The following is a 110,955-nucleotide window of genomic DNA, read 5'->3' as shown; positions in this document are numbered from 1 at the left end:
ATTCGGCATCACGATCGTCGACGAGGAGGGCAAGGTCGAGCGCTTCCTCGAGAAGCCGACCTGGGGCCAGGTCTTCTCGGACACCGTGAACACCGGTATCTACGTCATGGAGCCCGAGGTCTTCGACTACGTCGACCCGGACGTGCCCGTGGACTGGTCCGGTGACGTCTTCCCCCAGCTGATGAAGGAAGGCAAGCCCGTCTACGGCTATGTCGCCGAGGGCTACTGGGAGGACGTCGGCACGCACGAGAGCTATGTGAAGGCCCAGGCCGACGTTCTCGAGCGCAAGGTCGACGTCGACATCGACGGCTTCGAGCTCTCCCCGGGCGTATGGGTGGCGGAAGGCGCCGAGGTGCACCCCGACGCCGTGCTCCGCGGGCCGCTCTACATCGGCGACTACGCCAAGGTCGAGGCCGGCGCTGAAATCCGCGAACACACCGTCGTGGGTTCCAACGTCGTCGTCAAGAGCGGCGCCTTTCTCCACAAGGCCGTCGTCGCGGACAACGTCTACGTCGGTCCGCAGAGCAATCTCCGAGGCTGCGTCGTCGGCAAGAACACCGACATCATGCGCGCCGCGCGGATCGAGGACGGCGCGGTCATCGGCGACGAATGCCTGGTCGGCGAAGAATCGATCATCCAGGGCAATGTGCGGGTCTACCCGTTCAAGACCATCGAGGCCGGAGCCTTCGTCAACACCTCGGTCATCTGGGAGTCCCGGGGCCAGGCGCACCTCTTCGGCGCGCGTGGCGTCTCCGGAATCCTGAACGTGGAGATCACGCCGGAGCTGGCGGTCCGCCTGGCGGGCGCCTACGCGACGACCCTCAAGAAGGGGTCCACCGTCACCACTGCCCGCGACCACTCGCGCGGTGCCCGTGCGCTGAAGCGGGCGGTGATCTCCGCGCTGCAGGCCAGCGCCATCGACGTACGGGACCTGGAGAACGTACCGCTGCCCGTCGCTCGGCAGCAGACCGCGCGCGGCAGCGCCGGCGGGATCATGATCCGGACCACGCTCGGTGTGCCGGACTCCGTCGACATCATGTTCTTCGACGGCCAGGGCGCCGACCTGTCGCAGGGCAGCCAGCGCAAGCTCGACCGGGTGTTCGCGCGGCAGGAGTACCGGCGGGCGTTCCCGGGAGAGATCGGGGATCTGCACTTCCCGTCGAGCGTCTTCGACTCGTACACCGGATCGCTGCTGCGGAACATCGACATCACGGGGATCGCGGAGTCCGGGCTCAAGGTGGTCGTCGACGCCTCGAACGGCAGCGCGGGGCTGGTGCTGCCCAGCCTGCTCGGCAAGCTCGGGGTGGACTCGCTGACCATCAATCCGGGCCTCGACGAGTCCAGGCCCACCGAGACCGCCGAGGTGCGGCGGGCGGGGCTGGTGCGGCTCGGGGAGATCGTGGCGTCCTCCCGGGCGGCCTTCGGCGTGCGGTTCGACCCGGTCGGCGAGCGGCTGTCGCTCGTCGACGAGAAGGGCAGCATCATCGAGGACGACCGGGCGCTGCTGGTGCTGCTCGACCTGATCGCGGCCGAGCGCCGCAGCGGCCGGGTCGCGCTGCCGGTGACGACGACCCGGATCGCCGAGCAGGTCGCCGCCTACCACGGGACGCAGGTCGAGTGGACGACCACCTCTCCGGACGACCTGACGCGGGTCGGAGGCGAGGAAGGGGCCATCTTCGGCGGTGACGGCAAGGGCGGCTTCATCGTCCCCGAGTTCAGCAGCGTCTACGACGGCACGGCGGCGTTCGTGCGGCTGATCGGGCTGGTCGCCCGTACCCAGCTCACGCTCAGCCAGATCGACGCGCGGATCCCGCGGGCGCACGTCCTCAAGCGGGACCTGGCGACTCCGTGGGCCGTCAAGGGGCTCGTGATGCGGCGTGTCGTCGAAGCCGCTGGCGACCGATCCGTCGACACCACCGACGGTGTGCGTGTGGTGGAGGCGGACGGGCGCTGGGTGATGGTACTGCCCGACCCGGCGGAAGCCGTGACGCATCTGTGGGCCGAGGGCCCCGACGACACCTCCGCGCAGGCTCTGCTCGACGAGTGGGCCGCTGTGGTGGACAGCGCGGGCCGGTAGAACACCCCGCACGCGTGCGTGCCGGACAAGTGTCCCCAAGGGGGCCTGTCCGGCACGCCGGTGGGGCCGTTCGGAGGTAGTGGCGGCGGCGTGCGACGATGTGCGACATGCCGCAGCAACCCCCCGTTCGGAGCACATCCACGCGGCCCGCACGCCCGGACGCGTCCATGTCCTTGCTCACCAACGTCATGGACCACAGCCTCGACGACGGCTACGCCGAGGCCGCCGCGCGGAAGCAGGCCGAGGGCGGCGGCGGTATGCCGAAGACCCTGCGGGCCAAGCTCGGACTGGCCGCCGGCCTCGTACTGGCCGCACTGGTCGTCACGGTCGGCGCGGCGCAGGCACGGGTCGCCGCGCCGGTGGTCGCCAAGGAGCGCGAAGAGCTGATCGACCGCATCGAGGGGGAGACCTCCGCGGCCGACGAGCTGGAGAAGAGCGTCGACGAACTGCGCGGCGAGGTCGGTGCGCGGCAGCGCGAGGCGCTGGAGAAGAGCGGCGGCGGCGACCGGGCCGACCTGATGGGCGTCCTGTCGGGCGCGGTCGAGGTGCACGGGCCGGGTGTGAAACTCGTCGTGGACGACGCCAAGGATGCCGGCACGGGCGGTGACGGGCAGCCGCGCGGCACCTCCGGGTTCTCCGACACCGGCCGGATCCGGGACCGCGACATGCAGCGCGTCGTCAACGGGCTGTGGGAGTCGGGCGCCGAGGCGGTCTCCATCAACGGACAGCGGCTGACGGCGCTGTCGGCGATCAGGGCCGCCGGTGACGCGATACTGGTCGACAACAGGCCGCTGGTGCCGCCGTACACGGTGCTCGCGGTGGGGGACGGCGAGCGGCTGAGCACCACGTTCCAGGACAGCGCCGACGGGCTGTACCTGCACGCTCTCCAGGAGAACTACGGCATCCGCACGGCCATCTCCGCGGCCGAGGACCTGCGGCTGCCCGCCGCGCCGAGTGTGATCGTACGTACAGCACAGCCGATAACCGAGAAGGGCACATCGTGATCGCCGTACTGGGCCTCGTCGTGGGAGTCGTGGCCGGACTGTTGGTCCGGCCCGAGGTGCCGGCGGCCGTGGAGCCGTATCTGCCGATCGCCGTCGTGGCGGCGCTGGACGCCGTCTTCGGTGGTCTGCGGGCCATGCTCGACGGCATCTTCGACGACAAGGTCTTCGTCGTGTCGTTCCTGTCGAACGTGGTCGTGGCCGCGCTGATCGTGTTCCTGGGCGACAAGCTGGGCGTCGGCGCGCAGCTGTCCACCGGTGTCGTGGTCGTCCTCGGCATCCGGATCTTCTCGAACGCCGCGGCGATCCGACGCCACGTCTTCCGGGCGTGAGGCCGATGAATGAACACGACGAGCAGTCCGCGCACCGGCTGCGCAAGGAACTGCCCGACGAGGTGCCATCGGCACGGACGCCCGTCTCCGGGACTCCGGCGGGCGGGGAGCCGTCGGGCGGTGCCCCGGAAGGGCCCCGGCCGGCGCAGGACGGGCCGAGCGGCCGGGAGCGGCTGCGCAAGGGCCTGTGGCCGCCGCGTCTGACCAGGGCCCAACTCATCGTCGCGCTGCTGCTGTTCGGGCTCGGCTTCGGCCTGGCCGTCCAAGTGGCGTCGAACAGCGAGAGCGACGGCGCGCTGCGCGGTGCGCGGCAGGAGGATCTGGTGCGCATCCTCGATGAACTGGACGACCGTACTCAGCGTCTTGAAGACGAGAAGCAGGGTCTCGAGAAGCAGCGCGACGAGCTGGAGAACAGCTCCGACCAGGCGGAAGAGGCCCGCAAGCAGACGCTGGAGAAGGAGCGGCAACTGGGCATCCTCGCGGGCACCGTGGCCGCGCAGGGGCCCGGTATCACGGTGACGATCGAGGACACGAAGGGAGCGGTCGAGGCCGACATGCTGCTCGACGCGATCCAGGAGCTGCGTGCGGCGGGCGCGGAGGCGATCCAGGTGAACGGCGTGCGGGTCGTCGCCGGCACCTATCTCGCAGACTCCGACAAGTCCGTGAGCGTGGACGGGAACAAGATCAACGCGCCCTATCGTTTCCAGGTCATCGGCAAGCCGCAGGATCTCGAACCGGCTCTCAACATTCCTGGAGGCGTGGTGCAGACTCTGGAAAAGGAACAGGCCACCGTTACTGTTGAGCGGTCGAGCAAGATCGTCGTGGACGCCTTGCGAGCGGCGGAGCGGCCTGACTACGCTCGGTCGTCCTCCCAGTGAACCGGCGGTGCATGGGGGCCATCCGGCGAGGGCATGAGGTTGCGGGGGGTCGGCGCACCGATTGGGCGGTGCGTGGTGGAAACTGTCTGGTGGAGACGGACGTTGTGAAGATGTCCGGGTCGGCCAGTACGGTCAGTCAGGGTTCGTCCTGCCCCACGGGCGGGTCTGTTTCGGTCAAGGGGAATCGCCCGTGAAGTTGTTTGCGAAGTTGTTCGGCAAGAGCGCGCGAGAGGGCAGCGACAACGCGACCGCGCGTCATCGCGCCCAGCCCGACGCGGAGGGCCGGCGCCCGATGTTCCGGGACCAGGTGGGTGGTCCCGGCGGGGACATTTCCGGTGGTCAGGGCGCGCCGTCTGTTGACCCTGCACAGTCCGGCGGCATAGGTTTCGGGCAACCGTCGACCTCAGGTACGGGTGGAGGGTTCACCCCCGACCCGTACGCGTCGAACGCCCCGGCGGGGCAGCCGCGGCAGGAGGATCCGTCCATGTCGGCCCTGGTGTGTACGAGGTGCGGCAACCGCAACGCGGAGAACAGCCGCTTCTGCTCCAACTGCGGCGCTCCGCTGCGTGCCGGGGCGGTTCCGGAGCGTGCCTCCGAGACGACCTCGACGATCTCCATCTCCGGCATAGAGGCCTACGACGCCGAGGTCACCGGTCAGACGGCCGTGCCGGCGCTCTCGCCCGAGGCGCAGGCCGCCGTCGACGCGCTGCCGCTCGGCTCCGCGCTCCTGGTGGTGCGCCGCGGACCGAACTCGGGCAGCCGCTTCCTGCTGGACGGCGAGCTGACCACCGCCGGGCGTCACCCGCAGAGCGACATCTTCCTGGACGACGTGACCGTCTCGCGCCGGCACGTGGAGTTCCGCCGCAGTCCGGACGGCTCCTTCACGGTCGCCGACGTGGGCAGCCTGAACGGTACGTACGTCAACCGGGAGCGCATCGACCAGGTCGCCCTGTCGAATGGTGACGAGGTGCAGATCGGCAAGTACCGGCTGGTGTTCTACGCGAGCCAGCGGGGTTACTGACCCGAACCTCCAGGGAAGGTCCATGCTGCATACACCGAGCGGCGGCGCCGGTCACGGCGCCGCCGCCACGGACAGTGGGCTGATGAGCATCGGCACGGTGTTGAACGTGCTGCGTGACGAGTTCCCCGACATCAGCATCTCCAAGATCCGTTTCCTGGAGTCCGAGGGACTCGTCGAGCCGCGGCGGACCCCGGCCGGGTACCGCAAGTTCAGCGCCCGTGACGTGGAGCGGCTGGGACAGGTCCTGCGGATGCAGCGCGACCACTACCTGCCGCTCAAGGTCATCCGGGAACACCTGGACGCCGTGGAGCGCGGTGAGGCGGTGCCACTTCCGACGGTCGGCCCGCAGCGGGACGGGGAGACCGCGGAGGCGGCGGCACCCGGCCCGACGGTGGGCCGGATCGGGCGGGACGAGCTGCTCGCCGCGGCCGGTGTCGAGGACCGCGAGCTGAAGGAGTGGGAGTCCTACGGGCTCCTCTCCCCGCTGCCGGACGGCGCCTACGACGCGGAGGCGGTCACCGTGGCGTCGCTGGTCGTGCAGCTGGGCCGCTTCGGAATCGAGCCGCGGCACCTGCGGGTCATGAAGGCGGCCGCCGACCGGGACGCCGGCCTCGTGGACCAGGTGGTCGCCCCGCTGAAACGACACCGCAACCCCCAGACCAGGGCGCACGCCGAAGCGCGCACCAAGGAGCTGGCGGGCCTCGCGGTCCAGCTCCACGCGGCACTGGTACAGACCGCGCTCGGCGTGCGGCTTCCCTGAATCGCTGCTGCTCGGAGCCCCGGATCGCCCAGCCGATCCCGGCCCGACTACCCAAACGTCCCGGGCACGGCCTAGGGTTGCTGTGTGAACGAGCTCGATGTCGTAGGTGTCCGGGTCGAGATGCCCTCCAACCAACCGATCGTGCTGCTGCGCGAGGTGGGGGGCGACCGCTACCTCCCCATCTGGATCGGACCGGGTGAGGCGACGGCGATCGCCTTCGCCCAGCAGGGCATGGCTCCGGCGCGGCCGCTGACCCACGACCTGTTCAAGGACGTGCTGGAAGCCGTCGGCCAGGAGCTCACCGAGGTACGCATCACCGACCTGCGCGACGGGGTGTTCTACGCCGAGCTGGTCTTCGCCAGCGGAGTCGAGGTCAGCGCCAGGCCGTCGGACGCCATAGCGCTGGCCCTGCGCACCGGGACGCCGATCTACGGCAGTGACACGGTCCTCGACGACGCGGGCATCGCGATCCCGGACGAGCAGGAGGACGAGGTGGAGAAGTTCCGCGAGTTCCTCGACCAGATCTCGCCGGAGGACTTCGGGACGAGCAACCAGTAGCATTTCCCCGAACCGGGGCACGCGAAACCACTCCTGGGGTGATTATCACTCGGCGTGCCGAGTGTGGCGATCGTTGACGCACCCTTGGTGACTGCCTACCTTCGAGGAGGCAGGTCAAGGACGGAGGTCGGCGTGAGGATCAGCGGCGACGGTACGGCTGGGGGTGGCCCCGGGCGCGGTCTCGGGGTGAGTGGTCCGTACCCTCCCCAGGGCTCTCGGCTCCGCACGGGCGGGGGGTACGCGCAGCAGGCCGGCGCACCCGACCCCGGTGCGCAGCGGCCGGCAGCCGTGCCGACCAGCGGAGGGGCGACGTCGATGGCGTCCGAGCAGATCGGCTACCGAGGACCGACGGCCTGCGCGGCCGCCGGGATCACCTATCGGCAGCTCGACTACTGGGCCCGCACGGGCCTCGTCGAGCCCAGCGTGCGTCCCGCGCACGGCTCCGGGACGCAGCGCCTGTACAGCTTCCGCGACGTGGTCGTGCTGAAGATCGTCAAGCGGTTCCTGGACACCGGGGTCTCCCTCCAGAACATCCGCACCGCCGTCCAGCACCTGCGGGAGCGCGGCTTCCGCGACCTGGAGCGGATGACGCTGATGAGCGACGGTGCCACGGTCTACGAGTGCACCTCCCCCGACGAGGTGCACGCCCTGCTCCAGGGCGGGCAGGGCATCTTCGGGATCGCCGTCGGCGTCGTGTGGCGGGACGTGGAGAGCGCGTTGTCCCAGCTGCACGGGGAGCGGATCGACACGGGGGAGACCCTGGTCGGCCACAATCCGGCGGACGAGCTGGCGCGACGCCGCAACAAGGCGGTCTGAGCGGCGCCGTCCGGCCGGTGCCGGACGCGTTGTCAGTGGCGTAGGGCAGCATCGGACATGTGAGAACCGCGCCCACGATCCTGCATCTCGACATGGATGCCTTCTTCGCCTCGGTGGAGCAGGCGTCCAAGCCGAGTCTGCGCGGCAAAGCCGTGGTCGTGGGCGGCCTCGGACCCCGTGGCGTGGTCGCCACCTGCTCGTACGAGGCGCGGGTCTTCGGCGTCCACTCGGCGATGCCGATGGGCCAGGCCAGACGGCTCGCCCCCAACGCCGCCTATCTCGTCCCCCGCTTCGAGCTGTACCGGTCGATCAGCGAGCAGGTGATGCGGCTGCTCAGGGAGCTGTCCCCGCTGGTGGAGCCGCTGAGCCTGGACGAGGCCTTCGTGGACCTGGAGGCCGGCGGGACGGCCCGGGACGCCGCGTCGGCGCGGCAGGCCGGGACCAGGCTGCGCGCCGACATCCGTGCCGTCACCGGCCTCACCGGGTCGGTGGGACTGGCCGCCTCCAAGATGCTGGCCAAGATCGCCTCCGAGGAGGCCAAGCCCGACGGACTGGTGCTGATCCCGCCGGGGACCGAGCGGGCCATGCTGGAGCCCATGTCCGTGCGGACCCTGCCCGGCGTCGGCCCGGCGACCGGCGACCATCTGCGCCGGGCCGGCATCACCACGGTCGGGGAGCTGGCCGAGGCCGGCGAGGACGAGCTGGTCCGACTGGTGGGCAAGGCGCACGGACACGGGCTGTACGCCATGGCCCTGGCGCTCGACGAGCGGCCCGTGGTGGCCGAGCGGGAGACCAAGTCCGTCTCGGTCGAGGACACCTACGACGTGGACATCCACGATCGGGTGCGGGTCGGCGTGGAGGTGGGCCGCCTCGCCGACCGGTGTGTGCGCCGGCTGCGGGGATCCGGGCTGTCCGGGCGGACCATCGTGCTCAAGGTGCGCAGGTACGACTTCTCCACGCTGACGCGCTCCGAGACGCTGCGCGGGCCCACCGACGACCCGGCGGTGGTGCGGGAGGCGGCGGCGCGGTTGCTGGACTCGGTGGACACCACCGGCGGCGTGCGGCTGCTCGGGGTCGGCGTCAGCGGCCTGGCCGACTACACGCAGGAGGACCTGTTCGCGCAGGCGGCGGGCGGCCGGAGCGAGGAACCGGCCGAGGAGCCGGCGGCCGACCCCGCGGCCGAGCACCGTCCGGCGCCCGCGGAGCGCCGCTGGCCGTCGGGGCACGACGTGCGGCACGCGCGGTTCGGGCACGGCTGGGTGCAGGGCAGCGGGCTGGGACGGGTCACGGTGCGGTTCGAGACGCCCTACTCCGGGACGGGGCGGGTGCGGACGTTCCCGATGGACGACCCCGAGCTGACCCCGGCGGATCCGCTGCCCCTGGTGGCGTCCGAGGCGCGAAGACCCGGAGAGGGCCCCGCCCGGCCGGTCGCGGGCTAGCGGTGCGCGCGGGCCGCGGAGTCAGCCCTCCTCGTTGCCCTTGCCCGCCAGCTTGCCGAAGTCGTGGTCGGGGAGCGGGGGAGCGGCGGCCACGTCGAGGCCGTAGTGGTGGTAGAGCTGGAGTTCCTGTTCCGGCGAGAGGTGGCGGCCGACGCCGAAGTCCGGTGCCTCCTTGATCAGGGCGCGAGCGAAGGGCACGCGGAGGGTTCCCTCCACCAGCTCGCTGGGCTCCAGGGGCACGAACGCGTCCCGGCTGAAGAGGCCGGTGCGGATGGCCGCCCACTCGGGGACGCCGGTCGCGTCGTCGAGGTACACCTCGTCCACCGTGCCGATCCTGGCGCCGTCGCGGTCGAACGCTTTGCGGCCTATCAGGTTCCGCGGATCGATGTCAGTACGCACGGGCCCTCCACTTGCTCGCACTGGGGTCGCACACCAGCCGCCGATTCATCCGTAAGTACTACAAAAAACTACATATGGCCGGTCGGCCACTCGAAGGTCCGTGCGGCGGGCTCGCTGGTACGCTGGCAAACGGCTGCTGACCCCGCGCGGGAGAGTCCTCCGGAGATCACCGGGGGCGCCGAAGGAGCAAATCCTCCCCGGAATCTCTCAGGCTCACGTACCGCACGGACGAGGTCACTCTGGAAAGCAGAGCGGGTGTCGACGGCTTCCGCTCTCACCGACGGTGAAAGCCGGGAAGCCCTCGGGCCCCCGGTGAAGCTCTCAGGTTGAGATGACAGAGGGGGAGGCCGTCCGGGTACCCGCGCCGTGGTGCCCCTCGCAGGTCGTCAGACCAGGAGGCCTCCGCAATGACCGCCCACCGCATTCCGCTCACCGAACTCGAACAGGCAGCGCCGTTCGAGACGCGCCACATCGGCCCCGACCACGAGGCCCGGGCCAAGATGCTCGCGCAGGTCGGTTACGGTTCGCTCGACGAGCTGACGGCCGCCGCGGTACCGGATGTGATCAAGAACGCCGACGCGCTCGACCTGCCGGGTGCCCGCTCCGAGGCCGAGGTGCTGGCGGAGCTGCGCTCGCTGGCCGACCGCAACCAGGTCCTCGACTCCATGATCGGCCTCGGCTACTACGGCACCTTCACCCCGCCGGTCATCCTGCGCAACGTCATGGAGAACCCCTCCTGGTACACCGCGTACACGCCGTACCAGCCCGAGATCTCCCAGGGGCGCCTGGAGGCCCTGCTCAACTTCCAGACCATGGTCGCCGAGCTGACCGGCCTGCCCACCTCCGGGGCCTCGCTGCTGGACGAGGGCACCGCCGCCGCCGAGGCCATGGCGCTCTCCCGGCGCATGGGCAAGAACAAGAAGGGCCTCTTCCTGGTCGACGCGGACACCCTGCCGCAGACCGTCGCCGTGATCCAGACCCGCGCCGAGCCCGCCGGCGTCGAGGTGGTCGTCGCCGACCTCGGCGACGGCATCCCGGCCGAGATCGCCGAGCGCGAGATCAACGGCGTCCTCGTCCAGTACCCCGGCGCCTCCGGTGCCGTCCGGGACCTCAAGCCGCTCGTCGACCGGGCGCACGAGCTCGGCGCGCTCGTCACCGTCGCCGCCGACCTGCTCGCCCTCACCCTGCTCACCTCGCCCGGCGAGCTGGGCGCCGACATCGCCGTCGGCACCACCCAGCGCTTCGGCGTGCCCATGGGCTTCGGCGGGCCGCACGCCGGCTACATGGCCGTGCACGAGAAGTTCGCGCGCAGCCTGCCCGGCCGCCTCGTCGGCGTCTCGGTCGACGCGGACGGCAACAAGGCCTACCGCCTGGCGCTCCAGACCCGCGAGCAGCACATCCGCCGCGAGAAGGCCACCAGCAACATCTGCACCGCGCAGGTCCTCCTCGCGGTGATGGCCGGCATGTACGCCGTCTACCACGGTCCCGAGGGGCTGCGGGCCATCGCCCGCCGCACGCACCGCTACGCCTCGGTCATCGCCGCGGGCCTCGCCGCCGGGGGCGTCGAGATCGTGCACGGCGCCTACTTCGACACCGTCACCGCGCGCGTCCCCGGGCGCGCCGCCGAGGTCGTCCACGCCGCCCGTGCCAACGGCATCAACCTGCGGCTCGTCGACGCCGACCACGTCTCCTTCGCCTGCGACGAGACCACCACCCGCGCGCAGGCCGGCGGGGTGTGGCACGCCTTCGGCGTGGAGGGCGACGTCGAGGCCCTGGACGCCGAGACGGAGGAGGGGCTGCCCGAGGCGCTGCTGCGCACCGACGACTTCCTCACCCACCCGGTCTTCCACCAGCACCGCTCCGAGACGGCGATGCTGCGCTACCTGCGCCGCCTGGCCGACCGGGACTACGCGCTGGACCGCGGCATGATCCCGCTGGGTTCCTGCACCATGAAGCTCAACGCCACCACCGAGATGGAGCCGGTCACCTGGCCGGAGTTCGGCGCGCTGCACCCCTTCGCCCCCGCCGAGCAGGCACAGGGCTACCTGACCCTGATCCGTGAGCTGGAGGAGCGGCTCGCCGAGGTCACCGGGTACGACAAGGTCTCGCTGCAGCCCAACGCCGGGTCGCAGGGCGAGTTCGCCGGCCTGCTGGCCGTACGCGGGTACCACCGGGCCAACGGTGACGACCAGCGCACCGTCTGCCTGATCCCGTCCTCCGCGCACGGCACCAACGCCGCCAGCGCGGTCATGGCCGGCATGAAGGTCGTCGTCGTGAAGACCGCCGGGGACGGCGAGATCGACATCGAGGACCTGCGGGCCAAGATCGAGCAGCACCGGGACGAGCTGGCCGTGCTGATGATCACGTACCCGTCCACACACGGCGTGTTCGAGGAGCACGTCGCCGACATCTGCGGCCGGGTGCACGACGCCGGCGGCCAGGTCTACGTGGACGGCGCCAACCTCAACGCCCTGGTCGGCCTGGCCAAGCCCGGTCACTTCGGCGGCGACGTCTCCCACCTGAACCTGCACAAGACGTTCTGCATCCCGCACGGCGGCGGCGGTCCCGGCGTCGGCCCGGTGGCCGTGCGGTCGCACCTGGCGCCGTACCTGCCCAACCACCCGATGCAGCCCGCGGCCGGCCCGCAGACGGGCGTCGGGCCCATCTCCGCGGCGCCCTGGGGCTCGGCCGGCATCCTGCCGATCTCATGGTCCTACGTGCGGCTGATGGGAGGCGAGGGCCTCAAGCGCGCCACGCAGGTGGCCGTGCTGTCCGCCAACTACATCGCCAAGCGGCTGGAGCCGCACTTCCCCGTGCTGTACACCGGCCCCGCCGGTCTGGTGGCGCACGAGTGCATCATCGACCTGCGTCCGCTGACCAAGGCGACCGGCGTGAGCGTCGACGACGTCGCCAAGCGGCTGATCGACTACGGCTTCCACGCCCCGACGATGTCCTTCCCCGTCGCCGGCACGCTGATGATCGAGCCGACCGAGTCCGAGGACCTGGCCGAGCTGGACCGGTTCTGCGAGGCGATGATCGCCATTCGCGCGGAGATCGAGAAGGTCGGCTCGGGGAGCTGGCCCGCCGACGACAACCCGCTGGCGAGCGCCCCGCACACCGCCGCGGCCCTGGGCGGCGCCTGGGACCACGCGTACACGCGCGAGGAGGCCGTCTTCCCGGCCGGGGTGTCCGCCGCCGACAAGTACTGGCCGCCGGTGCGCCGTATCGACCAGGCCTTCGGCGACCGCAACCTCGTGTGCTCCTGCCCGCCGCTGGACGCCTACGAGGACTGATCCCACCCGTACATCCCGTACGACGAGAGGCTCCGCGCCGGCCCACCGGGTCGCCGTGCGGAGCCTCTTCTCATGTCACCGGGTCGCGAGGGACACCTCCGTCGACTTGATCAGGGCGACGACGGGAGCGCCCACGGAGAGGCCGAGGTCTTCGGCCGCCTCCTTGGTGACGACGGCGGTCAGCGCGGCGCCCTCCACGGCGATCCCGACCGACGCCATGGCGCCGCCCGAGGTGAGCGCGGTGACCGTGCCGGGCAGCTGGTTGCGGATGGACAGACCCTGGACACGCCCGGCCGCCAGCGCGACCTCCGTCGACTTCACCAGGGCCCGGACGGCGGTCCCGGCGGTGAGGGCGAGGTCCTCCGCGGCGTCCCGGGTGATCGCCGAGGTGAGGTCCTGGCCGCCGGAGAGGCGGATCCTCACGGTGGCCATGGCCTCTCCCGGGGTGACGGTCGTGACGGTGCCGGGGAGTTGGTTGCGGATGCTCAGGCTCATGGGGGCACCGTAGCGCCCGATATGTCGAGATCGGCGTCCGGGTGCGGTGTGTTCGCCGCGACGACGGCGGCGATGCGGGGCGTTACGGGGAGTAATCGGCCCTGGACGCGCGTCGGGGCCGGTTCGCGGCCTTGGCCGCGGCCGGCCCCATGATTCGCCGGGCGGAGGGGCGTCGCTCCGTCCGGCCTTCGCTCAGGCGGCGGTGATCAGGCCCGCGGGACGGTGCGGGGCGATGATCTGGCCGTCCGGCAGAAGCTCACCGGTGTCCTCGAAGAGGACGACGCCGTTGCACAGCAGGCTCCAGCCCTGCTCCGGGTGGTGCGCCACGAGGCGGGCGGATTCCCGGTCGGCGGAGTCGGCTGAGGGGCACGGTGGCTGGTGCTGACACATGAGTGGGGTCTCTCGGTCTGTGGTGATGGATGAGTTCGCCGTCTGGTCTGTCCCGCGGCGTGAAGCGTTGTTCATGGCCGCCCCCCGTATGTTTAAAGTCGGTCCGAACCCAGTGTTGCCCCACGGGCGTCGATCCGCAGGTATTTCGCAGCACCGCTTCTCACAGGATGATGACGCATCACCCGCGCGGACGGTTCAGCTCAACAGCACTGTCACTTCGGGTGGTTCGGCATGGCCGGATGGGGCTAGTCCGCGCGGGTGGGTGCGAGAGGCGGGTCAGGCGGGCGAACCCAGCAGACCCGTGGGCGTCACCCGGTGGGTGAGGACCGGCAGCAGCTCGGCGACCCGGTGCGGCCGGTGGGCCGCGATGCCGGGGGGCGCGGGCGCCAGCGGGATCAGCAGGTCGGTGGCGGCGGGGTGCCCGGTGGCGGCGTCGGCGGCGCAGTCTCCGTGCAGCCACAGGGTCAGCATGTACAGCTCGGGTACGGACAGCAGTCGCGGCTGATAGGGCTGGGGCACCGACTCGGCCTGGCGCAGGGCGCGTTCGGTCGAGGTGACGTACGGGCCCTCGAAGAAGTGCGAGAACGCCCAGCCGTCCGGGGTGAGCATGGTGTCCGCGGCCGCCACCGCCCGTTCGCCGGAGCGGATCAGGAACCGCCAGCCGGCCAGCCGCGTGGCCGTCGCGCCGTCCGCCGTGACCCGGTCCAGGACGTGCACGGGCAGCGGCAGTTCGGGAGCGACGGGGCCCTGGGCGCGCAGCAGTGCGGGCGTCCGGGCCTCCCGGACCGCGGTGGGCGAGGAGAGGGCGGTGAGCACGGAACGCAGGGCGGGCGCGGGAGCCGGCGGGACACGCAGGGGCATGGTGGGTCGCCTCTCATTCGAAGGCACGGTGGCGCGAGGGCGGGGCGGGGCGGACGACGCTGTCAGCTCACGGGGCTGGGGGAGGCAGAGGCCGGGGTCCGAGAACCGGGAAGGGAGGTGAGGCCTGCCGCGTGTCAGCTCGACGACGGCATCCTTCGACCGAGGGCGCCGGTCTTCTGCCTTGTCCGCGGAGTTTATACGACATGTGTTCAGACTGTGTTTCGGCTAGCCGATTCCGGCAACCAGTACAAGGCTGCATTCGGTCGTCGACATGCGGGATTTCTCCGCATTTCCGGGCCCTTGGAAGGCGCCGACCTCGAGGAATGTTCACCGAGCGGTCGGCCAATTGTCATCGGTGTTTTTCACGAGTTACCGGCCCTGGAAACTGCTCCATGTGCCATGCCCGGTGAATGTGCCACCGGTCACATCGGCACAGCGTAGCGGGTGCCGGGCGGCCGCGGGGACGTTATCGATCGCTTCGGCTGGGCATCATCCAACCTGACCGGCCGCCGGCGGCCGGATCTTCGACTACCGCTCCAAGAAGGGACGTCTCCATGGGGGAGAAGGTCGTGGCAGGTCAGTTCGACCTGTCCGATCGCCAGCGCTACCGCGAGAAGCTCCAGCGGTGCCTGACGGGTCTGGAGCGGCTTCTGGCGGAGAAGCGGTTCGACGAACCGAAGAACCTGATGGGGCTGGAGATCGAATTGAATCTCGTCGGTGCCGACGGGATGCCGAAAATGTTGAATGCGCAAGTCCTCGAACGCATCGCGAGCCGGGACTTCCAGACAGAACTCGCCATGTTCAACCTGGAAGTCAACATAGCTCCCCACCGGCTGGGCGGCCGGGTATTCGACCGCCTCGCCGAGGAGATCCGCACCTCCCTCGCCTACGCGGACCGCAAGGCGGGCGAGGTCGACGCGGGGATCGCGATGATCGGTATTCTGCCGACCCTGGACCGGGACGACCTCGTTTCCTCCAATCTCTCCGCCGTCGACCGCTACGCCCTGCTCAACGACCAGATCGTGGCCGCGCGCGGGGAGGACTTCACCCTCGACATCGAGGGCGTCGAGCGGCTGACCTGCACCTCCAAGTCGATCGCGCCCGAGGCCGCCTGCACCTCCGTGCAACTGCACCTCCAGGTCACCCCGGACCGTTTCGCCGACGTCTGGAACGCGGCGCAGGCGGTCACCGCCGCGCAGATCGCCGTGGGCGCCAACGCGCCCTTCCTGTTCGGCCGGGAGCTGTGGCGCGAGTCCCGGCCCCCGCTGTTCCAGCAGTCCACCGACACCCGCCCGCCGGAACTGCAGGCCCAGGGCGTCCGGCCGCGCACCTGGTTCGGTGAGCGCTGGGTGACCTCGGCGTACGACCTGTTCGAGGAGAACCGGCGCTACTTCCCGGCGCTGCTGCCGATCTGCGACGACGAGGACCCGCTGGAGGTGCTGGACGCCGGCGGTGTCCCCTCGCTGGCCGAACTCGTCCTGCACAACGGCACGGTCTACCGCTGGAACCGGCCCGTCTACGACATCGCCGACGGGGTTCCGCACCTGCGCGTGGAGAACCGCGTCCTGCCCGCCGGACCCACCGTCACCGACGTCATCGCCAACGCGGCCTTCTACTACGGCGTGGTGCGCGCGCTCGCCGAGGAGCCCCGGCCGGTGTGGACCCGGCTGCCGTTCGAGGCCGCCGCCGCCAACTTCGAGGCCGCGTGCCGGCACGGCATCGACGCCCGCTTCGAGTGGCCCCGCCGCGGCAGGCTCGGCGGCACCACCGAGGTCGACGCCGCCGTCCTCGTACGCGACGAACTGCTGCCGCTCGCCGAGGCGGGGCTGGACGCGTGGGGCGTGGAGCCGGCCGACCGGGACCTGTACCTCGGTGTGATCGAGGAGCGCTGCCGGCGCCGGGTCAACGGCGCGTCCTGGCAGGCGGCCACCTTCCACCGGGCCCTGGAGGCGGGGCTGTCCCGAGAGGACGCGCTGGCCGCCACGACCCGCCGGTACGTCGAGCTGATGCGCGAGGGCGATCCCGTGCACCTGTGGCCCGTGGGCCCCCCGGAACCGGTTCCGACGGGCTGACCGGACCGGTCCGGGGCCGGGTCGACGCCCGGTCCCGGCCCGGCCCCGCCGCGCACCGCCTCATACTGATCGGGCAAGCTGTGACGTCCCAGCTGGAGGCAGGTGTGCATGGCGGAGGCGGGCCCGGTGGACGATTCGTTCCCTCACAAGCCGGTCGTCGGGGAGCAGGTCCCCCCGGAGCGGCTCTCACGGCGGACTCTGCGTGACGAGACGCTGCTCGTCCTGGCGCTGTCGCTGGGCGCGAGCGGAGTGTCCGCACTCATCAGCTTCGTCGGCTCGCTCACCCGGCCCGGCGGCCTCAAGGACCAGGCGGCCACGCTCAACGCCTCCGCCGCGCCGGGCCGTCCCTGGCTCGACCTCGCCTGGCAGCTCTTCGGCATCACCACGGCGCTCGTCCCCGTCGCCCTCGTCGCGCATCTCCTGCTGCGCGAGGGCAGCGGGCTGCGCGCGCTCGGCTTCGACCGCACCCGCCCCTGGCCGGACCTGGGCCGCGGGGCCGCCGTCGCCGCCGTCATCGGCAGCACCGGGATCGCCTTCTACCTGGCCGCCCGCGGCCTCGGCTTCAACCTCACGGTGGTGCCCGAGGCGCTGCCCGACGTGTGGTGGAAGTACCCCGTGCTCATCCTCTCGGCGGTGCAGAACTCCGTCCTGGAGGAGGTCATCGTGGTCGGCTACCTGCTGCGCCGGCTCGACCAGCTCGGCTGGAGCGCGGGCGCGTCGCTGGCGGCCAGTTCGGTACTGCGCGGCTCGTACCACCTCTACCAGGGCATCGGCGGCTTCGTCGGCAACATGGTGATGGGCGTCGTCTTCGTGTACCTGTACCGCCGTTGGGGGCGGGTGGGGCCGCTGGTGGTGGCGCACTCGCTGCTCGACATCGGGGCGTTCGTCGGGTACGCGCTGCTGGCCGGCAAGGTGGGCTGGCTGCCTACGGCCTGACCGGCCGGTCGCGGTCGCCCCGTGCGGGTGACGGGGCGCGGGAGGGTGCCCGCCGCGCCCCGCCGTCCCGTCAGGCGAGCAGCTCGCCGTCGATCACCGTCACCGCGCTGCCGCCGAGCAGTGTGCGCTCGCCCCGAAGCTCCGTGCGGACGCGGCCGGAGCGGGGCGAGGCCTGGAGCCCGGTGAGGGCGGCCCGTCCCAGGCGCTCGGACCAGAAGGGCGCCAGCGCCGTGTGCGCGCTGCCGGTGACCGGGTCCTCGTCGATGCCGACGTTCGGGAAGAAGCAGCGGGAGACGAAGTCGTATCCCCGGGCGGGGTCGTCGGCGCGGGCGGTGGCGATGATGCCGCGCCTGGAGAGGGCGCCCAGCGCCTTGTGGTCCGGCGTCAGGCGGCGCACGGTCCCCTCGTCCGCGACCTCGACCAGCAGGTCGCCGATGTGCGGCCCCGTGTCGAGGACGGTGAGGGGCTCGGCGCCCAGGGCCTCGGCCACGCCCGGCGGAGCCGCGACCGGCGTCAGCGGCGCCGTCGGGAAGTCCAGGGCGATCGCCCCGTCCTCGCCCGGCGTCGCGACGAGGACGCCGCTGCGGGTGGCGAACCGCACCGGGCCCTCGTGGGCGCCGGTGGTGTGCAGCACGTGGGCGGTGGCGAGGGTGGCGTGGCCGCACATCGCGACCTCGGTGGCCGGCGTGAACCATCGCAGGGCCCAGTCGGCCTCGCCGCCCGGCGGCAGGGGGTGGGCGAACGCGGTCTCCGCGTGGTTGACCTCCAGGGCGACCCGCTGGAGCCGGGCGTCGTCCGGGAAGGCGTCGAGGAGCAGGACTCCCGCGGGGTTGCCGGCGAAGGGCCGGTCGGTGAAGGCGTCGACGATTCGGATGCGCATGCCCCGACGCTAGACGCCGCGCGGAGCCGGGCACCAAGGCCAATCCGTGGTCGCTGGCCCGGTCCGGCGGCCGGGCCAGCGCCGTGCGGTCCCCGGTCAGGAACGGGTGCGGTGGTACGAGGCCAGGGCGGTGTTGACGAGGACGGCCGCCGCGAACCAGAGGGCCGGGATCCGGTGCCCGAGCGCGAGCAGCGCCAGGGCGGCGGCGCCGAACACCACGGCCTTCACCCCGAGCCGGGCGGCGTGGGGGATCGCGTACCGGGCCCTCGGGGCCGCGAACAGACCCCAGAGCACCGCGGCGGCCAGCGGGGTGGCGACCCCCAGGGCCAACGACCCGGCCCGGCCGATGTCGCGGGTGAAGCCCCACCAGGCCAGCAGCCCGAGCGCCAGCAGCTCCAGCAGGAAGGCGAGCACGTCGTTGGCGAGGAGGAAGGCGCGGACGGCCGGCGGCAGCGGAACGGGGCTCATGGCGCCACTCTCATCGGCCCGGCACGGACGGGTCCACTCCGATTGACGCGGGATCGCACGGTGGCTCCGCACGGCGGTGGGCGGCACGGCGGTCCTGGGCCGCGCTCCCTGTCGGAGGTGCTTGCACTCCGATACGTTCCGATATATCGTTGAGGCATCGCGACTGATCAACGACTGAATGGAGTGATTGCGATGCGTACCCACGGACACGAGCGTGGACATGGTGGACACGGGCACGGCCGAGGAGAGTGCGGCCCCTTCGGGCGCGGCGACTTCGACGGCAGGCGGGCGGCCTTCGGGCCCTTCGGGCCGGGTGGTCCCGGCGGCCCCGGTGGTCCGTTCGGGCCGGGATTCGGCCACGGCGGCCCCTGGGGTGGTCGAGGGCGCGGCGGGCCCAGGGGGAGGGCGCGGCGAGGTGACGTGAGGGCCTCGATCCTGGCCCTCCTGAAGGACCGGCCGATGCACGGCTACGAGATGATCCAGGAGATCGCCGAGCGCAGCGGCGGGGCGTGGAAGCCCAGCCCCGGCTCGGTGTACCCGACCCTCCAGCTCCTGGAGGACGAGGGCCTGATCGCCAGCGAGAGCGAGGGCGGCAAGAAGCTCTTCGCGCTCACCGAGGCGGGCCGGTCCGCGGCCGAGGAGGGGCCCGAGGCGCCCTGGGAGGACGCCTCGAAGGGTGTCGACTGGGAGGCCCTGAACGACATCCGGCAGGCCGGGTTCGGCCTGATGGAGGCCTTCGGCCAGGTCTGGAAGACCGGCAGCAAGGAGCAGCGGGAGAAGGCGCTCGCCGTCATCGGCGACGCCCGCAAGAAGCTGTACCTGATCCTCGCCGACGAGGACTGACGCAGTGCCGGGTGCCCCGCGGAGCGATCCGCGGGGCACGCGCGTGTGCGGCCGGGACGCGGCGGCTTGATCTCATCCGCAAGGAGGAGATTCCGGCGGTGCGGGTCCACTCTGTGTGGGACGCCGAAATGCTCCCCCTCGGGGATGACCCGCTCGCCCGGGACTGGTGTGCTGGATGTTGTGCAACCCCGTATCCCCCGGCAGTCGGCCGGCGAGCAGGACGACCGGCGCCCGGACGGCGTCGACCCCGACGACCGGTTCACCGCGGAACTGGCCTCGGCGGTCTCCGGTGCCCGCCGACGCGCGGTGCGCGACGGAGACCGGCACGTCGACACGGCTCATCTGCTGCACTCCCTCCTGGAAACCGACGCCGACGTCCGGGCGGTGCTCGGGGACGGGCCCCGGATCGCAAGACTGCTCGGCTACCTGGTGCAGCGCAGCATCGGCTACGGCCTGCGCTGGCAGAGCGCCGTCGAGGACTCCGGCACCGTCCCGGTCGTGAGCGGCGCGACGGGCTTCTCGCCGCTGGCCGCGGCGGCCGTGGACGAGGCCTGCGCGCGTGCCGTGCGGCGCGGCGACGACCGGGCCCGCGGCGTCGACCTGCTCGCCGCCCTGGTCGCCGACCCGCAGGCGCGCGCCGTCGAGGTCCTGGCCCGCGCGGCCGTCGAGCCGCGCGCGGTGACCGCCGGGGTGGCGCGGTACTTCGAACCAGCGTCCTGAGCCGCGCCCTCTCCCGTCCCACCCGCGCGGCCGGGACGTCCAGTCGGTGAGACAGGTGTCATCGGGGGTGACGGTCATGTCGTCCCCTGTCATCATGTGCCGGTGCATACGACTGACAGTGCTCCCGGCAGCCGCGGCAGGGGCGCGAACCTCGGCCTGGCGCTCGCGTCCGCCGTCGCCTTCGGCGGCTCCGGAGTCGCGGCCAAGCCGCTGATCGAGGCGGGCCTCGACCCGCTCCACGTGGTCTGGCTGCGGGTGGCCGGCGCCGCCCTGGTGATGCTGCCGCTCGCCGTGCGCCACCGCGACCTGCTGCGCCGTCGGCCCGGACTGCTCGCCGGGTTCGGTCTGCTGGCCGTCGCCGGTGTGCAGGCCTGCTACTTCGCGGCCATCTCCCGCATCCCCGTCGGCGTCGCCCTGCTCGTCGAGTACCTGGCGCCCGCGCTGGTGCTCGGCTGGGTCAGGTTCGTGCAGCGGCGGCCGGTGACCAGGGCCGCGGCACTCGGCGTGGTCCTCGCGGTCGGCGGCCTGGCCTGCGTCGTCGAGGTCTGGTCCGGGCTGCGCTTCGACGCCGTGGGACTGCTGCTCGCGCTCGGTGCGGCCTGCTGCCAGGTCGGCTACTTCGTCCTCTCCGACCAGGGCAGCGACGCCGGCGACGACGCGCCCGACCCGCTCGGTGTCATCGCCTACGGCCTGCTGGTCGGGGCCGCCGTGCTGACCGTCGTGGCCCGGCCCTGGTCGATGGACTGGTCCGTCCTCGGCCGCACCGCGCCCATGGACGGCACCCCGGTCGCCGCGGCCCTGCTGCTCGCCTGGATCGTGCTCATCGCCACGGTCCTCGCCTACGTCACCGGCGTGGTCGCCGTACGCCGGCTCTCGCCGCAGGTCGCCGGGGTCGTGGCCTGCCTCGAAGCGGTCGTCGCGACCGTCCTGGCCTGGGTCCTGCTCGGCGAGCACCTCTCGGCCCCGCAGATCGCCGGCGGCGCCGTGGTGCTGGCCGGCGCCTTCATCGCACAGTCCTCGACACCCGCCAAGGGCTCCGCGGAACCCGTGGCGAGCGGTGGCGAGGAAAGGGAGTTGTCCCGGCGGGGAACCGCGGCCTAGGGTGCGGATCATGCACTCCGACGCACTCGTCCTCCCGCCTCCGGCCGCCTGAGGCGGGCCCCTTGACGATCCCGGCGCCCAGGCGCCGGGCCGGACGGTGCTGCCCGCAGACGCAGTCATCGCGCCCCGGTCTCTCCGGGCGCGCGCCGAACTCCCGCGCCTCGTGCGCGTCTGCGGAGAACTCGTGTCGAACGCCGTATCAGGCCTGCCCGTCGGGCGCGGCCTCCTCTATCTGATCGTCGCCGGGACCGCCTGGGGCACCGCCGGTGCCGCCGCCTCCCTGGTCTACCGGTCCAGTGACATGGGCCCCGTCGCCCTGTCCTTCTGGCGCTGCGCGGTGGGACTCGTCCTGCTGCTCGCCGCCCGCCCCCTGCGGCCGCGCCCGCGTGGGGCGGCACCGTCCGCGCCGTTCACGCGCAAGGCGCGGCGGGCGCTCGTCACCGGGCTCGGTCTGGCCGTGTTCCAGACCGCCTACTTCGCCGCGGTGCAGTCCACCGGTCTCGCCGTGGCCACCGTCATCACCCTGGGCGCCGGGCCGGTGCTGATCGCGCTGGGAGCCCGCCTCACCCTCGGCGAGCACCTCGGCCTCGGCGGCGCCGCGGCGGTCGTCGGCGCGCTCGCCGGACTCGTGGTGCTGGTCCTCGGCGGAGGGAGCGCCACCGTCCGGTGGCCCGGTGTGCTCCTCGCGCTGCTGTCCGCCGCCGGGTACTCGGTGATGACGCTGCTCACCCGCCGGTGGGGCCGCGACGGCGGGACCGACGCGGGCAGTACGTCCGTGGGGGCCTTCGCCGTCACCAGCGCCTGCCTGCTGCCGCTCGCCCTCGCCGAGGGCCTGGTGCCGCACACCGCCGACCCGGTCGGCGTCGGACTGCTGCTCGGATACGTCGCCGCCGTGCCGACCGCCCTCGCCTACGGGCTGTACTTCGCCGGTGCGGCCGTGGTCCGGTCCGCCACCGTCTCCGTGATCATGCTCCTCGAACCGGTCAGCGCGGCCGCGCTCGCGGTCCTGCTGCTCGGGGAGCACCTCACGGCGGCGACCCTGGCCGGCACCCTGCTGATGCTGGGCTCGGTCGCGGGGCTCGCGGTGGCGGAGACCAGGGCGGCGCGGACGCGGCCGGCGCCCGCCTGACGAAACGGGGGCCGCTCCACCCGAGCGGCCCCCCGGCGTCCGGGCTCAGATACCGCCGCGCCGTGCGAGACGGTCGCGGGCCTCGGCGTCGCGCGGGCCGCCGCGCCCGGCCAGCCCGGCCGCGATCCGCTCCCGCACCTCCCCGGTGCGCTTGCCGGCGTACTTGAACTTCGCCCGTACGCCGGTCACCTCCAGCCGCAGCCCGCGGATGCCGGACAGCAGCCTGCCGTACGGCGCCTCGCCGGCCGCGGCCCGCGCCGAACCGCCCTCCGGCTGGAAGTGGCCGACCTGGCGGTTGAGCAGGGCGGCCTTCTCGGCCGGGTCGTCCACCACCCGGGCGTGGCAGCGGAGCTGGACGGCCGCGTAGAAGCTGGTCGGCACGCCGTGCTCGGGAGGCTCGTCCGGGGCGGCCTGCCAGGGACCGGGGACGTACACGTAGTCGTCGACCACGCTCAGCAGGACGACCGGAGCGGCCTCCAGCGCCGACCAGAGGGGGTTGGGACGGGCCAGGTGCGTCACCGCCTCGCCGTACGCGCCGCGCCCCGCGTCGTAGGCGAAGTGCAGGGGCTGGACGTGGGGCGGCTCGCCGGGCGGGCCGTTGACCGCGAGCTGGCCGAAGTCGTGCCCCGCGAGGAAGTCCCGCCACTCGTCGTCGTCCCGCGGCGCGTCCCAGGGGTGGACCAGCATCACAGGGCCGCCAGATAGCCGGGCAGGGCGGTACCCGAGTCGAGGTCCGGATCGGCGACCGGGGCGTCGAAGCCCTTGCGCAGCGGGACGAGGCCGGCCCAGTGGGGGAGGGCCATGTCCTCCGGCTCGTCGTTCACGCCGCCGGTGCGGAGCTTGGCGGAGACCTCGTTCAGGTCGAGGTGGATCACCGCTGTGGCGGCCAGCTCCTTCTTGTCGGCGGGCCGGGAGTCGCGCGAGCGGCCGGGGACGACGTGGTCGACCAGGGCGTCGAGGGCGGTGCGCCGCTCCTGCGGGTCCGTCACCTCGTACGCCGTGCCGTGCACCACCACCGACCGGTAGTTGATCGAGTGGTGGAAGGCGGAACGGGCCAGCACCAGCGCGTCCACGTGCGTCACCGTCAGGCACACCGGCAGCCCCGGGTCCGCGGCGCCGGTCATCCGCAGCGGGCGCGAGCCGGTCGAACCGTGCACGTACAGCCGCTCGCCCACCCGGCCGTAGAGCGTCGGCAGCACCACCGGGGCGCCGTCCCGGACGAAGCCGAGGTGGCAGACGTAGCCCTCGTCGAGTATCGCGTGCACCAGCTCCCTGTCGTACGACGCGCGGTCGGGGGAGCGGGTGGGGACGGTGCGGTCGGTGGGCGGGTAGGCGGGCGCGGGCTGCGACGGCGTCTGCGCGGTCCCCTGCATGGCGTTCTCCATTGCACTAGTGCATAATGTCGTTTGTGCTAGGAGAGTATCTGATCGTTGGACGGGGCGCAGCGGAGATTTCCGCGAGCGTCGAGCGAGCGGTGGGCGCGGGGGAGCTGCAACCCGGTCAACCACTGCCGCCGATGCGGGAGTTGGCGGAGCGCCTCGGGGTGAACCCGAACACCGTGGCCGCCGCCTACCGCACCCTGCGCGAGCGCGGGGTGATCGAGACGGCCGGGCGCCGGGGCAGCCGGGTGCGCGCGAAGCCGGCCACCACGGGACGTGAGTTCATCCGGGTGGAGGTGCCGGAAGGGGTGCGCGACCTCTCGGACGGCAACCCGGATCCGGCGCTGCTCCCGGCGCTGGGCCCGGTCTTCGCCGCGGCCGCCGAGCAGGGTGACCGCGAGCCCGTGCTGTACGGGCACCCGGCGGTCGACGCGGACCTCGCCCGCGTCGCGCGTGCCGAACTGGACGCCGACGGGGTGCCCGGCGGGCCGGTGGTGATCACGTCCGGCTCGCTGGACGCCATGGAACGGGTGCTGACGGCCCACCTGCGCCCCGGCGACGCCGTCGCGGTGGAGGACCCGGGGTGGGGAAGCCTGCTCGACCTGGTCCCCGCGCTGGGCCTGCGCACGGTCCCTGTGCGCGTGGACGACGAGGGACCGCTGCCCGAGGACGTGCGCGGGGTGCTCGCGGCCGGTGCCCGTGCGCTGGTCGTCACGGTCCGCGCGCAGAATCCGACGGGCGCGGCCGTGAGCGCGGAGCGGGCGGGCGCCCTGCGGTCCGTGCTGTCCGAGCACCCCGAGACCCTGCTGATCGAGGACGACCACGGCCACCGCATCGTGGACACGCCCCCGCACCCGCTCGCCGGTACGACCCACGGCTGGGCGTTCGTCCGCTCGGCGGCCAAGGCGTGCGGCCCCGACCTGCGGCTCGCCGTGTTCACCGGGGACCCCGTCACGCTCGACCGGGTCCGCGGCCGCCAGCGGCTCGGGCCGGGATGGGTCAGCCACGTCACCCAGCGGGCGGTGGCCCGGCTCTGGTCGGGCGGCGCGGTCGACGCGAGTACGGTCGCGCCGGCCTACGGGCGGCGCCGGGACGCGCTGCTCGCCGCCCTCGCGGAACACGGGGTCGCCGCACACGGCCGCACCGGCATGAACGTGTGGATCCCGGTGCCGGACGAGACCGGCGCCGTCGCCCGGCTGCTGCACGCCGGCTGGGCCGTGGCCCCGGGTGCGCGCTTCCGCGTCACCGCCCCGCCGGGCATCCGGATCACCGTCTCGACGCTGGCCCAGCACGACGTCGGCCCGCTGGCGGCCGCGGTGGCCGAGGCCGTGGGGCCGGGTGCGGAACCGTCGCGGGGCTACGTGTGAGACGCGGTGGCGCGCGGGCGCTCACCTAGCCCCGCGTCCTCTGGTGCCGGGACCGGGCGCCGGGCGCGCTTCGGCCGTGACTGGGTCAGCGCCGCCCCCGCGAGGACGATCACCGCGCCGGCCGGCGTCGACCACGACAGCGACTCGCCGAGAAGCGCCACTCCGGCCGCCGTGGCGACGACGGGAGTGAAGTACGTGACCATCTGGGCCGTCGTCGGACCGACCTCGGCGACCAGGTCGTACTGGATGAGGAAGGCGAGCCCGGTGCCGAGGACTCCCAGGGCCGCGACCGACAGCAGGGGGAGGAGCGGAAGACCGGTCGGCACCGAGGTGAACAGCGGGGTCACGACGGCCAGTTGCAGCGTGGCCAGGCCGAGCTGGGCGCCCGTGAGCGAGAGGTGGGAGTGGCTGGAGCCGGCCAGGGTGCGACGGACGTAGATCCAGCCGACGGGATAGCTGAGCGAGGCCAGCAGGGCCAGCGACGTGCCCGTGACGTCCAGTCCGTCGAAGCCCTGCCAGACGCCCAGCACCGTCAGGACGCCCAGGAAGCCGATGCCGAGCCCCGCCACCCGGCGCCGGGTCGGACGGTCCTCGGACAGGGCGACCAGCGACAGGGCCATGCCCCACAGCGGTGAGGTCGCGTTGCAGATGCCGGCCAGCGACGACGGGATCGTCAGCTCGGAGAAGGCGAACAGCGAGAACGGCAGCGCGTTGAGCAGCAGGCCGGCGACCGCCAGATGCACCCAGGTCCACGCGCCGCGCGGCAGCCGCTCGCGCTTCACCGCCATCGCCGCGGCGACCACCGCCGTGCCGAACGCCAGGCGGCCCAGCGTGACCTGGAAGGGGGCGAAGGCCTCGGTCCCCACCTTCATGAAGAGGAAGCTGAATCCCCAAACGAGGGCGAGGAACCCGAAGCGCAGCCGCCAGTCGAGGACGCGGCGGGGTGCGGGCGAGGAGGTACCGGTGCGGCTCATGCGAGCAACGATGGAGCACACCCTCCTCGTAGCACAATCGAGATTTCCCACCGGGTATCTCGTAGTGTTGCTTACATGTTGAACCTGGAGCGCCTGCGCACCCTCGACGCCCTCGCCCGGCACGGTTCGGTGAGCGGCGCGGCCGCCGGACTGCACATCACCACCTCGGCGGTCTCCCAGCAGATGGCCAAACTGGAGCGCGAGGCCGGCCAGCGGCTGCTGGCCAAGAACGGGCGGGGGGTGCGCCTCACCGACGCCGGCCGGCTGCTCGCCGAGCACGCGGCCCGCATCCTCTCCCAGGTCGAACTGGCCCAGGCGGACCTGGAGGCCCAGCGCGGGCAGGTGGCCGGGGAGCTGCGGCTGTCCGCGTTCCCGACGGCCGCCCGCGGACTCTTCCCCACGGCACTCGCCGCCCTGCGCACCGAGCACCCCGCGCTGCGCCTGCGCTCGTGCGAGCTGGAACCGGAACGCGGCATCAACGGCGTGGTCCGCGGCGACCTCGACCTCGCCGTCGTACTCGACTGGTACAACAAGCCGATGCCGCTGCCCGACGGCCTGGTCAAGGCGCCGCTGCTCGACGACCCGGCGGACGTGGCCATGCCGGCCGGCCACCGGCTCGCGGGCCGCGACGAGGTGGACCTCGCCGAGTTCGCCGAGGACGAGTGGATCACCTGGGGCGAGGGCGAGTTCTGCCACGAATGGCTGATGTTCACGCTTCGCTCCAAGGGCATCGAGCCCCTCGTGGGCCACCGCGCCGCCGAGACCCACACCCAGCTCGGCCTGGTCGCCGCGGGGCTCGGCGTGTGCATCGCGCCGCTGCTCGGACGCCTGCCGATGCCCGCCGAGGTGATCACCGTCCCGCTGCGGCAGCGGGTGCGCCGGCACGTCTACGTCGTCTGGCGCGCGGACGCCGACCGCCGCCCGTCGATCCGGGCGGCGGTGGACGCGCTGCGGGCGACCGCGGCGGAGGTGGCGCAGGAGGGCTGAGCCCCGGGCCGGTCCGGCGGGCGGGACCTGCGGATACGCCCGGTCCGGCGGGCGGGCCTCGCGGACACGGCCTAGAGCGACGCCAGCTTGCGGAAGTCCCAGGAGACGACCTTCTCCGGCGTCAGCCGCAGCCAGGCGTGCCGGCCGTCGTGCGGCATCTCTTCCAGACCGAAGTTCTTGCGGGCGAACAGCGTCTCCGGGAAGTCGAGTTCGGCGCACAGCTCACCGGTGCGCGGCACCTCGCCGACGAACTCCACCCGGCCGGACAGCTCCACACCCCGCAGCTCGCCGTACTCCTCGCCGGTGTCCACCACGACCGCCACCCGCCCCTCGCGCCGCAGATCCGCCCAGCGTCTGCTGCGCACCACCGAGTAGAGCCACATCGCGGCACCGTCCCAGGCGAACCACAGGGTGCTCACGTGCGGGGCGCCGTCGGCCGAGACGGTGGCGACCCGGCAGGTGCGCTGGGTGGTGAGGAACGCCTCCAGCTCGCCCGGCGTCATCATGATCTTCCGGCCGCGGCGCTGGGTCACGGTCATCCGGCCAGCTGGATCGAGTCCCCGTTGACCGTGATGCGCACGGCGGGCAGCGGCTTGGGCGCCGGACCGCTCCGCACACTGCCGTCGGTGATGGAGAAATTGCTGTTGTGGCAGGGGCAGTTGATGACCCCGTCCGAGACGCTCTTCACCGCGCAGCCCTGGTGGGTGCAGATGGCCGAGAACGCCTTGAACTCGCCCGCCGAGGGCTGGGTGACCACCACCTTCTGGTCGGCGAAGACCATGCCGCCGCCCTCGGGGATGTCGGCGGTCGCCGCGAGTTCGGTCCCGCCGCCGCCGTCCCCGCCGCCGGCCTCCTCGGACGGGGCCCCGGAGGACGCGGCGCCGCCGCCCGACGCGTCCTCGTCCGAGCCTCCGCACGCCGCCAGCACGGCGGTGAGCCCGGCCGCTCCGGCCGCCGCCACGACGGTGCGACGGGCGGGTCCGGCGGCGGGATGAAACGATGCGCTGGTCATGCTGGGGTCCCTTCGGGGGATGCGTGGTGATCTGCCGAGAGGTACGGCCCCGTGGCACATGCTGTTCAGACCGTGCCGAGATGCTGCCCGGCGGACGGTCGGGCGGGCGTAAAACACGGCTGTCGATTCGCTGTCACCGGGGAACACCCGCGGTCCGCGGGGCCCCGCCACGCCGGTAGCCTGGGGCGATGCTCAAGGAAGTCACCGCGACCCGCTACATCGCGCCCCTGCGTGAGGGCGGTTCGCTCCCCGGGCTCGTCGAGGCCGACGACCTCGGGACGTACGTCCTGAAGTTCACCGGCGCGGGACAGGGACGCAAGACGCTCGTCGCGGAGGTGATCTGCGGGGAACTGGCCCGGCGGCTCGGCTTCCGCGTCCCGCGGCTCGTGACGGTCGACCTCGATCCCGTCCTGGGGCTCGGCGAGCCCGACCAGCAGGTGCAGGAACTGCTCAAGTCGAGCGGCGGCACCAACCTCGGCATGGACTTCCTCTCCGGCGCGCTCGGCTTCGACCCGCTGGCCTTCGAGGTGAGCGCCGAGGAGGCCGGCCGGATCGTCTGGTTCGACGCGCTCGTCAACAACGTCGACCGCTCCTGGCGCAATCCCAACCTGCTGCGCCTGCGGGGCGAGACCTGGCTCATCGACCACGGCGCCACCATGATCTGGCAGCACAACTGGCCCGGCGCCGAGGCCTCCGCGGCCCGCCCCTACGACGCCGCCGACCACGCGCTCGCCCGCTTCTCGCCGGACGTCCGCTCGGCGGCCGACGCACTCGCGCCGCTGGTCACCGGGGAACTCCTCACCGAGGTCATGGCCCAGGTCCCCGACGTCTGGCTGCGCGACGAGCCGGGCTTCGCGACGCCCGACGACCTCCGGCGGGCCTACGCCCGGCCCCTGCTGGCCCGGGCCGCCGGCATCCACGAACGCGTCAAGGGGGAACGGTGAGCGACCGCCACGTCTACGAGTACGCGCTGGTGCGCGTCGTGCCCCGGATCGAGCGCGGCGAGTGCGTGAACGCCGGCGTCCTCGTCTACTGCCGTGCCAAGTCCTACGTCGGTGCCCGCACCCACCTCGACGAGGCCAGGCTGCTGGCCCTCGACGCGGAGGTGGACCTGCCCGGCGTGCGGGCGGCGCTGCGTGCCGTGGAGGGTGTGTGCGCCGGCGGCGACGCGGCGGGCCAGGCGGCCCAGGACGATCCGGGCCGCCGCTTCCGCTGGCTGATCGCGCCCCGCTCGACCATCGTCCAGCCGGGGCCCGTGCACACCGGCCTCACCGCCGATCCGGCGGCCGAGGCGGACAGGCTCCTCGATCTGCTGGTGCGCTGACGCCGGGCGGTCCGCCCGGGGGCGGGACCGCGGTGGGCGTCAGGCGCGCCGGCGGCGCCTGAACGCGTAGCCGGCCGCGAGCGTGGCGCTGGCCACGCAGCCCAGCCCGATGCCGATGTCCGACCTGCTCGGTCCGGTGCTCGACCCGCCGCCCAGGCCGCCCTGGGTGCCGAGGGTCGGCGCGACGGTCGGGGACGCGGTCGCGGTCGGCGCGGCGGTGGTCGGCGCGGGGACCGGCGTGGTGGGGGTGGGGCGCGGCATGGAGGTCGAGGACGTCGTCGGAACCGACACCGGCCGCATCGCCGCCTGGCCGCCGTCCACCTCACGGGCGTGGCCCGCTCCGCCCTGGCCGTTCCCGCCAAAGCCGTTGCCGTCCTGGCCGTTTCCGCCGAAGCCGTTGCCGCCCAGGCCGTTGCCGCCCTGCCCGTTTCCGCCCTGGCCGAAGGGGTCGTCACCGGGCCGGCCCTGACCGGGGCGCGACTCGTCCGCCCCGCCCAGGCCGTTTCCGCCCTGGTCGTTTCCACCCTGGCCGAACGAACCCTCGTCGACACCGCCCAGGTCGCTTCCGTCGCCGCCCTCGTCGGGCCGGACCTCGGCGAGGCCGTCGGCGGCGGACGGCTCGTCCGCGAACGCGTCGGGCGCCGGCGCGTCCTCGGCGAACGCGTCCGGGTCGTAGGAATCGCTCTCGAAGGCGGCCGCGGCCGCCTGCTGACGCGTGAGACTCCGGGAGTCCAGCTCCTCGGCGTGTGCGGTGTCGGCCAGCGGCACGATCGCGGCTATCGCGACGGCTATGCCCGCGGCCCCGGTGCGACGGCGCATGGACGCCTCCTTTCCGGTCGGGGTGGGTAGCGCTTCGACGCTATGGGCAAGGCGGCCGCGTGGCCCGCAGCGCTGAGCCGATCGGGGGACCGGCCCCGGTGTCGCGCCGTCCGGCCCAGGTAATGGATCACACCGGCCCGGTGTCCCGTTGACACCGGGTGCCAGGGCTTCTAGCGTCACGTCTGCGGAAGGTACTAAGCGGTCGCTCACCCGAGGGCGCACGCTCCGCACGGGCCGCATCCCCAGGACGAGGAGAGCAGCAATGTCCACCACTGAGCAGCGGGTCGCCGTCGTCACCGGAGCCGCGCGCGGCATCGGTGCCGCGACCGCCGTACGACTGGCCGCCGAGGGCCGCGCCGTCGCCGTCATCGACCTCGACGAGGCCGCCTGCAAGGACACCGTGGAGCAGATCACCGCGGCCGGCGGCAGGGCGATCGCGGTCGGCTGCGACGTCTCCGACGAGGCGCAGGTCGAGGCCGCCGTCGCGCGGATCGCCGGGGAGCTGGGCGCGCCGACGATCCTCGTCAACAACGCGGGCGTACTCCGCGACAACCTGCTCTTCAAGATGAGCGCCTCCGACTGGGACACCGTCATGAACGTGCACCTGCGCGGCGCCTTCCTGATGTCCAAGGCCTGCCAGAAGCACATGGTGGACGCCGGCTTCGGCCGCATCGTCAACCTGTCCTCCTCCTCCGCGCTCGGCAACCGCGGCCAGGTCAACTACTCCGCCGCGAAGGCCGGTCTCCAGGGCTTCACCAAGACCCTCGCCAAGGAACTGGGCAAGTTCGGCGTCACCGCCAACTCCGTCGCCCCCGGCTTCATCGCCACCGAGATGACCAAGGCCACCGCCGACCGCGTCGGCATGGGCTTCGACGACTTCAAGGCCGCCGCCGCCACCCAGATCCCGGTCGCCCGCGTCGGCGAGCCCGACGACATCGCCAACGCCATCGCCTTCTTCACCGGCGAGGCGGCCGGCTTCGTCTCCGGCCAGGTGCTGTACGTGGCCGGCGGACCGCTCGACTAGCAGACGGGGACTAGGGACCACTGACATGACTGAACTCCCCGGACTCTCCGGCAAGGTCGCGCTCGTCACCGGCGCCAGCCGCGGCATCGGCTACGGCGTCGCCGAGGCGCTCGTCGCGCGCGGCGACCGGGTCTGCATCACCGGCCGCAACGAGGACGCCCTCAAGGAGGCCGTCGGCAAGCTCGGCTCCGACCGGGTCATCGGCGTCGCGGGCAAGGCGCACGACGAGGCCCACCAGGCCACCGCCGTCGAGCGCGTGATGGAGGCCTTCGGCCGCGTCGACTTCCTGGTGAACAACGCCGGCACCAACCCGGTGTTCGGGCCGATCGCCGACCTCGACCTGAACGTCGCGCGCAAGGTCTTCGAGACCAATGTGATCTCGGCCCTCGGCTTCGCCCAGCGCACCTGGCACGCCTGGCAGAAGGAGAACGGCGGCGCGATCGTCAACATCGCCTCCGTCGCCGGCCTCTCGCCCTCGCCCTTCATCGCCGCCTACGGCGTCAGCAAGGCCGCGCTGATCAACCTCACCGCGCAGCTGGCGCACGAGTTCGCGCCCCGGGTGCGGGTCAACGCGATCGCCCCGGCCGTCGTGAAGACCAAGTTCGCCGCCGCGCTCTACGAGGGGCGCGAGGAGGAGGCCGCCGCGGGATACCCGCTGGGCCGGCTCGGCGTGCCCTCCGACATCGGGGGCGCCGCCGCCTTCCTCACCTCGGCGCAGTCCGACTGGGTGACCGGCCAGACCCTGGTCGTCGACGGCGGCATCTTCCTCAACGCCGGCGTGGCCTGAAGTCGCCGCTCGGCACCTCCGAGCACCGGTCCGGGACACGGGCGCCGTCGACGCGGACGGCGCCCGTGTCCGCGTTTCGAGATCGTCGGGGGATGACAACGTAGTCATCGCCAAATGATCAAAACCCCTGTTCAGAAGGGGGTTCAGGGGGCGTGGCGCTGCGGTATGGTCTGCCGACCCTTGGCACGGCGGATCGAGGAGCGTGCGCGTGTTCAACCGGAACCGAGGCCTTCGACGGGTGGCGGCCATCGTGTCCATATCGTCGCTGGCGGCCGGCTGCGGCATCCTGTCCTCCGACAGCTCGGAGGACGAGGGGCCGATCGTCGTGGGGACGACGAGCGCGCCCAGCACCCTGGACCCGGCGGCTTCCTGGGACGGCTCCTGGGAGCTGTTCCGGAACATCTACCAGACGCTGCTCAGCTACCCCAACGGGGCGACCGCACCCCAGCCCGACGCCGCCGAGGAGTGCGCGTTCACCGACTCGACGAACCAGGTGTACCGCTGCGAGCTGCGCAAGGGCCTGGCCTTCTCCGACGGCGAGCCCCTCGACGCCGCGGCCGTCAAGCATTCGATCGACCGCATCAAGAAGATCAACGTCAACGGCGGCCCCGCCGGACTGCTCGGCAGCCTCGAACGGGTCCAGGTGCCGAGCGAGCGCGAGGTGGTCTTCCACCTCAACAAGCCGGACGCCACCTTCCCGTTCGTGCTCGCCACGCCCGCCATGTCGATCGTCGAGCCCGACGGCTACCCGGCGGACCAACTGCGCGAGGACGGCCAGGTGGTCGGATCGGGCCCGTACAAGCTGGAGTCGTACGAGGACGGCGAGCGGGCCGAACTGGTGACCAACGACCACTACGAGGGCTTCGCCGACCGGCACAACAAGGCGGTCACCATCCGCTACTTCAAGGACTCCGCCGGGATGGTGGGGGCGCTGCGCGACGGCGAGATCCAGGTGACCTACCGGGGACTCGCCGCCGACGACGTCATCACGCTCCAGGGCAAGGACGGCAAGGACGAGGCGCTCCAGCTGGTCGAGGGCAGCGGTACGGAGATCAGCTACCTGGTCTTCAACCCCGAGGACCCGTGGGCCGGACGCAAGGACGTCCGCCGGGCGGTCGCCCAGATCATCGACCGGGCGGCCATCGCGCACAAGATCTACCAGGACACCGTCGACCCGCTGTACTCCATGGTCCCCAAGGGTCTGACCGGGCACACCACGGGCTTCTTCGACGACTACGGCGACCCGAGCGTCCCCAAGGCCCGCGAGATCCTCACCCGCGCCGGCATCACCGAGCCCGTCCCGCTCACCCTCTGGTACACCACCGACCGCTACGGCTCCGAGACGGGGAAGGAGTTCAAGGAGATCAAGCGCCAGCTCGACGCCTCGGGCCTCTTCGACGTCACCCTGAAGAGCCGCCCCTGGAAGACGTACGTCGGCGGCTACCAGAAGGGCGAGTACCCGGTGTTCGGGCGCGGCTGGTCCCCGGACTTCCCGGACGCGGAGAACTTCATCGCGCCGTTCGTCGGCGAGCAGAACGCACTGGGCACGCCCTACCCCGCGCGCGAGATCACCGGAGACCTGCTGCCGCGCTCGCGCCGGGAGAGCGACCGGGCCAACGTGGAGCGGGAGTTCGAGCGGGCGCAGCAGATCATGCTGGAGGACGCGCGGCTGCTGCCGCTCTGGCAGGGCAAGCAGTACGTGGCCGCCAACACGGACATCTCGGGCGCGGAGCAGGCCATGGACCCGTCGACGATCATGATGATGTGGCAGCTCTCCCGGAAGACCAGCTGGTAGCGGCCCGCGTTGTCAGTGGTCGCCAGTAGGTTGGTCGGCAGTGGAAGCGACCGCACAGCGTAAGGAAGTTGACGTGACCGACACCGCCATGCTGCCCGAGTCCTGGCGCGAGGTGCTGGGCGATGAGCTTCAGCAGCCCTACTTCAAGGAGCTGACGGAGTTCGTCGAGGAGGAGCGGGCGAACGGCCCTGTCTACCCGCCGCGCGAGGAGGTCTTCGCCGCGCTGGACGCCACGCCGTACGACCGGGTGAAGGTGCTGGTCCTCGGGCAGGACCCGTACCACGGCGAGGGCCAGGGCCACGGGCTGTGCTTCTCGGTCCGGCCCGGCGTGAAGGTCCCGCCCTCCCTGCGGAACATCTACAAGGAGATGCACGCGGAGCTGGACGTCCCCGTCCCGGACAACGGCTACCTGATGCCCTGGGCGCGGCAGGGCGTCCTCCTGCTCAACGCGGTGCTCACGGTCCGGGCGGGCGAGGCCAACTCGCACAAGGCCCGCGGCTGGGAGCTGTTCACCGACGCGGTGATCCGCGCGGTCGCCGACCGGCCCGACCCGGCGGTCTTCGTGCTGTGGGGCAACTACGCGCAGAAGAAGCTGCCCCTGATCGACGAGACCCGGCACCGCGTGGTCAAGGGCGCGCACCCCTCCCCGCTGTCGGCGAAGAAGTTCTTCGGCTCGCGCCCGTTCACGCAGATCAACGAGGCGGTCGCGGCCCAGGGGCACGAGCCGATCGACTGGACCATCCCGAACCTGGGCTGACCCGGGGACGCGGGCTGCGGCCGGCCCGTGCGCGCCCCGGTGCCGCCTGACCGGGATCGGGGGCACCTGCGGCTAGCGTCGGTCGGGACAGCCGACGAGGGCACGGAGGACGTGGTGGCCAAGGGACGGGAGCAGGCGGCGCCGGATGCCGTGCTGACGCGCATCGGTCAGGTCGTCATGCTGCATCACGCGGGCGACCGCGAGGAGGCCCGGGACCGCTTCCTGGGCCTGTGGGCGGAGATCGGCGAGCACGGCGACCCGCTGCACCGGTGCACCCTCGCCCACTATCTGGCCGACACCCAGGACGACCCGGGCGACGAACTGGCGTGGGACCTGCGGGCGTTGTCGGCGGCCGAGGAGATCACCGGGGATCCGCTCGCCGACCCCCACGGGGGCGGCCTCGCGGCCCGAGCCCTCTACCCCTCGCTCCATCTGAACCTCGCGGACGACTACGAGCGGCTCGGCCACCGCGAGGCCGCCCGCGTGCATCTGCGGCGTGCCCGGGGCGCGGCCGCGTCGCTGGCGTCCGACCGCTACGGCGAGGGCGTGCGCGCCGCGATCGACCGGCTGGCGCGGCGCCTGGACGAGGCGGGCCGCGGGACGGACGGGCCCGACCGCCCGGGCGGGTGGCCGCGGCCCCCGCGACAGCGGCCGTAGGTTCCGCGGCCCCCGGGGACCGCGCGGCTCAGCGGCCGTAGGCCTGTTCGCAGATGCGGGCCTCGGGGCTGCCGGGGCGCCAGCCGCCGTACCGCTTGCCGAGGGAGCACACGTCCGCGTTCTGTCCGGGGGCCCGGCCGGCGGAGGTCGGGTGGGGGAGGTCGGGGACCTTCGGGCCCGGCGGTGTCGGCCGTTCCGTGCGCGCCGGTGCCTCCGGTCGCGGGCGCTGCTCCGGGCGGGCCCGGGGGGCCGGTGGCTCGGGGCGGGGGCGGGCGGCAGGCGGTTCGGCGGGGCGCGGCTTCCGGGCGGCCGGGCCGTCCGACGCCGGCGGGGAGCCGATCATCTCCAGCGCCTCACGGGCCGGGGCCTGGACGACCCGCGGTTCGGCCGGTCCGTCCGGGCGCGGCGCCGAGGAACGGGCGCCCGGCCCGGCGGGGTCGGCGGTGGCCGGGCTCTGGACCGTCGTACAGCCGGTCAGGGCGGTGACGGCCACGGTCACCAGGAGCGTCGCGGTGGTCCTCGTTCGATGCACCCGCGCCACTCTGCTCGCTCAGGCCCGTTCCGCGGCGCCGGACGGGCGGAGGTTGCCCCGCACGGGTGATCTCCGGCCCTTTTCGGAGGGCCGGGTCTCCCGCGGGTGACGTCAGTCGCCGGTGGCGCCGTCGAGGCTCTCCCGGATCAGGTCGGCGTGCCCGTTGTGCCGGGCGTACTCCTCGATCATGTGGGTGTGGATCCAGCGCAGGCTGAAGCGTTCGCCGGTGCGGGCGTGCTTTCCCCGGCCCATCTCGTCCAGGGGGAAGCCCTCCGCGTTGCGCCGGGCCGCCTCGATCTCGGCCTGCCAGGTCGCGAGGGTCTCCTGCCAGGTGTCGGAGTCCGTCACCCGGAAGTCGCCGTCCGGGTCCTCGTCCGAGTAGTGGAGGGGGCCCGCGTCCTCGGCCGCCAGCACCCTGCGGTACCAGCTGCGCTCCACCTCCGCCATGTGCCGGACCAGGCCCATCAGGGTCAGCCCCGACGGGCTCACGGAGGCCGTGCGCAGCTGTTCGTCGGTCAGGCCCTCGCACTTCCAGGCGAGGGTCCGGCGGTGGTACTCGAGCCAGCCCTCCAGCATGGTGCGTTCGTCGGCGTCAGGGGCGGGTTCACGGCGCTCGGTCGTCATGCCGACATCCTCACCCGGCCCTCTCCCGGAGCACCAGGAGTTTTCACCCGCCCAGCATGCCGTCCAGGACCTCCCGCAGCCCCGAGCGCACTTCCCGCGGTCCCGGCACCTCGGCGTGGAAACTGCCGGCCACGCAGCTGAACATCAGCCCGTCCGCCCAGGCGACCAGCGAGAGCACGTGCCGCTCGGGATCCCGCGAGCCCATCTCCCGGACCAGCACGCCCAGTCGCTCCCGGAAGCGGGCGCCCGCCGCGTCGAAGTGAGCGCGCAGCTCGGGGCGGCGGGTGGCCTCCAGTGCGAGTTCGTAGCGGGCCAGCGTCAGCGCCCGGTTCCGGGTCAGCGCCCGGTGCGTCGCCAGCGCCAGGGCGTCCACGAGAGCGTCCAGCCCGGCACGCGGGTCCGGCATCTCGTCCAGCGCCAGCACCCGCTCCTCCCGGTCGGCCAGGCGCCGCACGGCCAGTTCGAGCAGCGCCTGCCGGCTGCGGGCCACGTTGGAAGTGGAGCCCTGCGCGAGTCCGGCCGCCTCGTCGACGGCGCGGTGGGTCAGCCCGCGCATCCCGCGCTCCGCGAGCAGCGCCAGCGCGGCGTCGGCGACGAGGTCGGCGCGGGAGGCGGCCGCGGGAGCGGCGCGGGACGTGGCGGCTTCCGGGCGGGGCGCGGGCGGCGGGGTGGCGGCGGGCATGGAGGACAACCTACCCGACCGCACTACGGCTGTAGTACAGTCGGCCGCAGCGACTACTACATCTGTAGTGAGCTGGGGTGAGCGCGAACGGGGAGAGCCATGAAACGGACCAGGCGGGCGGTCGTGATCGGCGGCGGAATCGGCGGGCTCACCGCGGCGGCGGCCCTGCACCGGGCCGGCCTGAGCGTCACCGTCCTGGAGCGGGCCGGCTCCCTGCGCCCGCCCGGCGCGGCCATCTCCCTGTCGCCGAACGCCCTGCGCGCGCTGGACGTCATCGGCCTCGGCGACGAGATCCGCGACCTCGCCGCCTGGCAGGGCGACGGCGGACTGCGCACCCCTGGCGGACGCTGGCTCTCCCGGTCGAGCGCGCGGGCGGCCGAGGCCCGGTTCGGCGGTCCGCTGGTGCTGCTGCACCGTGCCACCCTCGTCGCCAGTCTGTCCGAGCGGCTGCCCGCGGGCACCGTCCGCACCGGCGCCGACGCGATACTCGCCGACCCCGGCGCCGACGACCGGCCGGCCAGGGTGCGCACCGCGGACGGCGAGTGGGAGGCCGACCTGGTCGTCGCCGCCGACGGCATCCACTCCGCCGCACGCCGCACCCTGTTCCCGGACCACCCGGGCACCGTGTACTCCGGCTTCACCACCTGGCGGCTGGTGATCCCCCTGCCCGGCGCCCGGTTCGCCTCGCACGAGACCTGGGGGAGGGGCCGGCTCTGGGGCACGCACCCGCTCAAGGGCGGCCTGGTCTACGCGTACGCGGCGGCCGTCACTCCGGCCGGCGGCCACGCCGAGGACGAGCGGGCCGAGTTGCTGCACCGCTACGGCGACTGGCACGACCCGGTCCCCGCGGTCCTCGCCGCCGCCGGACCCGAGGACGTCCTCAGGCACGACGTGCACCACATCGCCCGGCCGCTGCCCGCCTACCACCGCGGCCGCGTGGTCCTGCTCGGCGACGCCGCGCACGCCATGCCGCCCAATCTCGGCCAGGGCGGCAACCAGGCCATCGAGGACGCGGTCGTCCTCGCCCACCACAGCGGGGACCCGGCCGCCTACACGGCCGCCCGGCAGCCCCGCGCCGACGCCGTCGCCCGCCGAGCGGTGCGGGCCGCCCGCCTCAACCTGATGACCAGCCGCGCCGGGACCGCCGCCCGCGACGCCGCGCTGCTCGCGCTGTCGAAGGCGGCCCCCGGCCTGTTCCTGCGGGGCTTCGACGGCATCGCCGACTGGCGGCCGCCCGGGCCCCCGTATGCTTCCGAGCGGACCCGGACCGGCTAGCGTCTAAGGAGTACACCCCGTGAAGGTCGGCTGCATCGGACTCGGTGACATCGCGCGGAAGGCCTACCTGCCGGTGCTCTCGGTCCTGCCCGGTGCCGAGCTGCACCTGCACACCCGCACCCCCGCCACCCTCACGCGGGTCGCCGACGAGCTGCGCCTGCCGCCGGCCCAGCGCCACACCGACCTCGGCTCACTCCTCGCGCAGGGTCTCGACGCCGCCTTCGTGCACGCGCCGACCGCCGTCCACCCCGAGATCGTGACCGCGCTCCTGGAGGCGGGCGTCCCGACCTACGTCGACAAGCCCCTCGCCTACGAACTCGCCGACTCGGAACGGCTGGTGGCCCTCGCCGAGGAGCGGCGCACCAGCCTCGCCGTCGGCTTCAACCGCCGCCACGCGCCCGGGTACGCGCAGTGCGCGGAGCACCCGCGCGAGCTGATCCTCATGCAGAAGAACCGCACCGGCCTGCCCGAGGAACCGCGCACGATGATCCTCGACGACTTCATCCACGTCGTGGACACCCTGCGCTTCCTGGCGCCGGGCCCGGTCGACGACGTGACCGTCCGAGCCCGCGTGCGGGACGGCCTCCTGCACCACGTCGTCCTCCAGCTCGCCGGCGACGGCTTCACCGCGCTCGGCGTGATGAACCGGCTCAGCGGTTCGGCGGAGGAGATCCTGGAGGTCTCAGGCCAGGACACCAAGCGCCAGGTGGTCAACCTCGCCGAGGTCGTCGACCACAAGGGCCAGCCGACCGTGCGGCGGCGCGGCGACTGGGTGCCGGTCGCCCGTCAGCGCGGCATCGAGCAGGCCGTGCACTCCTTTCTCGACGCGGTGCGCGCCGGGCGGGTGCTCAGTGCCCGGGACGCGCTGGAGACCCACGACCTGTGCGAACGGGTGGTACGCGCGGTCCACGAGGGTTCCGCCTGACCCGCACCGTCCGCACCCCCTCCCCGGCGCCCCACGCCGCGAGGATCACCAGCGCCGCGTACACGGTCCAGTCGCCGAAGCGCACGTAGGGCGTGCTGCCCCGGGTGAGGGGGATCTCGTACACCCGCGCGGTGCTCGCGTCGGTGCCGAGCCACGAACCGATCCGCTTCCCGTTCGCGCCGTACACGGCGGAGACGCCCGTCAGCGTCGAGTGCACCATGGGACGCCCGGTCTCCGCGGCACGCAGCGCGGCGAGCGAGGCGTGCTGCTCCGGCGCCCAGGTGTGCTGGAACGTCGACGTCGACGACTGGGCGACCAGCACCTGCGCGCCGTCGGCGACCAGTTGGCGGCTCATGTCGGGAAAGGCGCTCTCGAAGCACACCATCGGGCCGATCCGCAGCCCGTCCCCGACGTCCATCAGGACCTGCTCGGTGCCCCGCCTGCGGTCCTCGCCCGCCGCCTCGCCCACGGACGTGGCCCAGCCGAGCAGCGAGCGGGCCGGCACGTACTCCCCGAAGGGCACCAGCCGCATCTTGTCGTACCGGTCCCCGGTCGGGCCGTCGGGGCCGACCAGCACCGAACTCTTGTAGATGCCGGGCTTGTCGGAGCGCCGGGCGTCCACGTTGACCAGGATCTCGGCGCCGGTCTCCCGGGACAGCGCGGCGAGCCGCCGGGCCAGGTCCGGACGGTCGTCCAGGTCGAAGCCGACGCTGCTCTCGCCCCAGACGATCAGGGCGGGATCCCGGCCGGCCAGCCCGCGGGTGAGCTGTTCCTCGCGGTCGAAGCGCCGGTCCGCGCTGTCCCGCCCGGCGACGACGCCGGGCTGCACCACGGCGACCGAGGCCCGTTCCTCGGTGTCGGGGCGGGGCGACCAGACCCAGGCCGCGGAGGTGGCGGCCGCGGTGGCGACGAGCCCCGCGAGCGCGGGCACCCGGGCCCGGCGGACCGCCACGAGCACGGCCACGGCGACGTTCACCGCCACCACCAGGAAGCTCAGCAGCCAGACCCCGCCGACCGAGGCCAGCCGCAGGGCCGGCGCCACCTCCCACTGGCTGGAGCCGAGCATCCCCCAGGGGCCGCCGAGCCCCTGCCAGGAGCGGACCAGCTCCGCGGCCAGCCAGCCCGACGGCAGCACCAGGAGCGCCGCCGCGCCCCGGCCGGCCGAGGGCGCCCCGCCCAGCAGCCGCCGCACCAGCCAGCCCCACGGCGCCCACAGCGCGCCGAGCAGCGCCGCGATCACGAAGGTGAACACGTGCAGGTTCGGGAGCAGCCAGTGGTGCATCGCGAGCATGAAGCCGAAGCCGCCGCACCAGCCGTCGTACGCAGCCCGCCTCCCGGACGGCGCGGCACGGGCCAGCAGGATCCAGGGGACGAGCGCGAACCAGGCCCACCACCACAGGGCCGGCCCCGGGAAGGCGAGCACGGGCAGCGCCCCGGCGACCGCGGCGGCGGCGGAGCGTCCCCAGGAGGAGGCGAGCAGGCGGTCGAGCGTCTTCATGGGCGCCTCCCTACCCCCCGATGCCTACAGTGTGCGCCCGCGACGAGGGCGAATTCAGTTGATCACACCGGGTGCCGATGGTGCGCAAGGCATGGGCAAGGCGTCCCCCGGCGCCTAGAGTGATCGATGATCGATCAAATGCGGAGGTGTTCATGAACCGGCCCATCACCGTGGTCACCGGCGGCAGCCGCGGCATCGGCGCGGCGACCTGCCTGCGCCTCGCGGCGGACGGCCACGACCTGGCCGTCGGCTACGCGCGGGACTCGGCGGCGGCCGACGCGGTCGTCGCGGGTGTGCGGGAGGCGGGCGGACGCGCGGTCGCGGTACGCGCGGACACGTCGGTGGAGGCCGACGTCGACCGCCTCTTCGACGTGGCCGAGGAACGGCTCGGGCCGGTGACGGGACTGGTGAACAACGCCGCCGTGACCGGCCCGCTGGGGCGCCTCGCCGACAGCGCCACCGCCGACCTGCGCCGGGTGCTGGACGTCAACCTGCTCGGCGTGCTGCTGTGCGCCCGGCGCGCCGCGCGGCTCATGACGGCGCGGGGGAGCGGCGTGATCGTGAACGTCTCCTCGGGCGCCGCGACGCTGGGCAGCCCGGGGGAGTACGTCCACTACGCGGCGGCCAAGGCGGGCGTCGACACGCTGACACTGGGGCTGGCCAAGGAACTCGGCCCGGACGGCGTGCGGGTCAACGCGGTCGCGCCCGGCGTCATCGACACCGGCATGCACGCGGCGGCCGGCGCCCCGGACCGGGCGCGGACGATGGGGGCGGCGGTGCCGATGGGCCGCGCGGGCCGGGCGGAGGAGATCGCGGCGGCCATCTCCTGGCTGATGTCGCCCGAGGCCTCGTACGCCACGGGCACGGTGCTGCGGGTGGCCGGAGGGCGCTGACGCAGGCCTGGTGCCGGGTGCGGGCGGCTCCGGTTCAGGCGGCCTCGATGACCTCGCCGCGGATCGCGGTCGCCCACTCGACCACCAGCAACTCGTACTCCACCCGCTCCTGCGCCGACAGGGTCCCGCCCGCGCGGCGCCACAGCGCGCGGATCTTCTCGTTCAGTTCCGCGGCGGAGCGCACGGAACCAGGGGTCGCGTAATCGGGGGACATGCGGACCAGCGTAGGCCCAAGCGCTGACGGAGCGCTACCGGACGGCTACAGGAGCGGTCGCGCTCAGCCCGCCGACTCCGCGGCGTGGGGGCTGAGCGCACCGGTGCTGACCAGGGCGATGATGACGATGCCGAGCGCGATGCGGTACCAGACGAACGGCATGAAGCTCTTCGTGGAGATGAACTTCATGAACCAGGCGATCACCGCGTATCCGGTGCCGAAGGCGATGACCGTCGCGAACAGCGTCGGCCCCCAGGAGACGTGGTCGCTCTCCATCGCGTCCGTCAGCTCGAACAGTCCGGAGGCGAGCACCGCCGGGATCGCGAGCAGGAAGGAGTACCGGGCCGCCGCCTCGCGCCGGTAGCCCATGAAGAGGCCGCCGCTGATCGTGGCGCCGGACCGGGAGACGCCCGGGATCAGGGCCGCCGCCTGGCAGACGCCGTAGATCAGGCCGTCCCGGACGGACAGGTTCTCCAGCTCCTTGCGCGCGCGGGGGGCGCGGTGCCGGCCGCCCTTCTCGTCCCGGGCGGCCATCCGGTCCGCGATGCCGATGATCACGCCGACGACGATGAGCATCGTGGCGGTGATCCGCAGGTCGCGGAAGGGTCCCTCGATCTGGTCCTTGAGGGTCAGGCCGAGCACGCCGATCGGGATCGAGCCCACGATCACCAGCCAGCCCATGCGGGCGTCCGGGTCGCGGCGCATCGACTTGTCGGTCAGCGACCGGGTCCACGCCGAGATGATCCGCCCGATGTCCTTGCGGAAGTAGATGAGGACCGCGGCCTCGGTGCCGATCTGCGTGATCGCCGTGAAGGCCGCGCCCGGGTCGTGCCAGCCGGAGAACGCCGCCGTCAGGCGCAGGTGCGCGCTGGAGGACACGGGGAGGAACTCGGTCAGCCCCTGGACGAGCCCGAGGATGAGTGATTCGAACCAAGACATGAAGTTACGGAGTCCAAGTGCCGATCGAGAAACGGTCGATGGGCACGCCGAACCCCGCTGTGGGGTGATCAGGACCGGCTGTGCCGAGGGGCAGCGTAGCGTCCCAAAGTGAAGACCGGCCCACAGGGGTGGGCGGCCCCTAGGCGGCCGCCGGACCCGTCACGGTCCAGCCCTCGGCCTGCGGATGGGCCATCAGGTCCTCGTGGCGGACGGTCTCCCCGCAGGCGCGGCAGGTGACGCGGGGCACCAGTTCGTTGCCGCAGACGTGCTCGATCACCATGGGGCGGTCGTCGTCGGCGCGCAGGTGCCGGTCGCCCCAGGCCATCAGGGTCATCAGCACCGGCTCCAGTTCCAGTCCCGCCCGTGTCGGCCGGTACTCGAAGCGCTGGGGGCGTTCGCTGTAGGGCTCCTTGGTCAGGATGCCCGCGTCGAGGAGCCGCCGCAGCCGGGTGGCGAGGATGTCGCGCGGGGCGCCGGTGTTGCGGACCAGTTGGTCGAAGCGGCCGTTGCCGAGGCACACCTCGCGCAGGACGAGCAGCGAGTACTTCTCTCCGACGAGCGCCAGCGTGTCGGCGATCGAGCAGGGGCGCGGGTTCTTGGGGGCGGCGGCCATGAGCCCAGCATAGAGGAGGGTTTGCTTTTCCAACCCTTGAGGCTATGGTGAGTCCAGAAAACCTACTCACTGGTAGTCGCCGGCAGCCGGAGGCCCGCACCATGCGTGAAGCAGTCGTCGTCGAAGCCGTCCGCACCCCGATGGGCCGGGGCCGTCCGAACGGAGCCCTCGCCCACGTCCACCCCGTGGAACTCCTCGCGCACACCCTGCGCGCCCTCGTCGAGCGGTCCGGCGTCGACCCGGCGCTGGTCGACGACGTCATCGGCGGCACCGTCGACCAGGTCGGCGAGCAGGCCATGAACACCACCCGCTACGCCCTGCTGTCGGCCGGGTTCCCCGAGTCCGTGCCCGCGACCACCGTCGACCGGCAGTGCGGTTCCTCGCAGCAGGCCGTGCACTTCGCCGCGCAGGGCGTCATGGCCGGGGCGTACGACATGGTCGTCGCGTGCGGCGTCGAGTCGATGAGCCGCGTCCCCATGTGGTCGAACGTGCCGGCCGGCACCGACCCCTTCGGCCCCGGGGTCGCCGCCCGCTACCCGGACGGCCTCGTCCCGCAGGGCATCGGCGCCGAACTGATCGCCGCCAAGTGGTCGCTCTCCCGGGAGCGGATGGACGCCTTCGCCGTCTCCTCGCACCGTAAGGCAGCCGCCGCCTGGGAGTCCGGGCGCTTCGACGCCGAGATCGCGCCCTTGGACGGCGTCTCGCGCGACGAGTGCGTGCGGCCCGGCACCAGCGTCGAGGTGCTCGCCGGCCTCCGGCCCGCCTACCGGGACGCGGCCTTCGCCGAGCGCTTCCCGCAGATCGAGTGGAACGTCACCGCGGGCAACGCCAGTCCGGTCAACGACGGTGCCTCGGCCGTGCTGATCACGTCCGCCGACACCGCCGCCCGCCTCGGCCTGCGGCCCCTCGCCCGCCTGCACAGCTTCGCCGTCACCGGCTCCGACCCGCTGCTGATGCTGACGGGCGTGATCCCCGCGACCGAGAAGGTGCTGCGCCGCGCGTCGCTCTCCCTGGCCGACATCGACCTGTTCGAGGTCAACGAGGCGTTCGCGAGCGTGGTCCTCGCCTGGCAGCAGGAGACCGGTGCCGACCTGGACAAGGTCAACGTGCACGGCGGGGCCATCGCGCTGGGCCATCCCCTGGGCGCCAGCGGCACCCGCCTGACCACCACCCTCGTCCACGCCATGCGGGAGCGCGGCGCCCGTTACGGACTGCAGACGATGTGCGAGGCGGGCGGCATGGCCAACGCGATGGTCCTGGAGGCCGTGTGAAGCGACGTCACTGCGGGCGCAGCCGGTGCCGCTTGCGCCAGGCCACCAGGGCCCCCGCGAGCCCCGGCAGGGCGATGCAGGCCAGCGCGATCAGGAAGGCGGGCGAGGTCGGCGTCGAGGCGCGGGCCCCGGCGACGGCGTAGGCGGCGGTGTTGGGGATGGACCCCAGGCCCGTCGCCAGGAGGAAGGGGAGCAGACCCATGCGCGACACCGCCGCGCAGTAGTTGGCCGCGGCGAACGGCACGCCGGGGAAGAGCCGGGCCGCCAGCATCGAGCGGAAGCCGTGCCGGCTGAGCTGGCCGTCGGCGGCCTTCAGCCACTTGCCCCGCAGCAGCGGACGCAGCGCTTCCTGGCCCAGCACCCGGCCCAGGCAGAAGGCCAGCCCCGCGCCGAGCACCGTCCCCGCGAGGGCCGAGGCCAGCCCGAGCTGCGAGCCGAACAGCGCCCCCGCCGCCAGGTTGAGCAGCGGGCGCGGCACGAAGGCGACCGTGCACAGCCCGTACGCCACCGCGTAGGCCACGGCCGCCGCGGCCCCGCCGAGCTGGGGCGGCCAGCCCTCGGTCAGCAGCCGCTGCGGCTGGAAGAGGAGGACGGCCGTCGCGGCCGAGGCCAGCAGGGCGACCAGCAGGGAGAGCCGGGACCACGGGGAGAGCAGCACTCTGGTCACGCGTCCGGCGAAGCCGGTGGGTGGGGCCGGTGGGACCGGCCCGCCGGCGGTGGCGACGGCGAGCTGCGTTGCGGCGGTCCGGGGAGTGACCGTGGCGGTGCCCCCAGAGCGGGTGGTGGCATCGAGCATCCGGTGACACTAACCGACAAATGTGTGTGATCGCCGTATGGAGCGTCTCACGGGCGTCACAGGCGGATGAACCACCGCCCCGCCCGCGCCGCCGTCCGCCGGCCTCCGCGCCAGGACCCGCCGTGGGGGCGGGCCGGCCGGCGTGCTGCCCGCGGTCCGGGCGGAGTTGACGCTCCGTACCGCCCTGACCTCCCACGTTCGCCACAATGGTGCGGTGTCGTCCGGCCGGGCCGGCCTTGTCCGGCGCCACCCGAGCGCACACGAGGGAACCGCGGCCACCCCCGCCACTCCGCCGCCGGACGCCGCCCGCGGGCCGCCGAGTTCCCGCCGGAGGTGTGACACATGGCTCGTCCGGACCGCGCACGCGTCGAACTCCCGTTCCCTCAAAAACCATTCGACGTGGAACGGGCCGTCGGCGAGGATCTGCCTCATGTTCCGGTACGCCTTCCACCTCGCAGCGTCCGCAGTCGCGGACGCGCCGAAGGCTGCCGCCCTCTTCTTCTTCCCGGCCGCTGCCGACGGCGCCCGAAGCTGACCCTCCCCGGATCGTCCGCGGACCCCCCAGGGGGAGGGTCGGCCGGACACCGGGGTCCCACCACCGCCACGAGGCTTCGAGGTAGCGCCATGTCCAAGACGGCGTACGTCCGCACCAAACCGCATCTGAACATCGGCACGATGGGCCATGTCGACCACGGCAAGACCACCCTGACCGCCGCCATCACCAAGGTCCTCGCCGAGCGCGGCTCGGGCACCTTCGTGCCGTTCGACCGCATCGACCGCGCCCCGGAGGAGGCCGCGCGCGGCATCACCATCAACATCGCGCACGTCGAGTACGAGACCGACACCCGCCACTACGCGCACGTCGACATGCCGGGCCACGCCGACTACGTCAAGAACATGGTCACCGGCGCCGCCCAGCTCGACGGGGCGATCCTGGTCGTCTCGGCGCTGGACGGGATCATGCCGCAGACCGCCGAACACGTGCTGCTCGCCCGGCAGGTGGGCGTCGACCACATCGTGGTCGCGCTCAACAAGGCCGACGCCGTCGCAGACGGCGAGGACGCGGTGCTGACCGACCTCGTCGAACTGGAGGTCCGCGACCTGCTGACCACGCACGGCTACGGCGGCGACTCCGTGCCCGTCGTGCGGGTCTCGGGGCTGCGCGCGCTGGCGGGCGACCCCCGGTGGACCGCGTCCGTCGAGGCGCTGCTCGACGCCGTGGACACCTATGTGCCCATGCCGGAGCGGTACCTCGACGCGCCGTTCCTGCTGTCGGTGGAGAACGTGCTCACCATCACCGGGCGCGGCACGGTCGTCACCGGCGCGGTCGAGCGCGGCACGGTCCGCCTCGGCGACCGGGTCGAGGTGCTCGGGGCCTTTGTCGAGACGGTGGTCACCGGCCTGGAGACGTTCGGCAAGCCGATGGACGAGGCGCAGGCCGGGGACAACGTCGCCCTGCTGCTGCGCGGGGTCGGCCGCGACGCCGTCCGCCGCGGGCACGTGGTCGCCGCGCCCGGCAGCGTCGTGCCCGCGAGGCGCTTCACCGCGCAGGTGTACGTGCTGTCGGCGCGGGAGGGCGGGCGCTCCACGCCGGTCGCCACCGGATACCGGCCGCAGTTCTACATCCGGACCGCGGACGTGGTCGGCGACGTGGACCTCGGTGAGGTGGGCGTAGCCCGGCCCGGCGACACCGTCACGATGACGGTGGAGCTGGGGCGGGACGTGCCGCTGGAGACGGGACTCGGCTTCGCCGTCCGCGAGGGCGGTCGGACCGTGGGGGCGGGGACGGTGACGGCGGTGGAATGAACTCCCGCACAATGGGGGAGTGAACGAAGCCGTACCCGTCAGCCGCGTCACCGACCACGGCACCGTCAAGCTCATGCCCGACGTCGACCGGCGGCGGGCCTGGCTGCTCACCGTGGACGGGGCCCCGCAGTCGTACGTCGACCTGGACGAGCCGGCGCACCTGGAGTTCGAGTACACGCGCCGGCTCGGCCACGTCCTGGACACGGTCGCCGAGCCGGGGCGCGCGCTGGACGTGCTGCACCTGGGCGGCGGGGCGTTCACGCTGCCCCGGTACGTGGCCGCGACCCGGCCCGGCTCCCGCCAGGACGTCGTGGAGGCGGACCGGGGGCTGCTGGAACTGGTCGCCGAGCACCTGCCGCTGCCGGACGGGGCGGACGTCACCGCGCACGGCGCCGACGCCCGCGCCTGGCTGGCCGCCGCCCCCGCGGACTCGGCCGACGTGCTCGTCGCCGACGTCTTCGGGGGCTCCCGCGTGCCGGCTCACCTGACCTCCGTCGAGTACGCCCGCGAGGCGGCGCGGGTCCTGCGCGCCGACGGCGTCTACGTGGCGAACCTGGCCGACGGGGCGCCGTTCGGCTTCCTGCGCGGCCAGCTGGCGGGCTTCGCCGCGCTCTTCGAGCACACGGCGCTGATCGCCGAACCGGGGGTGCTGCGCGGACGCCGGTTCGGCAACGCGGTCCTGGTCGCCTCGGGCCGCCCGCTGGACGTCCCGGCGCTGGCCCGGCGCACCGCCGCCGACGCCTTCCCCGCCCGCGTCGAACACGGTCCGGCCCTGCGAGACTTCGTCGGCGGCGCGCGGCCGGTGCGGGACGCGGACGCCGTGCCGTCGCCCGACCCTCCGGCCGGGGCGTTCGGCATCGGCTGAGCGGTTCCTACGACTCGGTCGGCGGTTCCTCGGTCAGCCGCACGGTACTGAGGATCTTCTGGATCGTCGCCTCCGGGACCTCCTCGTCGACGCCCTTGGCGCCGTACAGGTTCCAGGTGACGAAGTCGCCCGCGCTGTTCTGGAACGCGAAGGTGATCGCCTTGCCCTCGGTGTCGCACTTGCCCTTCTGGGGCGTGCCCTGCGAGTACGCGGTGATGACGCTGCCCTTGATGCCGGAGGCGGTGGTGTACGCCTTCGGCTTGCCGTACTTCACGCTCTTCTTGTCCGGCTGGGTGTAACCGCCGAAGATCCACCACGGCACCCGCGTCTCGGCCGCCATGTCGGTGTCCTTGGCGCCACTCTCACCGCGGGTACCGGTGGTGGCGAGGGCGGTGCTCTCCTTGCGGCCGTCCTTGTTCTCGTCCGTCGTGCACCACTCGGACTTGAGGTAGGCGGGGGCGGTGACCGTCGTGCGGTCGGTCTTGCCCTTCTCCTCCCACTCGAAGCCGACGCTGGTGTCCTTGCTGTCGATCTCCCAGTCGGCCGGCACGTCGAACATGGTGCCGAAGCGGGGGTTGGCCACGACCTTCCAGCCGTCGACGGTGGCCTGCGCCTCGTCGCCGCCGCGCGGGTTGTCGTCGGAGCCGGACGCGCTCGGGTCGGCGGAGGGGCCGTCGGACTTCTCCGCGGACGCGCTCGCGGACGGCTTCTTGTCCTTGCCGTCGTCCGCCTGGTCGTCCTTGTCGCCGCCGAGCACCAGGAACCCGGTGACGCCGGCGGCCACCACCACCGCCAGGGCGGCGACGATCGCGACCAGCTTCGTCCGGTTCCCGCCACCCCCGCCGCCCGGCGACGGCTGCGGTGCCCCGGCGCGCTGCGGCGCCCCCCACTGCTGCTGTCCGTACGGGCCGGGCTGCTGCTGGTAGCCCGGCTGCTGGTACGGATTCGGCTGTTGGTACCCCGGCTGCTGGTACGGATTGTTCTGCGGGTTCTGCTCGCCCCCGGGCGGCTGCTGTCCTGGCCACATGAGCAGTCACCCTAATGCCGCCCAGGACACGATTCGGTCACCGGGCCTTGTCAGGGACGTACCAGAAGTGGGGAGCTCCCGTGACGGTTCGCGCCGCGATCGTCCGGGCCGGGCCTGGCCCTTCGATGCTACTCATGGGTAACCTGCCCCCATGAGCGCAGACCAGATGTCGATCGGCGAGTTGCTCGCCGCCACGGTGCCGATGGTCAGGACCCTGAACCTGGAGTACCTGGAGACCACCCCGGAGAAGGCCGTGCTGGCCCTCCCGGACCAGAGCGAGTACCGCAACCACGTGGGCGGTCCGCACGCCGGGGCCATGTTCACGCTGGGCGAGTCGGCCAGTGGCGCGATCGTGCTGGCCGCCTTCGGCGACCAGCTCTCCCGGGCCGTGCCGCTGCCGGTGACCGCGGAGATCGCCTTCAAGAAGATCGCCCTCGGCCCCGTCACCGCCACCGCCACCCTCGGCCGCCCCGCCGCCGACGTCGTCGCCGAACTGGACGCCGGGAGCCGCCCCGAGTTCCCGGTGAGCGTCGCCATCCGGCGCGAGGACGGCGCGGTCACCGGTGAGATGACCGTCATATGGACCCTGCGCCCCAACGGCTGAACTCCCGCGAACCGGTACCCTTCCCGGGTGCGCCTTCGCCGAGGCGCGCCCGGGAACAGGTTCGCGAAGCGGAGGATGCGCGTTGCACGTCCAGGAGTGGCTCGACACGGTGCCCGCGGTGGCCGTGTACGCCGTCGTCGGACTGGTCATCGGCCTGGAGAGCCTGGGCATCCCGCTGCCCGGCGAGATCATCCTGGTGTCCGCGGCCCTGTTGTCGTCGCAGCACGGCGGCATCGACCCGCTGGTCCTGGGCGCCTGCGCCAGCGCGGGCGCGGTGATCGGCGACTCCATCGGATACGCCATCGGCCGCAAGGGCGGCCGGCCCCTGCTGGCCTGGCTGGGCCGCAAGTTCCCCAGGCACTTCAGCGAAGGCCATGTCGCCACCGCCGAGCGGTCCTTCCAGAAGTGGGGCATGTGGGCCGTGTTCTTCGGCCGCTTCGTCGCCCTGCTGCGCATCTTCGCGGGCCCGCTGGCCGGCGTACTGCGGATGCCCTACTGGAAGTTCCTGATCGCCAACGTCCTCGGCGGCATCGTCTGGGCGGGCGGCACCACCGCGGTCATCTACTACGTCGGAATCGTCGCGGAGTCCTGGCTCAAGCGCTTCTCCTGGCTGGGCCTGGTGCTGGCCGTCGCCATCGGTGTGACCTCGATGCTGGTCCTGAAGAAGAAGGCGAAGAACGCCCAGCCGGTGTCCGCCGCCGAGTAGCGGCACGCGCCGAAGGGGCGCGGGGCCGTGACCTCGTGCGACTCCGCCGCGGGGCGCGATCGGCCACGAAGCACCCGCGCCCGGACTCCTACGAAGCCTCCCCCGACGCCTCCCGGTGCTCCACGGCCAGCGCCGCGTACATCGTGCCGTTCAGCGTCACCCCCTGCCGCTCCTCCTCGGTCAGCTCCCGCCGGACCTTCGCCGGCACGCCCGCGACCAGGGAGCCCGGCGGCACCCGCATCCCCTGCGGCACCAGCGCCTGGGCCGCGACCAGCGAACCGGCTCCGATCACCGCGCCGTTGAGGACGGTCGCACCCATGCCGATGAGGCAGTCGTCCTCGACGGTCGCGCCGTGCACCACGGCGTTGTGCCCGATGGAGACCCGCTCGCCGACCGTCACGGGGAACCCCGGGTCGGCGTGGAGCGTGCAGTTGTCCTGGACGTTGCTGTCCGCGCCGACGGTGATCCGCTCGACGTCGCCGCGCGCCACCGCCCCGTACCAGAGGCTCGCCCCGGCGTGCAGCGTCACGTCCCCGACGACCGCGGCCGTCGGCGCCACGAAGGCCCCCGCGTCGACCTTGGGTTCCCTGCCGGCGATCGCCGTGATCAGCGCCTTCTGCGTCATCTTCGCCTCCTGTTCGGATGATGTACGGCACCGTACGCCACCCGGTGGGGTGAAGATCACAGCACTCCGCGGCCACGACCCCGGCGCCCGCGGACTACCGTGAGCGGGTGCCCAAGCGCAAGAACACGTTCTCGTCCTGGCGGAGCCGCCTGGCGCAGCGGGCCGTCCACGCGGGCTGGGCCTGGGTGCAGCGCACCGGCTCCGTCACCGCCGCCCACCCCGGACGCTTCCGCTTCGGCGCGCTGGGCACGGGCACCCGCCTCGCCTTCCCGCTCGGGACGGTCTTCGGCGAACCCTGGATCCACCTCGGCGCGCACTGCATCATCGGCGAGCAGGTCACACTGACCGCCGGCCTCATGCCTGACCTCGACCTGGGCCCCGAGCCGATCCTGCGCATCGGCGACGGCGTGGTCCTGGGCCGAGGCAGCCACGTCATCGCCGACACCACCGTCACCATCGGCAGCGACTGCTACTTCGGGCCGTACGTCTACGTGACCTCCACCAACCACTCCTACGACGATCCGCACCAGCCCATCGGCAAGCAGTGGCCCCGGATGGACCCGGTCGAGATCGGCCCCGGCTGCTGGATCGGCACGGGCGCGGTGATCCTGCCCGGCGCGCGGATCGGGCGGAACGTGGTCGTGGCCGCCGGCGCGGTGGTCCGGGGCACCGTCCCCGACCACTCCGTGGTGGCCGGCGCGCCCGCCAGGGTCGTACGGCGCTGGACCCCCGCCGAGGGCTGGCAGCCGCCGCTGCGGACCCCGGCCCCCGTGCCGATCCCCGACGGGGTCACGCCGGGACAGCTGCGCGAACTGTCGGAGCTGGACGGCGAGGCACTGGCACGCCTGGCCGAACTGTCCGAGGAGCGGCCGCCGGTGCCGGGCAGACTCGCGGAACCGGCCGCGGAGAGCTGAGCGCCGGGGCGGACGGTGTGCCGGGGCCCGGGTCAGCCCGTGGCCAGCAGCAGGGTGCCGACGAGGGCGAGGCCCGCGCCCGCCGCCTGCACGGCGCGCAGCCGTTCGCTGAGGAACCCGCGCGCGGCCAGGGCGGTCACCACGGGGTACAGGGACGCCAGCACCGCCGCCACCGTCACCGGCCCGTGCTGCGCGGCGACCGAGTACGTGCCGTTGGCCGCGACGTCGGCGAGCCCGACGAAGCCCAGCGCGGGCAGCGCGGCCCAGGGGAAGCCCCCGGGCGGCAGCGCGACGGCGCCCCGCCGGACGGAGGCCCACAGGGCCAGGCCGCCCGCGGTGACGTTGGTGACGCGCTGGACGAACAGCGCGAGGAAGAGGCCGGTCAGCGTGGTCGACGCCTCCGCGATCAGGGCCATCACCGCACCGAAGCCGAAGGCCGCGACGAGCGTCAGCGCCACCGTCCGCCGCTGCACGGGCGCACCCCGCAGCTGCGGACCGCCGGCGAGCACCACGCCCGCGACGGCGACCAGGATGCCGGCGAACTGCGCCGGCCCGGGGCGCTCGCCCAGGACGAGGCCCACGCCCACCGGGACGGCGACGCCGAGGGAGCCCAGCGGCGAGACGACGCCCATCGGGCCCAGGGCGAGCGCCTTGTAGAAGGCGAGCATCGCCACCGGCCCGACCAGACCGGCGGCGACCGCGAACCAGAGGTGCGGGGAGGTCTCGCTCCAGGCGCCGGTCGCGGCGACGATCGCGCCGAGGACGACGACGGCGACCGACTGGGAGACGACGACCACCGTGAGCGCGGGCGTGCGCCGGGTCAGCACCCCGCCGCCGAAGTCGGCCATGCCCCACAGGAGGCTGGTGGCCAGGGCGAAGAGCGCTGTCATGATCCGGTGGTCTCGCAGTACAGTTCGGTGAACCTTCGGGTGCAGCAGACCATAGTTCAATGAACTGCACCGCGTCATCAAAAATAATGCACTCGCGGACGCGTCCCGGGTGCGCGAACCCATGAAGGCAACGGACGGAACGTGGCGGACCTCGACCTGCTGACCCAGTCCCTGGCGCGCAACGTCAAGCGCTGGCGCACCGAGCGCGGCTTCACCCTGGAGGCGCTGGCCGCCCGCGCGGGCGTCAGCCGCGGCATGCTCATCCAGATCGAGCAGGCCCGGACCAATCCCAGCCTGGGCACCGTCGTCAAGATCGGCGACGCGCTCGGCATCAGCATCACCACCCTGCTGGACTGGGAACAGGGCCCCAAGGTCCGCGTCGTCCCCGCCGAGCAGGCGGTGCGGCTCTGGCACACCGACGCCGGCAGCTTCAGCAGGCTGCTCGCCGGGGTGGAGGCGCCCGGACCGCTGGAGATGTGGGAGTGGCGGCTGATGCCGGGGGAGAGCAGCCCCTCCGACCCGCACCCCACCGGCACGGTCGAGATGGTGCACGTCACGACCGGGGAGCTGACGCTCACCGTCGACGGGGCGGAGCACCGCGTGCCGGCCGGCGCCAGCGCCTCCTTCGAGTCCGACACCCCGCACACGTACGGCAACGAGGGGGCCGAACCGATGGAGATGATCATGGCGGTTTCGGTGCCGCCCGTCCGCTGAGACGGCCGTCCCACGGGTCGGCCGCGGTTGCTAGCGTGCGGCCATGCACGCACCCATCGGGAACTTCGACAGTGCCACGCCCGCACCGGACTGCCTCGGCGAACTGACCGGCCCGGTTGCCGAGGCCGTACGCCACTGGGGCGGCAGCGTCCCCGCCGAGCAGATCGTCTACGTCGACACGGACCCGGAGTGGGCCGACACCGCCACCTTCGTCGAGCACTACGGCCGCGACCTGCTCGAACGCTCCGCCAACTGCGTGGTGGTCACCGGCAAGCGGGCCGGCGGCACCACGCTCGCCGCCTGCCTGGTCCTCTCCACCACCCGCGTCGACGTCAACGGCGTCGTCCGCCGCCATCTCGGCGCGCGCAAGGCGTCCTTCGCCCCGATGGACACGGCGACCGGTGAGACGGGCATGGAGTACGGCGGCATCACCCCGGTCGGTCTCCCCGCCGACTGGCCCGTGCTGGTGGACTCGGCCGTGGTGGACCTGCCCTACGTCCTCGTGGGCAGCGGACGCCGGCGCGGCAAGCTGCTCGTGCCCGGCAAGGCCTTCGCCGAACTGCCGGGCGCCGTCGTCCTGGAGGGGCTCGGCGTCGCCTGACGGGTCACCCCGGGGCGTGGTGGGCCAGCGCCGAGTGCGGGTCCGCCTCGCCCGGCACCGGCACCGGGTCGGCGTGGACCAGCGCCGCGGTGAGCCGCGGCACGGCGTGCAGCAGGGCGTGCTCGGCCTCGACGGCGATGCCGTGGGCCCGGCGGACGGTCGCCTCGCCGTCCACCACCAGGGCGACCTCGGCGCGCAGCCGGTGCCCGACCCAGCGCAGCCGCAGCTCGCCCACCCCGCGCACGCCGGGCACCTCGCTCAGCACCCGCTCGGCGCGGTCCACCAGCGCCGGATCGACGGCGTCCATCAGCCGCCGGAACACCTCGCGCGCCGCGTCCCGCAGGACCAGCGCGATCGCGGCCGTGATCGCCAGTCCCACCAGCGGGTCGGCGAGTCGCCACCCCAGGGCCGCGCCGCCGGCGCCCAGCAGCACGGCCAGCGACGTGAAGCCGTCCGTCCGCGCGTGCAGCCCGTCGGCGACCAGCGCCGCGGAGCCGATCTCGCGGCCCGTCCGGATCCGGTACCGGGCCACCCACTCGTTGCCCGCGAACCCGGCCAGCGCGGCCGCCGCGACCGCCGGGAGGTGCGCGACCGGACGGGGGTCCAGGAGCCGGTCCACCGCCGTCCACCCCGCGAGGACCGCGGACGCGGCGATCGTCAGGACGATCACGATGCCGGCCAGGTCCTCGGCCCGCCCGTAGCCGTAGGTGAAGCGCCGGGTCGCCGCGCGCCGGCCCAGGACGAAGGCGATGCCGAGCGGTACGGCGGTCAGCGCGTCGGCCGCGTTGTGCACGGTGTCACCGAGCAGCGCCACCGACCCGGAGGCGGCCACCACGACCGCCTGGACGAGTGCCGTGGTGCCCAGCACCGCCAGCGACACCCACAGCGCGCGCAGTCCCCGGGCCGAGGACTCCAGGGCCGGGTCCACCTTGGCGGCGCTCTCGTGGGAGTGCGGGGTGAGCCGGTGCGCGAGACGGCGCCACCCGCGGGCGGGGCGGTGGTGGCCGTCGTGCGGGTGGGTGTCGTGGGGGTGGTGACGCCGGTGCGGATGGTTCACGGGGGTGCCCCTTCCGATGGTCGGGTGGCCCGGTGGCCCGGTGCGGTCAGTGGACGCGTGGCGCCCACGGCGCCATTATGTGCGTATGAGCGCACGCATGCACCTGTCGTCGGCGGACGGTGCGACCCCCGGAGCCCCGGAGGACGCGCACCCGCGCACCCCGGGGGAGGAGCAGTTCGCCCTCGCGGCCGAACTCCTCGCGCTGCTCGGCGACCGCACCCGCCTGACCCTGCTGCACGCCCTGACCGCCGGCGAGGCCGACGTCACCTCCCTCACCGAGGCTTGCGACGCGGCCCGCCCCGCGGTCAGTCAGCACTTGGCCCGGCTGCGGCTCGCGGGGCTGGTGAGCAGCCGCAAGGAGGGGCGCCGGGTCGTCTACGCGCTGCGGGACGGGCATCTGCGCCGCCTGGTGGACGAGGCGCTGAGCGTCGCCGACCACCGCCTGAGGGACCGGCCCCCGCACGACTGAGCGGTGGTCTCAGCCGCCGGTCCGCACGCCCATGTAGCGCTCGGCGAACTCCGCGGCGGCGGTGGGGGAGTCGAAGAGCCGGCGCAGCCTGGCCAGGGCCGCCCCCGCACGGTACGGGTCGCCCGACGCCGTGCCGTGGTACACCTCGGACAGCCACTGGGAGAACTCCTGGTAGTCCCACGCCCGGGAGAGGCACGCGTGCGCGTACCCGGACAGCCCGGTGTCGTCGCCCTTCGTGAAGTGCGCCGCGAGCGCGTCGCCGAGCAGGAACGCGTCGTGCAGGGCGAGGTTCAGCCCCTTGGCGGCGATGGGCGCCGTCAGGTGCGCCGCGTCCCCGGCGAGGAACAGCCGCCCGTGGACGACGGGTTCGACGACGTAGCCGTGCATGTCCAGGACGCGCCGCTCGATCAGCCGGCCTTCCCGGAGCGGCGGTGCGCCGGCCGCGCCCAGGCGCTCCCGCAGCTCGGTCCAGACCCGGTCGTGCGACCAGGTCTCCGGGTCGTCGCCGGGCGGGCACTGGAGGTAGTAGCGGGTCACCTCGGCGCTGCGGGGCATGTGGCCGGCGAAACCGCGCGGGTGCATGCCGAACACGACGCAGTCCGAGGACGGCGGCGCCTCGGCCAGCAGCGCCAGCCAGCCGACGCCGTAGTCGTACCGGGCCACCCGGGCCCGTTCCGGCGGCAGCGACGCCCGCGTCACCCCGCGCGCCCCGTCGCAGCCCGCCACGAAGTCGGCCCGCACGACGCGCCGTTCACCGGACTCGGGGCACACGTAGGACACCGCCGGCCGGTCGGAGTCCGGATCGTGCAGGCGCACGTCGCGCACACCGAACCGGATCTCCCCGCCGCGCACGTCCGCGTACTCGCGGACCAGGTCCGTCACCAGGAACTGCTGCGGATAGACGAAGTGGTGCTGCCCCGTCAGAGCGGTGTACTCGAAGCGGTACCGCTCCCCGGCGAACCGGAACTCGCACTCGGTGTGCGTCTGCGCCCGCTCCAGCAAAGTCCGTGCCAGCCCCCGCCGCTCCAGCCCGCGTACGGCCCACTCCTCGATGACCCCCGCGCGGGGCCGCCGTTCGACGAACTCCCGGGTCTCGGTCTCCAGGACCAGGCAGTCGACACCGGCGGCACGCAGGACCGCCCCGATGGTCAGCCCGGCGGGCCCGGCGCCCACCACGACGACCGGGACATGCTGCGGAGACGACGGGCCCGGGTGGGGGGAGGCTGGGGTCACGCGCACATTATGTGGGCGCCCGGACGTCCCCGGGAACGGCCGCGGGGGCTTCGTCCCGGGGTGCCGGAAAATCCGCGGCCGTACATCTCCCGGGGTGGCACCGGCCTCCTTCGCGAGGGCGCCGAGGCCGGCGCCGGCGCCGGTCAGCGCAGCCGCGGGATCTCGATCGCCGGGCAGCGGTCCATCACCATCTCCAGGCCCGCGGCGCGGGTGCGCTCGTACGCCGCCTCGTCGATCACGCCGAGCTGGAACCAGACCGCCGAGGCGCCCTTCGCGACCGCCTCGTCGGCGACCGGGCCGGCCAGTTCGCTGTTGACGAAGACGTCGACCACGTCCACGTCGAAGGGGATGTCGGCGAGGGACGCGTACCCCTGCTCGCCGTGCACCGTCTCCGCCTTGGGATGCACCGGCACCACCCGCTTGCCGAAGCGCTGGAGCACCTCGGCGACACCGTACGCCGCGCGCTGCCGGTTGGCCGAGAGGCCCACCACGGCCCAGGTGTCCCCCAGCTCGGTGAGGATCTTGCGGACTGCTGCCTCGTCGCCGTACACCGGCGGCCTCCTTCGACTCCCGGGCGGCCCGCGTGTCGCGCCTCCCGGAGTCGTCAACGGAGCGGGGCGGGAGGGGATTCCCCCGCGGAGGCCGTTGCCCCGCGGGGCGGGCAGGTGGCGGGTGCGTCCCCCGTGCGCCACCGGGCATCCCCGCCTACGCTCACCCCGTGCTGCGCATCATCGACGCCCGGACCGGAGAACCAGCCCCCGCCGCCCCCGCCCGACGGGCCCCGACGCGCGTCGTGGCGCATGCGGAGGAGGGCGACACGACCGCACTGCGCGTGCTCCTCGTCGCCGACCTCCTGGTCCGCGGCCTGGAACTCGACGGCACGCCCGTGTGGGCGACGGCGGCGGACAGCCCGGAGCCCGGCAGGCTGCGGGAGCGGGCCGCGGCCCTGGGTATCCGCCCCTTCGACGAGGCCGGCGCCGGACCGGGCAGCGGCCGGACGGTGCACGTCCTGCGGGCGGGCGGGTTCCTCCCGGACGGCCCGGCCATCGCCGTCGCCCCCGCCCACCCGGCCGAACCCGACCTCGCCGACCCGGACGCCCTGCGCCTCGCCCTGCTGGCACGGCACCACCACGCGCGCGTGGAGCTGGACCCGGCCGCGCTGGACGACGCCCGCGACACCCTCGCGCGCCTGCGCCGCTCGGTCGCGGCCTGGGCGCGGCAGCCCTCGCGGCCCGTCCCGGACGAGGTGCGCGACCGGCTGCGGGCCGCCTGGGAGGACGATCTGGACGCGCCCGGGGTGCTCGGGGTCCTGCGCGCGGTGGAGCGCGACCCGGGCCTGCCGGACGGAGCCCGCTTCGAGATCTGCGCGTACGCCGACCGCTTCCTCGCCCTCCACCTCACCCGCGACCTCGGGGCGCCCGCGTGATCGCGCGCCCCGGCTCCGGCCCGCTGCGCCGCCTGGTGGTCCTGCGGCACGCGAAGTCCGCGGGCCCCGAGGGCGTCGCCGACCACGACCGGCCGCTCGCGGCACGCGGACTGCGCGACGCCCCGGCCGCCGGACGCGCCCTCGCCGCGCAGGACCGGCTGCCCGACCTCGCCCTGTGCTCCACCGCCCGGCGCGCCCGGCAGACCTGGGACCTGGCCTCCGCCCAGTGGGGCACCCCGCCGCCGGTGCGCCACGACCCGCGCCTGTACGCCGCCGGGGTGCCGGAGCTGCTGGACGTCGTCCGCGAGGCCCCCGCCGACGTCGGGACGCTGCTCCTGGTCGGCCACAACCCCGGCCTGGAGGACCTGATCACCACCCTGGCCGGGGAGGCCCTCGACGACGCCCTGGACCGGGTCCGGGCCAAGTACCCCACCTCGGCGGTGGCCGTACTCGACTGGCACGGCACCGCCTGGCGGCACCTGGTACCGGGATCGGCCCTGCTCACCGCCATGACCGTGCCGAGGGGCGGGCGGACGTGAGCGCATAGGCTGGCCGCATGCAGGACGAGTACCGCACGGTCGCCCGCGCGGGTGTGCACGAGACCGAGATCAACCGCTCCCGCTTCCTGTGCGCGCTGGCCCCCGCCGCCACCGAGGAGGAGGCCCAGGCGTTCGTCGCGGGCGTGCGCAAGGAGCACGCCGACGCCAGCCACAACTGCTGGGCGTACGTCATCGGGGCCGACGCCGCCGTCCAGAAGGCGAGCGACGACGGGGAGCCCGGGGGCACGGCCGGCGTCCCGATGCTCCAGATGCTGCTGCGCCGCGACATGCGGTACGTCGTCGCGGTCGTCACGCGCTACTACGGCGGCGTCAAGCTCGGCGCGGGCGGCCTCATCCGGGCCTACGGCGGCGCGGTCGGCGAGGCGCTGGACGACCTCGGCACCCTCACCCGGCGCCGCTACCGGCTGGCCGCGGTGACCGTCGACCACCAGCGGGCCGGCCGGCTCCAGAACGACCTGCGCGCGGCCGGCCGTACGGTGCGCGACGTGCGCTACGCGGAGGCGGTCACCATCGAGGTCGGCCTGCCCGAGGCCGACGTGGAGGGCTTCCGCTCCTGGCTCGCGGACGCCACCGCCGGGACGGCCGTCCTCGAACTGGGCGGCGAGGCGTACGCGGACGCCTGACACCCGCCGCCGGCCGGCGGCGGGGCGGACCGAGGTTCGTGGTGGACCAGGGGCCCGGGGGCGTTAGCGTGGTCCCTGCCGGTGACGACAGTCGTGCCCGGTCATGGGCGGAACGAGGGGAAACATGCGGGTCGGGGCGGTTCTGTGAGATTTCTGCACACGTCCGACTGGCATCTCGGCCGGGCCTTCCACCGGGTCGACATGCTCGACGCCCAGGCAGCGTTCGTCGGACACCTCGTCGAGACGGTGCGCGAGCACGCCGTGGACGCGGTGGTCGTCTCCGGTGACGTGTACGACCGCGCGGTCCCGCCGCTCGCCGCCGTCGAGCTGTACGACGACGCCCTGCACCGCCTCGCCCGCCTCGGCGTGCCCACCGTGATGATCTCCGGCAACCACGACTCGGCCCGCCGCCTCGGTGTCGGCGCCGGTCTCCTCGACCGCGCCGGCATCCACCTGCGCACCGACCCGGCCGGCTGCGGCATCCCGGTGGTGCTGCCCGACGCCCACGGCGACGTCGCCTTCTACGGGCTGCCCTACCTCGAACCGGCGCTGGTGAAGGCCGAGTTCGCGGTGGAGAAGGCAGGGCACGAGGCGGTGCTCGCCGCCGCCATGGACCGGGTGCGGGCCGACCTCGCCGGCCGCGCCGGCGGCACCCGTTCCGTCGTCCTCGCGCACGCCTTCGTCACCGGCGGCGAGCAGAGCGACAGCGAACGGGACATCACCGTCGGCGGCGTCGCGGCCGTGCCCGCCGGGGTCTTCGACGGCGTCGACTACGTGGCACTCGGCCACCTGCACGGCTGCCAGACCCTCACCGGACGCGTCCGCTACTCCGGCTCCCCCCTGCCGTACTCCTTCTCCGAGCACCGGCACCGCAAGAGCATGTGGCTCGTCGACCTGGACGCGGCCGGCACGGTCACCGCCGAGCGCGTCGACTGCCCGGTGCCGCGCGCGCTGGCCCGGCTGCGCGGCACCCTGGACGACCTGCTCGCCGATCCCGCGCTGACCCCGCACGAGGAGGCGTGGGTGGAGGCGACCCTCACCGATCCGGTCCGCCCGGACGATCCCATGGCCCGGCTCACCGAGCGCTTCCCGCACACCCTCAGCCTCGTCTTCGACCCCGAGCGCGCCCCCGACGAACCCGGTGTGTCCTACGCCCGGCGGCTCGCCGACCGCACCGACCAGCAGATCGCCGAGGACTTCGTGGCGCACGTGCGCGGCGCCGGACCCGACGCCCGCGAACAGGCCGTGCTGCGGGACGCCTTCGACGCGGTCCGCGCCGACGAGGCCGTCCGGGAGGTGGCCCGGTGAGGCTGCACCGCCTGGACATCACCGCCTTCGGCCCCTTCGGCGGCACCCAGGGCGTCGACTTCGACGACCTCTCCGCGGCCGGCATCTTCCTGCTGCACGGCCCGACCGGCGCCGGCAAGACCTCCGTCCTGGACGCCGTCTGCTACGCGCTGTACGGCTCCGTGCCCGGGGCCCGGCAGAGCGGCCAGGGCACGGCCCTGCGCAGCGACCACGCGGCGGCCGGCACCCGCACCGAGGTCCGGCTCGAACTCACCGTCGCCGGACGGCGCCTGGAGGTCACCCGGCAGCCGCCCTGGCAGCGGCCGAAGCTGCGCGGCAAGGGCACCACCGTCGACAAGGCCCAGACCTGGCTGCGCGAGTACGACGCGGCGGCCGGGGCGTGGAAGGACCTCAGCCGGTCCCACCAGGAGATCGGCGAGGAGATCACGCAGCTGCTCGGCATGAGCCGCGAGCAGTTCTGCCAGGTCGTGCTGCTGCCCCAGGGCGACTTCGCGCGCTTCCTGCGCGCCGACGCGGAGGCCCGCGGCAAGCTCCTCGGCCGGCTCTTCGACACCCGGCGCTTCGCCGAGGTCGAGCAGCGCCTCGCCGAGCGGCGCCGCACCACCGAGGCCGGGGTGCGGGAGGGCGACGCGGCCCTCCTCGCCGACGCCCACCGCATGCAGCAGGCCGCCGGCGACGCCATGGAACTGCCGGAGCTGACGCCGGGCGAGCCGGGCCTGGCCGAGACCGTCCTCGGCGCCGCCGCCGTCGCCCGCAGCACCGCCCGCGAGCTGCTGACCCTCGCCGACTGCCGCCTCACCGCCGCCGAGTCGGCCCACGCGGCCGCCGACCGCGCCCTCGCCGAGGCGCGGGAACTGGACCGGCTGCAGCGCCGGCACGCCGAGGCGCGCGAGCGGGCCGCGCGGCTGGCGGAGCGGACCGGGGCGTACGAGGCCGCGCAGCGGCGCATGGAGCGCTCCCGCAAGGCCGAAGCGGTCGCGCCCGCACTGGAGTTGCGGGACGCCGCGGAGACCGAGCACCGGCGGTCGGCGGCCTCCGAGGCCCGCGCGCGGGCCCTGCTGCCGGACGCCCTCGCCGGCGCCGGCGCCGCCGGACTGGCCGCGGCCGCCCGCCGAGCCGCCGAGGAACGGGGCGGCCTGGAATCCGCCCACCGGGCCGAACGCCGCGTGGCCGAGCTGGCCGAGGAGCGGGCCGGCCTGGACCGCCAGGAACGCGCCGACGCGGACGTCCTGCACGAGGCGGAGACCTGGCTCGCCGACTGGGAGACCACCCGCACCGCGCTCCGCACCCGCGTGGACGACACCCAGGAGGCCGCGACCCGCGCCGGACAGCTCGCCCTGCAACGCGACCCCGCCCGGCGCCGGCTGGACGCCGCCCGCCGGCGGGACGGGCTCGCCGCCGACACCGAGGACGCCCGGCGCCGGGCACTCGCGTCGGCCGAGGCCGCCGCCGCGGCCCGCGCGCACTGGCTCGACCTCAAGGAGCAGCGGCTCAGCGGCATCGCCGCGGAACTCGCCGCCGGACTCGCCGACGGTGCGCCCTGCGCGGTCTGCGGCGCCACCGAACACCCCGCCCCGGCCCGCCGGGTCGACGGACACGTCGACCGCGAGGCCGAGGAGCGCGCCCTCGCCGCCCACCAGCAGGCCGAGGAGCGCCGCGCGGAGGCCGAACGGCGCCTGGGCACCGTACGCGAGGCGCTGGCCGCCGCCACGGCGGAGGCGGGCGACGCGCCCACCGCCCGGCTGGCCGAGCAGGCCGGGGAGCTGGAGCGCGAGTACGATGCGGCCCGCGCGGCCGGCTCCCGGCTGCACGCGGCGCAGGAGGAGCTGCGCCGCGCGGAGCACGAACGCGAACAGCGCGTCGCCGCCCGGCAGCAGGCCGCCGTACGGTCCGCCTCCCGGGTCGCGGGCCGGGAGCGCCTGGAGCGCGAACAGGCTTCGCTGGAGGAGGAGTTGACCCGCGCCCGCGGCGGCGCCGGGAGTGTGGCGGCGCGGGCGGCGCAGCTGGAGCGGCGGGCGGCCCTGCTCACGGAGGCCGCCGACACCGCCCGAGCCGCCGAGGAGGCCGCGCGGCGGCTCAAGGACGCCGACGCCCGCCTCGCCGACGCGGCGTTCCGGGCCGGCTTCGACACCCCGGCGGACGCCGCCGCGGCGCTGCTCGACGCCGAGGCCCACCGCGAGCTGCAGCGCCGCCTCGACGCCCGGGACCTGGAGGAGACCGCCGTCCGCGCGATCCTGGCCGAGGCGGACACCGCCGACGCGGCCCGCCGGCCGGCCGCCGACCCCGCCGCGGCCGAACGCGCCGCCGCCGACGCGGCCCGGCTCCTGCGCGAGGCCTCCTCGGCCCGCGACGCCGCCGTCCGGCGCTGCGGCGAACTGGGCCGGCTCTCCGCGCGGGCCGCCGACTCCGTGCGCCGGCTCGCCCCGCTGCGCGACGAGCACACCCGCATCGCCCGCCTGGCCGGACTCGCCGCGGGCACCTCGGCCGACAACGAGCGCCGGATGCGCCTGGAGTCCTACGTCCTCGCGGCCCGCCTCGAACAGGTCGCCGCGGCCGCGACCGCCCGGCTCACCCGGATGTCCGCGGGCCGCTACACCCTCGTCCACTCCGACGACCGCACCGGGCGCGGACGCAGCGGACTCGGCCTGCACGTCGTCGACGCCTGGACCGGACGGGAGCGCGACACGGCCACGCTCTCCGGCGGCGAGACGTTCTTCGCCTCGCTGGCCCTGGCGCTCGGCCTCGCCGACGTCGTCACGGACGAGGCCGGCGGCGTGCGCCTGGACACCCTCTTCATCGACGAGGGCTTCGGCAGCCTCGACGACCAGACCCTCGACGAGGTCCTCGACGTCCTCGACTCCCTGCGCGAACGCGACCGCAGCGTCGGGATCGTCAGCCACGTCGCCGACCTGCGGCGCCGGATCCACGCCCAACTGGAGGTCGGCAAGGGCCGGTCGGGGTCCACCCTGCGCCAGCGGGGCGCCGGCTGACCGTCCCGGGCGGACCTCAGCGGCCCAGGGGGCGGCGGGGGAGCGGCGAGGAGTAGACGACGCTCGTGGTGACCGAGCCCAGGGCGCTGATCCGGCCGGACACCTCCTCCAGGTGCTGCATCGAGCGGGCGGCGACCTTGATGACGAAGCAGTCGTCACCGGTGACGTGGTGCGCCTCCAGGATCTCGGGCGTGACCGCGACGAGGTCGTGGAACGGCTTGTAGTTGGCGACCGGGTAGCGCAGCCGCACGAAGGCCAGGATCGGCAGCCCCAGCCGCTCCGGGTCGACGACCGCCGCGTACCCCTGGATGATCCCGGCCTCCTCCAGCCGCCGCACCCGCTCGGTCACCGCGCTCGCGGACATCGACACGGCACGGGCCAGCTCGGCGAAGCCGGCCCGCCCGTTGCGCTGGAGAGCGTCGAGGATCAGCCAGTCGGTGGCGTCGGGTGAATGCTCGGTCATGGGAGATGAATAGCAGGGAATCCCCGGCCCTACAAGCGAACAGCCGGGGAATCTCCCTTCAGGGGGCGGGGAGGCCGACCGTAGATTCATTGCACCGCGACCACCGCCGACGAGAGGCCGGAGCATGACCGCCACCACCACCGCCACGACCGTCAACGCCGTGCTGCGCACCGCCCCCGCGCCGCCCGCCGAGGCCGCCGCGTACTTCCGGGCGAGCCTCGCCTTCCACACCGACGTCTCCGACGTCGCCGCCGCGATGAGCGCCGAGGACGGGGCCGGATTCGTCCTCCTGGACTGCCGGTCCACCGAGTCCTGGGACCAGGGCCACGTGCCCGGCGCCGTCCACCTGCCCACCGCGCGCATCCCCGGGCAGGCAGGTCAACTCCTCGACCCCGCCGTCCCGGTGGTGACCTACTGCTGGGGACCCGGCTGCGACGGCGCCACCCGCGCGGCACTCGCCCTCGCCGAACTCGGCTACCCCGTCAAGGAGATGCGCGGCGGCTTCGAGTACTGGGTGCGCGAGGGCTTCGCCTACGAGACCCGGCAGGGCACCGTACGGCCGGCCGCGGATCCCCTGACCGCCCCGGTGGACGCGGCGGACTGCGGCTGCTGACCGGCGTGTAGGTTCTGCCGCATGGTGCGATACGCGGAGCCGGGCGCGGTGGAGTGGGTCGAGTCGGGCGGCGGTCCGCTCATCGTGGTCCCGGAGACGGTCCTGCCGTTCTGGACCGGGGCCGACGGCGAGGACGCGGACTCCGACTACGACCGGGCCTGCGAGGTCGACGGCCACGTCGGACTTCTCCCGGTCGGCGACGCCACCGCCTTGGTCCTCGGCGACGAACCCGCCTCGACCGCCTATCTGCCCGAGCACGGGACCTTCGTCCGCTGGTGCGCCGCCGACTCCGAGGACGAGGTGCTGGCGGGCGTGCCCGCGGCCCTGGACACCGCCGAGTGGCAGCCCGAGGTGGCCTGGAACGTACCCGGACCGGTGCTCCTGTTCGACGCCGCCTGGCCCGGGGACGCCTCGGAGCGCGCGGGGCGCGTGCGGGTGGCTCTCGACCCGGGCCGGTACGCGGTGCGCGCGGCCGAGGCGCGTCCGGGACCGGAGACGTGGCTGGGCCTCGTGCGGCTCCGGCGGGTCGACGGGGCGTAGCGGGTCTCGCCGGGCACGCCGTGACCGTCGACGCGGTCGACCCCGGGTACGTGGCCTTCGGTTGCCCGCGCGGCGACGACTGCGACGCCGTCGCCGCGTGCCTTGCCGGCGGTCGCCGGGGCATGCCCGGCGACCCGGTCCGTCTCATCGCGTGGCCGGCCACGGACGAGGCGGCCCGGGTCACCGGGCGGGTCGTCGACTCGGAGGGCGGACCGGGCCGGTGACCGGCCGTCAGAGCCGGGACAACTCGTCCACCAGGTCGTCCAGGCCCAGCGAGCCCTGGGAGAGGGCCGCCATGTGCCACGCCTTCGGGTCGAAGGCGTCGCCGTGCCGCTCGCGGGCCTTCTCCCGGCCCAGCAGCCAGGCCCGCTCACCGAGCTTGTAGCCGATCGCCTGCCCCGGGATCGTCAGATAGCGGGTCAGCTCGCTCTCCACGAAATCGGCCGGGCGGCTGCTGTGCGCGCCGAAGAACTCCTGCGCCAGCTTCGGCGTCCAGCGCTCGCCCGCGTGGAACGGCGAGTCCGCCGGGATCTCCAGCTCCAGGTGCATGCCGATGTCCACGATGACCCGCGCGGCCCGCATCATCTGCGCGTCCAGGTACCCGAGGCGCTGCTCGGCGTCGGTGAGGAAGCCCAGTTCGTCCATCAGCCGCTCCGCGTACAGCGCCCACCCCTCCGCGTTGGCGCTGACCATGCCCACGGACGCCTGGTAGCGGGAGAGGTCCTGCGCGACGTGCGTCCACTGGGCCAGCTGGAGGTGGTGGCCCGGAACGCCCTCGTGGTACCAGGTCGAGACCAGGTCGTACACCGGGAAGCGGGTCTGGCCCATCGTCGGCAGCCAGGTCCGGCCGGGACGGGAGAAGTCCTCCGACGGCGACGTGTAGTACGGGGCCGCCGCGCTGCCCGGCGGTGCGATCCGCGACTCCACCCGCCGCACCCGCTCGGCGAGTTCGAAGTGCGTGCCGTCCAGCTGCTCGATGGCCTGGTCCATCAGGCCCTGGAGCCAGTCGCGGACCTCGTCGACGCCCTCGATGTGCCTGCCGTGCTCGTCCAGGTGGGCCAGCGCCACCCACGGCGTCGCGGCGCCCGGGAGGATCTTCTCGGCCTCCGCCTTCATCTCGGCCAGCAGCCGGTGGTACTCCGCCCAGCCGTAGGCGTACGCCTCGTCCAGGTCCAGGTCCGTGCCGTTGTAGTAGCGCGACCAGCGGGCGTAGCGCTCCCGGCCCACGGTGTCCGGGGCGCCCTCGATCGCCGGGGCGTACACGTCGCGCATCCAGTCCCGCAGCTCGGCCACGGCGGCGGTGGCGCCCCGCGCGGCCTCGTCCAGCTCCGCGCGCAGCGCGTCCGGCCCGTCGGCGGCGAAGTCCTCGAACCAGCCGCGCCCCTCGCCGGTGTCCGCCCACTCGCCGAGCTGCTCGACGAAGGTCGCCGTCGGCCGCGGGGCGGCGTACAGCCCCCGCTCCAGCCCCAGGGCCAGCGACGCGCGGTAACCCGCGAACGCCGCCGGTACCGCGCGCAGCCGCTCGGCGACGCGGGCCCAGTCCTCGTCGGTCTGCGTCGGCGTGATGGTGAAGACCTCGCGCACCGAGTGGGCGGCCGTGCCCATGTTGCCGACCGAGCGCAGGCCCTCCTGGGCCTCGTGCACCGCCAGTTCCGCCGTGAGGCGCTCGCGCAGCAGCCGGGCGCAGCGCCGCTCCACGTCGCTGTCCCCGCCGGGCCGGCGCTCCGCCTCGTCCAGCCGGGCGAGCGTGGTCCTGGCCAGCTCCGCCACGGCCTCCTGTCCGGCGGGCGAGAAGTCGGGCAGCAGACCGGAGCTCTCGGCGACGCCGAGATAGGTACCGGTGACCGGGTCGAGGGCGATGAGGTCGTCGACGTAGGCGTCGGCGACCTCGCGGGGCAGCGGGCTCTTGGTCTCTGACATGCGGACATCCTCATACGGATACCGGTGCCGCGTCAGCCCGCTGGGCGGGGCCCGACGGCGCGCGCGGCCGGATTTCGCTCAGGGCGTGGCCGGCGGCGACGGCGGCAGCAGCGGGCCGCAGTCCCACTGCTGGAAGATCAGCCGTGTCTCGACCCGGGCCACCTCGGGCCGCGAGGTGAACCCGTCGAGGACCAGTCGCTGGAGATCCGCCATGTCCGCCACCGCCACGTGGACCAGGTAGTCGTCGGGGCCGGTCAGGTGGAAGACCGTGCGCGACTCCGGCAGCGCCCTGATCCGCTCCACGAACGGGCCGACCAGCTCCCGCCGGTGCGGGCGGACCTGCACGGAGAGCAGCGCCTGGAGTCCCCGGCCCAGCCGGGCGGGGTCCAGTTCGAGCCGGTGGCCGAGGATCACCCCGGCCCGCCGCAGCCGGGTCACCCGGTCCAGGCAGGTGGACGGGGCGACGCCGACCTGGTCGGCGAGGTCGCGGTAGGTGGTCCGGGCGTCGTTCTGCAACAACCGCAGCAGATGGAGGTCCACCGGATCCAGTACGACGGAATCGGCCATGTGCCGAACGTAACACGGCCGCCCCCCGCGTTGGCCCGGTGAGTGTTCACCCTCGGGGGCATGGACTCTGCGCGCACGCCCACGTCACCCTCCGACGCCGTACGCATCACCGCCGCCACCGGCCGGGCCCTGGCCACCGAGGCCGTGCACGCCGGCCGCGACGACCTGGCCGGCCAGGGGCTGCACGCCCCGCCCATCGACCTGTCGACGACCTATCCGTCGTACGACAGCCGCGGCGAGGCCGCCCGCATCGACGCCTTCGCCGCCACCGGCGCGGAGCCCGACGGCCCGCCGGTCTACGGGCGGCTCGGCAACCCCACCGTCGCCCGCTTCGAGACGGCGCTGGCCAAGCTGGAGGGGACCGAGTCCGCGGTCGCCTTCGCCAGCGGGATGGCCGCCCTGAGCGCCGTCCTGCTGGTCCGCGGCTCGATGGGGCTGCGGCACGTCGTCGCCGTCCGGCCCCTGTACGGCTGCAGCGACCACCTGCTGACCGCCGGGCTGCTGGGGTCCGAGGTCACCTGGACCGACCCGGCGGGTGTGGCGGACGCGCTGCGCCCCGACACCGGTCTGGTGCTGGTCGAGTCACCGGCCAACCCCACGCTGGCCGAGGTCGACCTGAGGGCCGTCGCCCACGCCTGCGGATCGGTGCCGCTGCTGGTCGACAACACCTTCGCCACCCCCGTGCTCCAGCGGCCCGCCGAGCACGGGGCCCGGCTGGTGCTGCACAGCGCCACCAAGTACCTCGGCGGCCACGGCGACGTGCTCGCCGGGGTGGTCGCCTGCGACGAGGAGTTCGCCGGGCGGCTGCGGCAGGTGCGCTTCGCCACCGGCGGCGTACTGCACCCCCTCGCCGGCTACCTGCTGCTGCGCGGCCTGTCCACCCTGCCGGTGCGGGTGCGGGCCGCCTCCGCGAACGCCGCCGAACTGGTCGCGCGCCTCGCCGCCGACCCGAGGGTGGCGCGCGTTCACTACCCGCGCATCGGCGGCGCGATGGTCTCCTTCGAGGTGCACGGCGATCCGCACGAGGTCATCGGCCGTGTCCGCCTGATCACCCCGGCCGTGAGCCTCGGCAGCGTCGACACGCTCATCCAGCACCCGGCGTCCATCAGCCACCGCATCGTGGACGCCGACGACCGGCGCGGGGCCGGCGTCGGCGACCGGTTGCTGCGGCTCTCGGTGGGCCTGGAGGACGTCGACGACCTCTGGGCCGACCTGGACCGCGCGCTGGGGGAGCGGGCGCCGGGCGCGATACCGCTGCGGGAGGCGCTGTCGGGCGCCGAGTGACGGTGCGGCGGGCGTAGGCGCGCCGACGGCGCCGCGGGGTGCTCCCGGGCGCCGTCGGCCCGTCTACTCGCCGCCGATCCGCTCCCCGTGCGGCACCGGCGCGGAGGAGCCGCGGGGGGCCGGGTTCAGGCGGGCGGTGACGACCAGGGTCCCCTCCTCGATCTGGTAGTCGAGGGGGAGGCCCAGGCCGCGCATCGCGGCGACCATGCCGGTGTTGGACGCCTGGGTGACGGCGTACACGCTCTCGCAGCCCGTCTCGGCGGCCATCGCCACGAGCCGGCCGAGCAGTTCGCCGCCGATGCCCCGGCGCTGCCACGCGTCCTCGACGAGCAGCGCGACCTCCGTCTCGTCCCCGTCCCACAGCAGATGGCCGAGGCCCACGATCCGCCCCGAGGCCGTCTGCACGGCGAGGGTGCGGCCGAAGCGGGGGCTGAGCAGGTGGTTCATGTACCGGTCGGCGTCGCCGACCGGGCCGTGGTAGCGCATCCCGAGGGTGCGCGCCGAGCAGCGTTCGTGCATCGCCTTCGCCGCCGGGACGTCCCGGGTGTCGGCGCGGCGGACGATGATGTCGTGGCCCTCGGCCAGCGTCAGCGAGTCCCGGCCGCGCGGGACCCGGGGACCGAGCCGCGCGTCCAGCTCGACCAGCGCCCGGACCCGGGCGAACTCCGCCGGGGTGAACGGGAGATACGGCCGCTCCACACTGATCACCCCGCCCTCCGGGGCGCGCAGCCGCAGCACGGTGTCCTCCAGCGTGCCCTCCGGCGGCACCTCGCCCGTGGCTCCGGCGGTGGCGGGCAGCGACCGGATGGTGCAACGGCCCAGCAACTGGCGGAGCGCCAGCGGCAGTTCCGCGGCGTCGAGGGCGGTGCGGGCGGCCAGGGCCAGTACCCGGGTCGGCGCGTCGACCAGGTCGTGCGCGTCCGCGCGCTCGGTCCACGTGTCTTCACCGCCGGCCTCCGACACGACCCCGGCGAGTCCGGTCCCGGTCAGGTCGCCCGGGGCGCGGAGCAGGAACTCGTCCACCGTGCCCTCGGCCAGCGGGTGCGTCTGGAGGCTCAGGATGTCGACCCGGTGTTCGGCCAGGGCGGCGCACAGCCGGGCCAGCGAACCGGGCGCGTCCCGCACCGTGGTCCGCATCCGCCACAGGGCGCTCTCCCCGGCACCGGCCGGCCGCGCAGGCCCGGCGTCCTCCTCGCGAGGCCCGGCCCCCCGCTCCCCGGTCGGTGGCCGGGCGCCGGTATCGTCCGCGGGCGGCGCCTGGCCGTGGCGGCGTGACCAGCGGGTGTGGAAGCCCGCCGTGGCGATCAGGGCGGCCACCGAGGCCAGCAGCATCGCGGGCACCGCCGGGCCGTGTTCGACCACGCGGGCCACGGCGTCCGTCACGTCAGACATGTCTCGACTCATGCACTCACTGTGAAGGAACGGTGTTGCGTGATCACGAACGCACTGTGACCGATGGGTAAAGAAGACTTCCAGGGCATTCGGGGGAGTTGGCCGCATTACGGACGTGCGCACTCCCGGACCGCGCACCGGGGGATGACGCCGGTGCGCGGTACACCCCACAGGCTACCGGGACTACTGGCCCACACGCCCCGGCCGCAGCACCTTGGTGAACAGCACCGTGCCGTCCTGCTCGCGCAGCCGCACCGTCATCTCGGCGCTGTCGCCGTCGATGTCGACCTCGCCGAAGAACTGGTAGCCCTCCGCGGGAGAGACGTTGGACGCGGTCGGCGCCTTCACGAACACCCGCTCCGGACCGAAGGTCCCGTCCAGCGCGCTCGCCGGGAACGCCCCCGAGTTCAGCGGCCCGGACACGAACTCCCAGAACGGCTCGAAGTCGCCGAACGCCGCCCGCGAGGGCTGGTAGTGCTGCGCCGAGGTGTGGTGCACGTCGGCCGTCAGCCACACCGTGCCGGTGATCCGCCGGTGCTTGACGAACCGCAGCAGCTCGGCGATCTGCAACTCCCGCCCCAGCGGCCCGCCCGGGTCACCCTGCGCGACCGCCTCGATGTTGGGCGCGCCCTCCGTGGCGTCGGGCACCACGAGGCCGATCGGCATGTCGGCGGCGATCACCTTCCACACCGCCCGCGACCGCGCCAGCTCCCGCTTGAGCCACTCCAGTTGCTCGCGGCCGAGGATGCCCTGCGGGTCCACGCTCTGCCCGCCGGGGGAGTTGGCGTTGCGGTACGTCCGCATGTCCAGCACGAACACGTCGAGCAGCGGGCCCTGGCGCAGCACCCGGTGCACGCGGCCCTCGCGCGCCCCGGGGCGCAGGGTGGAGACGGGGAAGTACTCGCCGAACGCCCGCCGGGCCCGGGCGGCCAGCACGTCGACGCTCTTCTCGGTGTACCGGTCGTCCGTGTCCGCGATCACCTGGCCCGGGTACCAGTTGTTGCGGACCTCGTGGTCGTCCCACTGGACGACGGAGGGGACCTGGGCGTTGAAGCGCCGCAGGTTCTCGTCGAGGAGGTTGTAGCGGAAGTTGCCGCGGAACTCGGCGAGGGTCTCGGCGACCTTGGACTTCTCCTCGGTGGTGACGTTGCGCCAGGTGCGGCCGTCGGGCAGGGCGGCGGTCTCCGCGATGGGGCCGTCGGCGTAGATGGTGTCGCCGCTGCACAGGAAGAAGTCCGGGTCCAGGGCGCCCATGGCGTCGTAGATGCGGTAGCCGCCGAGGTCCGGGTTGATGCCCCAGCCCTGCCCCGCCAGGTCGCCGGACCACACGAACCGCACGCCGTCGCGCCGGCGGACCGGCGCGGTGCGGAAGGTGCCGGTCACCGGCTCGCCGGTGCGGCGCGGGTCGTCGGGGTCGGCCAGGAGCACGCGGTAGTGGATCTGCTCGCCGGGCGGCAGACCGTGCAGCCGGGTGGTGCCCGTGAAGTCGGTGCCCCCGCCCAGCAGCGGGCCGTGCCGGCGGTGCGGGCGGCGGAACGACTCGGTCGCGGACGTCTCGACGATCATCCGGGCCGGCCGGTCGGAGCGCACCCACACGAGACCGGAGTGGGAGGTCACGTCTCCCGTCTGCACGCCCCAGCCCGCTCCGGGACGCCCGGACCGGGCGAACGCCGGTGCCGTCCCGAGCGCGGTGGGCAGGGTCAGGGCCGCCGACGCGGCGAGCGAACCGCGCAGCACGCTGCGGCGGCCGGGCAACGGACGGTGTGACATGGACGCGCCTCCAAGGACTCCTGGGCAGGGACCCGGCCGGGTCCGTGGCCGGTGTGCAGAGCCAGGCCTACTGGTACGGCGCGGCGGCCACGGAAACTCCGCGTGAACAACCCTCCGCCCCGGCACCCGGGTCCTCGGCCCGCGCGGCCGCCGCCATCAACCGCACCCCCGCCCGGATCCGCGCCGGCGTCAGATGCGCGTAGCCCAGCACCAGCCGCACCCCGTGCCGCTCCGCCGCCCCACTGTCCACCCCGTGCCCGTACTCCGCCAGGGAGCGCACCGCCACACCCGCGGCCGTCACCCGGTCGAGGAAGCGCTCGGTGGGCCCGTACCGTCCGGGGAGCGTGGCGATCGCGTGCAGCCCGGCGGCGACGCCCGTGACCTCGGAGCCGGGAAAGTGCTCGGCCAGCGCGGCCACCAGGACGTCGCGCCGCTCGCGGTAGGCGCGCCCGCAGACGCGGAGCCGGCGGTCGTAGTCGCCGCGCTCGACGAACCGGGCGAAGGCCGCCTGGTCGAGCGCCGGATGCCCCAGGTCGGTGGTGCGCTTGCGTGCCACCACGTCGTCCGCCAGCCACCCGGGCACCAGCAGCCACCCCAGCCGCAGGCCCGGCGCGAGCGACTTGCTGACCGAGCCCGTGTAGGCGACCCGCTCCGGGTCGAGCCCCTGGAGCGCGCCGACGGGAGCGCGGTCGTAGCGGAAGTCGCCGTCGTAGTCGTCCTCCAGGACGAGCCCGTCCACGGACCGCGCCCAGTCCAGCAGTTCCGCGCGCCGCCGCGCCGAGTAGGCGATCCCGGTGGGGAACTGGTGGGCCGGCGTCGTCACCGCGACCCGCACGCCCGCGGCGCGCAGCGCGCCGACGTCCAGCCCCTCGGCGTCCAGGGGCACCGGCACGGTGGCCATGCCCGCCGAGGCGTACAGGTCGCGGTGCTGGGGGCTGCCGGGGTCCTCCACACCGGCGGTGCGCATCCCGCGCGCGTGCAGCACGCCCGCGAGCAGCGCCGTCGCCTGCGCCACCCCGGACACGACCACGATCCGCTCCGGGTCCGCCACCACGCCCCGGCGCCTGGCCAGCAGCCCGGCCAGCGCGCCGCGCAGCCGGGGCAGACCGCGCGGATCCGGATAGCCGAGGGCCTCGTGCGGCAGCTCCGCCAGGACCTCGCGCTGTGCGGCGGCCCACGCCGCGCGCGGGAAGAGCGACAGATCGGGCGTCCCCGGCACGAAGTCCGCGCGGTGGCCGGGGGAGCGCGGTGCGAGGTCACGCGCCGCCGGCCGGGCCGCCCGCACCGCGTCACCCACCCAGGTGCCCGCCCCGCGCCCGCTGCGCAGATACCCCTCGGCCGTCAGCTGCTCGTAGGCGTCGGTCACCAGTTTGCGCGACACCCGGAGGTCGGCCGCGAGGTCCCGGCTCGACGGCAGCCGGGTGCCCGGCGCGAGCCGCCCCGAGCGGACCGCGTCCCGCAGCGCGGCCTGGAGGGCGCGCCCCCGCGCGCGTGCCGGTGCCGAGACGGCGGGCAGCAGCAACTCCCAGGCCGACGCCATGCGATCAGTCCCCCGCGTATCAGTTCATTCCAAACGCCCCCACTTTACGAGGGGTTGGTCCCGCCGGTGCGTAAACCGTAGTGACAGACCACAGCGAGGGGGCCGGACCCGGCGGCCCCGGAATCCTCAGCGCAATCCAGGAGCGCCCGTGGACGCCAGGAACCGTTTCGAGACCAAGGTCACCTTCGCCCTCTCCCGACTCGAATGGCTGGGCTTTCTCACCGTTTCCCTCGTGCTCGCATTCCAGCACCGTGCGGAAATCCGCTGGGGCGTCTTCGCCCTGCTGTTCGCCGTGATCGACGTCGTCGGATACCTCCCCGGCGCGATCGCCCACCGGCGCAGCCCGGACCGGCGCGTGCCCAAGGGTTGCTACGTCGCCTACAACACGATGCACAGCCTGGTCACGGCCGGAATCCTGGCCGGGGCATGGGCGCTGTTCGTCCGGCCCGAGTGGGCCCTGCTCGCCCTGCCGATCCACCTCATGGGAGACCGCGCGCTCTTCGGGAACTCCCTCAAACCCTTCGGTGTCGCCTTCGAACCGGAAACCACGCCCGCGTTCGCGCAGTTCGAGCGGCGGTACCGCTCGGCGGTGGATTCCGGCGAATTCGGCACCGCGCGCACGACCGCCCACGACACGGAGGACTCCGATGCCGTCCGTGCTTGAGACCCTCGCCGCGCACAGCGACAACCCCAGTTCCTTTCTCGCGCTCAACAGCGGCAACACCTACTTCCACGACGACCGTTTCGAGGGCACCTGCGCCTATCGCACCTCGGGCCGCTACGCCCTGCAATTCGGCGGCCCCTTCACGGCCCCCGAGCACCGCGCGCGGCTCCTGGACGCCTTCGCCGCCCACACGGGGCGCCGGCTGGTCGCCGTACAACTGCAGCGCGCCGACGCCGAGCTGTACGCGGCACACGGGTTCACGGTCAACCAGCTCGGCGCCTCCTACGCCGTCGACCTCGCCCGCTTCACCCTGCGCGGCTCGCGCTTCGTCCGGCTGCGCAACAAGATCTCCCGGGCCAGGCGGGCCGGACTGGAGGTGGCCGAGGTCACGGACGGCGACGACCGGGCCGAGCTGGACCGCATCGACCAGTGCTGGCTGCGGGAGAAGGGCCGGCACGTCAAGGAGCTGAGGTTCCTGGTCGGCCAGCGGACCGGGGACCTCCAGCGCCACCGCCGCCTGTTCGTCGGCCGGATCGACGGCGAGGCGGTCGGCTACATCAACTACTCGCCGGTCTACGGCAGCCGCCCCGGCATGCTCCACGACCTCAGCCGGCGCCGCCCCGGCGCGCCGCCCGGCGTGATGGAGGCCCTCAACGCGACCGTCATGGAGCGGCTGACCGCGGACGGCGCCGGCTGGCTGCACTTCGGCTTCACACCGTTTACCGGACTCGATCCGGAGCACGAACTACCCGGCGCGAGCCGCGTGTTCACCCGATTCGCCCGCCTCCTCGCGGAGCACGGCGACGCCGTCTACCCCGCGGCCTCGCAGCTCGAGTACAAGCAGAAATGGGCCCCGCACGCGGTCCTCCCCGAGTACATCGCCTTCCGCGGCAGGCCCCGCCCCGGCGCCGTCTGGCAACTGCTGCGCGCCACCAACGCCGTGTGACCCACCCGCACCGCCCGTCCCACCGCACAGGAGGACCGCACGTTCATGAGATTCCTCGAGCGCGAACGCACCACCCTCGCCAAGCTGCTGCCCGACCTCGACCCGGCCCTGCGCGAGATCCCCCTGCTGGACCTCGAAAGGCCGGGCAGCCCGGGCATCCGGCACTTCCGGGACAGCGGCGGCCCCGGGCTGCTGGTGCCCGAGTCCCACCAGGGGCGCGGCGCCACCGCGCTGGACGCGCTGCGGGTGCAGCGGGCCATCGGCAGCCGCTCGCCCTCGCTGGCCGTCGCCACCACCATGCACCACTTCTCCATGGCCACCCTGGTCGGTCTCGGGGGCCTCGGCGACGGCCTGGAGTGGACGCTGATCGAGGGCGTGGCGGCCGGCGACCGCATCGTCGCCTCGGGCTTCGCCGAAGGACGCAGCGGCGCCGGCGTCCTGGACCCGTCGATGACGGCGACCGTCACCCCGGACGGCATCCGGATCAACGGCGTCAAACGCCCGTGCAGCCTCGCCCGCTCCATGGACGTGCTCACCGCCGGCCTCGTGATCCCGCGCGAGGACGGGCAGGGCGACGAACTCGCCGTCGCCCTCGTGCCCGCCGACAGCGAGGGCCTGAGCGTCAGCGGCTTCTGGTCCAGCACCTTCCTCGCCGGGGCCGAGAGCGAGCAGGTCACCCTCACCGACGTCCTCGTCCCGCCGGAACTCGTCCTGCGCACCGCCACCACCTCCGGGGAGCGGCTCGACGAACTCCAGACCGCCGGCCTCGTCTGGTTCCAGGTCCTGATGACGGGCAGTTACCTCGGCACCGCGAGCGCCCTGGTGGAGCGCGTGCTGCTCAACGAACGCGTCCCCGACCACGAACGCGTGCGCCTCTTCGTCGAGACCGAGGCCGCCATGGCCACCGCCGAGGGCGTCGCCCGCCGCGTCGACGCCGGCGAGCTGGACGAGTCGGCCCTCGCCCAGGCGCTGTGCGTGCGCTACGGCGTCCAGGACGCCCTCGCCCGCATCGTCCCGCGCGCCGTCGAACTGCTCGGCGGGCTCAACTTCATGACGTCCGACGAGGTGGGCCACCTGGCCGCCTCGGCCAACGGACTCTCCCTGCACCCGCCGTCCCGCTCCCGGATGACCGCACCGTTCGGCGCCTACCTGGCCGACGGCCCGCTGGCCATCGCCTGACCCGCCCTACCGGCCCACCGGTGGGCCCAGACCCGTTGGGAGAACACACCGCCATGCCCTCGCACACCCCGCGCCTCACCGTCCTGCCCGACGCCCGAGGGGCCCGCCGCGACCGCCCCACGCTGCTGCTCACCGGCGGCTCCGGAGTGCTCGGCCGCGCGCTGATCGACGAACTGGCCGCCGACTTCGACCTGCTGTGCCTGCGCCGCAACACCCCGCTGCGCGACCCGCGGGTCCGCGAACTCGAAGGCGACCTGGTCGCCCCGCGGCTGGGACTCACCCCCCTCGCCTGGCACGAACTCGCCCTCCGGGTGGACGTGGTGGTGCACTCCGCCGCCGAGACCAACTGGCGCACCCCGCCCGAGGACATCATGCGCACCAACGTGCGCGGCGCGGACAACGTCCTCGATCTCGCGGCCCGCGCCGACGCCCCGCTCTACCTCGTGAGCACCGCCTTCGTGGCCAACACCCCCTCCGACGAGGACCGCGCACGCTTCCCCGGCGCCGCCGCCTACCTGGACTCCAAGAGCCTCGCCGAGCGGATGGTCCGCGAGGCCGGGGTGCCGGGCGTCGTCGTGCGGCCCTCCGTCGTCATGGGGGACTCCGCGACCGGGCGGATCGCCGGCCAGCAGGGCCTCACCAAGACGATCGGCTCGATGATCCTCGGCCAGGTTCCGGTGCTCCCCGGCGCGCCCGACGCCCGCATCGACATGGTGCCCCAGGACTACGTCGCCCGGGCCCTGGCGGACCTCGTCCGGGGCGGAGTGGGCGGCGGCGAGTACTGGCTCACCGCGGGCAAGGAGGCCGTCGAACTGCGGGAGTTCGCCGACGTCTGCGCCGACACCGCCGTACGCCACGGCCTGCCCCGCCCCCAGCGGCCCCGGCTCATCCCCGTCGAGGCCCTGCACCGGCTGCTCCTGCCCATGCTGGAGGGCACCGCCCTGCCCGCCTCGCTCCGCCGCCGGCTGGAGCACTACGCGGAACTGCTCCTGGTCTTCCAGCGGGAACTGCCCTTCGACACGTCCTTCGGCGAACCCCACTGCGGCACCCGCCCGACCCGCGCCGGCCTGCGGTCCGCGCTGGCCCGCAACGCCGAGAGCTGGGCCGAGGACCACTCCGGCCTCCTCCGCCGGCACCGGGCCGCCGCGAACACCCCCGCGAAGGCGGCGTCATGACGATGTCACCCCCCTCCGCGCCGCCCGCCGGCCGCACCGACGTCGTCGACCTCTACCGCAGGCACATCGGATCCGGCCGCGCCGTCATGGGCCGGGTCATGGGCGGCATGGCCGAGGTCCGCTCCGAGGGAGTCTGGATCCACGCCGACGACGGCCGCCGCTTCCTGGACTTCGGCGGCTACGGCGTCTTCATCCTCGGCCACCGCCACCCCGCCGTCGTCGAGGCGGTGCACCGGCAGATCGACACCCACCCGCTGGCCAGCCGCGTCTTCCTCGAACCCGTCGCCGCCCGGGCCGCCCAGGCGCTGGCCGCCCACACCCCGCCCGGCCTCGACTACGTCCACTTCGTCAACTCGGGCGCCGAGGCCACCGAGGCCGCCCTGAAACTGGCCCGCGCCCACGGGCGCACCTCCCTGATCACCACCCGCGGCGGCTTCCACGGCAAGACCCTCGGCGCGCTCAGCGTCACCGCCAACCCCACCTACCAGACCCCGTTCCAGCCCCTGCTGCCGGACGTCACCCAGGTCGGCTACGACGACCCCGCCGACCTCGAACAGGCGCTGTCCGCCCGCCGGGACCGGGCCTGCGTCGTCGTCGAGCCGGTCCAGGGCGAGGGCGGCGTCCGCATCCCCCGCCCCGGCTACCTCCGGCAGGTGCGGGCCCTGTGCCGCACGTACGGCGCCCTCATGGTCGTCGACGAGATCCAGACCGGCATGGGACGCCTCGGCACCTGGTGGGGCGTCGACGCCGAGCAGGTCTCCCCGGACATCCTGCTGGCCGGCAAGGGGCTCAGCGGCGGTGTCGTACCGATCGCCGCCATGGCCGCCACCGAGGAGGCCTACGCCCCCTTCAGCCGCGACCCCTACCTGCACACCTCCACCTTCGGCGCCTCGCCGATCGCCTGCGCCGCCGCCCTGGCCGCCGTCCGGACCATGGAGGACGAGGACACCGTGGCCCGGGCCGCCGCGCTCGGCTCCCGCATCCTCGCGGCGGTGCGCGCCGTCTGCGCACCCCACGAGGGCGCGCTGGTCCGGGAGGTGCGCGGCCGCGGGCTGCTCATCGGCATCGAGTTCGCCGAGGAACGCGCCGTCGGCGAGACGCTCCTGGAGCTGATCGCCCGGGGCGTGCTCGTCAACCACTCCCTGAACTCCACCCGGGTGCTGCGCCTGACCCCGCCGGCCGTGGTCGACGACGCCGCGCTCGACCTGTTCCGCACCACCCTCGCCGAGGCCCTGACCAGTACGGCCGGCCGCATGGCCGGCTGACCCCCTCGTCCCTCCGGGAAGGAACCGAACCACCCATGCGCCACGTGGTCCTGCACGCCCTCGCCGACGGTCTCGCACCCGCCGAGGTCTACCGCCGCATCAGCGACTTCCGCCGCTACCCCGACTACAGCGACACCTTCCGCGAGGTGCGAGTGGAGCCGCCGCTGCCCGACGGCTCCACCGTCTCCGACTGGACCGTCGAGTTCCGGGGCGGCCTGATGCGCTGGCGCGAACGCGACACCTACGCGCCCGAGACGTACTCCCTCACCTTCGAGCAGCTCAGCGGCGACTTCCAGACCTTCGAGGGGAGCTGGCGCTGCGAGCCGCGCGACGGGGGCACGCTCGTCGTGTTCACCGCCGCCTTCGACCTCGGCATCCCCTCCCTCGCCGAGATCCTCGACCCCGTCGCCGAGTCGACGGTCCGGGACAACATCGCCCGGGTGCTGCGGGGCCTGGCGGACGCGGAGGTGATCGATGACCACGCGGCTGCGGCTCGTTCCTGACCGCGCGGCCGGGCGGTCCACGACGCCGCCCGGCGACCCCCTGGACGAGGAGCCCGGACCGGACGCCACCCGCTGCCTCGCCCTCTACGCCAAGCTGGCCGCCGGGGTGACCGTCGTGACCGCCCGCGGCCCGGACGGACCCCTCGGCATGACGGTCTCCGCCGTCACCTCGCTCTCCGCCCGCCCACCGCTGCTCCTGGCCTGCCTGCGCGACGGTTCCCGCACCCTCGCCGCCGTACGCGCCGGCCGGACCTTCGCGGTGCACCTGCTGCGCGCGGAACAGCAGGACCTGGCGGGCCGGTTCGCCTCGCCGGCCGCCACCGCCGCCGAGCGGTTCGCCGGCACCGACACCCGGCAGGTCCTGGGTGTGCCGGTGCTCGCCGGGTCCCTCGCCTGGTCGGTGTGTCTCACCGAGGACGTGCGCCGCTACGGCGACCACCACCTCGTCGTCGGCCGGGTCGCCGCCGTGCACGTGGGCGCCGGACGCCCGCTGCTCTGGCACGACCGGCGGTTCGGCACCCTCACCGACCCGGTGCCGGACGCCGCCGGATGACCGGCCGGCCCGCCGGCACGCCGTACTGGGACCCGGCGGAACTCCCGTCCCAGCCCACGCTGCACGGCGTCGTCACCGCCGACGTGGCCGTCGTCGGCGCCGGCCTCGCCGGGCTGTCCTGCGCCTACCACCTCGCGGAGCGCGCACCCGGCCTCGACATCGCCGTGGTCGACGCCGCCGGGCCGGCCGCCGGTGCCAGCGGACGGGGCACCGGCCTGCTCGGCCCGCGCGCCGGACCGCCCCTCGACCGCGCCGTGCGCCGCCACGGCCCGCACGCCGCCCGCCTCATGCACCGCGCCGGGGAGCAGGCGGTGCGCGACGTCCTCGCCCTGTGCGCGCGACTGGGCGTACCGGGCGGGCCGCGCCCCGGCGACCAGCTCATGGCCGCACGCTCACCCGCGGGCCTGACGGCACTCGCCCGCCAGGCCCGCGCCGCCCGCGAACTCGGCCTGGACATTCCGGTCCTCACCGCGGCGGACGTCCGCGCACGCGTCGGCGTGCCCTACCGGGCGGCGCTCCTGCACCGGCCCGCCGCCACCCTCGACCCGGCCGCCCTCACCGGCGCCCTCGCCCGCGCCTGCGCCGGGAAAGGGGTGCGCTTCTACGGCCGAAGCCCGCTGCTGGCCGTACGCCCGGGCGACCTGGTCGGCCCGGAACTGGTCCTCCCGCACGGCCGGCTCTACGCGGGACAGGCGGTGCTCGCCGTCAACTCCGCCGCGGCCGCCCTGGACCTGCCGGTCGGCACCGTGCTGCCGCTGGAGGTGTACGCCGTCGCCACCGAGCCGCTGAGCCGCGCGGCGTACGAGGCGCTGGGCGGGCCGGCCGGGCACGCCGTCGTGGACGCCGTACCGCTCGCCCCGTACTTCCGGCTGCTGCCGGACCGGGGCCTGGTCGCGGGCGGCGGCACCGCCACCGTCCCCGGCGGCCTCGGCGCGCCGGGCCTCCAGGCCCGGCGCGAGCGCGCCTGGGCCCGCCTGGAGGACTGGCTGCGGTCCCTGCACCCCGGCCTCGCCCGGGTCCGGGTCACCCACCGCTGGTCCGGCCGGATCGGCATGACCGGCGACGACCTGCCCGTGGTCGGACCGGTCCAGGGCCTGCCCGACGTCTGGTACATCGGCGGCTGCTGCGGACACGGCCTCGCCCTGTCCGTGGCACACGGAGCGCACGTGGCCGCCGCCCTGCTGGGCGAGCCGGCCCCCGGCGAACCCCTGCCGTGGCACCGCTCCCGGGCACCGCGCCTGCCCGTGCGCGGTCCCGGCCGGTCCCTGCTGCGCGGATACGTGGACACGCTCGGGCGTGTCGCCCGCCACGCGTGCTGACGGGCCGGTCCGAGGCGACAGCCATGTCCCGCAACCGAACGAGAGGTTCCCGATGCCCGACCCCCGCCCCGGCGCCCACGACACGCCCCCGGCGTCCCTGCCCATGGGCGCCGCCGACCTCGCCTACCACCTGGCCATGGGCGGCAGACCGCTCCCGGCCGGCTTCCTGTTCGGGTTCTCCGGCCGCGCGCCCACCCTGGACTCGGTACGTGCCCGGGTCGCCGAACGGGCCCTGCGCATCCCGGCGTTGCGCTACCGCATCGCGCGGAGCAGCCGCACTTTCACCCGGGTCGACGCGATCGACGTCGAGCGGCACGTGCACGAGGCCTGGCTGCCCGGGGACGACGACGGCTCGGGGGCCGGACGGCTCATGCTGTCCCGGCCCATGGGCGGCGACGGCCGGCCGCCCTGGGACGTGTGGCTCGTGCACGGCCCCGCGGGCGGCCACAGCCTCTGCTACCGCACCGACCACACCTTCCAGGACGGCGTGGGCGCCGCGCACACCGCCCGCGCGCTGCTCGACGACCACCCGGCGGGCGGGCCGCCCGCCTACCGCGGGCGCAGGCCCGCGCTCGGTGGTCTCGTCGGGGCACTCGGCGACGTCGCGGCCTCGTTCCGCGCCGGCGACATGCCCGCCTTCGACGTACCGGTGAGCGGCCGGACCACCCTGTGCCAGGCCGTCGTCCCCGTGGCCCGGCTGCGGGCCGTCGGCCGGGCCAACGGCGCCACGGTCAACGACGTCTTCCTCGCCGCGCTCGCCCACGCGGTGGGCACCTGGCACCACAAGAACACCGGCTCCGTCCATCCGTCGCTGCCGGTGGCGGTCCCGATGTCGGTGCGGCCCGGGGGCGAGGAGTGCGCCCCGGGCAACCGGCTCGTCGTCGCCCGGGTCCTGCTGCCCTGCGACGCGCCGTCCCCGCGGCACGCCCTGAGCCGGGTGACCGCCCGCACCGACGGCCTGCGCACCGGCCGGCAGCGCGATGCCCTGCGGCTGCTGCTCACGGCGGGCCCGCGCGGCGTCGGCGCCCGCGTCGGCACCCGGATGGTCAACGGCCGGTCCGTCGCCGGGCCGGTGAGCAGCGTGGACTTCGGCAGCGCCCTCGTCCACCAGGGCAGCACCGCCCGCCGGTCCGTCGTCTACTCCGGGCTCGGCGCCGGCATCCGCTGCCTCACCACCCTGACGAGCCAGCACGACACCGCCTGCCTCGCGGTGATCCACGACGAGGCGCTGAAGGGCGCCGACGAACTCCCTGACCTGTGGCTCGCGGCGCTGCTCGAGCTGGAGCGGCTCTAGCCGGTACGCGGTACGGCGGGGCCCCGGGCGGTGTGTGCCCGGGGCCCCGCCGTCGCCTCCGGCGGTCAGCGCCCGCCGAGCCTCCCGGTCGTGAGGAACACGCACTTCGCCGCGGCCTCGGTGAGCAGCGGCAGGTAGGGCGCGAGCCGCTGCACCAGGTACGGCAGCGTGAACGGGTCGGCGACCTCCGCGTCCCAGCCGTGCTCCGCCCACCAGGCGGGCGGATCGGCGAGCTGCCACCGCCAGGAGATCCCGGTGGCCGACAGCGCCTCCAGGAACGGCGCCACGAACGAGGAGGACGCGGTGCCGGCGTTCACGCACTCGGCGCCGAAGGCGCTGCCGGGCGCGGACAGCCCGGTCATGGTGCGCACCAGGGACTGCACCGCGGCCGGCGGGAGGTGGTAGAGGTACGTCTCGGACAGCCAGGCGGTGGGCCGGGCCGGGTCCAGCCCCGCGTCGAGCAGCTCGTCGGCCCAGGAACCGGCCGGATCGGCGCCCACGGTGGTGCGGCGCCCGCAGGACGGCGCGGCCTCGTCCAGGACGTGTTCCTTGAAGGCCAGGAGCGCCGGATCGTCGACCTCGAAGACATGCGTTCCCGTGGGCCAGTCGAGGCGGAAGGCACGGGTGTCCAGTCCGGCGCCGAGCAGCACCACCTGGCGGCAGCCGGAGCGGGCCGCGTCCACCAGGAACTCGTCGAAGAAGCGGGTGCGCACCACGGCCCAGTCGGGCAGCAGCCGTTGCAGCGGACCGTCGCCCGGAGGGCCGCCGGGGAAGCCCGCCGCCCGGACGAAGCCCGCGGCCCACGGGTCGCGGACGTAGGGCGCGGGCCGCTCGTACTCGCGGGCGTGGGCGGACGCGGTCCACAGGGCGACCCGCGAGAGCCCGTCGGGCAGCAGGGCGCCGGGCGAGGGCGGGGACAGGGGCGATTCGGGTTCCGGCATGGGAGACCTCCGTGTCGGTGGGCCGGGCTCGTTCGGTGCGGTCGGTCGGGCTCCGCCGCCGTCGCGCGCCCCGGGGGTCACGGGGAGCGGCGCCGGCCCAGCAGGACGGCGAGCGCGGCGAGGGCCAGCAGCCCGCCGGAGGGGCGGGTCGGCTGACGCCCGCCCATCGCGGACGGGGTGCGCGGCTCGTGGACGTTGAGCGCGAACTGGCGGTTGGCGATGTCGGACAGCACGCCGCGGGCCTGGTCGGGACTGGTGACGGCGGTCAGCAGCAGTTCCATGGAGTTGCGGGCGAACTGGTTGCGGCCGAGGAACTCGCGGCCCAGCGCGAGGAGGATCTTCGGCACCTCGCCCTGGAACACCTCCGGCAGCGTGATCTCCGGAGCCAGGCAGCGCACCGAGCCGTCCAGGTTGGCGAAGGACTTGCCCAGCAGCGAGACCGCCGGCGGCGAGCCGATGCCGCGCTTCGTCGCCTTCGCGAGCACCGTGGTCAGGGAGACGCCGAAGTTCATGTCCTCCAGCGCCAGATGGGAGACCTTGGGCACGAAGGCGGCCATGTCGGCGGTGAAGGCCGGCATGTTGGCCCAGGGCGTGATCCGGCCCATCTCCGCCCAGTGCCGGGCCAGTCCCGCGCCGTCGTTCTGCGCCAACGTCATGAACAGGGGCAGTAGTTGCAGGCTGGTGCGCCGGTCCAGGCGGCCCACCATGCCCCAGTCGATCAGCGTCGCGGGTCCCCCGGGCGCGGCGAAGACGTTGCCCGCGTGCGGGTCCGCGTGGAAGAACCGGTGCACGAAGTACCCGTGGTACATGAAGCGCAGCAGGTCCTTGCCGATCTCGACGCGCTCGTCGTCGGCGAAGTGCGCCCGGTCGATGTGCCGCACCGACCTGCCGTCGGCCAGCGACTGGACCAGCACCCGGGGGCCCGCGTACAGGACCCGGGGCACCTCCAGCGAACGGAAGGGCCGGACGTGCTCGCGGGCCTCGTCCATGTTGCGGGCCTCGCCGTTGAAGTCCAGCTCGGGCTCCATCGCGTCGAAGACGGAGCCGAGCATCGCCTCGATGTCGATCACCTCGTTGAAGCGGGGTGCCACGCGGGCCACGATCTTCGACGCCCGGCGCATCAGGGCCATGTCCGCCAGCACCCCTTCGCGGATGCCGGGCCGCTGGATCTTGACCACGGCCGGGCGTCCGCCGGGCAGGGTCACCCGGTAGACCTGCGCGAGGGAGGCCGCCCCGAGCGGGGCGACGGTCTCGACGTCGTCGAAGCGCAGCTTCCAGTCCGGCCCGAGATCCTGCGCGAGCACGGGTTCGAACACCGAGAAGGGCTGGACATCCACCTGGTCGTGCAGGTTCTGCAGTTCCTCGCGGATCGACTGCGGGACCATGTCCGGCCGGGTGGACAGGATCTGGCCGAGCTTCACGTAGAACGGGCCCAGGCTCTCCAGCGCGTGCCGTACGGCCTTCGCGCGGCGCAGTTCGGATCCGGCCGCGGGGTCGCCGCCGGACCCGGCGGAGGCGTCGGCGGCCTCCGCCGGGGGGCGGGCGTCCCGCCGGCCGCGTCTGCGCAGTCGCGTCGCCTGTCCGACCTCGTTGGCCACGAGGCTGCCCAGGACCTTGACCACGAGACGCAGCCGGTCACCGACGACAGACGTCATCGTGTGTGTTCCTCCTTGACGGGACGGACGGACGAGCGGGAGGACGGACAGAACGGGACGGACGAGCGCGGACGACGGGACCGGGGGTCAGCCGGACGTCGAGGACGTGCCGCCCTGGGGTGTGCCGCCCCGGGACGTGCCGCCGCCCTGCTGCCCGGTCAGGCCCTGGAGCGCCGCGAGCCCCTGCTGTCCGGCCTGGCCCGGCAGGTTGGTCAGGTTCTGCAGGCCCTGGAGCGCCTCGATGAGCTTCGGCAGCACCTGGAGGAGCTGGGTGAGCTGGGACGGCAGCGACATCAGGTCGCCCACCCCGCCCGCCGCGTGCCCGAGACCTCCGGCCAGCTGCCCCAGCCCGCCGAGGGCGCCGGCCGCCCCGCCAACCGCGGCCAGCGGGTTCGCGGCGCCGCCCAGGGCGGCCAGCGGGTTGCCGGCCCCGCTCAGCGCGGCCAGCGGGTTGCCGGCCCCGCTCAGCGCGGCGAGCGGATTCGCGGCCCCGGCGACGGCCGCGAGCGGGTTGCCCGCGCCCGCCGCACCGGTGAGGGCGGCCAGGGGGTTCTGCGCCGCCTGCGCGATGCCGCCCAGCTGGTTCACGGCGTCCGTGCCCAGCCCGGCGAGGGGATGGCCCGCACCGGCCCCGCCCGCCAGGGCCGCCAGCGGGTTCGCGGCACCCGCCAGCGCGGCCGCCGGGTTGACGGCGCCGGCCAGCGCGCCGAAGGCGTTCGCGGGCAGCCCGGCCAGGGTGTCGACCGGGTTGCCGGAGCGGCACGAGCCGGACCTCTCCGACCGGTTGAGCAGGTCGTCGAAGGCCTCCTTCCCGCTGTCGGCCATATCGCCGACGAGATCCTTGAAAATATCCTGGATGTTCCTGCTGTTGGACATGGGTGTTCTCCCTTTCCGTTTCTCCTCGATGGGTGGAAGCGCGGATCAGGGCCCTACTTGATGCAGCCCTCCAGCGCCTTGGCGCACGCGCTCTTCAGTCGGGCGCGGCCCCGGGTGAAGGCGGCTTCGGCCGCTTTCACCGAGATGTTGTTCAGGCGAGCGAATTCCGCGGTGGAAATTCCCTCGGAGCGGGCGATTATGACTTCCTGCTCCCGGCCGCGAAGGTGTTGCACCTGGCCGAGCAGCCATTTGCCGAAGTCCCGGTCGCAGACGTCCTCCTCGGTCGTCCCGGAGGCGTCCAGGAGGGCCGTTCGCTGGAGGAGCCTGCTGCGACGGTCCATGTCACGGTAGAAGTCGATGCAGAGGCGGAGCGCCACTGACGTCAGAAAGGCACCGAGTCGATTCCTGTCCAACGCGGCGTGGGCGGCTGCGCGTGCCATGGTTTCCTGAACGCAGTCCTCGGCGTCCTGAAAACTCGGCAGTCTTCGCCGAACCAACCGCATGAGGCGTTCCTGATGCTGGAAGATGTCTTCCCAGGAGCATTCAGCGGGCGATTGGCAGGTGGAATGTCGCGCCATTGTGGATTGCAGCCCGTTGTCTCTCGGATTGAGCAGGGGGAATCGCGGCCGATTTTCTATTTGTCGGCCATGCGCTTTTCCTACCCGAGGTCCCGGAACGGCAAACCGGAATGTGTACCTCCGCCGGTCGGCAGGAATGATTCTTCCCGCTCATTTCCGCGGCTCCGGACGCCGGGTCCAGTCGCCGTTCCAGTTGACCCACATGTCCCGCACGGTCTGGTGCACCTGGGAGCCCCCGGCCCGCACGGCGCCGGTGTACGCCTGGACGGCCTCCTTGCCCACCATCCGGCCTCCGCCGGTGAAGTACGAGCCGCGCACGTGCCGCGGCGAGCGGAACTTCCCCCACAGCAGGATCCTCATCAGCGGCCACAGGGTGAACACGCCCGCGGGGCAGCGGTCTTGGGGATCGAGGGTGCCCCACACGGACGGGCACAGCTCGCTCTCGCGCAGCAGCTCGTAGATGCGGGCGACGGTCCGCTCCTTGGTCGACTCGCCCGCGCGGTAGGCGAGGACCGCGTCCCTCGCCTGGTCGAAGAGCCGCTCCACCCATGGGTTGTCGACCCCCTGGAGACCCCGGTAGGGCGGCAGCTCCAGCGCGTCGAAGCCGGCGGGGTCGCCGGTCCTGTCGAAGGCCACGGCGGCCTGGTTCTGGGCGTTGGTGCCGTAGAGCGTGGTGATGGTCCACACCCGGTTCCAGGCGTTCCACAGCTCGAAGTCGTCGAACGAGACGTAGCTGCACGACACCAGGTCGTCGTAGAACCGGAACATGCGCTTGGTCCAGTGGTCGAGGTACGCGAACCGGGCGGTGTCGAAGTCGTTCCGGCGCACGGCCTCGATGAGGCGGTGGCCGAGCGCGTTCAGCGCCATCACCGTGACCGCGAGGCCGCTGGAGAAGAGCGGGTCGATGAAGTCGCTCGCGTGCGGCAGCAGGCACCAGCGGTCGCCGACGACCTTCTGGGAGGCGAACTGGGTGCGGTCCGTGGACACGTACGGCCGCACCGAGCGTGCCCGCTCGAACTGCCGGGCCACGCTGGGGAACCGGCGCACGTGCCGCCAGAACTCCTCCTCGGCCGGGACGTCGTCCGGCCGGGGGTACTGGTCGAGGTCGAGGTTGACGCCGACGCTGCACAGCTCGCTGGTACTGGTGGAGTGGTTGTCGAACGGGATGACCCAGAACCAGCCGCCCTTGAACATGTGGTGCAGCGTGCCCTGGCTGAACGGGCTGGGCATGCCATGCTCCGCCCGCGGCGGCGCCACCCTGTCGAAGGGGCGCACGTCCACCATGTGCGTGAAGATCGTGCGCGAGCGGGTGCGGTACGGCGGTTCCTGCCGCAGTCCCAGCCGCTCGGGCAGCACGGCCCGCATCCCGCCGGCGTCGACCACGTAGGACGCCCGGAAGCTTCCCCGGTCCCGGGTGACCAGGGTGGCTCCGTCCTCCTCGAACTTCACGTCGTCGACGAGGGTGTGGGTGTGGGCGGTGACGCCGTAGGAGACCGCGACGTGGAACATGTGGGCGTCCACGTCCTGCCGGAAGTAGTGCGAGTCGGGACCGAGCGGCGGGCCCCAGGTGGGGTACTGGGTGCACTCGTCGGGGCGGGTCGGCTCGCCCTCCCGGTGGTAGACGAAGCTGAAGTTCCGCTTCACCCCGCAGTTGGACGACACGTGGCGGCGCAGCGCCCCGTGGGTCGCCAGGTGCTCGATCTCCGGGACGTCGTAGCGGCGCGCCAGTACCCGCAGGCCGAAGGTGGTCTCGGGGACGGTGGACTCTCCGATGGCGAACCGGGGGTGGCCGCTGCCCTCCAGCAGCAGCACGCGCACGCCGTGGCGGGCGAGCACGGCCCCCAGCATCGTCCCGCCGATGCCGCCACCCACGATGGCCACATCGAAAACACGCTGGTCCTCTTGCATGTCTGCGGTTCCTTTCGCGACGGGTAGAGCGAGTTGCCCGGCTCCGCGCTCACCGGCGGGCGGACGCGGAGGCGGGCAGCGCCCGGCGCAGCCCGCAGGCGGCGACCCGGGCGGAGAAGGAGACGGCGAACCACGGAGTGGGCGCCAGCGCGGCCAGCCGCCGCCGGTCGCCGGGGGCGAGGCGCTCGCCGCGCCCGGTGACGTCCAGCCACGCGCCGAAGTGCAGCAGCCGCGCCTCCGGACCCGCGTCACGTGCCGGGAACGGCCGCATGTGCTCCCGCACCGCCCGGGTCAGCGCCCCGCGCCGGGCCGTGCCGACCTGCTGGCCGGCCAGGAAGCGGTCGAGCAACTCGGCCGAGCGGCCCGGGAATCCGCCCCGGCCCAGGGGCGCGCGCCCCACCAGCCCCGAGTCGTGGAACGCGGCGGCGGCCAGCAGCCCGACCCGGTCGTAGGCGGTGCCCTCGATCCGCGCGCGTGCGTCGGCCAGCAGGAACGTGCGCAGGGAGTGCACGGCCACCCCGGGGGGCAGCCGGCGCATCCGCGTGAGCGCGGCGCCGGCGAGGGGGTGGCCGAGCAGCTCCGCCAGGGCGGGCCGCTCCAACAGGGGCTGCCACGCACCGGGCAGGGACTCAGGTGCGACGGCGGGCCAACCGGCCCTCTTGTCACCGGAGTCGGGTGCCTCGCGCCCTGCGGTCATGGCCGTTCCCCCTCACTGTGCGCCGTAGCGGCGGTCTCCGTCTCATCTGTCCTTACGCTCGGACGCCGCCCCACCCCCCAGGCACAACACCGCCCCGTGGACCGCGCGTTGTCGTGACGAAGGCGGCGCGCGGCCCGCACCGCGCGCTCCGGTCGCGTGTTCCGGCCGCCCCCTTATCGGCGGAGTTCCGCGCAACGGGTACCGGGCAGCATCTCCCGCGTGATCGCCGTGTGGAACGTGCACGAACGCCCCCTGCCCGTCGCGCCGGACAGAGCCGGCGCCCTGATCGACTCGCTGGGCGGCGAGCACGACCGCCTCTGGCCCCCGGACTGGCCGCCGGTGCGCTTCGAGCGGCCCCTGGCCGTCGGGGTGCCCGGCGGGCACGGACCGGTGCGGTATGTCGTGAGCCACTACGTGCCGGGCCGCTGGGTGCGCTTCCGGTTCACCGGCCCCCGGGGCTTCGACGGCTTCCACGAGTTCAGCGTCGAAGCGCTCGACGACGGGCGCACGGTGCTGCGCAACACCCTGGTCGTCCGCCCGCGCGGCATCCGCTGGCTGGCCTGGGCGCTGATCGTCCGGCCGCTGCACGACGCGGTGTTCGGGCTCGGCCTGGACCGCGCGGAGCGGGCGCTGACCGGGCGGGTGGCCCGTCCCGTCCGGTGCGGCTGGTACGTGCGGCTGCTGCGCGGCGCGGTCTTCGGCCGGTCGGCGTGAGGATTCGAATTCCCGCACCCCAGACACCCGATGGAGGTATTTCTTTCCCCCGGGCGAGGGATCGTTGCGTGAATCGACGGACGCGAGACTGAGAAGTCGCAGCGTGTCCGCCGGCGATCCCGGCGGGCCGTCCCAACGACAGGGAGAGCGTCGTGAGTTTCCTGAATCCCCGCATCCCGGGGGTCAATTCCGAGGACGTCACCACGGACCTCACCGAATCACCGCACCGCCTGGCCGGCCTCGGCCAGGCCGGCACCGCTCAGATCCTCGCGACCGTCGACGTGCGCGCGGGCGAGGACGACTGGAACGTCCCGGCCTCCGAGGAGCACCCGCGCCCCGTGGTCCTGGTGCACGGCACCTTCGGCAACCGCGGCTACACCTGGACCTCGGCCACCCCGCTGCTGCGGCAGCACGGCCACCGCGTCTTCCGGCTCGACTACGGCCAGCACGGCAACCCCGTGATCTTCGGACTCGGCGACATCAAGCACTCGGCCCGGCAGCTCGCCGACTTCGTCGACGAGGTGCTGCGGCGCACCGGCGCCCAGCAGGTCGACGTCGTCGGCTTCTCGCAGGGCGGCATGATGCCGCGCTACTACCTGAACGCGCTGGGCGGCGGTCCCAAGGTGCACAACTTCGTCGGCATCGCGCCCAGCAACCACGGAGTCACCGCGCAGGGGCTGCTGAACCTCGCCCGCCAGATTCCCGGCGCGGTCGAGATCCTGGAACAGGGCGCCGTCGGGGAGGTCGTGCCCGCCTGGCCGCAGCTCCAGCACGACCACCCCTTCCAGCGCGAGCTGGCCGAGCTGGGCGAGACCACGGAGGGTGTCCGGCACACGGTCATCGCCACCCGGTACGACGACGTCGTCACCCCGTACACCTCGTGCGCCCTGGAGGAGACGGAGGGCCGCTACGTCAACAACATCGTGCTCCAGGACATCGACCCCGACGACCGCACCCCGCACGCGAGCATGCCCTACAACCCGACCGTGCTGAAGGAGGTACTGGCGGCGCTCGCCTCCTGAGGCCGGCTGCCGTCGAGCAGCACGCGGGCCACCAGCGCGGGGTCGTCGTTCATCGGGACGTGACCGCAGCCGCGCAGCCGCACCAGGCGGGCCCGCGGGACGGCGTGCTTGGCGCGGACGCCCTGCCGGGGAAGGAGCAGCCGGTCCCGGTCGCCCCACGCCACGGTCACGGGGATGCCGGGCACGTCGTCGGTGAACCGCACGCTCCGACCGGCCCGCAGCGTCTCGGCGAACCCCTCGGCGTGCGCGAGGGCGAGGGTCTCGGCGACCACGGCCTCGGGGGAGCGGCGGGCGGGACGGGCGTAGATCGTGCTGGTCAGCGCGGTGCGCCCGACGGCGGTGCGGGACATGCGCTCCACCAGGGGAAGGGGCAGGCTCCGGGCGGTAAGGCGCATCCCCATGAGCACGCCGAACGCGTAACGCCGTTCGGCCCGCGACCAGAAGCCCGCCGGGGACAGGGCGGTCACCGACCGCACCAGGTTGTGCCGGCCCAGTTCCAGCGCCAGCAGACCGCCCAGGGAGTTGCCCGCGACGTGCGGCCGGTCCAGGCCCAGGGCCGAGCAGAAGGCGCCGAGCACCGCGTTCGTCGTCGTCAGGTCGTGCGGCACCCCGTGCGGCAGCGCGGTCGACCGTCCGAACCCGGGCAGGTCCACGGCTATGACGTCGCGCTCGGTGGCGAGGATGTCCAGCACCGGGTCCCAGGCCTGCCGGTGGTGGCCGATGCCGTGCAGCAGGAGCAGCGGCTCACCGGCGCCCACGCGCGCGTAGGAGACGGTGATGTCCTGCGGACCGTGCTGGGTGGGGGCCGTGAAGGAGAGCGTTGCGGACATGGGGCTCCTTGTCGGAACACGCGGACGGTAGGGGGCGACGTTGCAGGGACAGTTGCGTAGACAGCCTGTCAGTAAGAGCTACCGACGGGTAGCCCCCGGCGGGTTCCGTCTGGACACCGCCGAAGGGGTCCGCTGGTATGGAGCGGTGACCACGGACACCGCGACCGACGTCTTCGAAGCACACCGTCCCGTCCTCCTGGGCGTCGCCTACCGCATGCTGGGGCGGCTGGCCGACGCCGAGGACGTCGTCCAGGAGGCGTGGCTGCGCTGGTCCGGCGCCGACCGGTCCAGCGTCCGCGAACCCCGCGGCTACCTGGTGCGGGTCACCACCCGGCTCGCCGTCGACCGGCTGCGCCACATCAAGTCCCGCCGCGAGGCCTACGTCGGCCCCTGGCTGCCCGAGCCCTACGTCACCGACTTCGGGGACACCGTTCCCGACAGCGCCGAGCGGGCCGTCCTCGCCGACTCCGTCTCCCTCGCCGTCCTCGTCGTCCTGGAGTCCCTGTCACCGCTGGAGCGGGCGGTGTTCGTGCTCAGAGAGGCGTTCGGCTACCCGTACGCGGAGATCGCCGCGATGCTGGAGCGCGGCGAGCCCGCGGTGCGCCGGCTCGCCGTCCGCGCCCGCGGGCACGTCGAGGAGCGCCGCCCGCGCTACGACGTCGACCCGGTGCGGCGCCGGGACCTCACCGAGCGGTTCCTCGCCGCCGCGGCCGGCGGCGACCTGGCCGCGCTGATGGAGCTGCTCGCGCCGGACGTCCGCCTGGTGGGCGACAGCGGCGGGAAGTCCAAGGCGCCGCTGCGCGTGCTGGAGAGCTCCGACAAGGTCGCCCGCTTCCTCCAGGGCGCGGCCCGCAAGGGTGTCCCGGACTTCTCCCACCGCTTCCTGGAGATCAACGGCGGGCCCGCCCTGCTGGCCCTGTCGGGCGGCAGGCCCGACTCCGTCTTCCAGATCGAGGTGGCCGACGGTCTGATCCAGTCGGTGTACATCATCCGCAACCCCGACAAACTCCTCGCCCTGGCCGACCTCGCATAGCCGGATTGGTCTTGACCAAGGGGGTGGGGCGTCCTATGGTCGCAGAGAACTGCAACAACCTTTAATAAACAAGGGCGTCAAAACGCCGCCGGATCACGGCGATTGCGGAGGACAGGGTGGGGACCACGCAGTTGGAATCGGTGCCGGAACCGAAGTACTGGCACCTCAGGACCGTACTCACCGAGGCCCTGGACTCGGAGTTCTCGGTGGGCGAGGTCCTGCCCAACGAGCGCGACCTCGCCGCCCGCTTCGGAGTCGCCCGCGCGACCCTCCGCCAGGCCCTGGAGCAGCTCGAACTGGAAGGCCGCCTCCAGCGCCGCCGCGGCGTCGGGACCACCGTCGCCCCGCCCCGCGTCGGCGTCGCCGTGGGCACCGCGCGGCACGACTGGCCGGGCGCGGCCGACGACGCCTGGGAGCCCGCCGACTGCGTGCCGGCGGTACCGCCCGCCGCCGTCGCCGACGCCCTCGGGACCGGGCGCGACGAGACCGTCCACGTGGTCCGCCGCTCGCGCGTGACCCACGGCCAGCCCGTCGCCGCCGAGCTGCTCTACGTCCCCGCGTCCTCGGTCCCCGACCTCACCGCCATCGAGTCGCCCTCGGGCCCCTCCCGCGCCCGTGCCGTCCTGCGCGAACTGGGGCGCGGCGAGCTGGAGCACCGCGAGAGCGCCGTCGAGCTGGGCTCGGCGGGCGCCGACGACGCGAAGGAGCTGGACCGCCTCCCGGGCGCGCCCGTCCTCGTGGTCACCACCCGCTACCTCGCCGGGGGCCGCACCGCCGCCCTCTCCGTCGCCACCTACCGCGCGGACACCTGCCGGCTGACCTTCGGGGACTTTGGCGACGTGGAGATCCACCACGGCCCGCAGACCCGCGCCTCCTGACCCACGCCGTCCGCCGCACCCGCCCCCCGGCGGGTCAGCGGCGTGCCGTCGCGCCCTCGACCGCGAACAGCTGCTCCTCGACGTGGTCGAGCGCCAGCCGCAGCGCGCCCGTCGCCACCGCCGCCTCGCCGAGCAGCGAAAGCGCCACCCTGGGCGGCCGCAGGCAGTACCGGGCCAGCTCCCGGCGCAGCGGCTCGAGCACGCCGTCCAGACCGGCCGCCCAGCCTCCGACGACGACCAGCTCCGGATCCAGCGCCAGCACCAGCGCCGTCACGTCGTGCACCAGCCGCTGGGTGAAGCGCTCCACCGCCGCACGGGCCCGCCGGTCGCCCTCGCGGGCCTCGGCGAAGACCTGGGCGACCGCCTGCTCGTCCAGCGGATGCAGCGGCTCGTCGGTCGTCGACAGCAGCGTCTCCGGTGTCACGTCCTGGCCCATCAGGTGCAGCGCGCCGATCTCCCCGGCCGCGCCGCCGTACCCCCGGTGCAGCCGCCCGCCGATCAGCGCCCCCGCCCCCGGACTGAGCCCCGCCAGTACGAACACGACGTCGTCGGACTCGGTGGCCGCCCCCTTCCAGTGCTCGGCGACCGCCGCCGCGTTCGCGTCGTTCTCCACCAGCACCGGGCACTTGAAGGACCGGCTCAGCCGCTCGCCCAGACTCAGCCCCGTCCACCCCGGCAGCGCGGTGCCCAGCCGGACCGTGCCGTCCGCCTCCACGATCCCCGGCGTGGCCGCGCCCACCGCCCGCAGGGAGCCGCGCGCCACCCCGGCCCGGCGCAGCAGCTCGGCGACGGCCGTGCGCAGCCGTTCCAGCCGCTCGTCGGCCGGGGCGTCGACGCCGACGTCCTTGGCCTGGGCGCCGATCACCCGGCCGTCCAGGTCGGACAGGAGCGCGGCGACGCGGTGCGGCCCGATCTCCAGGCCCAGCAGATGACCGGCCTCCGCCCGGAACCGGAAGCGCCGAGCCGGGCGCCCCTGCCGGCGGGCGGTGCCCTCGTCGGCGGCCGTCTCGACCACCAGGCCGGCCTCTATCAGCCCCTCGACGACACCCTCGACGGTCGGCCGGGACAGACCCGTCACCCTGGTGATCTCGGTCAGCGTCGCGCAGTCCGTCGCACGCAACGCGTGCAGCACCACGGCGGAGTTGATCCTCCGCAACAGCGACGGATCCCCGCCGGTCAGGCCTGCCAAGGTCCGTCCTCCCAGCTCGTGCGCGTGTGCGCCGGATCGTACTCGGCCCGCCGCGCCCCGGCGAGTGCCGGTGGTCCCGGCCCGGGCCGTGCGCGCCCCTCACCCGGGTGCCACGAACCCCGACTCGTACGCCGTGATCACCGCCTGGGTGCGGTCCCGCGCCCCCAGCTTCGCCAGCACCGCGCTCACGTGCGACTTCACCGTCTCGGTGCCGACGACCAGCCGCGCCGCGATCTCCGCGTTGGACAGCCCGCGCGACATCAGCCGCAGCACCTCGCCCTCTCGCTCCGTCAGCCGCGCCCGTTCCACCGTGGCGCGGGCCGCCCGGTTCCCGCCGTCGTCGCCGTACTCGGCGGCCAGTTGCCGCACCGAGGCGGGGAACAGCAGCGAATCGCCCTCGGCGATCAGCCGTACCGCGTGCACGATCTCGGCCGGCCGGGCGCGCTTGAGCAGGAACCCGTCCGCGCCCGCGCGCAGCGCCTCGTACACGTACTCGTCGTTCTCGAAGGTCGTCACCACGAGGATCTTCGGCGGGTCGGCCACCGTCCGCAGCAGCGCGCGGGTGGCCTCGATGCCGTCGAGCAGCGGCATCCGGACGTCCATGGCGACCACGTCCGGCCGCAGGGTGCGCACCATTGGCACGACCGCCGCCCCGTCCGCGGCCTCCCCGACCACCTCGATGTCCGGCTGCGCCTCCAATACCGCCCGCAGACCCGCGCGTACGAGGGGTTCGTCGTCGACGAGGAGCACTCTGACCGGCATCCGCCCAGCGTAGATCAGCCCGGCGGCAGCTCGACCCGCACCCGCCAGTCGCCCCCGTCGGGCCCGGTGCGCGCCCGGCCGCCGAGCAGCGCGGCCCGCTCGCGGATGCCGCGCAGCCCGCTGCCGCGGGCGGACTGAGCCCGGGTGTCCGGCAGCGGGTTGCGCACCTCCAGGGTGAGCGCGCCCTCCGCCACCGCCACGCGGACCCGGGTCGGCACCGCGCCCGCGTGGCGCAGCACATTGGTCAGCGACTCCTGGAGGATGCGGTACCCCTCGCGGGAGACCGGGCCCGGCAGCGTCTCCAGCGGGCCGGTGACCTCGGCATCGATCTCGGCCCCCGAGACGCGCGCGGACTCCAGGAGCCGGCCGGCGTCCGCGAGGGTCGGCCGGGAGCTCACCGGTGTCCGGGTCTCGCGCAGGACGCCGAGCACCCGCTCCAGATCCTCCAGGGCGGCCCGGCCGGTCTCCTCGATCGCGGTGAGGGCCCGCTCGGTGAACTCCGGGCTGTTCGCCGCGCGGGCCGCACCCGCCTGCACGACCGCGACCGTCAGGGCGTGGCCGATGGAGTCGTGCAGCTCGCGGGCGATGCGATTGCGCTCCAGGAGTTGTTCGGTGCGCTCCTCCAGGGCGGTGAGCCGCTCGGCGGCGGACGGGCCGAGCAGCGCGCGGGCGCCCGCCGTCGCCAGGGCACCGAGACCCACCACCGCGCCGTACAGCGCGAGGACGGGCAGCGGTGCCAGGAGCGCGAACGCCCAGTGCGGCGCGGCGTCCCGCAGCACCGGTATGCCGTAGGCCCGGTACCCGGCGGAGAGCCGGGCCAGCTCGACGGCGAGGATCGGCAGCCAGACGCAGGCGCCCGCGGTCAGCAGGCCCAGCAGCAGGCGGGCCTGCAGCCACACCACCGTGCGCAGCCGGTCGCGCCAGGTCTTCGCCGGGGCCACCGAGAAACCCGTGTCCTCCTGGCCCGGCGTGAGAAGCCAACGCGCCTGGACCCCCTCACCGGTGCGCACCGCCGGGACGAGACCGGCCGGTACCAGCAGGGCGGCCGGAACCCACATCCTCGTGTCGTCGACGAGCACCCACACGCTCACGACGAGCATGGGCACCCACAGGTACACGAGGCGGGTGTACGTAGCCCCCCGGACCAGCGGGCGCAGAAAGCGGACCATGGGCTCATCGTGCCAGCGGCCACTGACAGCGGACCTCCCCCGCACGGGGGAGACGATCTCCACCGGCGGGGGAGGACGCGCCCCTTGACGTGCCGTCAAGCTGCCGCCATGACCAGCATCGACGTCCGGAACCTCACCAAGGAGTACGGCACCCGACGAGCCGTCGACGACCTCACCTTCACCGTGCGCCCCGGCCGCGTGACCGGCTTCCTCGGCCCCAACGGCGCCGGCAAGTCCACCACCATGCGGCTCGTCCTCGGCCTCGACCGGCCGGCCTCCGGCGCGGCGACCGTCGGCGGCCGCCCCTACACCGCCCTCACCGAACCCCTGCGGCACGTCGGCGCCCTGCTCGACGCGGACGCCGCACACGGTTCCCGCACCGCGCGGGACCATCTGCGCGTGCTCGCGGCGAGCAACCGCCTCCCCGCCAGCCGCGTCGACGAGGTGCTGGAGGAGACGGGCATCGCCCCCGTCGCCCGCCGCCGGGTGCGGACGTACTCCCTGGGCATGCGCCAGCGGCTGGGCATCGCCGCCGCGCTGCTCGGCGACCCCGAGGTGGTGATGCTCGACGAGCCCTCCAACGGGCTCGACCCCGAGGGCATCATCTGGATCCGCGGGCTGCTGCGCCGCCTGGCGGCCGAGGGCCGTACGGTGCTGGTCTCCAGCCATCTGATGAACGAGACGGCGTCCTTCGCCGACCACCTCGTCGTCCTCGGCCGGGGCCGGCTGCTCGCCGACCTGCCGATGCGGGAGTTCATCGACGCGCGCGTCCAACCGCGGGTACGGGTCCGCACGTCGGACGCGACCGGTCTGAAGGCCGCGCTCGCCGGTCACGGGCACCAGGCCGAGCAGCACGAGGACGGCTCCTGGACCGTGCGCCACGCACGCGTGGAGGACATCGGCCGCGCCCTGTCCGGAGCCGGTGTGCCCATCCTCGAACTGGCGGCCTCGGAGGCCACTTTGGAGCAGGCCTATCTCGATCTGACGGCCACCGAGGCAGAGTTCGCCGCACCGCACCGGGAGGTCTGACCATGTCCTTCACGCCCGTACTCCGCTCCGAGGCGCTCAAGGTGCTCAGCCTGCGCTCGCTGTGCGGCACCCTGCTGGCCCTCTTCGCGGTCACCACGGCCTTCTCCGCGCTGGCCGGTGTGTCGGAGACCTCGGACCCGGGGTTCGATCCGCTGTTCATGGCCCTCTCCGGTGTCGCGCCCGGTCAGATCGCCGCCATCGCGTTCGGTGCCACGGTGGTGTCCTCCGAGTTCCACGGCAACGGGATCCGGCTCTCCCTGGCCGCCGTTCCGCGGCGCGGGCGGTGGTTCGCGGCGAAGCTGACGGTGGCCGCCGCGGCGACCTTCGGGACGGGGCTGCTCACCGCGTCCGCCGCGCTCGTCGCCGCCCGCGCGGGCCTCGGCTCCGAGGCGGCCGGGCTCACCGCGGGCGAGCAGGTCCGCGGTGTCGTGGGCCTCGCCGCCTACTTCACGCTGATGGCCCTGCTCGCGGCGGGTCTGACCGCCCTGTTCCGCAGCGGCGTGGCCACCCTGTCCACGCTGATCCCCTTCGTCCTCGTCGTCTCCTTCGTCATCGGCGACGTGGCGGGCGGCGCGACCGACTTCCTGCCGGACAAGGCGGGTCAAGTCGTCATCCACCAGACGCACGACGGGCACCTGGGCCCCTGGACGGGACTCGGCGTGACGGCGCTGTGGGCGGGGGCCGCGCTCCTCGCGGGGGCCCGGCGGCTGCGGCGCGGGGACGCCTGACCGCCCGACCCGGCTGACGGGCCGCCAATTGTCAGTCCCGGCCGGTTTACTGGACGGCATGGACATCGCACGGCACATCGCCCTCATCGACGAGCTGTGCCACCGCCCGTTCCCGGCGGGGCACGGCCCGTCGGACGCGGGCGCCGGGGCTCCCGGTCACTTCACGGCGGTGCTGGAGACCAGCCACGGCCTGCGCGGCGGGTGCCCGGCGGAGCGGGCGGTGACGGTGGAGCAGTACGAGAAGGAGCGGGACGCCCTCCACGGGCGGCTCGCCGTCATTTGGGGCGAGGAGGGCGACGTGCTGAACCTCCAGACGGTCCTGCTGCGGACCGCGGGGGAGGAGATACCCGAGCCGTGGGCCGGGCTGAGCGCGAGCGCCCGCGTGGCCTACCTCTGGGAGGCCGAAGGCACCGGCCGCTGGATCGCGGTGGCCGTCGCCGACCGGGACGAGGCGGACGAGGTGCGGCTGCTGGCGGTGGTCACCGAGCAGGCACCACCGTGACCGTTCCGCTCCCTACGCCTGCGTTCCGGCCCCCGCCGCGACCCGCAGCCTCGCGAACTCCTCGGCCATCGTCTCGGTCGTCCAGTGCGCGTTGAGCCCGCTGGGATTGGGCAGCACCCACACGCGCGTACTGCCGAAGACCCGCTCCTGCGGCCCCACCCGCGCGTGCCGGTCGTCGAAAGCGGCCCGGTAGGCGGTGACCCCCACCACGGCGAGCCACTCGGGCCGAAGCCGCGCCACCTTCCGGCCCAGCAGCAGCCCGCCCTCCCGGTACTCCTCGGCGGTCAGCTCGTCCGCCCGCGCGCTGGCCCGCGCCACCACGTTGGTGATCCCGAGCCCGTACGACGGCAGCAGGTCCTGCTCCGAGGGCGCAAGCCGCCGGGGCGTGAACCCCGACAGGTGGAGCACCGGCCAGAAGCGGTTGCCCGGGCGGGCGAAGTGGTGCCCCGTCACCGCCGTCATCAGCCCCGGGTTGATGCCGCAGAACAGGACACGGAGGCCGTCCGCGACGACGTCCGGTACGAGACGGTCGCGGGCGGCCTCCAGCTCGGCCCGGGTGAAGCGGGTCAGAGGATGGCCCCGGGGGTGTACGCGGCGGCCGACGGGTGCTGCTTGACGATCTCCTCGATCCGGCCCACGACCGCCCCGACCTGGTCCGCCGCGGCGCCCGTGAAGGAGAGCTTGTCCGCCATCAGCGAGTCCAGACCGGCCCGGTCCAGTGGGATGCGCTCGTCGGCGGCGAGCTTGTCGAGCAGCTCGTTGCGCTCGGCGCCCTGCTCCCGCATCGCCAGCGCGGAGGCGACGGCGTTCTCCTTGATCGCCTCGTGCGCCAGCTCGCGCCCCACCCCGGCCCGCACCGCGCCCATCAGCACCTTGGTGGTGGCCAGGAACGGCAGGTAGCGGTCCAGCTCGCGGGCCACGACGGCCGGGAAGGCGCCGAACTCGTCGAGCACGGTCAGGAAGGTCTCCAGCAGGCCGTCCAGGGCGAAGAACGCGTCCGGCAGGGCCACCCGGCGCACCACCGAGCAGGAGACGTCGCCCTCGTTCCACTGGTCGCCCGCCAGCTCGCCGGTCATCGAGGCGTAGCCGCGCAGGATCACCATCAGGCCGTTGACGCGCTCGCAGGAGCGGGTGTTCATCTTGTGCGGCATCGCCGAGGAGCCGACCTGGCCGGGCTTGAAGCCCTCGGTGACCAGCTCGTGCCCGGCCATCAGCCGGATGGTCTTGGCCAGCGACGACGGAGCCGCCGCGAGCTGCACCAGAGCGGTGACCACCTCGTAGTCCAGCGAGCGCGGGTAGACCTGGCCGACCGAGGTGAAGGCCTGCGAGAAGCCCAGGTGACCGGCGATCCGCCGCTCCAGCTCCGCGAGCTTGCCGGCGTCCCCGCCGAGCAGGTCCAGCATGTCCTGGGCGGTGCCGACCGGGCCCTTGATGCCGCGCAGCGGGTAGCGGCCGAGCAGCTCCTCCACCCGGACGTACGCGACGAGCAGCTCGTCGGCGGCGGTCGCGAAGCGCTTGCCCAGCGTCGTGGCCTGCGCGGCGACGTTGTGGGAGCGGCCGGCCATGACCAGCTCCCCGTACTCGCCGGCCAGCTTGCCGAGGCGGGCCAGGACGGCCACCGAGCGGTCGCGGACCAGTTCCAGCGAGAGCCGGATCTGCAGCTGCTCGACGTTCTCCGTCAGGTCGCGGGAGGTCATGCCCTTGTGCACGTGCTCGTGCCCGGCGAGGTCGTTGAACTCCTCGATCCGCGCCTTCACGTCGTGCCGCGTGACCTTCTCGCGCTCGGCGATCGAGGCCAGGTCGACCTGGTCGAGGACGCGCTCGTAGTCGGCGATCGCGGCGTCGGGCACCTCGATGCCGAGGTCCTTCTGGGCCCGCAGCACGGCGAGCCAGAGCCGGCGCTCCAGCTTCACCTTCTGCTCGGGCGACCAGAGCGTGGCGAGGTCCACGGAGGCGTAGCGTCCGGCGAGGACGTTGGGGATGCGGGGCTTGGCGGGAGCGGAAGTCACGTGTACGGATTCTACTGGCGATTCGTGCAGGCCAGCGCCGCGGGGTTGTTCGTCGGAAGCTACGAGGCCACGAGGCCGGGCGCGGCTCAGGGCGCGGTGTCCCCGTACGGCAGCAGGTCGGGGCGCTTGGGCGGCAGGCCGTCGCCGGACGAGCGGCCCGTCAGCCTGCGGCCTATCCAGGGCAGCAGGTACTGCCGGGCGAACCGTACGTCCGTGGTCCGGCGGGTCATCCAGCCGGGCGGCGGCGTGGCCGGGACCGGCGCGTCCCATTCCGGGTCCTCGGCCTCGTGGCCCAGCGCCTGCCACACGGCCTCGGCGACCCGGCGGTGGCCGTCGGCCGTCAGGTGCAGCCGGTCCACGTCCCACAGCCGCGGGTCGGCCAGCGAACGCGCTCCGTACAGGTCCACGACCACGGCACCGTGCTGGGCGGCGAGGTCGTCGATGATCGCGAAGAGGGCCTCCATGCGGGGCCGGAAGCGATCCAGCACCGGACCCTGGCGGCCCGGGCTGCGCATCAGCACCAGCTGCTTGCAGCTGGGGGCCAGCCGCTCCACCGCCTGGGTCAGCAGGTCCCGCACCAGCGCCATGTCGCACTTGGGCCGCAGCGTGTCGTTCAGCCCGCCCACCAGCGTGATCACGTCGGCCCCCATCGCCGCGGCCACGCCCACCTGCTCGTCGACGATCTGCCCGATCAGCTTCCCGCGCACGGCCAGGTTGGCGTACCGGAAGCCGGGGGAGCGGGCGGCCATCCGCGCGGCGAGGACGTCGGCCCAGCCCCGGTAGGAGCCGTCGGGCAGCAGGTCCGACATGCCCTCGGTGAAGGAGTCGCCCACGGCGACGAGGCTGCTGTGAGTGGGGTTCGTCTGCATGGCGACAGAAATGGTAGCCCCTGCACATACCCGGCGGTCGGTCGGCCTCCCGGACCGCCGCGTCCGGCCCGCCCGCTCAGGTCCGCTGCCCGAACAGCTCCCGCAGCACGTCCTCCATGGTCACCAGGCCCGCGAGCCGTCCGTCGGACCCGAGCACGGCGGCCAGGTGCGTACGGCTGCGGCGCAGCGCGGTGAGCACGTCGTCGAGCGGAGTGCTCTCCCGCACCCGCGCGATCGGCCGCATGTCCCGCAACCGGAACGGCAGGTCCCGCGGCGAGGCGTCCAGGGCGTCCTTCACGTGCAGATAGCCGACGATCCGCCGCCCGTCGTCCACGACCGGGAACCGGGAGAAGCCGGACTGGGCCGACAGCCGCTCCAGCTGCTCGGGCGTGATGCCCACGCGCGCGTGGACGACGCGCTCCAGCGGCAGCACCACGTCCCGCACCGGCCGCCGGCCCAGCTCCAGGGCGTCGTGCAGCCGTTCCTGGGCCCGGTCGTCGATCAGCCCGGCGTCTCCGGCGTCCTTCACGATCTCGGCCAGCTCCGCGTCCGTGAAGGTGGCCGACACCTCGTCCTTCGTCTCCACCCTGAGCAGCTTGAGGAGGGCGTTCGCGAAGGCGTTGACCGTGAAGATCACCGGCCGCAGCGCCCGGGACAGCGCGACCAGCGGCGGCCCGAGCAGCAGGGCACTGCGCACAGGCTCGGCCAGCGCGATGTTCTTCGGCACCATCTCGCCGAGCAGCATGTGCAGGTACGTCGCCACCGTCAGGGCGATCGCGAAGGAGACCGCGTGCCCCACGCCGGACGGCAGGCCCACCGCGTGGAACACCGGCTCCAGCAGGTGCGCGATCGCCGGTTCGGCCACCACGCCGAGGACCAGCGTGCACAGGGTGATGCCGAGCTGCGCGGCGGCCATCAGGGCCGAGACGTGCTCCAGACCCCACAGCACGCTCCGCGCCCGGCGGTCGCCCTCCCGGCCCTCCTCGACGTACTGCTCCACCTGGCTGCGGCGCACCGAGATCAGCGCGAACTCGGCCCCCACGAAGAACGCGTTGACGACGAGCGTCGCCAGACCGATCAGCAGTTGTACGGCGATCACCGGCCGCCCTCCCCGTCCTCGCGCCCGCCGCCCGCGCCCCGCGCGCCCCCGGCCGTGTGCGTCTCGTCAGCGGCGTCACCGGAGTCCGTGAGAGGTGCGTGCATCAGCACCCGCGCCGCCCTGCGCCCCGTGGCGTCCACGACGTCCAGCCGCCAGCCGGCCACCTCGTAGGTGTCGCCGACGGCCGGAATGCGCCCCAGCCCGGCCGCGACCAGCCCGGCGACCGTCTCGTACGGGCCCTCGGGCACCCGCAGGCCGACCCGCGCCAGCCGGTCCACGCGGGCCGAACCGTCGGCCCAGTACAGCGCGCGGCCCCGCGCGTCGGTGCCGGCCGGGTCCAGGTCCGGCGTCTCGTGCGGGTCGTGCTCGTCGCGCACCTCGCCGACCACCTCCTCGACGATGTCCTCCAGCGTGGCCACGCCCGCCGTTCCGCCGTACTCGTCGATGACGACGGCCATGGTGCGCCGGCCCGAGAGCCGGTCGAGGAGCCGGTCCACGGTCAGCGTCTGCGGCACCAGCAGCGGCTCGCGCATCAGCTCGGACACCGGCAACCGGGGCCGCCGCTCCGCGGGCACCGCGAGGACGTCCTTGACGTGGGCGGTGCCCACCACGGCGTCGAGGCTCTCCTGGAAGACCGGGAACCGGGACAGCCCGGTCGCCCGCGTCGCGTTGGCCACGTCCTCGCAGGTCGCCCGGGAGTCGAGGGCGATGACCTGGACGCGCGGCGTCATCACCTGCTGGGCCGTCAGGTCGGCCAGGTTCAGCGTCCGGACGAACAGCTCGGCGGTGTCGGGCTCCAGCGCCCCCTCCTTGGCCGAGTGCCGGGCCAGCGCCGCCAGCTCCTGCGGGCTCCGCGCGGACGCCAGCTCCTCGGCGGGCTCCACGCCGAACAGGCGCACGATCCGGTTGGCCGTGTTGTTCAGGTGGGTGATGAAGGGCCGGAAGGCCGCGCTGAACCAGCGCTGCGGGCCGCCCACCCGTTTGGCGACGGCCAGCGGGGAGGAGATCGCCCAGTTCTTCGGCACCAGCTCGCCGACGATCATCAGGAACACCGTCGACAGGGCCGTGCCCAGCACCAGCGCCAGGGACGAGGCCGCCGAACCCGACAGTCCCACGGCCTCCAGCGGGCCCGAGATCAGGGCCGCGATCGACGGTTCGGCGAGCATGCCCACGACGAGGTTGGTGACCGTGATGCCGAGCTGCGCGCCGGAGAGCTGGAAGGTGAGGTTCCGTACGCCCTTCAGCGCGCCCGCCGCACCCCGCTCGCCCCGCTCCGCCGCCCGCTCCAGCTCGCCGCGTTCGACGGTGGTCAGCGAGAACTCGGCCGCGACGAACGCGCCGCACATCAGCGAGAGCAGGACCGCCACCAGCAGCAGGAGCACTTCCGTCATCGGGTCACCTCGGCTCCATGATCGGCCAGGAGCCGGTGGTTCGCGCGATGTCGTGCGCCGGGGGAGGCGCCGGGAGCCCTGCCGTCGGGGGACCTGCTCATGGGCCGGTGCTCAACCTTTCAGTCCGTGAGGGGCTTCACCCAGCGTCGCCACTGCTCCTCCGGCGCGTACCCGGCCGCCCGCCAGGCATGCTGCGCCCGCTCGTTGCGCCGCAGCACCATCGCGTCACCGCGGCGCCCGCCGAGCCGGACGAACCGCTCCTCGGCCGCCGCCAGCAGCGCGGTGCCGATGCCCTGGCGCCGCCGCTCCGGGTGCACCGCCAGCCGGTACAGGTGGCAGCGCCAGCCGTCGAAGCCCGCGACGACCGTGCCCACCAGCTCCCCGTCCCGCTCGGCCAGCAGAAGCGCCTCCGGGTCGCGGGCGACCAGCCGCTCCACTCCCTCGGGGTCGTCGCTGATGCTCGTGCCCTCGGCGGCCGTCTTCCAGAAGGCGAGCACGGCGTCCAGGTCCTCGGGCCCGGCGGCCCGGATGCGCAGATCGGTCATGGCGCGATCCCAGCACGCCGGACGCGCACCGGTACGGGAATTCCGGCATGCGGACGGAGACCGGCCCGGACCGGTACGCGACACGAGCGCTGCGCGTACGGGGAGCGGGGGCCCTGCGGCTCGGGGTCAGTCACCCGCGGGCGGCGGCCGCCAGCACATTCCCGCCCGCGGCACGCGACGGGGGTCCCGCGCTCAAACCTCGGCCTCCGCGGGCCGCCAGGCGGTGCCGAGGACGCAGTACGAACTGGGCAGCGCCGGACCGTTCTCCGGCACCATCACCCGCCGGTACGGACCCAGCGCGAACCCCGCGTCGCGCAGCGCGGCGACCGGGTCCCGGGAGAGATGGCAGCCGCCGGACAGCGGGGGCCACAGCGTCCGGTCCAGGGCGCGCTGGGTGAAGGCCATCGCCTTGCCGCCACCGCGCCCGTGCTCGAAGAACCGCACCTGGCCGCCGGGCCGCAGCACCCGCCGCGCCTCCGCCAGGGCCCGCGGCACGTCGCGCACGCTGCACAGCACGAGCGAGACGACGACCGCGTCGAAGGCCTCGCTCTTGACCGGCAGTGCCTCGGCCGCGCCGGGCGCCACGTCCACCGGGACCGGGGCGCGCAGCGCCGCCTCGACCGCCAACTTCCGCAGCAGCCGCTCAGGTTCGACGGCGACGACCTCCGAGACGGCGCCCGGGTAGTGCGAGAAGTTCAGCCCGTTGCCCGCGCCGATCTCCAGCACCCGCCCGGACAGCCCGGCCAGCAGCCGCTCGCGGAGGCCTCCCAGGCCCATCCGGGTCTCGGCGCCCGCACTGGCCCGTGCGTAGTAGCGGGCGAACAGCGGGTGGTGCACGGCGTCCCGCGGCACTCCGCGGGCGGATCGCAGCGGCATGGGCCCTCCCTCACGAGGTGGTGCCTTACCGCGATTCTCCCCCGCGGGGCCGCCCCGCACCCACCGCACCGGCTCCCGAGCGCGCCGTCCCGGTCAGGGCGCCTCTCGCCGCCCGAAGCCCGCCGCGTCCCACGTGCCGTCCAGCGGCGGCGCGAGCCATCCGGGCGCCGCCCGCCGGAAGACCGGGGGCGCGAGATCGCCCGCCCCGGCCGCAACGGCGCCGAGCAGCGGGGCGCCGGCCACGTCGGGGAGGTCCGCGAGGTTGCAGCGCGCGGCGAGGTCCGGGGCCTCCGGCCAGCTGCCGATCACCACGCCGGGCAGTTCGAGACCGCGGGCGCGCAGTTCACGCGCCGTCAGCTCCGTGGTGTTCAGTGTGCCGAGGCCGGCCGCCGCCACCAGCAGCACCGGCGCGCCCAGCAGGGACGCGGCGTCCGCGAGGGTCCCGCCCTCCGCGTCGAAGCGGACGAGCAGTCCGCCCGCCCCCTCGACCAGCACCAGGTCGTGCTCGGCGGCGAGCTTGCCCGCGGCCTCGGCCACCTCCACCGGGCGCACCGGGGGCCGTCCGGCCCGGCGCGCCGCCGTGCCGGGCGCCAGCGGCTCGGGGAAGCGGGCCACTTCGGCGGCCGTCACCGGTCCCGCGAGGCGTGCCACCTCCCACGCGTCTCCCGGTTCGTCCGGCGCCACGCCCGTCTGCGCGGCCTTGAGCACGGCCACCGACCGGCCGGCCGCCAGCGCCGTCGCCGCCACGGCGGCCGTGACGACCGTCTTGCCGATCTCCGTGCCCGTGCCCGTGATCACCAGTACCGGCATGTCATCCCTCTCCCGCCGCCGCGCACACCGCGCGGGCGATGCGCGCGACGTCCGCGTCGCCCGTGACGTACGGCGGCATGGTGTAGATCAGGTCGCGGAAGGGCCGCAGCCACACGCCCTCGCGGACGGCCGCCGCCGTCGCCGCCCGCATGTCGACGGCGTGGTCGAGCTGCACCACGCCGATCGCGCCCAGCACCCGCACGTCCCTGACGCCCGGCAGCCCGGCCGCCGGAGCCAGACCGTCGCGCAGCCCGGCATCGATCCGCTTGACCTCGGCGAGCCAGTCCTGGCCGAGCAGCAGTCCGATCGACGCGCACGCCACGGCCGCCGCGAGCGGACTGCCCATGAAGGTCGGCCCGTGCGCCAGCACCGGAACCTCGCCGCGCGAGATGCCGTCGGCCACCCGGGACGTGCACAGGGTGGCCGCCATCGTCAGATAGCCGCCGGTCAGCGCCTTGCCCACGCACATCACGTCCGGCGTCACCGCCGCGTGGTCCGCCGCGAACAGCGCGCCGGTGCGTCCGAAGCCGGTCGCGATCTCGTCGAACACCAGGAGCACGCCGTGCTCGTCGCAGGCCTCGCGCAGCACGCGCAGATAGGCGGGGGAGTGGAACCGCATCCCGCCGGCGCCCTGCACCACGGGCTCGACGATCACCGCCGCCAGCTCCTCGGCGTGCCGCTCCACGAGGGACCGCAGGTGGTCGGCGTACGTCTCCTCGTACTCCGCCGGCGGCGCATCCGCGAAGAGCTGGCGCGGCAGGACGCCCGACCACAGCTCGTGCATCCCGCCCTCGGGGTCGCACACCGACATCGGCTGCCAGGTGTCGCCGTGGTAGCCGCCGCGCCAGGTCAGCAGGCGGCGTTTGCCGGGGCGGCCCAGCGAACGCCAGTACTGGAGGCACATCTTGACGGCGACCTCCACGGACACCGACCCGGAGTCGGCCAGGAAGACGTGCTCCAGGCCCTCGGGCGACATGTCGACAAGGAGCTTCGACAACCGGACCGCCGGCTCGTGGGTGATCCCGCCGAACATCACGTGGCTCATCCGCTCCAGCTGGTCGCGGGCGGCCTCGTTGAGCACCGGGTGGTTGTAGCCGTGGATCGCCGACCACCAGGAGGACATGCCGTCCACCAGCTCGGGCGAGCCGTCCGCGGGACGCAGCCGCACCCCGCTCGCCGACTCCACGACGAGCGGGTCCTGCCGCCCCGGCATGGGGCCGTACGGGTGCCAGACGTGCCGCCGGTCGAGCGCCAGCAGCTCGTCCACCGTCAGCGCGGGCTCAGGCATTGGGCGCGAGATCCGTTCCGGCGCCGCGGCGGCGCACGGCCACCAGGTCCGTCCGGGCCTCCTCGGTCCGTGCCGCCGGCGTCGGCGCGCAGACCCCGCCGCACGCGTGCGAGCCGCAGCCGCCCTCCGCCGCACCGTCCGCGTGGGACCCGCAGCCGCCGCCCGCCGCACCCTCCGCGTGGGAGCCGCAGCCGCCGTCCCCGACCGGGGCCCGGTGCTCCGGCAGGGTCACCCGGTCGGCGCCCTCCACCTCGAAGCCGGCGTCCGCGATCATCTCCAGGTCGGCATGGCCGGCCTGGCCCTCGCTGGTGAGGTAGTCGCCGAGGAAGATGGAGTTGGCCAGGTTCAGGGCCAGCGGCTGCATGGTCCGCAGATGGACCTCGCGCCCGCCGGCGATGCGCACCTCGACGTCCGGGCAGACGAACCGGGTCATCGCCAGGATGCGCAGGCAGCGCTGCGGGGTGAGGTGCCACTCCTTGGCCAGCGGCGTGCCCTCCATCGGGATCAGGAAGTTGACCGGCACCGAGTCCGGATCCAGCTCCCGCAGCGAGAAGACCACGTCGACCAGGTCCTCGTCGCTCTCGCCCATCCCGGCGATGAGACCCGAGCAGGCGGAGAGACCGGCCGCGTGCGCCTTGCGCACCGTGTCCACCCGGTCGGCGTACGTGTGCGTGGTCGTGATGTCCCCGTACGTCGCCTCGGACGTGTTGAGGTTGTGGTTGTAGGCGTCGGCCCCCGCCTCGCGCAGCCGCTCCGCCTGGCCGTCGGAGAGCAGCCCCAGACAGGCGCACACCTCGACGGACCCGTCCTGCTCCTTGATGGCCTTGATGGTGTCCGAGACCCGGTCCACGTCCCGGTCGGTCGGGCCGCGTCCGCTGGCCACCAGGCACACCCGCTTGGCGCCGCCCGCCACCCCCGCGCGGGCGGCCGCGGTGGCCTGGTCGGGCTTGAGCCAGGTGTACTTGAGGATCTCCGCCTTGGAGCCCAGCCGCTGCGAGCAGTAGGAGCAGTCCTCGGGGCACAGGCCCGACTTGAGGTTGACGAGGTAGTTGAGTTTCACCCGCCGCCCGAACCAGTGCCGGCGCACCTTGCCGGCCGCGGCCACCACATCGAGCAGGTCGTCGTCGGAAGTGGCGAGGACGGCGAGCGCCTCCTCGCGGGTCGGCGACTCGCGCCGAAGCCCCTTGTCCACCAGCGTGTTCAGCAGGTCCATGGGAGCCGATCCTGTCCTAAGGGGCCGCTCGCGGCCAAGGAGAGTTTGCACAACACTGACAGATCGACGTGTGGGTATTGCCACACCTCGCGGGGGTGGCGGTGCCGCTAGTGTCTGTCCACTGCCTACAAATTCCCGGAAGGACCGACCCATGGCGTTCGGCTGGATCGACGAGCAGGACCGGGCGCGCCGCGAGGCCGGGCTCGTACGGGTTCTGCGCCCCCGCCCGGCCGACTCGCCCCTGCTGGACCTGGCGAGCAACGACTACCTCGGACTGGCCCGGCACCCGGAGGTCACCGAGGGCGCGGCCCGCGCGGCGCGCACCTGGGGCGGCGGCTCGACCGGCTCCCGTCTGGTGACCGGCACGACGGAGCTCCACACCGAGCTGGAGCGCGAACTGGCCGGATTCTGCGGCTTCGAGGCCGCGCTGGTCTTCTCCTCCGGCTACGCGGCCAACCTCGCCGCGGTCACCGCGCTGGCCCCGTACGGCAGCCTGGTCGTCTCGGACGCGGGCAACCACGCCTCGCTGATCGACGGCTGCCGGCTGGCCCGCGGTACGACCCAGGTCGTGGCGCACGCCGAACCGGACGCCGTGCGCAAGGCGCTGGCCACGCACGACGGCCCCGCCGTCGCCGTCTCCGACACGGTCTTCTCGGTCGACGGCGACGCCGCTCCGCTGGCCGCCCTCGCCGAGGCGTGCCGCGAGCACGGCGCGGGTCTGGTCGTCGACGACGCGCACGGACTCGGGGTCCTCGGCGAGGGTGGCCGGGGCGCCCCGTACGCCGCGGGGCTGGCCGGCCGGGACGACGTCGTCGCCACGGTCACGCTGTCCAAGTCGCTGGGCGCCCAGGGCGGCGCGGTGCTGGGACCGGCCAGGGTGATCGGCCACCTGGTCAACGCCGCCCGGACGTTCATCTTCGACACCGGCCTCGCCCCCGCCGCGGCGGGCGCGGCCCTCGCGGCGCTGACCCTGCTGCGCCGCGAGCCGGAGCGGGCGGCCCGGGCCCGCGCCGTCGCCGCCGAACTGCACGCGCGCCTGACCGCGTCGGGCCTGGCGGCGGTGCGGCCGGACGCCGCGGTGGTCTCGGTGCGGGCGCCCTCCGCGGAGACGGCCGTGCGGTGGGCGGCCGACTGCCGCACGGCCGGGCTCTCCGTGGGCTGCTTCCGTCCTCCTTCCGTGCCGGACGGGGTCTCGCGGCTCAGGCTGACCGCCAGGGCGGACCTCTCCGGGGAACAGATCGCACACGCGGTACGGGTGATCGGCGAGACGCGACCATGAGTCGGCGTGGCATGGCCGTGCGTCGTCCGACGCCCCGCGGGACGGTC

At 73.9% G+C, this 110,955-nt stretch carries 116 protein-coding genes and 1 riboswitch (2 of these 117 only partly in view); of the genes, 63 read left to right on the top strand and 53 right to left on the bottom strand.

What is annotated here, in order from left to right; all coding sequences use genetic code 11:
* The 9 genes from IE108_RS07880 to IE108_RS07840 form a co-directional block, all read left to right on the top strand.
* Window positions 1-2,077: the 3' portion of a mannose-1-phosphate guanyltransferase gene (locus IE108_RS07880; protein ID WP_064726817.1), read on the top strand. The gene continues 419 nt to the left of window position 1, outside the view; only the last 2,077 of its 2,496 coding nucleotides appear in the window; its start codon lies beyond the left edge, outside the window; it ends in the stop codon at window positions 2,075-2,077.
* 167 nt (window positions 2,078-2,244) lie between these two features.
* On the top strand, window positions 2,245-3,081 hold the full coding sequence (locus IE108_RS07875) for a DUF881 domain-containing protein (protein WP_064726816.1): 837 nt from the start codon (window positions 2,245-2,247) through the stop codon (window positions 3,079-3,081).
* Window positions 3,078-3,410 carry a small basic family protein gene (locus IE108_RS07870; protein ID WP_003977440.1) on the top strand — a complete coding sequence of 111 codons (333 nt, stop codon included), beginning with the start codon at window positions 3,078-3,080 and terminating at the stop codon, window positions 3,408-3,410. Before IE108_RS07875 ends, IE108_RS07870 begins: the two co-directional genes overlap by 4 nt.
* Before the next feature lie 5 nt (window positions 3,411-3,415).
* The gene (locus IE108_RS07865) at window positions 3,416-4,288 is read left to right on the top strand and encodes a DUF881 domain-containing protein (protein ID WP_064726815.1); all 873 of its coding nucleotides are present in this window, start codon (window positions 3,416-3,418) and stop codon (window positions 4,286-4,288) included.
* A 61-nt stretch (window positions 4,289-4,349) separates the two neighbouring features.
* Window positions 4,350-5,309: a zinc-ribbon and FHA domain-containing protein gene (locus tag IE108_RS07860; RefSeq protein WP_079163445.1), complete on the top strand. Its 960-nt coding sequence runs from the start codon at window positions 4,350-4,352 to the stop codon at window positions 5,307-5,309.
* Between the two features lie 22 nt (window positions 5,310-5,331).
* Complete coding sequence (gene ftsR, locus IE108_RS07855; protein ID WP_064726813.1) at window positions 5,332-6,069, top strand: transcriptional regulator FtsR; 738 nt, start codon at window positions 5,332-5,334, stop codon at window positions 6,067-6,069.
* A gap of 84 nt (window positions 6,070-6,153) precedes the next feature.
* Complete coding sequence (locus tag IE108_RS07850) at window positions 6,154-6,627, top strand: bifunctional nuclease family protein (protein ID WP_030189411.1); 474 nt, start codon at window positions 6,154-6,156, stop codon at window positions 6,625-6,627.
* 132 nt (window positions 6,628-6,759) lie between these two features.
* Window positions 6,760-7,443: a MerR family transcriptional regulator gene (locus IE108_RS07845; RefSeq protein ID WP_079163444.1), complete on the top strand. Its 684-nt coding sequence runs from the start codon at window positions 6,760-6,762 to the stop codon at window positions 7,441-7,443.
* 59 nt (window positions 7,444-7,502) lie between these two features.
* Window positions 7,503-8,882 carry a DNA polymerase IV gene (locus tag IE108_RS07840; RefSeq protein WP_107420082.1) on the top strand — a complete coding sequence of 460 codons (1,380 nt, stop codon included), beginning with the start codon at window positions 7,503-7,505 and terminating at the stop codon, window positions 8,880-8,882.
* Window positions 8,883-8,903: 21 nt separating this feature from the next.
* On the opposite strand, the gene IE108_RS07835 is transcribed toward IE108_RS07840, so the two are convergent.
* Window positions 8,904-9,281: a PRC-barrel domain-containing protein gene (locus IE108_RS07835; RefSeq protein WP_064726811.1), complete on the bottom strand. Its 378-nt coding sequence runs from the start codon at window positions 9,279-9,281 to the stop codon at window positions 8,904-8,906.
* A gap of 137 nt (window positions 9,282-9,418) precedes the next feature.
* Window positions 9,419-9,514, top strand: a riboswitch (glycine riboswitch).
* 174 nt (window positions 9,515-9,688) lie between these two features.
* On the opposite strand from IE108_RS07835, the gene gcvP reads away from it, so the two are divergent.
* Entirely contained in the window at window positions 9,689-12,574 is a 2,886-nt protein-coding gene (gene gcvP, locus IE108_RS07830; RefSeq protein WP_064726810.1) for an aminomethyl-transferring glycine dehydrogenase, read from the top strand.
* Window positions 12,575-12,649: 75 nt separating this feature from the next.
* Here the strand turns inward: gcvP and IE108_RS07825 are convergent, their stop codons facing one another.
* From IE108_RS07825 to IE108_RS07815, 3 genes are all read right to left on the bottom strand, one after another.
* Complete coding sequence (locus IE108_RS07825; RefSeq protein WP_064726809.1) at window positions 12,650-13,069, bottom strand: TOBE domain-containing protein; 420 nt, start codon at window positions 13,067-13,069, stop codon at window positions 12,650-12,652.
* Between the two features lie 192 nt (window positions 13,070-13,261).
* Window positions 13,262-13,459 carry a DUF5999 family protein gene (locus IE108_RS07820; protein WP_064726808.1) on the bottom strand — a complete coding sequence of 66 codons (198 nt, stop codon included), beginning with the start codon at window positions 13,457-13,459 and terminating at the stop codon, window positions 13,262-13,264.
* 276 nt (window positions 13,460-13,735) lie between these two features.
* Window positions 13,736-14,320, bottom strand: coding sequence for a hypothetical protein (locus IE108_RS07815; protein WP_064726807.1), 585 nt, complete (start codon window positions 14,318-14,320; stop codon window positions 13,736-13,738).
* Between the two features lie 554 nt (window positions 14,321-14,874).
* Between IE108_RS07815 and IE108_RS07810 the strand changes: the two genes are divergently transcribed.
* Both IE108_RS07810 and IE108_RS07805 read left to right on the top strand, forming a co-directional pair.
* Entirely contained in the window at window positions 14,875-16,392 is a 1,518-nt protein-coding gene (locus IE108_RS07810) for a glutamate-cysteine ligase family protein (protein WP_064726806.1), read from the top strand.
* Between the two features lie 108 nt (window positions 16,393-16,500).
* A complete protein-coding gene (locus tag IE108_RS07805; RefSeq protein ID WP_064726805.1) occupies window positions 16,501-17,328 on the top strand; it encodes a CPBP family intramembrane glutamic endopeptidase in 828 nt (275 codons plus the stop codon).
* Window positions 17,329-17,398: 70 nt separating this feature from the next.
* Here the strand turns inward: IE108_RS07805 and IE108_RS07800 are convergent, their stop codons facing one another.
* Together IE108_RS07800 and IE108_RS07795 are read right to left on the bottom strand one after the other, a co-directional pair.
* A complete protein-coding gene (locus IE108_RS07800) occupies window positions 17,399-18,208 on the bottom strand; it encodes a PhzF family phenazine biosynthesis protein (protein WP_064726804.1) in 810 nt (269 codons plus the stop codon).
* Between the two features lie 96 nt (window positions 18,209-18,304).
* Complete coding sequence (locus IE108_RS07795; RefSeq protein ID WP_064726803.1) at window positions 18,305-18,676, bottom strand: YrdB family protein; 372 nt, start codon at window positions 18,674-18,676, stop codon at window positions 18,305-18,307.
* A 192-nt stretch (window positions 18,677-18,868) separates the two neighbouring features.
* Between IE108_RS07795 and IE108_RS07790 the strand changes: the two genes are divergently transcribed.
* The 4 genes from IE108_RS07790 to IE108_RS07775 all read left to right on the top strand — a co-directional run bounded on the left by IE108_RS07790 (window position 18,869) and on the right by IE108_RS07775 (window position 22,469).
* Entirely contained in the window at window positions 18,869-19,519 is a 651-nt protein-coding gene (locus IE108_RS07790; RefSeq protein ID WP_064726802.1) for a PadR family transcriptional regulator, read from the top strand.
* Window positions 19,520-19,699: 180 nt separating this feature from the next.
* Window positions 19,700-20,239 (top strand): Clp protease N-terminal domain-containing protein, encoded by a 540-nt coding sequence (locus tag IE108_RS07785; protein WP_064726801.1) that lies wholly within the window; start codon window positions 19,700-19,702, stop codon window positions 20,237-20,239.
* A gap of 96 nt (window positions 20,240-20,335) precedes the next feature.
* Window positions 20,336-21,340 (top strand): EamA family transporter, encoded by a 1,005-nt coding sequence (locus IE108_RS07780; RefSeq protein ID WP_064726800.1) that lies wholly within the window; start codon window positions 20,336-20,338, stop codon window positions 21,338-21,340.
* Window positions 21,341-21,524: 184 nt separating this feature from the next.
* Window positions 21,525-22,469 (top strand): DMT family transporter, encoded by a 945-nt coding sequence (locus IE108_RS07775; protein WP_064726799.1) that lies wholly within the window; start codon window positions 21,525-21,527, stop codon window positions 22,467-22,469.
* 45 nt (window positions 22,470-22,514) lie between these two features.
* On the opposite strand, the gene IE108_RS07770 is transcribed toward IE108_RS07775, so the two are convergent.
* The gene (locus tag IE108_RS07770) at window positions 22,515-23,156 is read right to left on the bottom strand and encodes an FMN-binding negative transcriptional regulator (RefSeq protein WP_064726798.1); all 642 of its coding nucleotides are present in this window, start codon (window positions 23,154-23,156) and stop codon (window positions 22,515-22,517) included.
* Entirely contained in the window at window positions 23,156-23,842 is a 687-nt protein-coding gene (locus IE108_RS07765; RefSeq protein WP_064731664.1) for a pyridoxamine 5'-phosphate oxidase family protein, read from the bottom strand. The genes IE108_RS07770 and IE108_RS07765 overlap by 1 nt, the downstream gene beginning before the upstream one ends.
* 35 nt (window positions 23,843-23,877) lie before the next feature.
* Here IE108_RS07765 and IE108_RS07760 point away from each other — a divergent pair, with 35 nt between their 5' ends.
* Window positions 23,878-25,215, top strand: a complete 1,338-nt coding sequence (locus IE108_RS07760) for an aminotransferase class I/II-fold pyridoxal phosphate-dependent enzyme (protein ID WP_107420080.1) — start codon at window positions 23,878-23,880, stop codon at window positions 25,213-25,215.
* Here IE108_RS07760 and IE108_RS07755 read toward each other — a convergent pair.
* A complete protein-coding gene (locus IE108_RS07755; protein WP_064726797.1) occupies window positions 25,206-26,189 on the bottom strand; it encodes a DMT family transporter in 984 nt (327 codons plus the stop codon). The two genes, IE108_RS07760 and IE108_RS07755, sit on opposite strands and share 10 nt — an antisense overlap.
* Before the next feature lie 75 nt (window positions 26,190-26,264).
* Between IE108_RS07755 and IE108_RS07750 the strand changes: the two genes are divergently transcribed.
* Window positions 26,265-27,176, top strand: coding sequence for a LysR family transcriptional regulator (locus IE108_RS07750; RefSeq protein ID WP_064726796.1), 912 nt, complete (start codon window positions 26,265-26,267; stop codon window positions 27,174-27,176).
* 71 nt (window positions 27,177-27,247) lie between these two features.
* Here IE108_RS07750 and IE108_RS07745 read toward each other — a convergent pair whose 3' ends face one another.
* Window positions 27,248-27,715, bottom strand: coding sequence for a pyridoxamine 5'-phosphate oxidase family protein (locus IE108_RS07745; protein ID WP_064726795.1), 468 nt, complete (start codon window positions 27,713-27,715; stop codon window positions 27,248-27,250).
* Window positions 27,712-28,188, bottom strand: coding sequence for a Rieske (2Fe-2S) protein (locus IE108_RS07740; RefSeq protein ID WP_064726794.1), 477 nt, complete (start codon window positions 28,186-28,188; stop codon window positions 27,712-27,714). Before IE108_RS07740 ends, IE108_RS07745 begins: the two co-directional genes overlap by 4 nt.
* 188 nt (window positions 28,189-28,376) lie before the next feature.
* Here IE108_RS07740 and IE108_RS07735 point away from each other — a divergent pair, with 188 nt between their 5' ends.
* Window positions 28,377-29,132 (top strand): HipA family kinase, encoded by a 756-nt coding sequence (locus IE108_RS07735; RefSeq protein ID WP_064726793.1) that lies wholly within the window; start codon window positions 28,377-28,379, stop codon window positions 29,130-29,132.
* Window positions 29,129-29,512 carry a DUF3037 domain-containing protein gene (locus IE108_RS07730; RefSeq protein ID WP_064726792.1) on the top strand — a complete coding sequence of 128 codons (384 nt, stop codon included), beginning with the start codon at window positions 29,129-29,131 and terminating at the stop codon, window positions 29,510-29,512. The genes IE108_RS07735 and IE108_RS07730 overlap by 4 nt, the downstream gene beginning before the upstream one ends.
* A gap of 39 nt (window positions 29,513-29,551) precedes the next feature.
* Here the strand turns inward: IE108_RS07730 and IE108_RS07725 are convergent, their stop codons facing one another.
* Entirely contained in the window at window positions 29,552-30,331 is a 780-nt protein-coding gene (locus tag IE108_RS07725) for a hypothetical protein (RefSeq protein WP_064726791.1), read from the bottom strand.
* Between the two features lie 262 nt (window positions 30,332-30,593).
* Here IE108_RS07725 and fabG point away from each other — a divergent pair, with 262 nt between their 5' ends.
* From fabG to IE108_RS07700, 5 genes are all read left to right on the top strand, one after another.
* Window positions 30,594-31,355, top strand: a complete 762-nt coding sequence (gene fabG, locus IE108_RS07720; RefSeq protein ID WP_064726790.1) for a 3-oxoacyl-ACP reductase FabG — start codon at window positions 30,594-30,596, stop codon at window positions 31,353-31,355.
* A 25-nt stretch (window positions 31,356-31,380) separates the two neighbouring features.
* Window positions 31,381-32,142: an SDR family oxidoreductase gene (locus IE108_RS07715; RefSeq protein WP_064726789.1), complete on the top strand. Its 762-nt coding sequence runs from the start codon at window positions 31,381-31,383 to the stop codon at window positions 32,140-32,142.
* A gap of 208 nt (window positions 32,143-32,350) precedes the next feature.
* A complete protein-coding gene (locus IE108_RS07710) occupies window positions 32,351-33,937 on the top strand; it encodes an ABC transporter substrate-binding protein (RefSeq protein WP_064726788.1) in 1,587 nt (528 codons plus the stop codon).
* Window positions 33,938-34,010: 73 nt separating this feature from the next.
* On the top strand, window positions 34,011-34,694 hold the full coding sequence (ung, locus tag IE108_RS07705; RefSeq protein WP_064726787.1) for a uracil-DNA glycosylase: 684 nt from the start codon (window positions 34,011-34,013) through the stop codon (window positions 34,692-34,694).
* A gap of 114 nt (window positions 34,695-34,808) precedes the next feature.
* Complete coding sequence (locus IE108_RS07700; protein WP_064726786.1) at window positions 34,809-35,351, top strand: hypothetical protein; 543 nt, start codon at window positions 34,809-34,811, stop codon at window positions 35,349-35,351.
* 28 nt (window positions 35,352-35,379) lie between these two features.
* On the opposite strand, the gene IE108_RS07695 is transcribed toward IE108_RS07700, so the two are convergent.
* From IE108_RS07695 to IE108_RS07685, 3 genes are all read right to left on the bottom strand, one after another.
* Entirely contained in the window at window positions 35,380-35,883 is a 504-nt protein-coding gene (locus tag IE108_RS07695; RefSeq protein ID WP_064731662.1) for a hypothetical protein, read from the bottom strand.
* Between the two features lie 111 nt (window positions 35,884-35,994).
* Window positions 35,995-36,507 (bottom strand): DinB family protein, encoded by a 513-nt coding sequence (locus tag IE108_RS07690; protein ID WP_064726785.1) that lies wholly within the window; start codon window positions 36,505-36,507, stop codon window positions 35,995-35,997.
* A gap of 43 nt (window positions 36,508-36,550) precedes the next feature.
* Entirely contained in the window at window positions 36,551-37,189 is a 639-nt protein-coding gene (locus IE108_RS07685; RefSeq protein ID WP_064726784.1) for a TetR/AcrR family transcriptional regulator, read from the bottom strand.
* A 99-nt stretch (window positions 37,190-37,288) separates the two neighbouring features.
* Here IE108_RS07685 and IE108_RS07680 point away from each other — a divergent pair, with 99 nt between their 5' ends.
* Both IE108_RS07680 and IE108_RS07675 read left to right on the top strand, forming a co-directional pair.
* On the top strand, window positions 37,289-38,464 hold the full coding sequence (locus IE108_RS07680) for an FAD-dependent monooxygenase (RefSeq protein ID WP_064726783.1): 1,176 nt from the start codon (window positions 37,289-37,291) through the stop codon (window positions 38,462-38,464).
* Between the two features lie 19 nt (window positions 38,465-38,483).
* A complete protein-coding gene (locus IE108_RS07675) occupies window positions 38,484-39,389 on the top strand; it encodes a Gfo/Idh/MocA family protein (RefSeq protein WP_064726782.1) in 906 nt (301 codons plus the stop codon).
* Here IE108_RS07675 and lnt read toward each other — a convergent pair.
* A complete protein-coding gene (lnt, locus tag IE108_RS07670; protein ID WP_064726781.1) occupies window positions 39,313-40,887 on the bottom strand; it encodes an apolipoprotein N-acyltransferase in 1,575 nt (524 codons plus the stop codon). The two genes, IE108_RS07675 and lnt, sit on opposite strands and share 77 nt — an antisense overlap.
* Window positions 40,888-41,039: 152 nt before the next feature.
* Here lnt and IE108_RS07665 point away from each other — a divergent pair, with 152 nt between their 5' ends.
* Window positions 41,040-41,780 carry an SDR family oxidoreductase gene (locus IE108_RS07665; protein WP_064726780.1) on the top strand — a complete coding sequence of 247 codons (741 nt, stop codon included), beginning with the start codon at window positions 41,040-41,042 and terminating at the stop codon, window positions 41,778-41,780.
* A gap of 34 nt (window positions 41,781-41,814) precedes the next feature.
* Here the strand turns inward: IE108_RS07665 and IE108_RS07660 are convergent, their stop codons facing one another.
* The 3 genes from IE108_RS07660 to IE108_RS07650 form a co-directional block, all read right to left on the bottom strand.
* Window positions 41,815-41,994 carry a hypothetical protein gene (locus IE108_RS07660; protein ID WP_079163440.1) on the bottom strand — a complete coding sequence of 60 codons (180 nt, stop codon included), beginning with the start codon at window positions 41,992-41,994 and terminating at the stop codon, window positions 41,815-41,817.
* 63 nt (window positions 41,995-42,057) lie between these two features.
* The gene (locus tag IE108_RS07655) at window positions 42,058-42,933 is read right to left on the bottom strand and encodes an undecaprenyl-diphosphate phosphatase (protein WP_064726779.1); all 876 of its coding nucleotides are present in this window, start codon (window positions 42,931-42,933) and stop codon (window positions 42,058-42,060) included.
* 139 nt (window positions 42,934-43,072) lie between these two features.
* On the bottom strand, window positions 43,073-43,546 hold the full coding sequence (locus IE108_RS07650) for a winged helix-turn-helix transcriptional regulator (RefSeq protein ID WP_064726778.1): 474 nt from the start codon (window positions 43,544-43,546) through the stop codon (window positions 43,073-43,075).
* Window positions 43,547-43,647: 101 nt separating this feature from the next.
* Here IE108_RS07650 and IE108_RS07645 point away from each other — a divergent pair, with 101 nt between their 5' ends.
* Window positions 43,648-44,817: a thiolase family protein gene (locus IE108_RS07645; RefSeq protein ID WP_064726777.1), complete on the top strand. Its 1,170-nt coding sequence runs from the start codon at window positions 43,648-43,650 to the stop codon at window positions 44,815-44,817.
* A gap of 7 nt (window positions 44,818-44,824) precedes the next feature.
* Here IE108_RS07645 and IE108_RS07640 read toward each other — a convergent pair whose 3' ends face one another.
* A complete protein-coding gene (locus tag IE108_RS07640; RefSeq protein WP_064726776.1) occupies window positions 44,825-45,613 on the bottom strand; it encodes a TVP38/TMEM64 family protein in 789 nt (262 codons plus the stop codon).
* A gap of 624 nt (window positions 45,614-46,237) precedes the next feature.
* Here IE108_RS07640 and tuf point away from each other — a divergent pair.
* Both tuf and IE108_RS07630 read left to right on the top strand, forming a co-directional pair.
* Window positions 46,238-47,419, top strand: a complete 1,182-nt coding sequence (tuf, locus tag IE108_RS07635; protein ID WP_064726775.1) for an elongation factor Tu — start codon at window positions 46,238-46,240, stop codon at window positions 47,417-47,419.
* 19 nt (window positions 47,420-47,438) lie between these two features.
* Window positions 47,439-48,284: a spermidine synthase gene (locus IE108_RS07630; RefSeq protein ID WP_064726774.1), complete on the top strand. Its 846-nt coding sequence runs from the start codon at window positions 47,439-47,441 to the stop codon at window positions 48,282-48,284.
* 7 nt (window positions 48,285-48,291) lie between these two features.
* On the opposite strand, the gene IE108_RS07625 is transcribed toward IE108_RS07630, so the two are convergent.
* A complete protein-coding gene (locus IE108_RS07625; protein ID WP_064726773.1) occupies window positions 48,292-49,311 on the bottom strand; it encodes a DUF8017 domain-containing protein in 1,020 nt (339 codons plus the stop codon).
* 166 nt (window positions 49,312-49,477) lie between these two features.
* Between IE108_RS07625 and IE108_RS07620 the strand changes: the two genes are divergently transcribed.
* Together IE108_RS07620 and IE108_RS07615 are read left to right on the top strand one after the other, a co-directional pair.
* Entirely contained in the window at window positions 49,478-49,915 is a 438-nt protein-coding gene (locus IE108_RS07620; protein WP_064726772.1) for a DUF4442 domain-containing protein, read from the top strand.
* A gap of 82 nt (window positions 49,916-49,997) precedes the next feature.
* Window positions 49,998-50,621, top strand: a complete 624-nt coding sequence (locus tag IE108_RS07615) for a DedA family protein (protein WP_064726771.1) — start codon at window positions 49,998-50,000, stop codon at window positions 50,619-50,621.
* A gap of 88 nt (window positions 50,622-50,709) precedes the next feature.
* Here the strand turns inward: IE108_RS07615 and IE108_RS07610 are convergent, their stop codons facing one another.
* Window positions 50,710-51,246 (bottom strand): gamma carbonic anhydrase family protein, encoded by a 537-nt coding sequence (locus IE108_RS07610; protein WP_064726770.1) that lies wholly within the window; start codon window positions 51,244-51,246, stop codon window positions 50,710-50,712.
* A 107-nt stretch (window positions 51,247-51,353) separates the two neighbouring features.
* Between IE108_RS07610 and IE108_RS07605 the strand changes: the two genes are divergently transcribed.
* Window positions 51,354-52,160, top strand: coding sequence for an acyltransferase (locus IE108_RS07605; protein WP_064726769.1), 807 nt, complete (start codon window positions 51,354-51,356; stop codon window positions 52,158-52,160).
* A gap of 32 nt (window positions 52,161-52,192) precedes the next feature.
* Here the strand turns inward: IE108_RS07605 and IE108_RS07600 are convergent, their stop codons facing one another.
* Window positions 52,193-53,050: a DMT family transporter gene (locus tag IE108_RS07600; protein WP_064726768.1), complete on the bottom strand. Its 858-nt coding sequence runs from the start codon at window positions 53,048-53,050 to the stop codon at window positions 52,193-52,195.
* A 141-nt stretch (window positions 53,051-53,191) separates the two neighbouring features.
* Between IE108_RS07600 and IE108_RS07595 the strand changes: the two genes are divergently transcribed.
* Window positions 53,192-53,764, top strand: a complete 573-nt coding sequence (locus tag IE108_RS07595; RefSeq protein WP_064726767.1) for a helix-turn-helix domain-containing protein — start codon at window positions 53,192-53,194, stop codon at window positions 53,762-53,764.
* Window positions 53,765-53,807: 43 nt separating this feature from the next.
* Window positions 53,808-54,365, top strand: coding sequence for a YbaK/EbsC family protein (locus tag IE108_RS07590; protein WP_064726766.1), 558 nt, complete (start codon window positions 53,808-53,810; stop codon window positions 54,363-54,365).
* Between the two features lie 4 nt (window positions 54,366-54,369).
* Here IE108_RS07590 and IE108_RS07585 read toward each other — a convergent pair whose 3' ends face one another.
* The gene (locus IE108_RS07585; RefSeq protein ID WP_064726765.1) at window positions 54,370-55,422 is read right to left on the bottom strand and encodes a cation diffusion facilitator family transporter; all 1,053 of its coding nucleotides are present in this window, start codon (window positions 55,420-55,422) and stop codon (window positions 54,370-54,372) included.
* A gap of 85 nt (window positions 55,423-55,507) precedes the next feature.
* Here IE108_RS07585 and IE108_RS07580 point away from each other — a divergent pair, with 85 nt between their 5' ends.
* Window positions 55,508-55,891: an ArsR/SmtB family transcription factor gene (locus IE108_RS07580; RefSeq protein ID WP_064726764.1), complete on the top strand. Its 384-nt coding sequence runs from the start codon at window positions 55,508-55,510 to the stop codon at window positions 55,889-55,891.
* Between the two features lie 9 nt (window positions 55,892-55,900).
* Here IE108_RS07580 and IE108_RS07575 read toward each other — a convergent pair whose 3' ends face one another.
* Window positions 55,901-57,124 (bottom strand): 4-hydroxybenzoate 3-monooxygenase, encoded by a 1,224-nt coding sequence (locus tag IE108_RS07575; RefSeq protein ID WP_064726763.1) that lies wholly within the window; start codon window positions 57,122-57,124, stop codon window positions 55,901-55,903.
* A 143-nt stretch (window positions 57,125-57,267) separates the two neighbouring features.
* Window positions 57,268-57,675, bottom strand: coding sequence for a CoA-binding protein (locus IE108_RS07570; RefSeq protein WP_064726762.1), 408 nt, complete (start codon window positions 57,673-57,675; stop codon window positions 57,268-57,270).
* 167 nt (window positions 57,676-57,842) lie between these two features.
* On the opposite strand from IE108_RS07570, the gene IE108_RS07565 reads away from it, so the two are divergent.
* The 5 genes from IE108_RS07565 (at window position 57,843) to IE108_RS07545 (ending at window position 64,031) form a co-directional block, all read left to right on the top strand.
* Complete coding sequence (locus IE108_RS07565; RefSeq protein ID WP_079163439.1) at window positions 57,843-58,550, top strand: hypothetical protein; 708 nt, start codon at window positions 57,843-57,845, stop codon at window positions 58,548-58,550.
* A complete protein-coding gene (locus tag IE108_RS07560) occupies window positions 58,547-59,089 on the top strand; it encodes a SixA phosphatase family protein (RefSeq protein ID WP_064726761.1) in 543 nt (180 codons plus the stop codon). Before IE108_RS07565 ends, IE108_RS07560 begins: the two co-directional genes overlap by 4 nt.
* Window positions 59,090-59,106: 17 nt before the next feature.
* Window positions 59,107-59,733, top strand: coding sequence for a YigZ family protein (locus IE108_RS07555; RefSeq protein WP_064726760.1), 627 nt, complete (start codon window positions 59,107-59,109; stop codon window positions 59,731-59,733).
* A gap of 144 nt (window positions 59,734-59,877) precedes the next feature.
* Window positions 59,878-61,041 (top strand): exonuclease SbcCD subunit D, encoded by a 1,164-nt coding sequence (locus IE108_RS07550; RefSeq protein WP_064726759.1) that lies wholly within the window; start codon window positions 59,878-59,880, stop codon window positions 61,039-61,041.
* Entirely contained in the window at window positions 61,038-64,031 is a 2,994-nt protein-coding gene (locus IE108_RS07545) for an AAA family ATPase (protein WP_064726758.1), read from the top strand. Before IE108_RS07550 ends, IE108_RS07545 begins: the two co-directional genes overlap by 4 nt.
* Before the next feature lie 16 nt (window positions 64,032-64,047).
* Here IE108_RS07545 and IE108_RS07540 read toward each other — a convergent pair whose 3' ends face one another.
* Window positions 64,048-64,494, bottom strand: a complete 447-nt coding sequence (locus IE108_RS07540) for an Lrp/AsnC family transcriptional regulator (protein ID WP_064726757.1) — start codon at window positions 64,492-64,494, stop codon at window positions 64,048-64,050.
* A 124-nt stretch (window positions 64,495-64,618) separates the two neighbouring features.
* On the opposite strand from IE108_RS07540, the gene IE108_RS07535 reads away from it, so the two are divergent.
* Genes IE108_RS07535 through IE108_RS07525 form a run of 3 tightly spaced genes read left to right on the top strand, consistent with a single transcriptional unit; the run spans window position 64,619 to window position 65,871 of the window.
* A complete protein-coding gene (locus IE108_RS07535) occupies window positions 64,619-65,107 on the top strand; it encodes a rhodanese-like domain-containing protein (RefSeq protein WP_064726756.1) in 489 nt (162 codons plus the stop codon).
* Between the two features lie 21 nt (window positions 65,108-65,128).
* Window positions 65,129-65,647: an immunity 21 family protein gene (locus IE108_RS07530; protein WP_064726755.1), complete on the top strand. Its 519-nt coding sequence runs from the start codon at window positions 65,129-65,131 to the stop codon at window positions 65,645-65,647.
* A 20-nt stretch (window positions 65,648-65,667) separates the two neighbouring features.
* Complete coding sequence (locus IE108_RS07525; protein WP_064726754.1) at window positions 65,668-65,871, top strand: hypothetical protein; 204 nt, start codon at window positions 65,668-65,670, stop codon at window positions 65,869-65,871.
* A gap of 7 nt (window positions 65,872-65,878) precedes the next feature.
* On the opposite strand, the gene IE108_RS07520 is transcribed toward IE108_RS07525, so the two are convergent.
* Complete coding sequence (locus IE108_RS07520) at window positions 65,879-67,567, bottom strand: DUF885 domain-containing protein (RefSeq protein WP_064726753.1); 1,689 nt, start codon at window positions 67,565-67,567, stop codon at window positions 65,879-65,881.
* A gap of 78 nt (window positions 67,568-67,645) precedes the next feature.
* Window positions 67,646-68,134 (bottom strand): Lrp/AsnC family transcriptional regulator, encoded by a 489-nt coding sequence (locus IE108_RS07515; RefSeq protein ID WP_064726752.1) that lies wholly within the window; start codon window positions 68,132-68,134, stop codon window positions 67,646-67,648.
* Between the two features lie 60 nt (window positions 68,135-68,194).
* Between IE108_RS07515 and IE108_RS07510 the strand changes: the two genes are divergently transcribed.
* Entirely contained in the window at window positions 68,195-69,418 is a 1,224-nt protein-coding gene (locus tag IE108_RS07510; protein WP_064731660.1) for a trans-sulfuration enzyme family protein, read from the top strand.
* Between the two features lie 63 nt (window positions 69,419-69,481).
* On the opposite strand, the gene IE108_RS07505 is transcribed toward IE108_RS07510, so the two are convergent.
* The 3 genes from IE108_RS07505 to pdxR form a co-directional block, all read right to left on the bottom strand.
* Window positions 69,482-70,810, bottom strand: a complete 1,329-nt coding sequence (locus IE108_RS07505) for a GNAT family N-acetyltransferase (protein ID WP_064726751.1) — start codon at window positions 70,808-70,810, stop codon at window positions 69,482-69,484.
* Between the two features lie 183 nt (window positions 70,811-70,993).
* On the bottom strand, window positions 70,994-72,580 hold the full coding sequence (locus IE108_RS07500) for an alkaline phosphatase D family protein (protein WP_064726750.1): 1,587 nt from the start codon (window positions 72,578-72,580) through the stop codon (window positions 70,994-70,996).
* 67 nt (window positions 72,581-72,647) lie between these two features.
* Window positions 72,648-74,120 (bottom strand): MocR-like pyridoxine biosynthesis transcription factor PdxR, encoded by a 1,473-nt coding sequence (gene pdxR, locus IE108_RS07495; protein ID WP_079163438.1) that lies wholly within the window; start codon window positions 74,118-74,120, stop codon window positions 72,648-72,650.
* 148 nt (window positions 74,121-74,268) lie between these two features.
* Here pdxR and IE108_RS07490 point away from each other — a divergent pair, with 148 nt between their 5' ends.
* Genes IE108_RS07490 through IE108_RS07450 form a run of 9 tightly spaced genes read left to right on the top strand, consistent with a single transcriptional unit; the run spans window position 74,269 to window position 83,018 of the window.
* The gene (locus IE108_RS07490; protein ID WP_064726749.1) at window positions 74,269-74,784 is read left to right on the top strand and encodes a hypothetical protein; all 516 of its coding nucleotides are present in this window, start codon (window positions 74,269-74,271) and stop codon (window positions 74,782-74,784) included.
* The gene (locus tag IE108_RS07485; protein WP_064726748.1) at window positions 74,768-75,730 is read left to right on the top strand and encodes a bifunctional lysylphosphatidylglycerol flippase/synthetase MprF; all 963 of its coding nucleotides are present in this window, start codon (window positions 74,768-74,770) and stop codon (window positions 75,728-75,730) included. The genes IE108_RS07490 and IE108_RS07485 overlap by 17 nt, the downstream gene beginning before the upstream one ends.
* A 45-nt stretch (window positions 75,731-75,775) precedes the next feature.
* The gene (locus IE108_RS07480) at window positions 75,776-76,909 is read left to right on the top strand and encodes an acyl-CoA dehydrogenase family protein (RefSeq protein WP_064726747.1); all 1,134 of its coding nucleotides are present in this window, start codon (window positions 75,776-75,778) and stop codon (window positions 76,907-76,909) included.
* A 53-nt stretch (window positions 76,910-76,962) separates the two neighbouring features.
* Window positions 76,963-78,084 carry an SDR family oxidoreductase gene (locus tag IE108_RS07475; RefSeq protein WP_064726746.1) on the top strand — a complete coding sequence of 374 codons (1,122 nt, stop codon included), beginning with the start codon at window positions 76,963-76,965 and terminating at the stop codon, window positions 78,082-78,084.
* Complete coding sequence (locus tag IE108_RS07470; RefSeq protein ID WP_064726745.1) at window positions 78,081-79,349, top strand: aspartate aminotransferase family protein; 1,269 nt, start codon at window positions 78,081-78,083, stop codon at window positions 79,347-79,349. The genes IE108_RS07475 and IE108_RS07470 overlap by 4 nt, the downstream gene beginning before the upstream one ends.
* A 35-nt stretch (window positions 79,350-79,384) precedes the next feature.
* Complete coding sequence (locus IE108_RS07465) at window positions 79,385-79,852, top strand: aromatase/cyclase (protein ID WP_064726744.1); 468 nt, start codon at window positions 79,385-79,387, stop codon at window positions 79,850-79,852.
* Window positions 79,824-80,405, top strand: coding sequence for a flavin reductase family protein (locus IE108_RS07460; protein WP_079163437.1), 582 nt, complete (start codon window positions 79,824-79,826; stop codon window positions 80,403-80,405). The genes IE108_RS07465 and IE108_RS07460 overlap by 29 nt, the downstream gene beginning before the upstream one ends.
* The gene (locus tag IE108_RS07455; protein WP_064726743.1) at window positions 80,402-81,724 is read left to right on the top strand and encodes an NAD(P)/FAD-dependent oxidoreductase; all 1,323 of its coding nucleotides are present in this window, start codon (window positions 80,402-80,404) and stop codon (window positions 81,722-81,724) included. The genes IE108_RS07460 and IE108_RS07455 overlap by 4 nt, the downstream gene beginning before the upstream one ends.
* A 52-nt stretch (window positions 81,725-81,776) precedes the next feature.
* The gene (locus IE108_RS07450; protein ID WP_064726742.1) at window positions 81,777-83,018 is read left to right on the top strand and encodes a wax ester/triacylglycerol synthase domain-containing protein; all 1,242 of its coding nucleotides are present in this window, start codon (window positions 81,777-81,779) and stop codon (window positions 83,016-83,018) included.
* Between the two features lie 65 nt (window positions 83,019-83,083).
* On the opposite strand, the gene IE108_RS07445 is transcribed toward IE108_RS07450, so the two are convergent.
* The 6 genes from IE108_RS07445 to IE108_RS07420 all read right to left on the bottom strand — a co-directional run bounded on the left by IE108_RS07445 (window position 83,084) and on the right by IE108_RS07420 (window position 89,673).
* A complete protein-coding gene (locus IE108_RS07445) occupies window positions 83,084-83,959 on the bottom strand; it encodes an SAM-dependent methyltransferase (RefSeq protein WP_064726741.1) in 876 nt (291 codons plus the stop codon).
* Between the two features lie 77 nt (window positions 83,960-84,036).
* Complete coding sequence (locus IE108_RS07440) at window positions 84,037-85,614, bottom strand: ABC1 kinase family protein (RefSeq protein WP_064726740.1); 1,578 nt, start codon at window positions 85,612-85,614, stop codon at window positions 84,037-84,039.
* A gap of 87 nt (window positions 85,615-85,701) precedes the next feature.
* A complete protein-coding gene (locus tag IE108_RS07435; RefSeq protein ID WP_064726739.1) occupies window positions 85,702-86,490 on the bottom strand; it encodes a hypothetical protein in 789 nt (262 codons plus the stop codon).
* Window positions 86,491-86,543: 53 nt separating this feature from the next.
* A complete protein-coding gene (locus IE108_RS07430) occupies window positions 86,544-87,068 on the bottom strand; it encodes an RNA polymerase sigma factor (protein WP_079163436.1) in 525 nt (174 codons plus the stop codon).
* Between the two features lie 150 nt (window positions 87,069-87,218).
* Window positions 87,219-88,976: an NAD(P)/FAD-dependent oxidoreductase gene (locus IE108_RS07425; RefSeq protein ID WP_064726737.1), complete on the bottom strand. Its 1,758-nt coding sequence runs from the start codon at window positions 88,974-88,976 to the stop codon at window positions 87,219-87,221.
* Between the two features lie 49 nt (window positions 88,977-89,025).
* On the bottom strand, window positions 89,026-89,673 hold the full coding sequence (locus IE108_RS07420) for a hypothetical protein (protein WP_064726736.1): 648 nt from the start codon (window positions 89,671-89,673) through the stop codon (window positions 89,026-89,028).
* Window positions 89,674-89,892: 219 nt separating this feature from the next.
* On the opposite strand from IE108_RS07420, the gene IE108_RS07415 reads away from it, so the two are divergent.
* Together IE108_RS07415 and IE108_RS07410 are read left to right on the top strand one after the other, a co-directional pair.
* Window positions 89,893-90,387 carry an SRPBCC family protein gene (locus tag IE108_RS07415; protein WP_373296926.1) on the top strand — a complete coding sequence of 165 codons (495 nt, stop codon included), beginning with the start codon at window positions 89,893-89,895 and terminating at the stop codon, window positions 90,385-90,387.
* A gap of 152 nt (window positions 90,388-90,539) precedes the next feature.
* On the top strand, window positions 90,540-91,409 hold the full coding sequence (locus IE108_RS07410; RefSeq protein ID WP_064726735.1) for an esterase/lipase family protein: 870 nt from the start codon (window positions 90,540-90,542) through the stop codon (window positions 91,407-91,409).
* Here IE108_RS07410 and IE108_RS07405 read toward each other — a convergent pair.
* Window positions 91,361-92,239 (bottom strand): alpha/beta fold hydrolase, encoded by an 879-nt coding sequence (locus IE108_RS07405; RefSeq protein ID WP_064726734.1) that lies wholly within the window; start codon window positions 92,237-92,239, stop codon window positions 91,361-91,363. The two genes, IE108_RS07410 and IE108_RS07405, sit on opposite strands and share 49 nt — an antisense overlap.
* 145 nt (window positions 92,240-92,384) lie before the next feature.
* Here IE108_RS07405 and IE108_RS07400 point away from each other — a divergent pair, with 145 nt between their 5' ends.
* A complete protein-coding gene (locus IE108_RS07400; RefSeq protein ID WP_064726733.1) occupies window positions 92,385-93,272 on the top strand; it encodes an RNA polymerase sigma-70 factor in 888 nt (295 codons plus the stop codon).
* Window positions 93,273-93,388: 116 nt separating this feature from the next.
* Window positions 93,389-94,150 (top strand): GntR family transcriptional regulator, encoded by a 762-nt coding sequence (locus IE108_RS07395; RefSeq protein WP_064726732.1) that lies wholly within the window; start codon window positions 93,389-93,391, stop codon window positions 94,148-94,150.
* 34 nt (window positions 94,151-94,184) lie between these two features.
* Here IE108_RS07395 and IE108_RS07390 read toward each other — a convergent pair whose 3' ends face one another.
* The 3 genes from IE108_RS07390 to IE108_RS07380 all read right to left on the bottom strand — a co-directional run bounded on the left by IE108_RS07390 (window position 94,185) and on the right by IE108_RS07380 (window position 97,270).
* On the bottom strand, window positions 94,185-95,339 hold the full coding sequence (locus IE108_RS07390) for an ROK family transcriptional regulator (protein ID WP_079163435.1): 1,155 nt from the start codon (window positions 95,337-95,339) through the stop codon (window positions 94,185-94,187).
* Window positions 95,340-95,438: 99 nt separating this feature from the next.
* Window positions 95,439-96,101, bottom strand: a complete 663-nt coding sequence (locus tag IE108_RS07385; RefSeq protein ID WP_064726730.1) for a response regulator transcription factor — start codon at window positions 96,099-96,101, stop codon at window positions 95,439-95,441.
* Between the two features lie 14 nt (window positions 96,102-96,115).
* On the bottom strand, window positions 96,116-97,270 hold the full coding sequence (locus IE108_RS07380; RefSeq protein ID WP_064726729.1) for a sensor histidine kinase: 1,155 nt from the start codon (window positions 97,268-97,270) through the stop codon (window positions 96,116-96,118).
* 108 nt (window positions 97,271-97,378) lie between these two features.
* Here IE108_RS07380 and IE108_RS07375 point away from each other — a divergent pair, with 108 nt between their 5' ends.
* From IE108_RS07375 to IE108_RS07365, 3 genes are read left to right on the top strand one after another with little or no spacing between them, the layout of a single operon-like run.
* A complete protein-coding gene (locus IE108_RS07375; RefSeq protein WP_064726728.1) occupies window positions 97,379-98,299 on the top strand; it encodes an ABC transporter ATP-binding protein in 921 nt (306 codons plus the stop codon).
* A 2-nt stretch (window positions 98,300-98,301) separates the two neighbouring features.
* A complete protein-coding gene (locus IE108_RS07370; protein ID WP_064726727.1) occupies window positions 98,302-99,027 on the top strand; it encodes a hypothetical protein in 726 nt (241 codons plus the stop codon).
* A gap of 58 nt (window positions 99,028-99,085) precedes the next feature.
* Entirely contained in the window at window positions 99,086-99,529 is a 444-nt protein-coding gene (locus IE108_RS07365) for an RNA-binding protein (RefSeq protein ID WP_064726726.1), read from the top strand.
* Between the two features lie 12 nt (window positions 99,530-99,541).
* On the opposite strand, the gene mug is transcribed toward IE108_RS07365, so the two are convergent.
* From mug to bioB, 10 genes are all read right to left on the bottom strand, one after another.
* On the bottom strand, window positions 99,542-100,099 hold the full coding sequence (gene mug / locus IE108_RS07360) for a G/U mismatch-specific DNA glycosylase (protein WP_079163803.1): 558 nt from the start codon (window positions 100,097-100,099) through the stop codon (window positions 99,542-99,544).
* Window positions 100,096-101,538 (bottom strand): adenylosuccinate lyase, encoded by a 1,443-nt coding sequence (gene purB / locus IE108_RS07355; protein ID WP_064726724.1) that lies wholly within the window; start codon window positions 101,536-101,538, stop codon window positions 100,096-100,098. Before purB ends, mug begins: the two co-directional genes overlap by 4 nt.
* 86 nt (window positions 101,539-101,624) lie before the next feature.
* Window positions 101,625-102,407, bottom strand: a complete 783-nt coding sequence (locus IE108_RS07350) for an SGNH/GDSL hydrolase family protein (RefSeq protein ID WP_064726723.1) — start codon at window positions 102,405-102,407, stop codon at window positions 101,625-101,627.
* Window positions 102,408-102,483: 76 nt separating this feature from the next.
* On the bottom strand, window positions 102,484-103,506 hold the full coding sequence (locus IE108_RS07345) for a hemolysin family protein (RefSeq protein WP_064726722.1): 1,023 nt from the start codon (window positions 103,504-103,506) through the stop codon (window positions 102,484-102,486).
* A complete protein-coding gene (locus tag IE108_RS07340) occupies window positions 103,503-104,897 on the bottom strand; it encodes a hemolysin family protein (protein ID WP_064726721.1) in 1,395 nt (464 codons plus the stop codon). Before IE108_RS07340 ends, IE108_RS07345 begins: the two co-directional genes overlap by 4 nt.
* Before the next feature lie 119 nt (window positions 104,898-105,016).
* The gene (locus tag IE108_RS07335; RefSeq protein WP_064726720.1) at window positions 105,017-105,442 is read right to left on the bottom strand and encodes a GNAT family N-acetyltransferase; all 426 of its coding nucleotides are present in this window, start codon (window positions 105,440-105,442) and stop codon (window positions 105,017-105,019) included.
* A 192-nt stretch (window positions 105,443-105,634) separates the two neighbouring features.
* The gene (locus tag IE108_RS07330; protein ID WP_064726719.1) at window positions 105,635-106,318 is read right to left on the bottom strand and encodes a class I SAM-dependent methyltransferase; all 684 of its coding nucleotides are present in this window, start codon (window positions 106,316-106,318) and stop codon (window positions 105,635-105,637) included.
* Window positions 106,319-106,411: 93 nt separating this feature from the next.
* A complete protein-coding gene (gene bioD / locus IE108_RS07325) occupies window positions 106,412-107,128 on the bottom strand; it encodes a dethiobiotin synthase (protein WP_189397593.1) in 717 nt (238 codons plus the stop codon).
* A gap of 1 nt (window position 107,129) precedes the next feature.
* Entirely contained in the window at window positions 107,130-108,416 is a 1,287-nt protein-coding gene (locus IE108_RS07320) for an adenosylmethionine--8-amino-7-oxononanoate transaminase (protein ID WP_064726717.1), read from the bottom strand.
* The gene (gene bioB, locus IE108_RS07315; protein ID WP_064726716.1) at window positions 108,409-109,629 is read right to left on the bottom strand and encodes a biotin synthase BioB; all 1,221 of its coding nucleotides are present in this window, start codon (window positions 109,627-109,629) and stop codon (window positions 108,409-108,411) included. Before bioB ends, IE108_RS07320 begins: the two co-directional genes overlap by 8 nt.
* A 151-nt stretch (window positions 109,630-109,780) precedes the next feature.
* On the opposite strand from bioB, the gene IE108_RS07310 reads away from it, so the two are divergent.
* Complete coding sequence (locus IE108_RS07310; protein ID WP_064726715.1) at window positions 109,781-110,908, top strand: 8-amino-7-oxononanoate synthase; 1,128 nt, start codon at window positions 109,781-109,783, stop codon at window positions 110,906-110,908.
* Window positions 110,909-110,953: 45 nt separating this feature from the next.
* Here IE108_RS07310 and IE108_RS07305 read toward each other — a convergent pair whose 3' ends face one another.
* A protein-coding gene (locus IE108_RS07305) for a DUF397 domain-containing protein (protein ID WP_064726714.1) crosses the window boundary here: on the bottom strand, window positions 110,954-110,955 show a 2-nt sliver of it. It continues 229 nt past the right edge of the window; a 2-nt sliver of its 231-nt coding sequence is all that appears in the window; the start codon falls outside the window, past its right edge; its stop codon straddles the right edge of the window (only 2 of its three bases are visible, at window positions 110,954-110,955).

The sequence above is a fragment of the Streptomyces parvulus genome (assembly GCF_014648855.1).
Classification (GTDB): domain Bacteria; phylum Actinomycetota; class Actinomycetes; order Streptomycetales; family Streptomycetaceae; genus Streptomyces; species Streptomyces parvulus.
Note: the sequence above shows the minus strand (reverse complement) of the source record. Positions and strands in the feature narration are given on the sequence as shown.

Coding starts and splice junctions, on each gene's coding strand:
- IE108_RS07875 (WP_064726816.1), top strand. CDS start 2,245: ATGTCCTTGCTCACCAACGTCATGGACCACAGCCTCGACGACGGCTAC.
- IE108_RS07865 (WP_064726815.1), top strand. CDS start 3,416: ATGAATGAACACGACGAGCAGTCCGCGCACCGGCTGCGCAAGGAACTG.
- ftsR (WP_064726813.1), top strand. CDS start 5,332: ATGCTGCATACACCGAGCGGCGGCGCCGGTCACGGCGCCGCCGCCACG.
- gcvP (WP_064726810.1), top strand. CDS start 9,689: ATGACCGCCCACCGCATTCCGCTCACCGAACTCGAACAGGCAGCGCCG.
- IE108_RS07825 (WP_064726809.1), bottom strand. CDS start 13,069: ATGAGCCTGAGCATCCGCAACCAACTCCCCGGCACCGTCACGACCGTC.
- IE108_RS07820 (WP_064726808.1), bottom strand. CDS start 13,459: ATGTGTCAGCACCAGCCACCGTGCCCCTCAGCCGACTCCGCCGACCGG.
- IE108_RS07815 (WP_064726807.1), bottom strand. CDS start 14,320: ATGCCCCTGCGTGTCCCGCCGGCTCCCGCGCCCGCCCTGCGTTCCGTG.
- IE108_RS07810 (WP_064726806.1), top strand. CDS start 14,875: ATGGGGGAGAAGGTCGTGGCAGGTCAGTTCGACCTGTCCGATCGCCAG.
- IE108_RS07805 (WP_064726805.1), top strand. CDS start 16,501: ATGGCGGAGGCGGGCCCGGTGGACGATTCGTTCCCTCACAAGCCGGTC.
- IE108_RS07800 (WP_064726804.1), bottom strand. CDS start 18,208: ATGCGCATCCGAATCGTCGACGCCTTCACCGACCGGCCCTTCGCCGGC.
- IE108_RS07795 (WP_064726803.1), bottom strand. CDS start 18,676: ATGAGCCCCGTTCCGCTGCCGCCGGCCGTCCGCGCCTTCCTCCTCGCC.
- IE108_RS07790 (WP_064726802.1), top strand. CDS start 18,869: ATGCGTACCCACGGACACGAGCGTGGACATGGTGGACACGGGCACGGC.
- IE108_RS07770 (WP_064726798.1), bottom strand. CDS start 23,156: ATGCTGGTCCACCCCTGGGACGCGCCGCGGGACGACGACGAGTGGCGG.
- IE108_RS07765 (WP_064731664.1), bottom strand. CDS start 23,842: ATGCAGGGGACCGCGCAGACGCCGTCGCAGCCCGCGCCCGCCTACCCG.
- IE108_RS07755 (WP_064726797.1), bottom strand. CDS start 26,189: ATGAGCCGCACCGGTACCTCCTCGCCCGCACCCCGCCGCGTCCTCGAC.
- IE108_RS07750 (WP_064726796.1), top strand. CDS start 26,265: ATGTTGAACCTGGAGCGCCTGCGCACCCTCGACGCCCTCGCCCGGCAC.
- IE108_RS07745 (WP_064726795.1), bottom strand. CDS start 27,715: ATGACCGTGACCCAGCGCCGCGGCCGGAAGATCATGATGACGCCGGGC.
- IE108_RS07740 (WP_064726794.1), bottom strand. CDS start 28,188: ATGACCAGCGCATCGTTTCATCCCGCCGCCGGACCCGCCCGTCGCACC.
- IE108_RS07735 (WP_064726793.1), top strand. CDS start 28,377: ATGCTCAAGGAAGTCACCGCGACCCGCTACATCGCGCCCCTGCGTGAG.
- IE108_RS07725 (WP_064726791.1), bottom strand. CDS start 30,331: ATGCGCCGTCGCACCGGGGCCGCGGGCATAGCCGTCGCGATAGCCGCG.
- fabG (WP_064726790.1), top strand. CDS start 30,594: ATGTCCACCACTGAGCAGCGGGTCGCCGTCGTCACCGGAGCCGCGCGC.
- IE108_RS07715 (WP_064726789.1), top strand. CDS start 31,381: ATGACTGAACTCCCCGGACTCTCCGGCAAGGTCGCGCTCGTCACCGGC.
- IE108_RS07690 (WP_064726785.1), bottom strand. CDS start 36,507: ATGACGACCGAGCGCCGTGAACCCGCCCCTGACGCCGACGAACGCACC.
- IE108_RS07685 (WP_064726784.1), bottom strand. CDS start 37,189: ATGCCCGCCGCCACCCCGCCGCCCGCGCCCCGCCCGGAAGCCGCCACG.
- IE108_RS07680 (WP_064726783.1), top strand. CDS start 37,289: ATGAAACGGACCAGGCGGGCGGTCGTGATCGGCGGCGGAATCGGCGGG.
- lnt (WP_064726781.1), bottom strand. CDS start 40,887: ATGAAGACGCTCGACCGCCTGCTCGCCTCCTCCTGGGGACGCTCCGCC.
- IE108_RS07665 (WP_064726780.1), top strand. CDS start 41,040: ATGAACCGGCCCATCACCGTGGTCACCGGCGGCAGCCGCGGCATCGGC.
- IE108_RS07660 (WP_079163440.1), bottom strand. CDS start 41,994: ATGTCCCCCGATTACGCGACCCCTGGTTCCGTGCGCTCCGCCGCGGAA.
- IE108_RS07655 (WP_064726779.1), bottom strand. CDS start 42,933: ATGTCTTGGTTCGAATCACTCATCCTCGGGCTCGTCCAGGGGCTGACC.
- IE108_RS07650 (WP_064726778.1), bottom strand. CDS start 43,546: ATGGCCGCCGCCCCCAAGAACCCGCGCCCCTGCTCGATCGCCGACACG.
- IE108_RS07645 (WP_064726777.1), top strand. CDS start 43,648: ATGCGTGAAGCAGTCGTCGTCGAAGCCGTCCGCACCCCGATGGGCCGG.
- IE108_RS07640 (WP_064726776.1), bottom strand. CDS start 45,613: ATGCTCGATGCCACCACCCGCTCTGGGGGCACCGCCACGGTCACTCCC.
- tuf (WP_064726775.1), top strand. CDS start 46,238: ATGTCCAAGACGGCGTACGTCCGCACCAAACCGCATCTGAACATCGGC.
- IE108_RS07625 (WP_064726773.1), bottom strand. CDS start 49,311: ATGTGGCCAGGACAGCAGCCGCCCGGGGGCGAGCAGAACCCGCAGAAC.
- IE108_RS07620 (WP_064726772.1), top strand. CDS start 49,478: ATGTCGATCGGCGAGTTGCTCGCCGCCACGGTGCCGATGGTCAGGACC.
- IE108_RS07610 (WP_064726770.1), bottom strand. CDS start 51,246: ATGACGCAGAAGGCGCTGATCACGGCGATCGCCGGCAGGGAACCCAAG.
- IE108_RS07600 (WP_064726768.1), bottom strand. CDS start 53,050: ATGACAGCGCTCTTCGCCCTGGCCACCAGCCTCCTGTGGGGCATGGCC.
- IE108_RS07590 (WP_064726766.1), top strand. CDS start 53,808: ATGCACGCACCCATCGGGAACTTCGACAGTGCCACGCCCGCACCGGAC.
- IE108_RS07580 (WP_064726764.1), top strand. CDS start 55,508: ATGAGCGCACGCATGCACCTGTCGTCGGCGGACGGTGCGACCCCCGGA.
- IE108_RS07555 (WP_064726760.1), top strand. CDS start 59,107: ATGCAGGACGAGTACCGCACGGTCGCCCGCGCGGGTGTGCACGAGACC.
- IE108_RS07540 (WP_064726757.1), bottom strand. CDS start 64,494: ATGACCGAGCATTCACCCGACGCCACCGACTGGCTGATCCTCGACGCT.
- IE108_RS07535 (WP_064726756.1), top strand. CDS start 64,619: ATGACCGCCACCACCACCGCCACGACCGTCAACGCCGTGCTGCGCACC.
- IE108_RS07530 (WP_064726755.1), top strand. CDS start 65,129: ATGGTGCGATACGCGGAGCCGGGCGCGGTGGAGTGGGTCGAGTCGGGC.
- IE108_RS07520 (WP_064726753.1), bottom strand. CDS start 67,567: ATGTCAGAGACCAAGAGCCCGCTGCCCCGCGAGGTCGCCGACGCCTAC.
- IE108_RS07515 (WP_064726752.1), bottom strand. CDS start 68,134: ATGGCCGATTCCGTCGTACTGGATCCGGTGGACCTCCATCTGCTGCGG.
- IE108_RS07510 (WP_064731660.1), top strand. CDS start 68,195: ATGGACTCTGCGCGCACGCCCACGTCACCCTCCGACGCCGTACGCATC.
- IE108_RS07505 (WP_064726751.1), bottom strand. CDS start 70,810: ATGTCTGACGTGACGGACGCCGTGGCCCGCGTGGTCGAACACGGCCCG.
- IE108_RS07500 (WP_064726750.1), bottom strand. CDS start 72,580: ATGTCACACCGTCCGTTGCCCGGCCGCCGCAGCGTGCTGCGCGGTTCG.
- pdxR (WP_079163438.1), bottom strand. CDS start 74,120: ATGGCGTCGGCCTGGGAGTTGCTGCTGCCCGCCGTCTCGGCACCGGCA.
- IE108_RS07485 (WP_064726748.1), top strand. CDS start 74,768: ATGCCGTCCGTGCTTGAGACCCTCGCCGCGCACAGCGACAACCCCAGT.
- IE108_RS07480 (WP_064726747.1), top strand. CDS start 75,776: ATGAGATTCCTCGAGCGCGAACGCACCACCCTCGCCAAGCTGCTGCCC.
- IE108_RS07475 (WP_064726746.1), top strand. CDS start 76,963: ATGCCCTCGCACACCCCGCGCCTCACCGTCCTGCCCGACGCCCGAGGG.
- IE108_RS07470 (WP_064726745.1), top strand. CDS start 78,081: ATGACGATGTCACCCCCCTCCGCGCCGCCCGCCGGCCGCACCGACGTC.
- IE108_RS07465 (WP_064726744.1), top strand. CDS start 79,385: ATGCGCCACGTGGTCCTGCACGCCCTCGCCGACGGTCTCGCACCCGCC.
- IE108_RS07460 (WP_079163437.1), top strand. CDS start 79,824: ATGACCACGCGGCTGCGGCTCGTTCCTGACCGCGCGGCCGGGCGGTCC.
- IE108_RS07455 (WP_064726743.1), top strand. CDS start 80,402: ATGACCGGCCGGCCCGCCGGCACGCCGTACTGGGACCCGGCGGAACTC.
- IE108_RS07450 (WP_064726742.1), top strand. CDS start 81,777: ATGCCCGACCCCCGCCCCGGCGCCCACGACACGCCCCCGGCGTCCCTG.
- IE108_RS07445 (WP_064726741.1), bottom strand. CDS start 83,959: ATGCCGGAACCCGAATCGCCCCTGTCCCCGCCCTCGCCCGGCGCCCTG.
- IE108_RS07440 (WP_064726740.1), bottom strand. CDS start 85,614: ATGACGTCTGTCGTCGGTGACCGGCTGCGTCTCGTGGTCAAGGTCCTG.
- IE108_RS07435 (WP_064726739.1), bottom strand. CDS start 86,490: ATGTCCAACAGCAGGAACATCCAGGATATTTTCAAGGATCTCGTCGGC.
- IE108_RS07430 (WP_079163436.1), bottom strand. CDS start 87,068: ATGGCGCGACATTCCACCTGCCAATCGCCCGCTGAATGCTCCTGGGAA.
- IE108_RS07425 (WP_064726737.1), bottom strand. CDS start 88,976: ATGCAAGAGGACCAGCGTGTTTTCGATGTGGCCATCGTGGGTGGCGGC.
- IE108_RS07420 (WP_064726736.1), bottom strand. CDS start 89,673: ATGACCGCAGGGCGCGAGGCACCCGACTCCGGTGACAAGAGGGCCGGT.
- IE108_RS07405 (WP_064726734.1), bottom strand. CDS start 92,239: ATGTCCGCAACGCTCTCCTTCACGGCCCCCACCCAGCACGGTCCGCAG.
- IE108_RS07385 (WP_064726730.1), bottom strand. CDS start 96,101: ATGCCGGTCAGAGTGCTCCTCGTCGACGACGAACCCCTCGTACGCGCG.
- IE108_RS07380 (WP_064726729.1), bottom strand. CDS start 97,270: ATGGTCCGCTTTCTGCGCCCGCTGGTCCGGGGGGCTACGTACACCCGC.
- IE108_RS07375 (WP_064726728.1), top strand. CDS start 97,379: ATGACCAGCATCGACGTCCGGAACCTCACCAAGGAGTACGGCACCCGA.
- IE108_RS07370 (WP_064726727.1), top strand. CDS start 98,302: ATGTCCTTCACGCCCGTACTCCGCTCCGAGGCGCTCAAGGTGCTCAGC.
- IE108_RS07365 (WP_064726726.1), top strand. CDS start 99,086: ATGGACATCGCACGGCACATCGCCCTCATCGACGAGCTGTGCCACCGC.
- IE108_RS07350 (WP_064726723.1), bottom strand. CDS start 102,407: ATGCAGACGAACCCCACTCACAGCAGCCTCGTCGCCGTGGGCGACTCC.
- IE108_RS07340 (WP_064726721.1), bottom strand. CDS start 104,897: ATGACGGAAGTGCTCCTGCTGCTGGTGGCGGTCCTGCTCTCGCTGATG.
- IE108_RS07335 (WP_064726720.1), bottom strand. CDS start 105,442: ATGACCGATCTGCGCATCCGGGCCGCCGGGCCCGAGGACCTGGACGCC.
- IE108_RS07330 (WP_064726719.1), bottom strand. CDS start 106,318: ATGCCGCTGCGATCCGCCCGCGGAGTGCCGCGGGACGCCGTGCACCAC.
- bioD (WP_189397593.1), bottom strand. CDS start 107,128: ATGCCGGTACTGGTGATCACGGGCACGGGCACGGAGATCGGCAAGACG.
- IE108_RS07320 (WP_064726717.1), bottom strand. CDS start 108,416: ATGCCTGAGCCCGCGCTGACGGTGGACGAGCTGCTGGCGCTCGACCGG.
- bioB (WP_064726716.1), bottom strand. CDS start 109,629: ATGGACCTGCTGAACACGCTGGTGGACAAGGGGCTTCGGCGCGAGTCG.
- IE108_RS07310 (WP_064726715.1), top strand. CDS start 109,781: ATGGCGTTCGGCTGGATCGACGAGCAGGACCGGGCGCGCCGCGAGGCC.